108 protein-coding genes and 2 tRNA genes are annotated in these 114,155 nt (G+C 32.4%); 75 read left to right on the top strand and 35 right to left on the bottom strand.

From position 1 onward, the window contains the following. Positions 1-181 precede the first annotated feature (181 nt). From DFQ09_RS14810 to mce, 9 genes are all read right to left on the bottom strand, one after another. On the bottom strand, positions 182-493 hold the full coding sequence (locus tag DFQ09_RS14810; protein ID WP_115811682.1) for a DUF6730 family protein: 312 nt from the start codon (positions 491-493) through the stop codon (positions 182-184). 17 nt (positions 494-510) lie between these two features. Next, positions 511-1,380, bottom strand: a complete 870-nt coding sequence (locus tag DFQ09_RS14805) for a relaxase/mobilization nuclease domain-containing protein (RefSeq protein ID WP_115811680.1) — start codon at positions 1,378-1,380, stop codon at positions 511-513. Then, positions 1,377-1,889: a mobilization protein MbpA gene (mbpA, locus tag DFQ09_RS19095; RefSeq protein ID WP_245940367.1), complete on the bottom strand. Its 513-nt coding sequence runs from the start codon at positions 1,887-1,889 to the stop codon at positions 1,377-1,379. Before mbpA ends, DFQ09_RS14805 begins: the two co-directional genes overlap by 4 nt. After that, entirely contained in the window at positions 1,867-2,727 is an 861-nt protein-coding gene (locus tag DFQ09_RS14795; protein ID WP_115811678.1) for a toprim domain-containing protein, read from the bottom strand. Before DFQ09_RS14795 ends, mbpA begins: the two co-directional genes overlap by 23 nt. Positions 2,728-3,078: 351 nt before the next feature. Further along, positions 3,079-4,275 carry a primase-helicase family protein gene (locus DFQ09_RS14790; RefSeq protein ID WP_115811676.1) on the bottom strand — a complete coding sequence of 399 codons (1,197 nt, stop codon included), beginning with the start codon at positions 4,273-4,275 and terminating at the stop codon, positions 3,079-3,081. After that, positions 4,272-4,571: a helix-turn-helix transcriptional regulator gene (locus tag DFQ09_RS14785; RefSeq protein ID WP_115811674.1), complete on the bottom strand. Its 300-nt coding sequence runs from the start codon at positions 4,569-4,571 to the stop codon at positions 4,272-4,274. The genes DFQ09_RS14790 and DFQ09_RS14785 overlap by 4 nt, the downstream gene beginning before the upstream one ends. Before the next feature lie 156 nt (positions 4,572-4,727). Further along, positions 4,728-5,408, bottom strand: a complete 681-nt coding sequence (locus DFQ09_RS14780) for a hypothetical protein (protein ID WP_115811672.1) — start codon at positions 5,406-5,408, stop codon at positions 4,728-4,730. 116 nt (positions 5,409-5,524) lie between these two features. Continuing rightward, a tRNA-Ile gene (locus DFQ09_RS14775) sits at positions 5,525-5,598 on the bottom strand. Positions 5,599-5,687: 89 nt separating this feature from the next. After that, positions 5,688-6,092, bottom strand: a complete 405-nt coding sequence (mce, locus tag DFQ09_RS14770) for a methylmalonyl-CoA epimerase (protein WP_115811670.1) — start codon at positions 6,090-6,092, stop codon at positions 5,688-5,690. Positions 6,093-6,230: 138 nt separating this feature from the next. On the opposite strand from mce, the gene rbfA reads away from it, so the two are divergent. Further along, positions 6,231-6,629, top strand: a complete 399-nt coding sequence (rbfA, locus tag DFQ09_RS14765) for a 30S ribosome-binding factor RbfA (protein WP_020897400.1) — start codon at positions 6,231-6,233, stop codon at positions 6,627-6,629. Next, positions 6,630-7,832 (top strand): ABC transporter permease, encoded by a 1,203-nt coding sequence (locus DFQ09_RS14760; protein ID WP_115811668.1) that lies wholly within the window; start codon positions 6,630-6,632, stop codon positions 7,830-7,832. A gap of 303 nt (positions 7,833-8,135) precedes the next feature. On the opposite strand, the gene dusB is transcribed toward DFQ09_RS14760, so the two are convergent. Both dusB and DFQ09_RS14750 read right to left on the bottom strand, forming a co-directional pair. Continuing rightward, a complete protein-coding gene (gene dusB, locus DFQ09_RS14755) occupies positions 8,136-9,128 on the bottom strand; it encodes a tRNA dihydrouridine synthase DusB (RefSeq protein ID WP_020897397.1) in 993 nt (330 codons plus the stop codon). Between the two features lie 108 nt (positions 9,129-9,236). Further along, positions 9,237-10,481, bottom strand: a complete 1,245-nt coding sequence (locus DFQ09_RS14750) for a M28 family peptidase (RefSeq protein ID WP_115811667.1) — start codon at positions 10,479-10,481, stop codon at positions 9,237-9,239. 152 nt (positions 10,482-10,633) lie between these two features. Between DFQ09_RS14750 and DFQ09_RS14745 the strand changes: the two genes are divergently transcribed. Then, positions 10,634-11,737 carry a TolB family protein gene (locus DFQ09_RS14745; protein ID WP_115811665.1) on the top strand — a complete coding sequence of 368 codons (1,104 nt, stop codon included), beginning with the start codon at positions 10,634-10,636 and terminating at the stop codon, positions 11,735-11,737. Here the strand turns inward: DFQ09_RS14745 and DFQ09_RS14740 are convergent. Then, complete coding sequence (locus DFQ09_RS14740) at positions 11,734-14,109, bottom strand: TonB-dependent receptor domain-containing protein (protein WP_245940366.1); 2,376 nt, start codon at positions 14,107-14,109, stop codon at positions 11,734-11,736. The two genes, DFQ09_RS14745 and DFQ09_RS14740, sit on opposite strands and share 4 nt — an antisense overlap. A 192-nt stretch (positions 14,110-14,301) precedes the next feature. On the opposite strand from DFQ09_RS14740, the gene lepA reads away from it, so the two are divergent. After that, positions 14,302-16,098, top strand: a complete 1,797-nt coding sequence (gene lepA / locus DFQ09_RS14735; protein WP_115811661.1) for a translation elongation factor 4 — start codon at positions 14,302-14,304, stop codon at positions 16,096-16,098. A gap of 388 nt (positions 16,099-16,486) precedes the next feature. Here lepA and DFQ09_RS14725 read toward each other — a convergent pair whose 3' ends face one another. Together DFQ09_RS14725 and DFQ09_RS14720 are read right to left on the bottom strand one after the other, a co-directional pair. Further along, positions 16,487-18,334: a cation:proton antiporter gene (locus DFQ09_RS14725; protein WP_115811659.1), complete on the bottom strand. Its 1,848-nt coding sequence runs from the start codon at positions 18,332-18,334 to the stop codon at positions 16,487-16,489. Between the two features lie 84 nt (positions 18,335-18,418). Then, complete coding sequence (locus DFQ09_RS14720; RefSeq protein WP_218845050.1) at positions 18,419-18,778, bottom strand: DUF202 domain-containing protein; 360 nt, start codon at positions 18,776-18,778, stop codon at positions 18,419-18,421. A gap of 158 nt (positions 18,779-18,936) precedes the next feature. Here DFQ09_RS14720 and DFQ09_RS14715 point away from each other — a divergent pair, with 158 nt between their 5' ends. The 6 genes from DFQ09_RS14715 (at position 18,937) to DFQ09_RS14690 (ending at position 26,476) form a co-directional block, all read left to right on the top strand. Further along, positions 18,937-19,797, top strand: coding sequence for an MBL fold metallo-hydrolase (locus DFQ09_RS14715; RefSeq protein ID WP_115811657.1), 861 nt, complete (start codon positions 18,937-18,939; stop codon positions 19,795-19,797). A 109-nt stretch (positions 19,798-19,906) separates the two neighbouring features. Beyond that, positions 19,907-21,508 (top strand): S8 family peptidase, encoded by a 1,602-nt coding sequence (locus DFQ09_RS14710; protein ID WP_115811655.1) that lies wholly within the window; start codon positions 19,907-19,909, stop codon positions 21,506-21,508. 102 nt (positions 21,509-21,610) lie between these two features. Beyond that, complete coding sequence (locus DFQ09_RS14705) at positions 21,611-23,413, top strand: M1 family metallopeptidase (RefSeq protein WP_115811653.1); 1,803 nt, start codon at positions 21,611-21,613, stop codon at positions 23,411-23,413. Between the two features lie 79 nt (positions 23,414-23,492). Then, positions 23,493-23,903, top strand: coding sequence for a ribonuclease P protein component (rnpA, locus tag DFQ09_RS14700; RefSeq protein WP_115811651.1), 411 nt, complete (start codon positions 23,493-23,495; stop codon positions 23,901-23,903). A 36-nt stretch (positions 23,904-23,939) separates the two neighbouring features. Further along, on the top strand, positions 23,940-25,574 hold the full coding sequence (locus DFQ09_RS14695) for a S41 family peptidase (protein WP_115811649.1): 1,635 nt from the start codon (positions 23,940-23,942) through the stop codon (positions 25,572-25,574). Positions 25,575-25,639: 65 nt separating this feature from the next. Then, positions 25,640-26,476, top strand: a complete 837-nt coding sequence (locus tag DFQ09_RS14690) for an OmpA family protein (RefSeq protein WP_115811647.1) — start codon at positions 25,640-25,642, stop codon at positions 26,474-26,476. On the opposite strand, the gene DFQ09_RS14685 is transcribed toward DFQ09_RS14690, so the two are convergent. Genes DFQ09_RS14685 through rpiB form a run of 3 tightly spaced genes read right to left on the bottom strand, consistent with a single transcriptional unit; the run spans position 26,477 to position 28,289 of the window. Further along, positions 26,477-26,920 (bottom strand): GNAT family N-acetyltransferase, encoded by a 444-nt coding sequence (locus DFQ09_RS14685; protein ID WP_115811645.1) that lies wholly within the window; start codon positions 26,918-26,920, stop codon positions 26,477-26,479. Then, a complete protein-coding gene (locus DFQ09_RS14680) occupies positions 26,920-27,831 on the bottom strand; it encodes a cation diffusion facilitator family transporter (protein WP_115811643.1) in 912 nt (303 codons plus the stop codon). Before DFQ09_RS14680 ends, DFQ09_RS14685 begins: the two co-directional genes overlap by 1 nt. A gap of 23 nt (positions 27,832-27,854) precedes the next feature. Then, entirely contained in the window at positions 27,855-28,289 is a 435-nt protein-coding gene (gene rpiB, locus DFQ09_RS14675; RefSeq protein WP_115811641.1) for a ribose 5-phosphate isomerase B, read from the bottom strand. A gap of 931 nt (positions 28,290-29,220) precedes the next feature. On the opposite strand from rpiB, the gene rnr reads away from it, so the two are divergent. From rnr to DFQ09_RS14645, 6 genes are read left to right on the top strand one after another with little or no spacing between them, the layout of a single operon-like run. Then, entirely contained in the window at positions 29,221-31,464 is a 2,244-nt protein-coding gene (gene rnr, locus DFQ09_RS14670) for a ribonuclease R (protein ID WP_115811640.1), read from the top strand. A 54-nt stretch (positions 31,465-31,518) separates the two neighbouring features. Next, on the top strand, positions 31,519-31,818 hold the full coding sequence (locus DFQ09_RS14665; protein ID WP_092466027.1) for a YbjQ family protein: 300 nt from the start codon (positions 31,519-31,521) through the stop codon (positions 31,816-31,818). Further along, the gene (locus DFQ09_RS14660; protein WP_115811638.1) at positions 31,818-32,054 is read left to right on the top strand and encodes a hypothetical protein; all 237 of its coding nucleotides are present in this window, start codon (positions 31,818-31,820) and stop codon (positions 32,052-32,054) included. Before DFQ09_RS14665 ends, DFQ09_RS14660 begins: the two co-directional genes overlap by 1 nt. A gap of 9 nt (positions 32,055-32,063) precedes the next feature. Then, complete coding sequence (locus DFQ09_RS14655) at positions 32,064-32,735, top strand: head GIN domain-containing protein (protein ID WP_115811636.1); 672 nt, start codon at positions 32,064-32,066, stop codon at positions 32,733-32,735. A 43-nt stretch (positions 32,736-32,778) separates the two neighbouring features. Continuing rightward, the gene (locus DFQ09_RS14650; protein WP_115811634.1) at positions 32,779-33,462 is read left to right on the top strand and encodes a LysE family translocator; all 684 of its coding nucleotides are present in this window, start codon (positions 32,779-32,781) and stop codon (positions 33,460-33,462) included. Then, positions 33,462-34,004 (top strand): GldL-related protein, encoded by a 543-nt coding sequence (locus DFQ09_RS14645; protein ID WP_115811632.1) that lies wholly within the window; start codon positions 33,462-33,464, stop codon positions 34,002-34,004. The genes DFQ09_RS14650 and DFQ09_RS14645 overlap by 1 nt, the downstream gene beginning before the upstream one ends. 558 nt (positions 34,005-34,562) lie before the next feature. On the opposite strand, the gene DFQ09_RS14640 is transcribed toward DFQ09_RS14645, so the two are convergent. The 3 genes from DFQ09_RS14640 to DFQ09_RS14630 all read right to left on the bottom strand — a co-directional run bounded on the left by DFQ09_RS14640 (position 34,563) and on the right by DFQ09_RS14630 (position 35,613). Beyond that, positions 34,563-34,633: transfer RNA gene (locus DFQ09_RS14640), tRNA-Cys, on the bottom strand. A 94-nt stretch (positions 34,634-34,727) separates the two neighbouring features. Beyond that, positions 34,728-35,090 (bottom strand): dihydroneopterin aldolase, encoded by a 363-nt coding sequence (gene folB, locus DFQ09_RS14635; protein ID WP_115811630.1) that lies wholly within the window; start codon positions 35,088-35,090, stop codon positions 34,728-34,730. Positions 35,091-35,412: 322 nt separating this feature from the next. Next, positions 35,413-35,613: a zinc ribbon domain-containing protein gene (locus DFQ09_RS14630; protein WP_115811628.1), complete on the bottom strand. Its 201-nt coding sequence runs from the start codon at positions 35,611-35,613 to the stop codon at positions 35,413-35,415. A gap of 155 nt (positions 35,614-35,768) precedes the next feature. Here DFQ09_RS14630 and DFQ09_RS14625 point away from each other — a divergent pair, with 155 nt between their 5' ends. The 4 genes from DFQ09_RS14625 to DFQ09_RS14610 all read left to right on the top strand — a co-directional run bounded on the left by DFQ09_RS14625 (position 35,769) and on the right by DFQ09_RS14610 (position 40,234). Beyond that, positions 35,769-37,778 carry a glutamine--tRNA ligase/YqeY domain fusion protein gene (locus tag DFQ09_RS14625; protein WP_115811626.1) on the top strand — a complete coding sequence of 670 codons (2,010 nt, stop codon included), beginning with the start codon at positions 35,769-35,771 and terminating at the stop codon, positions 37,776-37,778. Positions 37,779-37,899: 121 nt separating this feature from the next. Continuing rightward, complete coding sequence (locus DFQ09_RS14620; RefSeq protein ID WP_115811624.1) at positions 37,900-39,366, top strand: carboxypeptidase-like regulatory domain-containing protein; 1,467 nt, start codon at positions 37,900-37,902, stop codon at positions 39,364-39,366. A 77-nt stretch (positions 39,367-39,443) separates the two neighbouring features. Next, complete coding sequence (locus tag DFQ09_RS14615; protein ID WP_115811699.1) at positions 39,444-39,653, top strand: thioredoxin domain-containing protein; 210 nt, start codon at positions 39,444-39,446, stop codon at positions 39,651-39,653. 92 nt (positions 39,654-39,745) lie between these two features. Beyond that, positions 39,746-40,234 (top strand): DUF1761 domain-containing protein, encoded by a 489-nt coding sequence (locus DFQ09_RS14610; protein ID WP_115811622.1) that lies wholly within the window; start codon positions 39,746-39,748, stop codon positions 40,232-40,234. Between the two features lie 52 nt (positions 40,235-40,286). On the opposite strand, the gene DFQ09_RS14605 is transcribed toward DFQ09_RS14610, so the two are convergent. The 5 genes from DFQ09_RS14605 to DFQ09_RS14585 form a co-directional block, all read right to left on the bottom strand. Continuing rightward, positions 40,287-40,811, bottom strand: a complete 525-nt coding sequence (locus DFQ09_RS14605; protein ID WP_147298356.1) for a hypothetical protein — start codon at positions 40,809-40,811, stop codon at positions 40,287-40,289. Beyond that, on the bottom strand, positions 40,801-41,727 hold the full coding sequence (locus DFQ09_RS14600; RefSeq protein WP_020896410.1) for an SPFH domain-containing protein: 927 nt from the start codon (positions 41,725-41,727) through the stop codon (positions 40,801-40,803). The genes DFQ09_RS14605 and DFQ09_RS14600 overlap by 11 nt, the downstream gene beginning before the upstream one ends. Positions 41,728-41,835: 108 nt before the next feature. Continuing rightward, on the bottom strand, positions 41,836-42,819 hold the full coding sequence (locus tag DFQ09_RS14595) for an SGNH/GDSL hydrolase family protein (RefSeq protein WP_115811618.1): 984 nt from the start codon (positions 42,817-42,819) through the stop codon (positions 41,836-41,838). A 154-nt stretch (positions 42,820-42,973) separates the two neighbouring features. Continuing rightward, positions 42,974-44,482 (bottom strand): glutamate--tRNA ligase, encoded by a 1,509-nt coding sequence (gltX, locus tag DFQ09_RS14590; RefSeq protein ID WP_115811616.1) that lies wholly within the window; start codon positions 44,480-44,482, stop codon positions 42,974-42,976. A gap of 94 nt (positions 44,483-44,576) precedes the next feature. Continuing rightward, on the bottom strand, positions 44,577-45,620 hold the full coding sequence (locus DFQ09_RS14585; protein ID WP_115811614.1) for an alkane 1-monooxygenase: 1,044 nt from the start codon (positions 45,618-45,620) through the stop codon (positions 44,577-44,579). Positions 45,621-46,084: 464 nt separating this feature from the next. Here DFQ09_RS14585 and DFQ09_RS14580 point away from each other — a divergent pair, with 464 nt between their 5' ends. From DFQ09_RS14580 to DFQ09_RS14555, 5 genes are all read left to right on the top strand, one after another. After that, positions 46,085-49,690: a DUF4175 family protein gene (locus tag DFQ09_RS14580; protein ID WP_181897194.1), complete on the top strand. Its 3,606-nt coding sequence runs from the start codon at positions 46,085-46,087 to the stop codon at positions 49,688-49,690. Continuing rightward, positions 49,683-50,093: an rRNA maturation RNase YbeY gene (ybeY, locus tag DFQ09_RS14570; RefSeq protein ID WP_115811612.1), complete on the top strand. Its 411-nt coding sequence runs from the start codon at positions 49,683-49,685 to the stop codon at positions 50,091-50,093. The genes DFQ09_RS14580 and ybeY overlap by 8 nt, the downstream gene beginning before the upstream one ends. Before the next feature lie 82 nt (positions 50,094-50,175). After that, entirely contained in the window at positions 50,176-52,047 is a 1,872-nt protein-coding gene (mnmG, locus tag DFQ09_RS14565; protein ID WP_115811697.1) for a tRNA uridine-5-carboxymethylaminomethyl(34) synthesis enzyme MnmG, read from the top strand. 698 nt (positions 52,048-52,745) lie between these two features. Beyond that, complete coding sequence (locus DFQ09_RS14560; protein WP_115811610.1) at positions 52,746-53,606, top strand: class I SAM-dependent methyltransferase; 861 nt, start codon at positions 52,746-52,748, stop codon at positions 53,604-53,606. 259 nt (positions 53,607-53,865) lie between these two features. Further along, positions 53,866-54,426, top strand: a complete 561-nt coding sequence (locus DFQ09_RS14555) for an OmpH family outer membrane protein (RefSeq protein ID WP_115811695.1) — start codon at positions 53,866-53,868, stop codon at positions 54,424-54,426. A 33-nt stretch (positions 54,427-54,459) separates the two neighbouring features. Here DFQ09_RS14555 and DFQ09_RS14550 read toward each other — a convergent pair whose 3' ends face one another. Beyond that, positions 54,460-55,620, bottom strand: a complete 1,161-nt coding sequence (locus tag DFQ09_RS14550; protein WP_115811608.1) for a DNA polymerase III subunit — start codon at positions 55,618-55,620, stop codon at positions 54,460-54,462. A 64-nt stretch (positions 55,621-55,684) separates the two neighbouring features. Between DFQ09_RS14550 and DFQ09_RS14545 the strand changes: the two genes are divergently transcribed. From DFQ09_RS14545 to DFQ09_RS14535, 3 genes are all read left to right on the top strand, one after another. After that, positions 55,685-56,875: a phosphoglycerate kinase gene (locus DFQ09_RS14545; protein ID WP_115811606.1), complete on the top strand. Its 1,191-nt coding sequence runs from the start codon at positions 55,685-55,687 to the stop codon at positions 56,873-56,875. Positions 56,876-57,023: 148 nt separating this feature from the next. Continuing rightward, the gene (locus tag DFQ09_RS14540; RefSeq protein WP_115811604.1) at positions 57,024-58,589 is read left to right on the top strand and encodes a LysM peptidoglycan-binding domain-containing protein; all 1,566 of its coding nucleotides are present in this window, start codon (positions 57,024-57,026) and stop codon (positions 58,587-58,589) included. Positions 58,590-58,612: 23 nt separating this feature from the next. After that, positions 58,613-59,593, top strand: coding sequence for a DUF4837 family protein (locus DFQ09_RS14535; RefSeq protein WP_115811602.1), 981 nt, complete (start codon positions 58,613-58,615; stop codon positions 59,591-59,593). A gap of 114 nt (positions 59,594-59,707) precedes the next feature. On the opposite strand, the gene DFQ09_RS14530 is transcribed toward DFQ09_RS14535, so the two are convergent. After that, positions 59,708-59,890 carry a twin-arginine translocase TatA/TatE family subunit gene (locus tag DFQ09_RS14530; protein ID WP_179333984.1) on the bottom strand — a complete coding sequence of 61 codons (183 nt, stop codon included), beginning with the start codon at positions 59,888-59,890 and terminating at the stop codon, positions 59,708-59,710. A 115-nt stretch (positions 59,891-60,005) separates the two neighbouring features. Between DFQ09_RS14530 and DFQ09_RS14525 the strand changes: the two genes are divergently transcribed. Genes DFQ09_RS14525 through rfbD form a run of 8 tightly spaced genes read left to right on the top strand, consistent with a single transcriptional unit; the run spans position 60,006 to position 68,494 of the window. Further along, entirely contained in the window at positions 60,006-60,875 is an 870-nt protein-coding gene (locus DFQ09_RS14525) for a M23 family metallopeptidase (RefSeq protein WP_115811598.1), read from the top strand. Beyond that, complete coding sequence (locus tag DFQ09_RS14520; protein WP_115811596.1) at positions 60,875-62,377, top strand: GH3 auxin-responsive promoter family protein; 1,503 nt, start codon at positions 60,875-60,877, stop codon at positions 62,375-62,377. The genes DFQ09_RS14525 and DFQ09_RS14520 overlap by 1 nt, the downstream gene beginning before the upstream one ends. A 28-nt stretch (positions 62,378-62,405) precedes the next feature. After that, positions 62,406-64,097, top strand: a complete 1,692-nt coding sequence (locus DFQ09_RS14515) for a DUF6909 family protein (protein ID WP_115811594.1) — start codon at positions 62,406-62,408, stop codon at positions 64,095-64,097. A gap of 3 nt (positions 64,098-64,100) precedes the next feature. Then, a complete protein-coding gene (locus DFQ09_RS14510; protein ID WP_115811592.1) occupies positions 64,101-65,153 on the top strand; it encodes a hypothetical protein in 1,053 nt (350 codons plus the stop codon). Then, complete coding sequence (gene rfbB / locus DFQ09_RS14505; RefSeq protein ID WP_115811590.1) at positions 65,146-66,162, top strand: dTDP-glucose 4,6-dehydratase; 1,017 nt, start codon at positions 65,146-65,148, stop codon at positions 66,160-66,162. The genes DFQ09_RS14510 and rfbB overlap by 8 nt, the downstream gene beginning before the upstream one ends. Positions 66,163-66,220: 58 nt before the next feature. Then, positions 66,221-67,084 carry a glucose-1-phosphate thymidylyltransferase RfbA gene (gene rfbA, locus DFQ09_RS14500; RefSeq protein ID WP_115811588.1) on the top strand — a complete coding sequence of 288 codons (864 nt, stop codon included), beginning with the start codon at positions 66,221-66,223 and terminating at the stop codon, positions 67,082-67,084. Between the two features lies 1 nt (position 67,085). After that, complete coding sequence (gene rfbC, locus DFQ09_RS14495; protein WP_115811586.1) at positions 67,086-67,631, top strand: dTDP-4-dehydrorhamnose 3,5-epimerase; 546 nt, start codon at positions 67,086-67,088, stop codon at positions 67,629-67,631. Next, complete coding sequence (rfbD, locus tag DFQ09_RS14490; RefSeq protein ID WP_115811584.1) at positions 67,628-68,494, top strand: dTDP-4-dehydrorhamnose reductase; 867 nt, start codon at positions 67,628-67,630, stop codon at positions 68,492-68,494. Before rfbC ends, rfbD begins: the two co-directional genes overlap by 4 nt. A gap of 22 nt (positions 68,495-68,516) precedes the next feature. Here the strand turns inward: rfbD and DFQ09_RS14485 are convergent, their stop codons facing one another. Both DFQ09_RS14485 and DFQ09_RS14480 read right to left on the bottom strand, forming a co-directional pair. Beyond that, positions 68,517-69,626 carry a polysaccharide pyruvyl transferase family protein gene (locus DFQ09_RS14485; RefSeq protein ID WP_115811582.1) on the bottom strand — a complete coding sequence of 370 codons (1,110 nt, stop codon included), beginning with the start codon at positions 69,624-69,626 and terminating at the stop codon, positions 68,517-68,519. Between the two features lie 3 nt (positions 69,627-69,629). Continuing rightward, a complete protein-coding gene (locus DFQ09_RS14480; protein ID WP_115811580.1) occupies positions 69,630-70,670 on the bottom strand; it encodes a nitroreductase family protein in 1,041 nt (346 codons plus the stop codon). A 155-nt stretch (positions 70,671-70,825) separates the two neighbouring features. Here DFQ09_RS14480 and DFQ09_RS14475 point away from each other — a divergent pair, with 155 nt between their 5' ends. The 8 genes from DFQ09_RS14475 to DFQ09_RS14440 all read left to right on the top strand — a co-directional run bounded on the left by DFQ09_RS14475 (position 70,826) and on the right by DFQ09_RS14440 (position 80,458). Beyond that, the gene (locus DFQ09_RS14475; RefSeq protein ID WP_115811578.1) at positions 70,826-72,076 is read left to right on the top strand and encodes a hypothetical protein; all 1,251 of its coding nucleotides are present in this window, start codon (positions 70,826-70,828) and stop codon (positions 72,074-72,076) included. A 1-nt stretch (position 72,077) separates the two neighbouring features. Continuing rightward, entirely contained in the window at positions 72,078-73,481 is a 1,404-nt protein-coding gene (locus DFQ09_RS14470; protein WP_115811576.1) for an O-antigen ligase family protein, read from the top strand. Next, the gene (locus tag DFQ09_RS14465; RefSeq protein ID WP_115811574.1) at positions 73,475-74,284 is read left to right on the top strand and encodes a glycosyltransferase; all 810 of its coding nucleotides are present in this window, start codon (positions 73,475-73,477) and stop codon (positions 74,282-74,284) included. The genes DFQ09_RS14470 and DFQ09_RS14465 overlap by 7 nt, the downstream gene beginning before the upstream one ends. Then, positions 74,281-75,492, top strand: a complete 1,212-nt coding sequence (locus DFQ09_RS14460; protein ID WP_115811572.1) for an O-antigen ligase family protein — start codon at positions 74,281-74,283, stop codon at positions 75,490-75,492. Before DFQ09_RS14465 ends, DFQ09_RS14460 begins: the two co-directional genes overlap by 4 nt. A gap of 156 nt (positions 75,493-75,648) precedes the next feature. Next, complete coding sequence (locus DFQ09_RS14455; RefSeq protein WP_115811570.1) at positions 75,649-76,779, top strand: glycosyltransferase; 1,131 nt, start codon at positions 75,649-75,651, stop codon at positions 76,777-76,779. Positions 76,780-76,870: 91 nt separating this feature from the next. Then, positions 76,871-78,169 carry an undecaprenyl-phosphate glucose phosphotransferase gene (locus DFQ09_RS14450; RefSeq protein WP_371312506.1) on the top strand — a complete coding sequence of 433 codons (1,299 nt, stop codon included), beginning with the start codon at positions 76,871-76,873 and terminating at the stop codon, positions 78,167-78,169. Positions 78,170-78,257: 88 nt separating this feature from the next. Further along, entirely contained in the window at positions 78,258-79,670 is a 1,413-nt protein-coding gene (locus DFQ09_RS14445) for an exopolysaccharide biosynthesis polyprenyl glycosylphosphotransferase (protein ID WP_115811566.1), read from the top strand. A gap of 8 nt (positions 79,671-79,678) precedes the next feature. After that, complete coding sequence (locus DFQ09_RS14440) at positions 79,679-80,458, top strand: glycosyltransferase family 2 protein (RefSeq protein WP_115811564.1); 780 nt, start codon at positions 79,679-79,681, stop codon at positions 80,456-80,458. On the opposite strand, the gene DFQ09_RS14435 is transcribed toward DFQ09_RS14440, so the two are convergent. Continuing rightward, a complete protein-coding gene (locus DFQ09_RS14435; protein WP_115811562.1) occupies positions 80,442-81,749 on the bottom strand; it encodes a phenylacetate--CoA ligase family protein in 1,308 nt (435 codons plus the stop codon). The two genes, DFQ09_RS14440 and DFQ09_RS14435, sit on opposite strands and share 17 nt — an antisense overlap. A gap of 84 nt (positions 81,750-81,833) precedes the next feature. On the opposite strand from DFQ09_RS14435, the gene purD reads away from it, so the two are divergent. Next, complete coding sequence (purD, locus tag DFQ09_RS14430; RefSeq protein ID WP_115811560.1) at positions 81,834-83,105, top strand: phosphoribosylamine--glycine ligase; 1,272 nt, start codon at positions 81,834-81,836, stop codon at positions 83,103-83,105. Here purD and DFQ09_RS14425 read toward each other — a convergent pair. Beyond that, positions 83,100-83,327, bottom strand: a complete 228-nt coding sequence (locus DFQ09_RS14425) for a DUF6341 family protein (protein WP_115811558.1) — start codon at positions 83,325-83,327, stop codon at positions 83,100-83,102. The genes purD and DFQ09_RS14425 overlap by 6 nt on opposite strands. 68 nt (positions 83,328-83,395) lie before the next feature. On the opposite strand from DFQ09_RS14425, the gene DFQ09_RS14420 reads away from it, so the two are divergent. Then, positions 83,396-84,313, top strand: coding sequence for a DUF6427 family protein (locus DFQ09_RS14420; protein ID WP_115811556.1), 918 nt, complete (start codon positions 83,396-83,398; stop codon positions 84,311-84,313). Here the strand turns inward: DFQ09_RS14420 and upp are convergent. Further along, positions 84,302-84,961, bottom strand: a complete 660-nt coding sequence (gene upp / locus DFQ09_RS14415; RefSeq protein WP_115811554.1) for a uracil phosphoribosyltransferase — start codon at positions 84,959-84,961, stop codon at positions 84,302-84,304. The genes DFQ09_RS14420 and upp overlap by 12 nt on opposite strands. Positions 84,962-85,033: 72 nt before the next feature. On the opposite strand from upp, the gene DFQ09_RS14410 reads away from it, so the two are divergent. Together DFQ09_RS14410 and DFQ09_RS14405 are read left to right on the top strand one after the other, a co-directional pair. Next, on the top strand, positions 85,034-85,642 hold the full coding sequence (locus tag DFQ09_RS14410) for a DUF4254 domain-containing protein (RefSeq protein ID WP_115811552.1): 609 nt from the start codon (positions 85,034-85,036) through the stop codon (positions 85,640-85,642). 48 nt (positions 85,643-85,690) lie between these two features. Then, complete coding sequence (locus tag DFQ09_RS14405) at positions 85,691-86,707, top strand: glycosyltransferase family 9 protein (protein ID WP_245940365.1); 1,017 nt, start codon at positions 85,691-85,693, stop codon at positions 86,705-86,707. Between the two features lie 214 nt (positions 86,708-86,921). Here DFQ09_RS14405 and DFQ09_RS14400 read toward each other — a convergent pair whose 3' ends face one another. After that, a complete protein-coding gene (locus DFQ09_RS14400) occupies positions 86,922-87,980 on the bottom strand; it encodes a ferredoxin--NADP reductase (RefSeq protein ID WP_115811548.1) in 1,059 nt (352 codons plus the stop codon). A 184-nt stretch (positions 87,981-88,164) separates the two neighbouring features. On the opposite strand from DFQ09_RS14400, the gene DFQ09_RS14395 reads away from it, so the two are divergent. From DFQ09_RS14395 to DFQ09_RS14265, 27 genes are all read left to right on the top strand, one after another. Further along, positions 88,165-88,497, top strand: coding sequence for a PadR family transcriptional regulator (locus DFQ09_RS14395; RefSeq protein ID WP_092445958.1), 333 nt, complete (start codon positions 88,165-88,167; stop codon positions 88,495-88,497). Between the two features lie 51 nt (positions 88,498-88,548). Next, the gene (locus DFQ09_RS14390) at positions 88,549-89,196 is read left to right on the top strand and encodes a hypothetical protein (RefSeq protein ID WP_147298355.1); all 648 of its coding nucleotides are present in this window, start codon (positions 88,549-88,551) and stop codon (positions 89,194-89,196) included. 61 nt (positions 89,197-89,257) lie between these two features. Then, entirely contained in the window at positions 89,258-89,980 is a 723-nt protein-coding gene (locus DFQ09_RS14385; protein ID WP_115811544.1) for a hypothetical protein, read from the top strand. Continuing rightward, on the top strand, positions 89,977-90,666 hold the full coding sequence (locus DFQ09_RS14380; protein ID WP_115811542.1) for a hypothetical protein: 690 nt from the start codon (positions 89,977-89,979) through the stop codon (positions 90,664-90,666). The genes DFQ09_RS14385 and DFQ09_RS14380 overlap by 4 nt, the downstream gene beginning before the upstream one ends. A 51-nt stretch (positions 90,667-90,717) precedes the next feature. Next, entirely contained in the window at positions 90,718-92,196 is a 1,479-nt protein-coding gene (locus DFQ09_RS14375) for a DUF5687 family protein (RefSeq protein WP_115811540.1), read from the top strand. A gap of 14 nt (positions 92,197-92,210) precedes the next feature. Then, the gene (locus DFQ09_RS14370; protein ID WP_115811538.1) at positions 92,211-92,933 is read left to right on the top strand and encodes an ABC transporter ATP-binding protein; all 723 of its coding nucleotides are present in this window, start codon (positions 92,211-92,213) and stop codon (positions 92,931-92,933) included. Positions 92,934-93,401: 468 nt separating this feature from the next. Further along, positions 93,402-95,978, top strand: a complete 2,577-nt coding sequence (gene porW / locus DFQ09_RS14365) for a type IX secretion system periplasmic lipoprotein PorW/SprE (protein ID WP_449489483.1) — start codon at positions 93,402-93,404, stop codon at positions 95,976-95,978. Positions 95,979-95,998: 20 nt separating this feature from the next. After that, entirely contained in the window at positions 95,999-96,436 is a 438-nt protein-coding gene (locus DFQ09_RS14360; RefSeq protein WP_115811534.1) for a bactofilin family protein, read from the top strand. After that, entirely contained in the window at positions 96,420-96,638 is a 219-nt protein-coding gene (locus DFQ09_RS14355) for an AtpZ/AtpI family protein (RefSeq protein ID WP_245940363.1), read from the top strand. The genes DFQ09_RS14360 and DFQ09_RS14355 overlap by 17 nt, the downstream gene beginning before the upstream one ends. After that, positions 96,631-97,029: a DUF6168 family protein gene (locus DFQ09_RS18975; protein WP_115811530.1), complete on the top strand. Its 399-nt coding sequence runs from the start codon at positions 96,631-96,633 to the stop codon at positions 97,027-97,029. The genes DFQ09_RS14355 and DFQ09_RS18975 overlap by 8 nt, the downstream gene beginning before the upstream one ends. 81 nt (positions 97,030-97,110) lie before the next feature. Continuing rightward, positions 97,111-98,283, top strand: coding sequence for a F0F1 ATP synthase subunit A (atpB, locus tag DFQ09_RS14345; protein WP_115811528.1), 1,173 nt, complete (start codon positions 97,111-97,113; stop codon positions 98,281-98,283). 38 nt (positions 98,284-98,321) lie between these two features. After that, positions 98,322-98,522 carry an ATP synthase F0 subunit C gene (gene atpE, locus DFQ09_RS14340; protein WP_020896353.1) on the top strand — a complete coding sequence of 67 codons (201 nt, stop codon included), beginning with the start codon at positions 98,322-98,324 and terminating at the stop codon, positions 98,520-98,522. A 97-nt stretch (positions 98,523-98,619) separates the two neighbouring features. Further along, on the top strand, positions 98,620-99,120 hold the full coding sequence (locus DFQ09_RS14335; protein ID WP_115811526.1) for a F0F1 ATP synthase subunit B: 501 nt from the start codon (positions 98,620-98,622) through the stop codon (positions 99,118-99,120). A gap of 6 nt (positions 99,121-99,126) precedes the next feature. Then, entirely contained in the window at positions 99,127-99,663 is a 537-nt protein-coding gene (atpH, locus tag DFQ09_RS14330) for an ATP synthase F1 subunit delta (protein ID WP_115811524.1), read from the top strand. A 55-nt stretch (positions 99,664-99,718) separates the two neighbouring features. Then, positions 99,719-101,299 carry a F0F1 ATP synthase subunit alpha gene (gene atpA, locus DFQ09_RS14325; protein WP_115811522.1) on the top strand — a complete coding sequence of 527 codons (1,581 nt, stop codon included), beginning with the start codon at positions 99,719-99,721 and terminating at the stop codon, positions 101,297-101,299. 105 nt (positions 101,300-101,404) lie between these two features. Then, positions 101,405-102,265 (top strand): ATP synthase F1 subunit gamma, encoded by an 861-nt coding sequence (gene atpG / locus DFQ09_RS14320; protein WP_115811520.1) that lies wholly within the window; start codon positions 101,405-101,407, stop codon positions 102,263-102,265. Between the two features lie 138 nt (positions 102,266-102,403). Further along, a complete protein-coding gene (locus DFQ09_RS14315; protein WP_181897192.1) occupies positions 102,404-103,246 on the top strand; it encodes an alpha/beta fold hydrolase in 843 nt (280 codons plus the stop codon). An 11-nt stretch (positions 103,247-103,257) separates the two neighbouring features. After that, positions 103,258-103,734, top strand: coding sequence for an RNA polymerase sigma factor (locus DFQ09_RS14310; protein ID WP_262511084.1), 477 nt, complete (start codon positions 103,258-103,260; stop codon positions 103,732-103,734). Continuing rightward, a complete protein-coding gene (locus DFQ09_RS14305) occupies positions 103,731-104,285 on the top strand; it encodes a hypothetical protein (RefSeq protein WP_115811515.1) in 555 nt (184 codons plus the stop codon). The genes DFQ09_RS14310 and DFQ09_RS14305 overlap by 4 nt, the downstream gene beginning before the upstream one ends. Before the next feature lie 163 nt (positions 104,286-104,448). Then, a complete protein-coding gene (locus DFQ09_RS14300) occupies positions 104,449-104,976 on the top strand; it encodes a hypothetical protein (protein WP_115811513.1) in 528 nt (175 codons plus the stop codon). Positions 104,977-105,156: 180 nt separating this feature from the next. Continuing rightward, positions 105,157-106,617, top strand: coding sequence for an oligosaccharide flippase family protein (locus DFQ09_RS14295; protein ID WP_115811511.1), 1,461 nt, complete (start codon positions 105,157-105,159; stop codon positions 106,615-106,617). A gap of 33 nt (positions 106,618-106,650) precedes the next feature. Further along, complete coding sequence (gene dut / locus DFQ09_RS14290; RefSeq protein WP_115811509.1) at positions 106,651-107,085, top strand: dUTP diphosphatase; 435 nt, start codon at positions 106,651-106,653, stop codon at positions 107,083-107,085. Between the two features lie 129 nt (positions 107,086-107,214). Then, a complete protein-coding gene (locus DFQ09_RS14285) occupies positions 107,215-108,234 on the top strand; it encodes a sugar phosphate nucleotidyltransferase (RefSeq protein WP_115811507.1) in 1,020 nt (339 codons plus the stop codon). A gap of 121 nt (positions 108,235-108,355) precedes the next feature. Then, positions 108,356-108,673 (top strand): antibiotic biosynthesis monooxygenase family protein, encoded by a 318-nt coding sequence (locus DFQ09_RS14280; RefSeq protein WP_181897191.1) that lies wholly within the window; start codon positions 108,356-108,358, stop codon positions 108,671-108,673. A gap of 10 nt (positions 108,674-108,683) precedes the next feature. After that, positions 108,684-110,024, top strand: a complete 1,341-nt coding sequence (locus DFQ09_RS14275; protein ID WP_245940362.1) for a tetratricopeptide repeat protein — start codon at positions 108,684-108,686, stop codon at positions 110,022-110,024. A 6-nt stretch (positions 110,025-110,030) separates the two neighbouring features. After that, positions 110,031-110,825, top strand: a complete 795-nt coding sequence (locus DFQ09_RS14270) for a DUF4292 domain-containing protein (protein WP_115811502.1) — start codon at positions 110,031-110,033, stop codon at positions 110,823-110,825. Positions 110,826-110,942: 117 nt separating this feature from the next. Next, positions 110,943-112,163, top strand: a complete 1,221-nt coding sequence (locus DFQ09_RS14265) for a murein hydrolase activator EnvC family protein (RefSeq protein ID WP_115811500.1) — start codon at positions 110,943-110,945, stop codon at positions 112,161-112,163. A gap of 78 nt (positions 112,164-112,241) precedes the next feature. On the opposite strand, the gene DFQ09_RS14260 is transcribed toward DFQ09_RS14265, so the two are convergent. Both DFQ09_RS14260 and DFQ09_RS14255 read right to left on the bottom strand, forming a co-directional pair. Continuing rightward, entirely contained in the window at positions 112,242-112,751 is a 510-nt protein-coding gene (locus DFQ09_RS14260) for an acyl-CoA thioesterase (RefSeq protein WP_115811498.1), read from the bottom strand. A 300-nt stretch (positions 112,752-113,051) separates the two neighbouring features. Beyond that, a complete protein-coding gene (locus DFQ09_RS14255) occupies positions 113,052-113,990 on the bottom strand; it encodes an HU domain-containing protein (RefSeq protein WP_115811496.1) in 939 nt (312 codons plus the stop codon). Between the last annotated feature and the right edge of the window lie 165 nt (positions 113,991-114,155).

The following is a 114,155-nucleotide window of genomic DNA, read 5'->3' as shown; positions in this document are numbered from 1 at the left end:
TGTATAATGGCCAGTCATGTCAATAACTCTAATGGAACTGAAGATGATGGATTGGATATTCGTAAGACCTTACAATTAGCCAATAAATTACTCCCCTTTGATGAAGGTGAGTTTTTAGATAATGTGAATATTTTATTGAAGCATAAAGACTCAATAAGATAACCTATATTAATGTGAATTACTACATAAACAGATATAAAACTAGTACTACATTGCCTATAACACTAACAACGAACATCACCACAGCCCAGTTCGGATAAATTTTAGCCTGCATAATCGTATTCTCAAAACGGTTTTCAAAGCTTTTTATAGATTTTAAGCAAGATGTCATTTGCTGCTTATGGATTTCAATAGTAGTTTTATAGTCTGCTAAATCCATTTTGATTTTGGTTGCTTTCAATTGATCCTTTATTTTTTCTAACTGCTCTACACCATTTCTAAAATCGTTAATCTCATTAACCATTAGTGTCATTTGTTCTTCTAGTTTTTTCATGATTCTATCTTTTTAATTTAATATGAAGTGCCTATTTGTATCGCCTTCTTAATTACTTTTTTCAATATGAATTTGGACAATTTTAAAGCGATGTTTGGCGTGAGATCAACCATTTCACCTGCTATTTTAACACCTGCCGTTGTACCCTTTAAGATTTGCGCACCTTCAATGCCTGCTATTTGTTTCCCTACATTACCTATAGACATGTTTCGGTGCACTTCACTGCCCTTTAGATTATGCCCTTGAAATTCAAACCGAAACCCTTGTAATTTGTTTTGATTGTTTATCGTTGGAATGACTTTAACCTTATTGGTCTCCATTGCCTTTATATAGTCATCAAAAGATTTCGGTTTAAACTGTCTCATGGTTAGATCATGTCTGCGTTTGATTTCAGTTCGTATTTCTCTTAGGTTGAATTCCTTTTCAAATTGCACTTGTTTTACAGTAGTTAAGCCCATATATTCAGCTACTTTTTCTGCCGCTAATTGACTTCGCTTTCCTATAAAACTGTCATTATAAGCTACACCTTTGAAATCAATGCGATTGACATACAAATGAATGTGCTTGTGATCTTTATCTTGATGAACAAAAGCTATAGCCTGTCGTTCTCCAAGCTTCATTTCGTTGATAAACTGTTTTGTGATGTTATATAATTTCGATTTATCCAATTTTTTGCCATCGTCTATGGTCGGGCTTATTACAAATGATAACGTGTTTTTTGAGCAATGATAATTTTGGTTCTGGAGCATTTTAAATTCTTGAGTGATTTCAGCTGGTGAATCTCCATGAAGAAACTCTTTCAATACAATTTCTGCATCCTTTTCTTGATTCCAACCATAAGACATCGATGCTTTGGTATGTGATATACTTTTACCCTTTCCTATCATTGTTGAATTTTTTTAAGATGAGCCTTTATTTCATTCGCCAAATCATAGACCGCTTCTGTCAACTTGGGATTTCGTTTTCTGTACATATTTCCAATGGCCTTAAAATTGTTATGATACTTAATGAGCATTTTATAGATTGCAATATGCTCTTCCTTAAAACGTTCTTTGATTTCCTTTTCAAATACAGCACGTCGGATATACTCACTCAGGCTCAATCCTGCTGCTGCTGCTTTAATACTTAAAAGCTTCTTCTCATATACAGAACATCTAAATTTAACGAGGGCTTTTTTCGCCGTAAACACTCCTTTTTTTTCTTTGCGACCATCGGGAGCAAACAAGAATGTGTCCACAGACACACATCTTGAATTCCTACCCAGAACAATTTCCCTACCGGTTGCATCCATTTTTAAATCCAAATCCAAAGTATCAGAATGTTTTAGTAATTCAGTAGGAATCTTTAGATCCTGCTTCTGTTCATCAACTGAACTAATGATTTCTTCTTTTCTCATGGCACAAAAATTCGTTTAAGTCTTTATGGTTTTTATAGAAGTCACTTTTGTCCTTAACATGACTGTATTTTGTCGTTAAATATTGAGCCGCATTTTGTCCAGCTGAATCACAATCTAAGTAGAGATGAACAGCTTGATAATTCAAAATTCTCGTCTCTATTTGTTTTATAAATGAAATGGAATTTAAAATCAACACATCAGAGTCTTTTAATAGTGTTTCATTTAAAACCGCCAAGGATAATAAATCGAACATCCCTTCCAACATGATTAATTGACATTTATTTCTTTGAAGATATGTATAGAATTTTGGGCTGCAACTATTTTTAAAAATCTTGTTACGCAATTCCCAACCATCCTTATTGTTCCTTAAACCAATGGCAAAAAACTTGGAGTTATTAAACGTGTACCAAACTTCTTTACAATAGAATTTGGCAATTCCCAATGGAACACCTCTACTATTTAAATATTGGATCAAAGCAGGATGTGTTATCTTCTTTACGCTTGTGACTACAATACATGACACTTCTTCATTTGAAATTTCGTCTAATAAGAGTGATTTAGTCGCTATATTTTCACTCAAGAATTCCAAAGCTTCTTTAATTGAACACTTTAAAATTCTGCAAACTAAGTCTATTACGTTTCCGCCTACACCCTCGCCGTGGTCATACCATCGGTTCCTTGTTTTAGAAACTTTAAAAGAGGCTTGGGTTTCTGACCTGAAAGGACTTAGAAACCAAGCTTCTTTTTCCGCTGTCTTTTCTGGAAAGTGCCCGAGTTTTGCCAGCGCTTTTTCGATGGAAAAAGTTCGGGCTCTTTCACAGTTTATTTTTCTTTTCATAAGCCAATATGTTTCAAGATATTTTATTTGATATGATAACAACACCCTCAAGACACATTCTTATTAGGTCTACGTATTATCTTTTTAACCTCATTTCATCATTCGTGTATTTTTATAGCAATCCGTCATCATTATTTTTTTGATGATAAAATGATGACATTTTGATGACAACCTTAGCCCTTGTTTTTACTAGATTTAGCACTATCTGTCATCGTTTCATCAAAAAAAGTCTAATATGGTAATGTGTTTTTCTTTTCATCTGCCTTTTTTACGAGATCTAATCATAACCTCTTGTATTACCTGTAAATAATAGATTTCCACATCATCATTTTATCATCATTTCATCGTATTCTAAGCTTCACAGAAATACTCCGTTAGAAAATCCTTATTTATAGAATAGTATCTCCCCTTGGCATCTATCCGCCCTAACCCTCCGTCTTGCCAAATCATTAATTTACTATAAGCCATCGAGTTATCTTGATTCACTAGTTTCCATTCCCTTTTAAGAATATGTCTCAATTGAGTAAGATCCGTTTTGATACGTGTGCGGCTCAATAGCTGAAGGGCATCTAGTGGACATAAACATATTTCTTCTATCTCCAAAGTCTCCATGGCACTAAGAAGAATACTAGCAAGCTCTTTCTCTACACGATTTCTGTTGTTCTGCATTAAGTTTTCCAAAGCTTTGGTCTTAATTTGCGAAGGAGAGAACCACATTCTAGTTTTATTTACACTAATCAATTTACGATGTTGTAAATGGTAAAGAAATGCAGCAATTTCTGATTCCAAGTATTCAAGAAACCGTGTTTCCTCTTTTTTTATGGAAGGTATTCTCAATACCCAAAAACGGGTTTCATTGTTGTCTATCTTAATAAAGTTATCCTCGTTGTTACTACAAAGAATAAATTTCCCAAAGAATTCTACTTCTCTTTTGTCTTTTCCTTTAGCTTCAATTTTATTAAAATTGGTTGTGCTCAAGTACTTAATCCGCTCTGTCAATTCTTCTTTATTAAAAAGCACCTCGTCTATACAAATCAAAAGCTTATTGGCCCAATCTGCATTGAATTGGCTACTGAAGCTATCATTGGTCAGATAAGTCAAATTATTGTCAAAAATCATTTTTAGCCATTTTAGAAAGGACGTCTTACCTGTAGAACGCTCCTTGGACACCAAACATAAGATGGGTAGTATCTGGATGGGCTTTTCGAATAACAACTGTAAATAATCCATCCCTATATCCAACTGCTGACCAAAAATATGGTTCAATAGTTTTAAAGTATAAGGAAATTCACCTTCTTCAGGTTTATGTGGCAAGGGAGCATACGTATTGTAGAAACCATGACACTCCCTTTGAAAGTCAATATGACTTGGAAGACAAGTGAACCCATCATATTTTTTTATGGTACCAATAAAACTTCTTCCATGATCTTGTCGAATTGTTTCCAATGTCCATGGTACAATGATTTCATTAAAATGTCCAGCAATAGTTGGCACTTGTACCGATTTATAATAGGACGTTCCCACTCGGATGTATGTTGCGTCATTCATAATCCTGATTTTCTATTTCGTAGCATCTGTTTATTAAACTGCAATTCCAAGAATTCATCAGAAAGATTGGGTTCTCCTAAAAGCCATTCATCAATCTCTGCTTTACTGAAGAATAGTTGACGGATGTGTTTGTTTTTGCCTGTTGGTATGAGTTTTAACTGCGAAAGTTTGTATATTTTACTCTTGGACAAACCTGTGTATTTGACAAGGTCATTGATATTCAATACTTTTTTGCTGTGTGAAAGCAGACCTTTAATATCCTGCAATAACTCCACAACATTTTCTTGCTCATTCATAATCTTTATGTTTAAGAATTAATAATGAGTAAAAGGCCTTTCACTTTAATTGTACAGAACAAACATATGACGTTAAATACAGTAAAAACAATAGAGAAATGCCGATTGCTTTAGGATTGCCCTAAGTTTTCCCTATAAATTGAAAGATTATAAATATTAAGAGATACCCAACGCATTTGAAATGTCCCTTCGCATATCATCATAACTCCCTTCTTCGGTCGCAGAACACCATTTGGAGTAACTCGAAGGAAGCGTATTTTGATTTATTTCTGAGTCTTGAAACGTAAAGCGTTTCGACATAAGGATATTTAATGACTCTTTGGGTTTGGTTTCCATTCTAAAGATCCCTCCACGCACTATCAAATCCAAAAAAGTAAATAAAAAACGAATGTTTCCAGATTGTTTGTTCTTAGGAGTTTCTCTTATTACAATTTTTTGCACTGCGGGGAGCCCATTGATTAACCTCAAAAGATTCTCAACATCATTATTATCAAAACCAAAAAAAACGGTATCGATTCTTGATTGAGACAACTGTAAAAAAGAAAAACCTTGTATATTGTTTTTGAACAATTCTTCAGATTTAAACCAAGTAATCACCATCAACAATGACAAACTAAATAATAATGTAACGAAAATGTAGCTTGCAATAATTTGCATCAAGGAATAAGCTACAGTAGAAATTAAAAAATAAAGCGTTAATGGTATTATGCAAAATAATATTAAAACGACAATAGAAAGTTTGTCAGTGGTTAACAAGCCATATCTTACCCAGAGAAGTTTAAATTCCTTTCTACTATGATATAACCAATTCGCGAATATTTCACCTAATCGTTCCACATTCTAAAGATAAGAATAAATGAAAACAAAAGAAACACCAATTGTTGTACAGATGTTGTACTGGTGCAAAAAAAAGAAAACCTCTCGATTTCTCGAAAGGCTTGTCTTTATTGCAGTGGTCCCACTTGGGCTCGAACCAAGGACCACCTGATTATGAGTCAGGTGCTCTAACCAACTGAGCTATGGGACCCATTAACATTGCTGCTAATTTTACTCTTATTTAAAAGAGAGTGCAATATTACTACATATTTTAAAACTCTACAAGAAAAATAAATCGTTTTAATCCTTTATCTCTTGACAAAGCTCAATTAAAACCCCATTAGTGGATTTTGGATGTAAAAAAGCAATTAATTTGTTATCGGCACCTTTTTTTGGTTGTTTATGAATCATCGTAAAACCTTCTTTTGTTAAGCGCTCTATTTCTTGTTCAATATCATCAACCGCAAAAGCAATATGGTGCATGCCTTCTCCTTTTTTCTCAATGAATTTTGCAATCGGACTATCCTCATTAGTAGCCTGAACCAATTCAATTTTATTAGGACCACATTTAAAAAATGAAGTTTTTACTCCTTCACTTTCAACATCTTCAATCTTATAATGGTCTTCGCCAAATAAGGCTTTAAAAAGTGAATTCGATTTTTCAATGTCCTTAACAGCGATTCCTATATGTTCTATTTTTTTCATCCTTTATGCCTGCGAAAGCAGGTATCTCTTTATTTAATTCTTAAAATTATCATTAGTAATAATCATTTTCTACACTCAAAAATAAGATAATCCTTAAATAACCTCTACTTTTGCAGACGATTAGTTATAATAATCATCATGGAAGAATTTACACAAAGACAGAAAAAAATAGGAGGTATCCTCCAACAAGATTTAGCAGAGGTTTTACAAAAAGCAGCTACCGATGGTGGTTTGCGAGGTGTTATTATCTCAGTAAGCAAAGTAAATGTAACTACAGATCTCTCTGTGGCAAAGGTTTACTTAAGTATTTTCCCTAATAAAGAAGCAAAACCTTTACTCGAAGGGATTACATCGAATAAGCCTCTTATTAGGCACGAGTTGGCGCAACGTACACGTCACCAACTTAGACGTATGCCACAATTAGAATTTTTTATCGATGACTCTTTAGAATATATTGATGGTATTGAGCGTTCTTTAAAAGGCGAAGACAATCCATTAGAGAATCCAGACTTATTAGGCAAGCGTAAAAAATCTTAAGTGAATTTTCCTTTATATATAGCAAAACGTTATCTGTTTTCTAAAAGCAGTAATAATGCTATTAATATAATGACCTTAATTGCTTCTGGTGGCGTCATTATTGCTTCAGCAGCACTTTTTATTGTGTTATCTGTATTTGCGGGTTTAAAGGATTATAGTCTTAATTTTTCCACTTTTGTAGATCCTGATTTGAAATTAATACCTTCTGAAGGTAAATCGTTTCAATGGTCCGAAAATGATCATACGTCCCTTTTAAAAATTGAAGGTATTGCAGCCTCTTCCGAAATTATTGAAGAACGCATTTTTATTAAATCTGAAAATAAAAATCTTATCGCCACCCTAAAAGGTGTAGATAAAAATTACCAAAATGTTACGAGTATTGACTCAATGGTAACCAAAGGAAATTGGATTACTCCTAATAGTAATGAAGTTGTTTCTGGTTGGGGAATTTCTAATAATCTCTCTTTTGGTGTTCTCGATTATTTAAAGCCACTATCCTTTTATGTTCCCAAGGTTGGAAAAGGTCAAGCCACTTCTATTCAGGGCTATTATAATTCAGTCTATGTGAATAATGTTGGTCTATTTGATATCAACGAGCAGTACAATAATAATTATGTTTTTTCGGATATTGAACTGGCTAAACAATTACTTAATTATAAAGAGAACCAGCGCAGTGCTATTGAGATTAAATTGAATTCTGATGCTAATGAAGATCTTATTAGGTCTCAAATTGAAACTGCCTTCGGAGATAAATTCAACATAAAAAACAGGGCTGAATTAAATGATGCGTTATTCAAAATGTTGAATACCGAAAACCTTGCCATCTACCTCATCTTTACTTTAGTCATTATCATTGCATTATTCAATGTTATAGGTGCGATTATAATGATGATTCTAGATAAGAAGAAATCACTCAATACCTTATATTACTTAGGAACGGAAACCAAAACTATTAAATCTATTTTCTTTTTACAGGGTAGTTTAATGACGGTGGTGAGTGGACTTATTGGAGTTACTCTTGGATTACTAATTGTATTTACACAACAGTCTTTTGAGTTTGTAATGCTAACTCCAGATTTAGCGTATCCTGTTCGTATTAATTTTTTTAATGTCCTTATTGTTTTAATAACCATTTTTGGACTAGGAATTGTGGCTTCTAAAATTGCCTCTCAGCGAATTACTCCTAGCTTGATAAATAGCTAAATTAGTTTAGGATTTACAATTACCTATTCATCTTAATTTGCGCCTTTGTGACTTAACAATTATTACACAGAGTTACGCGGAGATTGCACAGAGATTCACAGAGAAAAATAAATGCTATTCTTTCAATAAATTTTACTAAAAAAATCTATCCAGATTTGCGCCTTTGTGACTTCGCGAGAATCATGACTACACTGAGCTTCGCAGAGTTGACACAGAGATCCGCAAAGAAAAAAAGATAGTAGATAATAACTAGAGTTTACTTTTTTTGGAATTTAGTTTTTGTGGCTTGGTGCTTAAGCTTTGCTAAACAAACTGATAATCAGAAAACACATCCAATACCTCATCAAAAGCTGCAAATACATCTTTAGAATCATCACTAGTCACCATTTTCATTCGGTATTCTTTAAAATGTGGAATGCCTCTAAAATAGTTCGTGTAATGTCTTCGGGTTTCAAAAACACCTAAGGTCTCCCCTTTCCAATCAATAGCCATTTGAAGATGACGTCTGGCCGCATCCACACGCTCTGCTAATGAAATAGGTCCTAAATGTTCACCTGTTTCAAAAAAGTGTTTCACTTGTTTAAAAAACCATGGATTTCCTATAGACGCTCTACCAATCATAGCTCCGTCTAAACCATAAGAATCGCGCATTAACATCGCTTTTTCAGGCGTATCGATGTCTCCATTTCCAAACACAGGAATATGCATACGTGGATTATTCTTTACCTCTGCTATCGGTTTCCAATCAGCATCACCTTTATACATTTGTGCTCTGGTTCTACCATGTATAGATATCGCCTTACAACCTACATCTTGTAAACGTTCTGCAACCTCAACAATTTTAATAGAATCGTGATCCCAACCAAGTCTGGTTTTCACAGTTACAGGTAAATTAGTGCGCTTTACCATTTCGGCAGTCAATTGCTCCATTAAACAGATATCCTTCAAAATACCTGCTCCTGCACCTTTTGAGACTACTTTTTTAACCGGACAACCAAAATTGATATCAATAATATCTGGATTCGATTTTTCGACGATATCAATAGTTTGCAACATGCTTTCCATATTGGCACCAAAAATCTGGATACCAACTGGCCGTTCTTTTTCGTAGATATCTAATTTCATAACGCTTTTTGCTGCATTACGAATTAAACCTTCACTAGATACAAACTCTGTATAAACGACATCTGCTCCTTGCTCCTTGCACAATGCACGGAATGGAGGATCGCTTACATCTTCCATAGGTGCTAAAAGCAATGGAAAGTCTGGTAATTCTATGTCGCCTATTTTAACCAAGAGTATATATTTTGATGCAAAATTAATGCTTTTTATCAAAAGACCTCACAAGTTTTAAAACTTGCAAGGTCTATCTATATATTAATTATGATGTTCTTAGCTTTATTTTTAAAACTGAACCTTAGTATCTATTGTTTCCTCTCCACGCTTTACTGTAATACCAGCTTCATCACCATTATCAAAAACAGATAATGCTCGCATATAACTCATCATATCTGTTATAGTGCTGTCTCCTAATTTAAGAACCACATCACCTTTTTGTAAACCAGCAGCAAATGCAGGAGTATCTTCTCGTGTACCATCGATTCGCATGCCTTTTCCATCGTATAAATAATCTGGCACAACGCCTAGTCCGACTTTAAAACGTGGTGTTTCTTCGCTTTCATTCTTTGTTTTACGAAACGCTAATTCTCCATTATCATCTAAATCAGTAATAATATCGAAGATGTAATCTGAAATTAGATTCATGCCGTCATAGTTCAATTTATCAGAATCATCACCTGGTTTGTGGTAATCTTCATGCTGACCTGTAAAGAAATGCAACACCGGAATGTCTATTAAATAAAAAGACGTGTGATCGCTAGGTCCTACTCCACTTTCATTTTCTACAATTTTGAATTTATCATTATTAGACTTCAAAGTTTGTTTAAACATCGGAGACGTTCCTGTACCGTAAACAGCCAAAGTGCTATCGGCTTTCATTCTACCAACCATATCCATATTAATCATATAATTAATAGATTCGGCATCGATAGTTGGATTTTTAGAAAAGTAATTAGAGCCTAATAAGCCCATTTCTTCCCCTGAAAACGCCATGAATAAATAATTATTTGTGTCTTTAATTTCAGCCTGGTCATTTTTTACTTTTAATCGACTAGCCAAATTCAACATTACCGCAACCCCACTTGCATTATCATCTGCTCCATTATGTATGGCTTTTTCTTCACCACGAAATAAAGACCCTTCACCACCATACCCTAAATGGTCGTAATGTGCTCCAATAACAATCGTGGTTTTTGCATTATTATCTATAAAGCCAATAACATTATGTCCTGTAATTGTACTGTCTGCATTGGTTGTAAATTCTACTTCGCTATGCGGATCTGTTTTAGGCTTAAAAGAAAAGGATTGTAAATACCCTTCCGTTCCTTTTGGTTGTACTCCAATAGCTTTAAAACGCTCTATAAGATATTCTGAAGCTAACACTTCTCCTTGTGTTCCGGTTTGGCGACCTTCTAGTTTATCATCAGCTAAATATGCAACATCGTCTTTAATATTATTTTCAGCAACTTTAGGTTCGTTCTTACAAGATACAAATCCCGCTAATGCTAATAAAATTAGTGCTCTTTTCATTTCGAATTCTATTTTTTGATTTATTTGAGAAACTTGTTTTGCCAACTACCACTGAATCATATATCAGCGATATATCGTGGCTTATTTCATCTATAAATCTTACTTTTGCACAAAATTAGGTAATAAAAGCCACTTATTATAATTCTTTAATTATGAACAGAATCGTCTCAATTTTAATTCTACTCGTTACATTTTCGTCTTGTAAAAACGATACTAACACCACCACTGAAGCGACTTCTGGTGCGACTAAAAAATACGATTCTTTAATCTATCCTGAAGAAGTACATTTTAAGTCTTTAAGACAAGTCACTTATGGTGGCGATAATGCGGAAGCGTATTGGAGTTTTGATGATAAGCAATTAGTGTTTCAATCTAATAACACAAAATGGGGAGTTGAGTGTGACCAAATGTTCATAATGGATGCTAACCAAACGTTTACAGATAGTATTGCGCCTCCTATGGTAAGCACAGGAAAAGGTAGAACAACTTGTTCGTATTTTATGCCAGATAATAAGCATATTATTTATGCTTCTACACATCTTGGTGATGAAGCCTGCCCTGAAACCCCACTTAGAAAAAACGGAAAATACATTTGGCCAATCTATGATACCTACGATATTTTTGTAGCCGATTTAGAAGGTAATATTGTAAGCCAATTAACTAACGAAGTGGGTTACGATGCAGAACCAACAGTTTCTCCAATGGGAGATAAGATTGTGTTTACCTCTACACGAAGTGGTGATTTAGAATTATATACCATGAATATTGATGGTAGCGATGTAAAGCAAATAACAAATGAATTAGGTTATGATGGTGGAGCGTTCTTTTCACCAGATGGTACGAAACTAATCTTCCGTTCTTCGCGTCCTAAAACTGAAGAAGAAATTAAAAATTATAAAGATTTATTAGCTGAAGGTTTAGTTGAACCAACAGATATGGAATTGTATATCTGTAATGCTGATGGTTCTGATTTACGTCAGTTAACTGATTTAGGTAATGCGAATTGGAGTCCGTTTTTTCATCCTTCTGGTGAGAAAGTGCTGTTCTCTTCTAATTTTGAATCTGAACGTGGATTTCCTTTCAACTTATACTTAATTGATATTGATGGAAAGAATTTAAAACGTGTTACACATAGTGAAACCTTTGATGCGTTTCCTGTGTTTTCTAATGACGGTAAGTATTTAGTCTTTTCTTCTAATCGAAATAATGGAGGTGGACGTGATACGAACTTGTTTATTGCAGAATGGCAAGATTAGTTTAAATCTTTAAGCCTTTCGCGTTCTTCAGCACTTGTAGTACGTTCATTAGTATTAAGCTTTGTATTACCAAATTTATAACGGAAGCCTAATTTTATATATCTACTATCCAAATTTACAAAACCAGAGCTAGACTGGTTTAAATAACGTGTTGACGTTTCATAGTTTTGTAGATTAAAGAAATCTTCAACAGCTAGAGAAATAACTCCTTTTTTCTTAAAAACAGTTTTTGATAGACTCAACTCTGAGACCAATCGGTCTTCAACGGTTTGAAATTGTTGTAAATTTTTACCAATCCATGTGAATGTCAGACTCGCACTTAAACTTTGATCTTTTAAAAAGGAAAAACTATTGTGTAAAATACTATAATTAGACCATTGATCTTGTGTTACAAAGCCTTCCCCAAAATTAGATTCTTCAGAAATATTATAAAAGGAGGTTACAACATAGAGATTCCAGGTACTGGTTGGATAATAATCAAAAACAAAATCGAATCCATATTCTACTTTTTTATCCAAATTTATTGGTGTAAAAGCGACTTCATTGGTTTGATTATTTTGGCGAGGTAATTCTACAATATCACCATCATAATTCATATAATACGCTTCCACAGTAAAGTGCTCTAAAAAATTACTTCCTATTTTATAATGATCTCTATACGTCGGCACTAAATTAGGATTACCCAACACAACGGTGTTCTCGTTTAAGAAAAATGTAAATGGATTTAAGTCCGTATAACTCGGCCTTGTTATACTGCGTTTATATGTTGCATATAAGTTCGCCTCTTTTAAAAGCTGATGTGATAAACTGGCATTAGGAAACCAGCCAAAATAATCTTGAGTATTTGTTTCTATTAAGGATAACGATTCTCCTTCAATATTACTTTGTTCAACTCTAAGACCAAGATTTAATTCCCATTTGTCCCAAGATTTAGCATAGTTAGAATACGCAGCAAAGACCTTTTCATCATATTTAAACGCATCTGTATTATTAACGTCTAAGACTTGTGAGTTTCCTACAACATCTAATTTTGTAATGTCACTATCAGTATTGACATTAGAATATTTTACTCCTGTACCAAAACTAGAAGTCTCATTAATTGGTAAACTGTAATCAATTTTACCAGTTATAATATTTGTTTTCTGATTAGAAATTGAATTAAACTCAGAGTCTCCACTAAATAGATTATTCTCATCATAATTATTAGTGAATACATTTTGGTCGCGACTATAATCGTAAATGGTATAATGTGCATTAAATGTTAAGTTGGCGCTATTTTCAAAATCGCGTCTAAAAATTAAATCGGTACCAATATTGTACTTGTTATCTCTAGATAAATTATCTGCTGTAAACCGCTCTTGAAAAACTAAATTTTCATCCGTAATAGTCGTGTTATTTTTTATTTGATACTTATAATAAGGAGTGTATAAACCTGTGCTTGTTAAACTCAACGTATTTTTATCATCAATATAATAATCAAAATTAAGATTAAGATTATGTGTTTCGGACCAGGTATTTCTATTGATATTAGATTTCCAGATTTCCTCAATGTTTCTTGAGTCATCTAAAAAATTCACGGTATCGTCTTGGTCTCTATTGATTTTATTCTTAGTATAACTGTAATTAAGATTAAGGTTGAATTTATTGTTTTTAAAATAATGACTCGTTCCTCCGTTATATCTAGGAAAAACACCTTGTGTATAATTTGTAAATACACTACCTCTATAACCTGTTACTATATTTCTACTCATTATAATATTAATCACAGCACCAGAATCTGCATCATAGCTTGCAGGCGGATTTGTTATCACCTCAACGGATTTAATACTATTTGCTGGTGCGCTTTCCAATAGCGCAATGAGTTCATCGGAAGTTAATTGTACACGTCTATTATTAATATAAACGATTGCTGGTGTACTTTTAATATTAATAGTGCCTTCTGAAACTATAATGCCCGGTGTATTTTTTAAGACACTAAGTGTAGAACCTTCTATTAATGCTGTATTCTCTACATTAAAAATTAAGCGATCTGGCTTACGTGTTATAGTTGGTTTTTTAGCTATAACAGTGACTTCATTTAAATTTTCGGGAATATCGTTTAGTTGAATGGTTTTTAAATCTAAATCTCCTGTTAGGACGATTTTTTGTTGAAACTCTTCAAAACCCAAATAGCTTATTTTGAGGTAAAATGTTGTTTCTGATAAATTAATTAAACTAAAAAATCCATTATCGTCAGTTGAAGTACCTTTTAGATAATCACCATCAACCTCTGTTAAAATAACAACATTCGCAAATTCAATTGGACTACTATTAGCGTCGACAATGCGACCGGTAATAGAATAATCTTGAGCAAGTACCACAGTAGAAAGCATACAAATGCCTACACAAAAAAAAAGGCGCAAACGGATAATCATAAAATAGGTTTGACTGCAAGATATAAATTGTTTTTTACTTACTACTGTGGTTTTACCGTAATTAGCACTCTTTTTATTGTTGAATTTGATACGTTAATGCACAAGAAATCGATTATATTTGCCAATTACTTATTGCCTTAGAAAAGAGACATGAAAAATATTCGTAATTTTTGCATTATTGCACATATTGACCACGGAAAAAGCACTTTAGCAGACCGTTTATTAGACGCTACAGGTTCTGTAACTGCTCGCGAACAGCAAGCCCAACTTTTAGATAGTATGGACTTGGAACGTGAGCGTGGTATTACTATTAAGTCCCACGCTATTCAAATGGATTATATGTATGAAGGCGAAAAATATGTACTTAATCTTATCGATACCCCTGGTCACGTAGATTTTTCTTATGAAGTATCACGATCTATTGCTGCTTGTGAAGGAGCCTTATTAATTGTTGATGCCGCACAGAGTATTCAGGCACAAACGATTTCTAATTTATACTTAGCATTAGAGAATGATTTAGAGATTATTCCTGTGTTAAACAAAGTGGATTTACCAAGTGCAAATCCAGAAGAAGTTACGGACGATATTGTTGATCTTTTAGGTTGTGATCCTGAAGATGTCATTCATGCTAGTGGAAAAACAGGATTTGGTGTTGAGAATATTTTAAAAGCAATTATCGAACGCATTCCGGCTCCAAAAGGTGATGTAAATGCGCCTTTACAAGCTTTGATTTTCGATTCTGTTTATAATACATTTAGAGGTATTGAAACCTATTTTAGAGTTTTCGATGGTGAAATTAAAAAAGGACAAAAAATAAAATTCGTCGCAACAGGAAAAGAGTATTTCGCTGATGAAGTTGGAACGTTAAAATTAACTCAAGTTGCCAAACAAAGTGTAAAAGCTGGTGATGTTGGGTATTTAATTACAGGAATTAAAACTGCCAAAGAAGTAAAAGTTGGTGATACCATTACAGATTTTGCTAAGCCTACAACCAATATTGTTGCCGGTTTTGAAGATGTAAAACCAATGGTATTTGCTGGTATTTATCCTGTGGATACAGAAGATTACGAAGAACTACGTAATTCTATGGAAAAGTTGCAACTAAACGACGCGTCTTTAGTGTTTATGCCAGAAAGTTCTGCTGCTTTAGGTTTTGGATTCCGTTGTGGATTTTTAGGTATGTTACATATGGAAATCATACAAGAACGTTTAGAGCGTGAGTTTGATATGACCGTGATTACTACCGTACCTAACGTGTCTTATCATGCGTACACAAACAAAAATCCTGATGAGGCTTTTATTGTTAATAATCCAAGTGACTTACCAGAGCCTACCACTGTAAATCGTGTTGAAGAGCCTTTTATAAAAGCTACCATTATTACAAAATCAGATTTTGTAGGTAACGTAATGAGCCTGTGTATTGAAAAACGTGGGATGATTATCAACCAAACGTATCTAACAACAGAACGTGTAGAGTTAATTTTTGAAATGCCATTAGCCGAAATTGTTTTCGATTTTTACGATCGTTTAAAAACAGTTTCTAAAGGTTATGCCTCTTTCGATTATCATCCAATAGGAATGAGAGTCTCTAAATTAGTACGATTAGATGTGTTATTAAATGCACAGCCTGTAGATGCACTTTCTGCTTTAATCCATGCAGATAATGCACAAAACATTGGTAAAAAAATGTGTGAAAAGTTGAGGGAGTTAATTCCAAGACAACAATTTGATATTCCTATTCAAGCTGCTATTGGTGCCAAAATTATTTCTAGAGAAACAGTGAAAGCACTTCGTAAGGATGTAACAGCAAAATGTTATGGTGGAGATATTTCTCGTAAACGTAAGTTATTAGAAAAGCAGAAAAAAGGTAAAAAACGTATGAGACAAGTCGGTAATGTTGAAATACCTCAAGAAGCATTTATGGCTGTTTTGAAGTTAAATGACTAACCAATTCCTTTGAAAAAAGGAATCTTAAACTTTTGAAAACGGTGCTGAGTTAAGGCAAAAAAACATTTTTATTTTATCGTATTTAGGCCTCTATATTGTATAAGATTTAATTCCATAGTTCATTTAAAACAATAGCTTTTAAGAATTTTATACCATAATCTAAGGTTCGCCTGATGGAGATTCCTGCCTTCGCAGGAATTTATGAGACAAGTCGGTAATGTAGAAATACCTCAAGAAGCATTTATGGCTGTTTTAAAGCTAAATGATTAAGCTTCATTTTAAACTTATATAATAAAACTAAAAAGATTCCTACGTAAATAGGAATCTTTTTAGTTTTATAATTACTGCTTTATTTACAATAGTAAAGTAGCGTCTATATTAAAAATAGTTACTCTTCATTAGCCACTTTTTCCACATCAAAAGGTTTACCTAAATATACCAATTTAAAACCTTTTCCTATGGCTTCTATTTTCGTCTGATGTACTGAAATAATATGGAGTTCTCCTTCTTCATCTTTTATAAAAAGAGGAATAGTATACTTATCCTTACTCGCCATTTCTATTAGACTTTCGTAATGCGCTGCATCATCTATGTCTATTTCTTGTATTGCAGGATATTTTCGCGTTACCTCCATTAAATTAATATAGTCATCTGTCGGAGAGAATAAACCTTCTACTGGGCTTTTTTCTGGAAAGTTCATTTCATCTGAAGTCACTAATCGATACGAACCATTTTCTCCAAATTCTTTGCTGAATTTTTCAATTACATAAGCATTGATATCTGAGTTTCCTGTCATTGCCATAATATAACCCACATCGTTTAATTCAATATTATCTGAAAGTGTATCAGCATATATATTAGAATTTAAAGCTTCTAAACCTAATTCGTGTGCCTTATCTATATTATTTTGATTGCTGTCTATTAAAACGACATGTCTTCCGTTATTTACTAAGTAATGCCCTAATAATCGTGGTAATTTTGAAGCTCCAATAATTAAAATTCCATTAGATTTTGTTAAAAACACACCAACTAGTCTTGCAAATAAACGCGCCGTGGTGGCGTTTAATAAAACGGTTCCTAATACAATCATAAACACCAAAGGTGTAATGTATTCTGCTCCTTCTACTCCTTGTCGCATTAATTTACTTCCAAAAAGTGAGGCAATACCAGCTGCAACAATACCACGAGGGCCAACCCAACTTATAAACAGTTTTTCGTTAAGATTTAGTTTGGATCCCTGAGTACTTACAAATACAGCTAATGGTCTTATGACAAAAACAACAATAGCAAAAAGTATAGCAGTATCCCATGTGTAAAGTAAAAGTAAATCTTCAATATCAATATTTGCCGCTAAAAGAATGAATAAAATTGAAATTAATAAGACACTCAACGATTCTTTAAAGTATAGTAGTTCTTTGATGTTGTCTAGTTTACTGTTTCCTAATACCATGCCCATAACCACAACTGCTAATAAACCAGATTCGTGTGCAAATAATTCAGATTCAACAAACACTAATAATACGGTTGAGAGCGATACGACATTTAATAAATAATGTGGAATCAACTTTTTATTAATCGCAAAAGCTAAAGCGTGGGCAAACGTGAAACCAAATGTGGTACCAAATAATACAATTTTACCAAATTCCATTAAAGCTGTTTTAGTAAAACCACTGTCACCTCCAACACTTATAAATTCAAATACCAAAACGGCAACTAAAGCGCCTATAGGATCAATAAGAATACCTTCCCATTTTAAAACGGTTGAGACATCTTTTTTAAGTGGAATGTTTCTTAAAATAGGCGTTATTACAGTTGGTCCTGTAACAATGATAAGTCCTGCAAATAGAAACGATAAATCCCAACTTAAGTTAAATGTATAACGTGCTACAATACCAGCACCAAAGAATGTAATGGCAGAACCAACGGTAATTAGTTTGGTAATTACTGGGCCTACATTTTTAATTTCGGATCGTTTTAAGGTTAGACCTCCTTCAAATAAAATAATACTTATGGCTAGTGATACAAAGTAATATAAGCTATCTCCAGGAAATAAGCCTTTTGTGCCATTCCAAATCGGCTCTATCCATTTGGTACCATCTTCACTTAAAAATTCTGCTGCAATTGGCCCTACTAAAAGTCCGATTAAAATTAAGGGTAAGATTGCTGGTATTTTAAATTTCCAAGCGACCCATTGTGCTAATATTCCAAGAATAATAATTCCGGCTAGTTCTAACATCTATGTTCTTTTTGCGTGAAAATACTAAATTCTATTTTTATAGAAAGCTTCCTTTGAAGTTATAAAAGGGATTCTTAGTTAAAGTTATCCCTTGTTATCCTCTTCTTTTTCTTCAGATTTATAATATACCCGTTTTAAACTCTTCTTTAATAAGGTAAATCTATAAACCCCAATGATAAAAAAGATCACACTAAAGACAATTGCCGTAAATGCTAAGTATTGAAAATTAGCAAAGTCTTTAAGTTGGAATAAAGCAATAGCTCCTAACAACAAATATAACGACGAACGAATGTAAGATAAAAGCGTGCGCTCGTTAGCTAATCGGGTACGCTCTATTGCTAAGTAATCTCTAAGAATAACTTGTTGGTCTGGTTTAAAATCGCGACCAAATCGTAAGAGTTTAATTTTCTTAATTTTTAGTGGTGATTTTGATATGCGTTTCATTGATAATTCATTTTATACATCTAAAAGTAATTATTTTTTAGAATAGATATAAGATTATACAGCTCTTAATTGTTAAATATCCTCTAATTTATATAGACTAACAACAATTAGTTTTAAAGCTTTTAGTAATTTGCATGACTTTATAAAAAAATTTGCAAATGCAATTATATCCTATTCAGTCCGGAAATTTTAAGCTCGATGGAGGAGCCATGTTTGGTGTTGTGCCAAAATCCTTATGGCAGCGTACCAATCCTGCGGATAACAGCAATATGATAGATATTGCAGCGCGTTGTCTATTAATTGAAGATGGTAATCGCCTTACCTTAATTGATACAGGAATGGGTAATAAACAAAGCGATAAATTCTACGGGTACTATTTTCTTTATGGAGATGATAGCATAGATAAATCATTAGCCGCTCACGGATTTCATCGCGATGATATTACGGATGTGTTTATGACGCATCTTCATTTTGATCATTGTGGAGGAAGTATTCAATGGAATAAAGACCGAACAGGTTATGAACCTGCCTTTAAAAATGCACACTTTTGGAGTAATGCCGATCATTGGAAATGGGCAACAGAACCTAACAGACGTGAAGTCGCTTCGTTTTTAAAAGAAAACATTTTGCCAATGCAAGACAGTGGACAATTAAAATTCACTTCAGTTCCTAACAATCCTATTTTAAAGAATTCTGAGTTAGGGTTCGACATATTCTTTGCTAACGGACATACCGATAAGCAAATGATTCCTATGATACAGTATAAAGGAAAAACCATTTGCTTTATGGCAGATTTATTACCAACTGTTGGTCATTTACCGTTGCCTTTTGTAATGGGTTATGATACCAGACCTTTATTAACTCTCGATGAAAAAGAGTTGTTTTTGAATATGGCTGCAGACAACAACTTCTATTTATTTTTAGAACACGATGCGCATAACGAAATTATTACGGTTAAACACACAGAAAAAGGTGTACGACTTAACGAAACATTCACAACAAACGAACTATTTAAATAAAACAACAATAAATAATACACATGAAACATTCATATTTCACTTTTGATCGCCAAGAGAATGATTATATGAATGTACCATGTGACCTTTAAAAAACAATAAACATAGACACATGAAATTTAATTACAGAATAATAGCCTATTTAGGATTTGCAGGAACACTATTTTTAGGATGTGGTAGCACTGGAGAAATTCTTTCTACACCAATCGAAAACATAGATTCTTCACCTTTAAAAGTTACAGAATTAACAGATGTTGAAGCTAAAAATTGGGGACACCTAGACCTTGTCAATGATACCATTCCTGGAATGAGTGTTGATAAAGCTTACACTGAAATTATTAAAAATAAAAAAGGAACTAAGGTTATCGTTGCTGTCATCGATTCTGGTATTGACATTGATCACGAAGATTTAAGAAATGTACTTTGGACTAACGAAGATGAAATACCAAACAATGGAATAGATGATGATAAGAATGGCTACATTGATGATGTACATGGATGGAATTTCTTAGGATATGGTTATGATGAGCAGTTAGAATATGTTCGTTTAATAGCAAGCGGAGATACTTCTAATCCCCGTTATGATGAAGCTGTAGCTTTACAAAAAGAGGAATATGAAACCTATCTTGGTGCTAAAACCAGATATGAGCAAATTTTAAGTGTCTTAAAAAATGCTGATGAAAAATTAACAGCACACTTAGGTAAAAGCGACTATACCATAGAAGAGGTTAATGCTATTAAAACAGAAGATGAAGCTTTAGGCCAAGCCATTCAAATTGCACAAAATATAAATGCAAACGGTGGTACTTTTAAAGACGCTAATGCAGAAATTACTGAGCAATTAGAAAGTTTTAATGAACGTTTAAATTATCATTTTAATGTTGACTTTTCGGGTCGTACTACTGGCGATGATATCAATGATTTATCTGATATAGGTTATGGAAATGGAAACGTTAAGCCTGTTAAAAAATCAGAATCTCACGGAACGCATGTTGCTGGTATTATTGCTGCAGAGCGTAACAATGGAAAAGGAGCAAATGGTGTTGCTAATAACGTAGAAATTATGTCAATTAGAACTGTTCCTAATGGAGATGAATACGATAAAGATGTCGCATTAGCTATTCGTTATGCCGTAGATAATGGTGCAAAAGTAATAAACGGAAGTTTTGGTAAATCGTTTTCTCCACATCCAGTATGGGTAAGAGATGCTATTAAATATGCGTCTGATAATGATGTTGTATTTGTACATGCTGCTGGTAACGACAGTAAAAATGTGGATGAAGGTGCTAATTTCCCAGATGATAATGTTGATTTTGTTGAAATCTCAAACACATACATTAGAGTGGGTTCATTAACCTCAAAATATGGTTCTAAAATTGTCTCTGGTTTTTCTAATTATGGAAAAAAGAATGTGGATGTATTTGCTCCAGGATCTGCTATCTATTCAACATTTCCAGAGAATGATTATAAAAGCATAAGTGGTACATCTATGGCATCACCTGCTGTTGCTGGTGTCGTTGCTTTAGTACGTTCTTACTACCCTAAATTAAGTGCTGCACAAGTGAAGCAAGTTATTGTAGAATCAGGATTACCTTTAACAACAAAAGTTGTTGTTGGTGGTGATGCTTCTAACGTTAAGTCATTTTCAGATTTATCTACATCTGGTAGAATCGTTAATGCTTACAACGCCTTAATTATGGCTTCAAAATTATAATAATCCTTTTTGGATTATATTAAAATAATTGGGTTATTTAGTCAGTACATCTAAATAACCCAATTTCTTATAAAGTCTCTATATTCATTAAAAACATATGTTATGAAACATTCCTTTCTCAGTCTTTTTTCACTTCTAATTTTAGTCTCTTGCGGTTCTACCGAAAAAGCGCTTCAAAGCACTAATTCAGTTAACGCATCCACATTTGGCTATTGGCAACAACACGTAGATTATACGATGGAAATTGATATGGATGTCAATAACTATCAGTATAAAGGAACACAAAAATTGGTTTATACCAACAATTCACCAGATGTACTTAATCGGGTGTATTATCACCTCTATTTTAATGCCTTTCAACCAGGTAGTGAAATGGATGTGCGCTCTCGTACTATTAATGATCCAGATCGTCGTGTCGGTGATCGTATTAGTAAACTTCAGCCGAATGAAATTGGTTACATTAAAGTTAATTCATTACAACAAAATGGAACTTCAATTTCTTATGAAACTGTTGGTACGGTCTTAGAAGTAACGCTGAATCAACCGATTCAACCAGGAGAAAAAGTCACTTTTAATATGGATTTTGATGCTCAAGTGCCTATTCAAGTTCGTCGTTCTGGTAGAAATAGTTCTGAAGGTGTAGCCTTATCGATGTCTCAATGGTATCCAAAATTAGCAGAATATGATGATGAAGGTTGGCACGCAGATCCTTACATAGGAAGAGAATTTCATGGTGTTTGGGGAGATTTTGATGTAAAATTATCTATCGATAAAGACTATATTGTTGGAGGAACAGGCTATCTTCAAGGAGAACCAACTTTAAAATCTGGAAAGAAAACCCATCATTTTAAAGCTCCTAAAGTGCATGACTTTACTTGGGCTGCGGATCCGGATTATATTCACGATACGTTGCAAATGCCAAATGGCCCATTACTTCACTTCTATTACAAGAAAACATTAGATCAAAAGTATTTAGACAATTGGAAGAAATTACCAGCGGAAACTGCTAAACTTATGGAGTTCTTTAGTGAACATATTGGAGACTATCCATATGATCAATATTCAGTAATTCAAGGTGGAGATGGTGGTATGGAATATGCTATGTCTACATTAATTACTGGTGAGCGAAGCTATGGCAGCTTACTAGGTGTTACAGCACACGAGTTAGCACATAAATGGTTTCAATTTATACTAGCTTCTAATGAATCTAAACACGAATGGATGGATGAAGGCTTTACAAGTTATATTTCTAACTTAGCGATGAATTCTCTGAGTGAAAATAAAAAATCGAATCCGCTTTCTGGATCTTATAGAGGCTATTTAGCTTTAGCAAATTCTGGTGTAGAGCAACCGTTGACTACGCACTCTGACCGTTATGCTTCAAATGGAGTTTATGGTGCTGCTGCTTACAGTAAAGGTGCTGTGTTTTTAGCGCAATTAGGGTATGTCATTGGAGATGATAATTTAGATAAAACCATCAAAAAATATTACCAAGATTTTAAATTTAAACACCCAAAACCATTCGATATTATTAGAACTGCAGAACGTATCACCGATTTTGAACTCGATTGGTATTTTATAGATTTTGCACAAACTACTAATACTATTGATTATGGTATTGCTTCAGTTGAAGGCAAATCCATCACCTTAGAACGTATTGGTTTAATGCCAATGCCTTTAGATATTTCGGTAACTTATACGGATGGTAGTACAGAGAATTTTTATATTCCGCTACAAATGATGCGTGGAGAAAAACCAACCTCAGCAACTACTATTAATGATTGGGCTTGGGCAATACCAACCTATTCATTCGATGCTAAAAAAGCTGTAAAATCAGTAGAGATTGATAATTCTCAGATGATGGCAGATGTTGATAGAACTAACAATGTGTTTACAATTAAATAAACACTTGTAATATAAATGTTTTAAAACCGCATCATGTTGATGCGGTTTTCTATTTTTGTTAAACTAGATTAATTAGAAAGTGAACTTCAACTATTCAAAAAAAGATAAACTCAAAAGTAAAAAACTCATAGAGCAACTTTTTACTGAAGGCAAAGCCGTAACCGCTTACCCTCTAAGATTAGTGTATCTTAAAACTAAGTTTGAAGATGACTCACAACTAAAAACAGGTGTTTCTGTCAGTAAACGATTGCATAAAACAGCTGTTTCTAGAAATCAAATTAAACGGTTGCTTCGTGAAGCTTACAGACTTAATAAACCCCTATACTTTAACAATAGTTCTGTATCTTATGCGTTTATGATTTTATACCTTAGTAAAGATGGAACAACTTTTGATAAACTTGATCAAAGTATAAAATCATTGTTTAAAAAATTTTTAGTAAAAACTGAGCCATTCATAGAACCAACAGATGCTAATACTTCTGACAAATGAAATGCGTTTGTTTAAAATTTATCCTTTAATTGACACATGAAAAATCTTCTACATAAAAACGTATTATTTCCTGTATTGGCTGTGCTTATATTTTTTGGTACTACAGCTTTTAAAAATGATTTTTTTGAAATCGCGAAGCAAATAGAAATATTCACCACGCTATTTAAAGAAATCAACATGAATTATGTGGATGATACCAATCCTGGAGACTTAATGGATACGGCTATTAAAAGCATGTTAGACGATTTAGATCCTTACACCCAATTTTATAACGAACAGGACGTAGAAGCCTCTAGAATTAACAATGCAGGCGATTACACAGGTATTGGAGCTAAGGTATTAACATTAAAAGATAAATTGGTTATTGTTGAACCTTACCAAAATTATGCAGCAGATAAAGCTGGTTTAAAAGCAGGTGATGAAATTATTAAAGTAGATAAAGTTACCGTTGCCGATTTTAAAGATGACGCTGCCAACTTATTACAAGGAGCAGCAGGTACAGAAGTTTCTGTAACCTATAAAAGACAAGGTAAAACCAATACTGTAAAAATTATTAGAGAATCTTTAGAAATTAAAGCTGTGCCGCATTACTCTATGGTCGATGAAAAAACAGGTTATGTAGTGCTAAGAAAGTTTAATGATAAAGCCTCTTCTGAAACTATTAGCGCAATAAAAGCCTTAAAAAATCAAGGAGCTACGCAATTAATATTAGATTTAAGAGGAAATCCTGGTGGTTTATTACATGAAGCGGTTAACGTCACTAATATTTTTGTACCTAAAGATCAGTTAGTGGTAACCACTAAATCTAAAGTCAAAAAATACAATAAAACCTATTATACACAACGCGACGCTGTTGATACTGAAATTCCATTAGTCGTATTAATTGATGGTAAAAGTGCTTCGGCAAGCGAAATAGTTTCTGGTGCTTTACAAGATATGGATAGAGCTGTAGTTGTTGGTACACGTAGCTTTGGAAAAGGTTTAGTACAAAGACCAAAACCATTGACTTATGGTACACAAATGAAGATTACAATCTCCAGGTATTATACACCATCTGGACGCTGTATTCAGGCCTTAGATTATTGGAATCGTGATGAAAATGGTAAAGCCACGAGAACACAACAAGAAAATTATAATGCATTTAAAACTAGAAATGGACGCGATGTATTTGATGGAGGTGGTGTAGAACCAGATATGGAGGTTGAGTTTTCTAAGCATACAACAATTACCAAAGCTATATCTAATGAAAATTTGGTTTTCAACTTCGCCACTGAGTTTTATTACGATAATAAAATAGAAGATTTAAAAAGCTTTTCACTGTCGGATTCGGACTTTAAAAAATTTAAAAACTACATAAAAGCAAGCGGTTTTAATTTTGAAACTAAGACTGAAGTTGCCTTACATGATGCCATAAGAATCGCTGAGGAAGAAGAACTAAAAGCGGTTATTAATGCAGAATACAACGATTTAACCCAGGCTTTACAAGCGTATAAATCCAATGCTATTGACTCCAATAAAACGCAATTAAAAGCGCTACTTACAGACGAAATAATTAAACGTTACTTTTACAGTGAAGGTTTATATACGTATTACACTGCTAATAATTCAGAAATAAAAAAAGGTTTAAGTATTCTTAATAATCCGTCTCAGTACGCAAGTATTTTGAGATAGCACATAAATTATTTATATTTAACCTCTTAAATTTTTTCTATAATTGAGAAAACTATTATAAAAACATGAAACCCCTAATTATCTTTTTATGCCTATGTTTTCAGCTCTCCTTTTCTCAAAAAGAATTGAAGCACGAAGTCTATTTTGAAACTGATCAACACGATATTCCTGAAACAGAACACAGCAGATTATTATTATTTTTATCTAAAATTGAAGATGTCGATATAGAAAAAGTAACTATATATGGTTTTACCGATGATAGAGGTAGTGATAATTACAATCTTGTATTATCTCAAAATCGTGCAGATGCTATAAAAGAAGTGTTTTCTAATAATGAATTTGACGAGTCAAAAATGACTAATGTTGATGGAAAAGGTAAAATATTAGTCAATATTATTAAAGAAAATGACCTTAACAAAATACGTGGTTTAAACCGTAAAGTTGAAATCGTTGTAACTCCTGTTTTTCCACCAAAACCTAAAGAAGAAAAGCCCGTAGTAGATAAAACTGAAGATTTATTAAAAGGTGATTTAAAAGAAGGCGATAAAATTTTACTCGACAATTTATTATTTAGAACCGGTTATAGCTATTTAACCAAAGAATCTAAAGTTGTACTCGATAGAATTGCAGAAATTTTAGTAGATCGTACCAATGTTTATTTCACTATAGAAGGCCATGTATGCTGTACACAAGGTGAAAGAGATGCCATTGATCGTAAGACTAAAAAACGAAATCTATCTGTGGCTAGAGCAAAATATATCTATGATTACTTAGTAGATAAAGGTGTTAAGCATTACCGTATGAAATTTGCCGGTATGCGAAGAAAACAACCTCTTGGAGGCGAACCTCAATTAGATAGACGTGTCGAAATTTTAGTGACGCGTATTTACGAAAAGAAATAATTAAGATTTAATCATATTTATATGCGGAATACCATCTTCTAGGTACTCTTCTCCTACTTCTTTGAATTCTAAATTATTATAGAAGTTTTTTAAATACATCTGTGCGGAAATCCTAATAGTAGTTTCGTTATAATGCGTTTTAATAGCCTCTATAGAAGCCTTCATAATAGCGTAACCATATTTAAATTTTCGTGCTTTTTGTTGCACAACAACTCTACCAATACTAGATTCTTCAAAATAATAGCCTGGTTTAAAAACACGTGTGTAAGCCACTAAGACATTATTATCATAACCTAAAATATGAAGTGCTTTTTGGTCCTTTCCATCGATATCTTGGTACACGCAATCTTGTTCAACGACAAACACTTCACTTCGTAATTGAAGTACATTATAAAGTTCTTGCGTCGTTAAGTCTTCGAAATTTTTTGTTATGATATCTAGCATTAATCTTGTACTATGACCTCTTTAGGATCTTCTTTATTAAACTCTGGTTGAATGGTGACATGGTTGATATTAAATTCGTCATGTAAGACCGTTTCAATATCTAAAAGCAATGCATTAAAATCTGTTGTAGAAATATCTTCTGTTAAGTCTAAATGCGCTTCTAAATGCAATTCATCGTCACTTAAATTCCATATATGAACATGATGTAGTTTACTAACTTTAGGTAACTTATTAACAGTTCTTACAACATCTTTAATATTAATAGTATCTGGTGTAAACAGCATTAACATACCTGTAGATGTTTTTAATAGAGCGTAACCCACCCAAATTAAATACAAAGCAATTAATAAAGTTAATAAACTATCTACCCAAAACAATTGATAGTATTTCATCAATAATCCACCAATTAGTACCGCCACACTAGCCAACATATCTGTAAATAAATGCAAATACGCCGAACGCATATTGATATTATTTTTAGAATCTTTTCTTAATAATAAAACACTCAAACCATTTCCTATAATGGCTACAATAGCTAACCAAATAACTAAGTTAGATTCTATTTCTTGAGGATTATTAAAACGTTTTACAGCTTCAAAAATTAAGATAATAGCGACTATTATTAACGTACTAGCATTAACAAAAGCTGCTAAGATTTCGGCACGTTTATAACCAAAAGTTCTATTAATAGAGGCTTTCTGCTTTGATAAACGCGAAGCGACATAACTCACAATTAAAGATATAACATCGCTAAAATTATGTAAAGCATCACTTAGTAATGATAAACTACCTGAAACGAGTCCACCAATAACCTGAGCTACTGTAATAACAATATTTAATACTATTGATATTAATAGCTTTTGACCTCTTAAATCTTTAGGACTGTGAGAATGGTTTTGATGGAGATTCATTTGATATCAATTTAGAATTGATATTAACATGACGCCGGGATCTTATCCACACGGTTTTGATGACGACCACCTTCAAATTTAGTCTCTAAAAACGTATCTACCATTTTTATAGCTTGTGGTATAGACGTAAAACGTGCTGGGATACATATAATGTTAGCATTATTATGTAAACGTGTTAATTCTGTGATTTCATTCGTCCAACACACACCAGCTCTTACATGCTGATACTTATTAGCCGTCATAGCCACTCCGTTTGCGCTTCCACAAATAAGAATACCAAAATCTACTTTTTTAGTTTCTACATCTTTAGCAACTGGATGTACAAAATCTGGATAATCAACACTATCTAAACTGTCTGTTCCATAATTAGTAATAGTATAGCCTTTACTCTCTAAATGTTTTATAATGGCAAATTTGTAATCTGGGCCTGCGTGATCGTTTCCTATTGAGATAGTCATAATAAATTGTCTTTACTTATTAGACATCAAAGTTAATAATTGCTTACAACTAAGCATAACTTATAAGGGCTTACTTATTCATTAGTTTTAAGTTTGAAAATGATATTTTAGATATAGCTTATTAACACTGTTGATAACTCTAAATAAAATGAAGTCTAATTGTTAATATCTGTTTACAACTATTGAAAACAAAAATTAGGATTATTCAGTTATTTTTCCAAACCAAAATTAGAACTTCATAACCTAATTAGTTAGCACTTTTTTTAAAATAAGTTATCAAACTAAAAAGATGTGAAATGAACAGTATTTTTAGAAATACATGTTAGCTAATTCTATTAACATTCGTTATTAACAGTTGTTAATAGCTTTTTAATTTAGCTTAAAGATGAAGCGTTTAGATGTAAACTTAGTGTTAACTAAAATGTTGTAAAATGTAAACTACGATTAATCAAAATAAAACTTCAAAAAGTTATAGCCACTATTAACATACTATAATAACCACCATTTATTTTTTTAAATTTTAAAAGAAAACTGATTATATGTATATATATGTTCATAACTGTAAATTTTAAAAAAAATAAGATTTATGAATTTCTCTTTTAAAGTATAGTTAAGTTGAAATAATAAGATAGAATATGTTTCTCTTAAATAGAATAGGGAATAGGTATGTTGAGTCGCATTGTTAAATAGTACTATTAAAACCTTATACTTTTAGTTGAAGTATCACAGGTATTAATACGTTATTACTATTAATTTAACCTTAAAGAAACACCATTAAAAAATTAAAACGTAACTTTGTACCAAACTTAATAACCTCTCTTCGCTAAAGTTAAGTTTTAAATAAGTTGTTATTCTTAGACTTATTGCTAAATCTAAAGGATTTGTAAGCTTACATAGAATAACAAATACAATAAATAGATTACAATTATAAATGACAAAAAAGAAACACAGGAAACCTTCAAATAATAAGATTTCCAACCTTACAAATACAATTCTTAGTATTTTAAAAAAAGACAGAAACGCAACATTCAACTATAAACAAATTGCAGCAAAATTAGGCGTTAATGATGCCAGTAGTCGCAATCAGATTATAAAAAAACTTCAACAACTCAAAGCAAAAGAAGAGATTGAAGAAGTAGATCGTGGTAAATTTAAAGCAGTTGTTAACAACGAATATCATACTGGTATTTTAGATCTTGGTGCTAAAGGCAACGGATATATTATTTCAGATGATTTTGAAGACGATATTTTTGTAGCTTCAAACAATATTAACAAAGCCTTAAATGGCGATGAAGTAGAGTTCTACGCTTACAAACGAAAACATAGAGGTAAACAAGAAGGAGAAATTACCACTATTATAAAACGTGCAAAAACGGAATATGTTGGTACCATTCAAATTCATGATAAAAAAGGATTTGCCTTTGTTGTAGCAGATAGCAACAAAATGTACACCGATATTTTTGTGCCTATCAACAAAATTAATAAGGCAGAAGATGGTGATAAAGTACTGGTCTCTTTAGAAGATTGGCCAGAAAAATCAGATTCACCTAACGGAAAAGTGATTGAAGTTTTAGGGAAACCTGGAGAACACAGTACAGAAATCCATGCTATTTTAGCAGAATATGGCCTACCATTAGAATTTCCAGAAGACGTTGAAGCCTTCGCTAATAAAATTGATACCTCAATTACAGCCGAAGAAATAGCGAAACGTAGAGATATGCGTAAAGATTTAACCTTTACCATAGATCCTAAGGACGCTAAAGATTTTGATGATGCCTTATCCTTTAAAGTATTAGATAATGGCTTATATGAGATCGGAATTCATATTGCAGATGTTTCGCATTACTTACAACCAGGAACAATTTTAGATGATGAAGCTTACGAACGTGCGACGTCTATTTATTTAGTAGATCGTGTAGTGCCAATGTTGCCAGAAATATTATCTAACGGAGCCTGTTCATTGCGTCCACACGAAGAGAAATATACCTTTTCTGCAGTGTTTCATATGAATGATAAATGTGAAATTAAAAATGAATGGTTCGGTAGAACGGTAACCTATTCTGATGCCCGTTTTGCCTACGAGGAAGCACAAGCAATCATTGAAAATAATGCAAAAATTAACGAGGTTGACGTTTTAAAGAACCCTGATAAAATAGATACTACAATTCCGGTTGAAGTTTCATTAACCGGTGCAGCATATCAAACGTCTGTAGAGGTCGCTCAGGCCACCATTAAAATGAACCAATTAGCTCGAAAAATGCGTACAGCACGTATGCGAGATGGAGCTATTTCTTTTGATAAAGTTGAAGTTAAATTTAATTTAGATGAAGAAGCAAATCCAATAGGTATTCACTTTAAGACCAGTAAGGATGCTAATAAAATGATTGAAGAATTCATGTTATTAGCCAACAGAAAAGTATCAGAATATGTTGGAAAACAAAAACCTGAGAAAACTTTTGTATACCGTGTACACGATGAACCAGACGAATCTAAACTAGCACAATTACAAACGGTTGTGGGGCGTTTTGGACATAAATTAAATTTTAAAGATAAAGGCAGTATTGCATCGTCTTTAAATAATTTATTAAAAGATGTTGTTGGTAAAAAGGAACAAAATTTAGTAGATACGTTAACGATTCGTACCATGTCTAAAGCCGAATATACCACACACAATATCGGTCACTACGGATTAGCATTTGAGTACTACAGTCATTTTACATCGCCAATTCGTCGTTATCCAGATGTTATGGCACACCGTTTATTACAACAGTATTTAGATGGTGAAAAATCAGCTAATCAAGAAATTTACGAAGAGAAATGTAAGCATTCTAGTAATATGGAATACTTAGCAACGAGAGCTGAGCGCGATTCTATTAAATACATGCAGATTCGTTTTATGCAAGATCACCAAGACGAAGAATTCTTGGGAGTTATTTCTGGAGTTACGGATTGGGGAATTTACATCGAAATTGTGTCTAATAAATGTGAAGGTATGGTGAGTGTTAGAGATATGAAAGATGATCACTATCAGTTTGACCAAGATCAATACGCTATGATTGGTCAAAAAACCGGAACCATGTATCAGCTTGGTGATGAGGTTATTGTAAAAGTTAAGAATGCAGATTTAGTTAAAAAGCATTTAGATTTTTACATGATAGGTAAACCAGAAGCGTAAATAATTTTGTAATAGTTCAACCTAAAAAGGGACTTATAAATAAATTTTTAATAGATGATTCTTACGACCACTAATTCTATAGAAAACCATAATATCATAGATTATTTGGGTATTGTAACTGGTGTTGCCATAAACAAACAAGCTATTGCCATGGGATTTAGTATGTCTAAATATTACAATAAGTTACAAGTTAGTATTGAGACTGTAAAAGAAGAAGCGTTTCAAACGTTACAAGATAACGCAGCTAAGCTTAACGCAAATGCCGTTGTAGGTATTAAAGTAGAAATTGAGTTAACAACCTCTAATTATGCAATGGTTTCTGTAACAGGAACTGCAGTAAAAGTTGCCGTTTAATGAAGACAAGTACAAAAGCTGGCATATACGTTTTTTTAATATTTGCCGTTATTTATGTGATGATCAGATTTAGTATTCAAGCTATTTTTGTAGATATTAATCAAATGGTATTAGCAGTATTATCTGCTGTATTCACTATTATTTTAACTCCTCAAAGACGTATTGTTAAAAAACGTTCAGGAGAGGAAATTCAGTTAAAATGGTTATTTATGAAAAAAGTGTTTACCTTAAAATAAGGATATTTTATGAAAAAGATAGGTTTAGTATTAGCGTTAGTTTGCTCTTTATTTATCAATGCTCAAGATGGTATTGAAAAACAAGTTGGTGAATTTTCAATCGTAAAGGTGTTTGATTTAATTCATCTTAAAATGATGGCTTCTGATGAAAATAAAGTCATTATTTCAGGTAAAAACAGAAATGATGTTGAAGTTGTTAATAACAACGGAAAACTTAAAATACGCATGAATCTTAGAGAAAGCTACGATGGTGACGATACGGTTGTATTACTATATTTTACTTCTGTAGATGAAATTGATGCTAATGAAGGTGCAAAAGTGACTGTAAAGGAAACTATAAAGCAATACGAAATAGATTTAAGAGTACAAGAAGGAGCAGAGATTACGGCCGATTTAGAAACGACTTATGCTAATTTTAGAGCCGTTACTGGAGGTATTATTAATACAACCGGAAGTTCTAAAAATCAAGATATTTCAATTTATACTGGCGGCGTCTTTAATGGTGAAGATTTTATTACCGAAAAGACAGACGTTAGTATTAACGCAGCTGGTGAAGCTTATGTCCATGCTACAGAATCTGCCAATGCTAGAATTAAAGCAGGTGGAAATGTCTATATTTATGGCAAACCAAAAGAAGTTGAAGAACGTACAATTCTTGGTGGTAAAATAAAACGTATGTAAGTTCCGTTGAGTTTCTTACATTTGTGTAAACCGCAAGTTTTACATGTTAGACGATATCTTAACAGCCATTCCCTTTGGAATAATTTTAGCCTTTACTATTGGACCAGTTTTTTTTGTACTATTAGAAACTAGTGTAACCAAAGGCATTACTAGTGCCATTATATTTGATTTAGGTGTAATTTTCGCTGATATTGTTTTTATCTTAGTTATTTTTAAAAGCACAGATACACTTTTAGAAAAAATAAAAGACGATCCAAAATTATTAGTTTTTGGAGGTACTTTATTGATTATTTACGGATTAATCAGTTTTATAAAAACCTCTAAATCGTTCCGATCTATTGTAAGAGAACATCATAGAATAGAGCTTCCTAAAAAGGATTATGGTAAGCTTTTTGTAAAAGGATTTCTACTTAATTTTATCAATATTGGTGTACTATTAGGCTGGTTAGGGTTTATAGTGATTGGAACTTCTATTACAACCTCTGAAAACGGCGTAGCTATCTTTATTGTAACCATGTTAATAGCTTATTTTTTAACAGATTTGGTTAAAATAGCGGCTGCAAAACGACTTAAAAGTAAACTGACTCCACGACGAATTTTTAAGACCAAAAAAATTGTAGCCTTGGTTATTTTAGTTTTTGGTATTATACTATTAAGTCAAGGTTTATTCCCGAATCTTTATGAAAAGGGGATAGAACAGATTGAAAATGTTAATCCTCTTGATTAATGTCAACAAATGAAACTAAAATCTTAACTTTTCCGTTACGAATAGCCATTATTATCTTAATTTTTGGTGCATTATTCAAAATTATGCATTGGCCTTTTGCACATAATTTAATGTTGCTTGGTGGAGCTTCAATCGGATTATTATATACTATTCGCTTCGTTTATAAAAAAGAGAAATCCATTTTAGATTATACTAAATTGGCTATGATTTTAATATGGGTTTTCAATTATTTAGCAAATACATTCCAGATTTTTTATGTGCCATATATCTATGAAATACTGCTGCTTATACTCTTTATTTATTGGTTTTATGTAGAAGGTATGTCGTATTTTAAAAGTAGACCATATAGGAAGAATAAATTTCTAAAAGCAGTCTACTATATTTTAATTGGATTAACAATTTTTACATTAGTATTCGGAATACTTTTTAAAATTCAACATTGGCCTTATGGCGCTTTATTATTTACAATTGGTGTGCTGTTATTAAGTCTTTTATTGATTTTTGATTACTTTATAGTAGATAGAAGAGGAGTTATAGAATAATAATGAGTTAAGATTCATGCGAAAAAAACTCAACATAGCTTGAAGTTCTCTCGAGGTCATCAAAACGTTAGGATTCGAGTCGCGTATCTATTAATCTAAATTTTCTAAAAATTTGAAAGATAAAAAAGCCTCAACATAAATTGAAGGGTTTTAGAGGTTACTAAAGCGATAGGATTTGAATCGCGTATCTATTAATCTAAATTTTCTTAAAATTTGAAAGATGAAAAAGCCTCAACAAAAATAGAAAGCTTTTTGAGGTCATTAAAACGTTAGGATTCGAGCCGCGTAACCATTAATCTAAAATTTCTTAAAATTTGAAAGATGAAAAAGCCTCAACATAAATTGAAAGCTTTTTAAGGTCATTAAAACGTTAGGATTCGAGCCGCGTAATTATTAATCTAAATTTTCTAAAAATTTGAAAGATGAAAAAGCCTCAACATAAATAGAAAGCTTTTTGAGGTCATTAAAACGTTAGGATTCGAGCCGCGTATCTATTAATCTAAATTTTCTTAAAATTTAAAAATAAAAAAGCCTCTAAGAGAACTTAGAAGCTTTTTGAGGTGTCGAGCGGATTCGAACCGCTGTAGATGGTGTTGCAGACCACTGCCTAGCCACTCGGCCACGACACCCTTTATTCCTTTAAAAAAAGGAATCTCATCAATTTAAACTTAATTTAACGAGAGCGCAAATATAAAAATTATATACGTTATACCCTAAATAGCTTTACTTTTTTCGCTTTTGAGTCATTTTTATCGTAACCATCTCAACATCACCACCAATTGGCGGATTAATTTTACTAACTGCAACTGTAGCTTTAGTAATTAAGGCTTCTTCAATAAAAACACGATTCAAAATACGCTTGGCAACCGTTTCTAAAAGCTTAGAAGGTTCTGCCATTTCTTCTCTAACAATTTTATTCAGTAACACATAATCTACAGTATCACTCAATTCATCAGATCCTGCTGAGGTTTGTAAATTAGCCTTAACTTCAATATCTACTTTGTAATCACTACCAATAGCGGTTTCTTCTTTTAAACAGCCGTGATTAGCAAAGACTCTTATATTTTCAACTTTTATTATTCCCATAAAGCAAAAATAATATAAAAGATATTAGAGCGCTTGCTTTTAGAACCAAGAACAAGGACTAATTTGTAATTAATTAATGGATATTATTTAAAAATTGTATTAAGCGTCTTTATAATCTGACCAATTAGTTTCTCGATAAACCTGAATTACTTTATATTAATTTGATTGTTAAGTATTGGTCACTGAGCGTAGTCGAAGTGACATTTACAATAATTATGTAAAAAGATAAAACTCAAATAAAAACAGAATAAGCATCAGTTACCACTAATAAGTCTTGTCTCTTGGTTCTCGATTCTTACAGCGAAGCGATCTTTACGCTTTTCTAACTCGTAAACAAATCAAAAATGTTACTAATAGCACTAGTTTTAGCTTTATAGAATTCAGTATACGTACACTTTTTACAAGTAACTGATGTAAATTTTTTATTCTGAATATCAAAGATTTTAGAAAACGTACCACCAGTGGCTCGCATTTGGTCAACAGTATAGGTGTTATTATTGCATTTCGGACATTTATAGTTCATTTTAGTCTTCGGTTATTGATTCATACTATCAGACTAAAAAAGTAAATAAATGTTACAATTTGTTTAATTTTACCACCTGGAATAATGATGTTGAGAATTGTAGCTGTATAAGGATTTCACCTAACAGCTAATACCTAACAGCTAACACCTAAAACATGTCAGAAGAAAAAAAAGCACTCAATTTCATTGAGCATATTATAGAAGAAGATTTAGCTAATGGTTTATCAAAAGATAAACTTCGCTTTCGTTTTCCACCAGAGCCAAATGGGTATTTACACATAGGTCATACCAAAGCTATTGGTATTAGTTTCGGATTGGGTGAAACGTACAATGCACCCGTAAATTTAAGATTCGATGATACAAATCCTGCAAAAGAAGAGCAGGAGTATGTAGATGCTATAAAAAAAGATATTGCATGGTTAGGTTACCAATGGGCCAATGAATTGTACTCGTCTGATTATTTTCAGAAGTTGTATGATTGGGCAGTTCAAATGATAAAAGATGGCAAAGCCTATGTCGATAGCCAAACCTCTGAAGAAATTGCACAACAAAAAGGAACTCCTACGCAAGTAGGAACAAATAGTCCATATAGAAGTCGTAGTGTTGAAGAGAATTTAGATTTATTCAAACGTATGAAAGCTGGGGAATTCCCTGCTGGTACACATATTCTGCGTGCTAAAATTGATATGGAAAGTCCAAATATGCTCATGCGAGATCCTATGATGTATCGTATTATGCATACCGAACACCATAGAACAGGTAACGATTGGTGTATTTACCCGATGTACGATTGGACACATGGAGAAAGTGATTACATTGAACAAGTGTCACACAGTTTATGTTCATTAGAGTTTAAACCACATAGAGAGCTTTATAATTGGTTTAGAGATCATATATACGACTATGCTAAGGAAGCATTGCCAATGCCACCTAAACAACGCGAATTTGCACGTTTAAATCTAAGTTATACCATAATGAGCAAGCGTAAGTTATTACGTTTGGTTGAAGAAGGTATTGTTTCTGGTTGGGATGATCCTCGTATGCCTACGATATCTGGTTTACGTCGCCGTGGTTACACACCAAGTTCTATAAGAAAGTTTATTGATAAAGTAGGTGTTGCTAAACGCGAAAACGTCATTGATGTATCACTTTTAGAATTTTGTATTCGAGAAGATTTAAACAAATCTGCGAATCGTGTTATGGCGGTTTTAGATCCGGTAAAAGTGGTGATTACTAATTATCCTGAAGACAAAGAGGAATGGTTAGAAGCTGAAAATAATCAGGAAGATGATTCTGCAGGCTTTAGAAAAGTGCCTTTTTCTAGAGAAATTTATATCGAAAAAGAGGATTTTAAAGAGGAAGCAGGAGCTAAGTTTTTTAGATTACAACTTGGTGGTGAAGTCCGTTTAAAAAACGCGTATATCATTAAAGCCAATAGTGTTGTAAAAGACGACAATGGAGAGATAACAGAAATCCATTGTACCTATGATGAAGACACCTCTAAAAAAGTAAAAGGAACACTGCATTGGGTGTCTATAAAACATGCAATAACTGCAGAAATTAGAGAGTACGATCGTTTGTTTATGCACGAATCGCCAGATAGCGACAAGGACAAAGATTTTATGGAATATGTAAACCCGAAATCTTTAACGCTTAAAACTGGTTATTTAGAACCTAGTTTGGCAGATGTTAAAGTAGGAGAGCAGTTTCAATTTCAACGTTTAGGCTATTTTAATGTCGATGATGATTCTACAGCTGAAAAATTAGTCTTTAATAAAACAGTTGGCTTAAGAGATAGTTGGGCAAAGCAAAAACCAAAACCTCAGGCTAATGAAAATCAAAACAAACCAAAGCCGAATCTGCAAAAGCGTTCTGCTATAAGTGTTATTCAACAATTAGGGAAGAAATACACCAATTTAGCTGAAGAAAAACAACTAAAAGCGAAATCTGAAATAGAAGTGCTTGCTAAAGATGTTAGTTATGATGAATTAGAGCCTTTATTTGGCACAGCTGTAAAAAAAGCAGGTACACGTATCGCAACTTTAATTGCGTTGAAAGTGATGCTTAAAAATGGCTTAGAACGAAATGAGGCTATTAATGAGTTTATTGAGAAGGCTAAAGCCGATAAGAATGAGGTTTTAGTTGCTGAGGCTTCAGATATTTAATATTTATATTTTCTTATTATTTTAATGTACCTACAAGGTTTTCAAATCCTTGTAGGTATTTTTTTTTAAAAATTAAATAATTTAAAGTAGTTTAGGGTGTCTAAATTTCAAATTCAAATACATGAAAAAAATTACGCTCATTCTAACGTTACTTCTTATTGGAAATACCGTTTTTAGTCAGACTATTACTGGCAAAATTGTAGATATTGATAATAATCCTATTCCTTATGTTACACTTCAGATTGGTCCAAATTATGGAGTTATAACTAATGAGGAGGGTGTTTTTACACTAGAAACAGATAATTTTTCAGACTCGGATAACGTTTCAATTTCATGTTTGGGGTATAAATCATTAGAATTTCAACTTTCAACATTTACAAAACCAACATATGTTTTAGAAGATTCTATAAGTGAGCTTTCAGAAGTTTTTATTACAAACAAACTTTTGTCTATTGAAGAAATTTTGGAAAATGTGAGAGCAAATATCTCAAAAAACTATCCTGTAAATGATAATCAAAGGATTTTTATGAGAGAAAGCAGCAATTTTAATATTAAAGATTTCGACTTTGAAGTTTCAAAATCTTCCAATTTCAACAGAGCAACAATTAAAGACATTAATAAAAACTTTGAGACCATGAGTCAACTGATGGTCAATAATAATTCTAAGTTTTATGAAGATACACTATTAGACCTATTGCATATTGCAGATAGTACGCAGAGTCATGTTATCAAATCTACTAAATTAGTGAATGTAGAAAAAGATTTATCTACAGATGCGGTGAATGGTAAATTAATTAAAAGTGTACTTAATGTGTTAGATTCTTCGGCAACCTACAAATTAAAAACAAGCATATTTACTATTGAAGATTCACTTAAGGTAGGAAAAATTTTAAAGGAAGATTCTGATGCTAAAAAAGGAGAAACCACTGTAATTAATAATAAGGTATCTAGGATTATTAGAAATAATTCACTGGTAGAAAACTCAAATTTAGATTTTATATTCGAAGATAAAGGCTACGAGTATTCAATTGACGGAATCAGTTATCTCAACGATGAAGCAACTTACAGCATTAGCTTTAATCCCACAAAACGTTCTGCTAAATACACAGGTAAAATGTATGTAAACACGTCCGATTTTGCTGTTGTAAAGCTAGAATATGAATTTGCTGAAAATAGAACGGGTTCTAAAATGAATCTTAAATTTTTAGCAGGCTTTAAGTTCGAAGAAAATGCGTATCGTTCTACAGTGATTTTTAAAAAGAATGAAAATTCTGTTTATGACTTGTATTTTATCAGTCAAGAAAATGGAAACTATGTTTATATCAACCGTTCGCTTAAATTTATTAGAAATAATACCGCTGAACATACCGATAAACAACAGTTAAAATTAAAGTTTATGATTGAACAAGATTATATAGCTAAAAGTGAATTATTCTTTATAAGTAAAGGATCATTGCAAGGTGATTCAGCTTTTAAAATTACTAAAGAATATCCAATAAGTTATATATCAAAATATGATCCTTCTATTTGGAAAGATTATAGTGTTCTTAGTCCTGTACAAGAAATTATAAATTATCAAACGAACTAATAAAGCTTGAGGTTTTAACAATTATTTGAGATAGACTGAATTTATAAAGACCTAACTTGAGATAAATAATGTTAATTATGGATAAATCACAAAAAATACTTACAAAAATCTCTATAGTAACTAGAGATATTGAAGAAAATTACCCAGAACTTCAAAAATATTTAAGCGAAACCAGAAGTACATTGCCTAATGGTTCCAGTGAAACTGAAAGTTTAGATACATCAGATTTAGAAAATTATCTCAATGAATTAAAGGAAATTCGAGATAAATACAAGGAAGAACACTAAAGTATAGTGTCATAAATATATTAAAAGCCTCATAATCAATAGTTATGAGGTTTTTTTGTACATTTAAAACAACTAACTAATCACACTATACTATGGAATTACCAATTAACTTTATTGCCATTCCCATTGCAGCTGTGGCTGCTTTATTTATTGGAGCATTATGGTACAATCCTAAATTTGGTTTCGGAATGGCTTGGATGCGAGAATCTGGAATGACAGAAGAGCGCATGAAAAGCGGAAATATTGCAATTATTTTTGGCTTAGCATTAGTGTTTGCTGCCATGTTGAGTTTTTTGTTAATGCAATTTACAAACCATCAATGGGGAGCTTTAAGCATGGTAGGAGCAAAGCCAGAATTAGCAAAACCATCTTTTGAAGCGTTTATGGCCGATTATGGAAACACATTTAGAACATTTAAGCATGGTGCCTTACACGGAGCTATGTTTGGGATACTTGGGGCACTTCCAATTATTGGAACCATTGCATTATTCGAAAGAAAAAGCACAAAATATATCGCTATAAATGCTGGGTATTGGATTGTTACATTGACCGTAATGGGAAGTATTCTTTGCGGTTTATAACGAATTGAAATAAAAAAACCTCGAAAATTAACTTTCGAGGTTTATTTATCATTTAATCTTCTATGGGTTCGACCTTCATTTCATCTTCAGGAATCTCCAGAGCCGTTTCAAAATTTGGTAAAATTTGTTTTGTTAAAGCGTCATTTTTTAATTGCTTAGCTTCAATAAACCACCAATACTTATCTGCTTCATTATAAATTCCTAAGAGGTAACTTTTAGAAGAAATACGTTGTCCGGACATCACCATTTGATTGTAACCTTCAATGGCACATCGAAACTGACCTTGTTCTTTAACAATTTCAGAAACACCGTTGATATCAGCTTTTTCAAACACAAAGCCTTGTGCTTTCATATTCTCAAAAGTAGATTCTATAACCTTTAAAGCAGCGTCTTTACCACCCATCATGTCTAATACCGATGGAAGGGTATGTTTAAGAACCGTTTCAAAGTCCATTTTTAAGGTTGCGGTAGAGGTTATTTTAGCATCCTTTAAAGCGTCTGTTTTGGTTTGAGAAAAGCCATTTACGCTTGTTGCTATTAAAACAAATAGTAGTATCCTTTTGATATTATTCATCATCTTTCTTTTTCTGATTTTTCATGGCCTCACCAATTTGATTGCTCGCTGTAAAACTAGCGACCATATCATTTAACATTTGGCTTCCTGCTTGTGGAGAATTAGGTAAAAGAATTAGATTACTATTCGTTTCGCTACCAATAGCTTGCAAAGTATCGTAATGCTGTGTTACCACTATTAATGCTGAAGCTTCTTGACTGTTAATACCAACACGATTTAAAACATCAACTGATTCTTCTAAACCACGTGCAATTTCACGACGTTGATCAGCAATACCTTGTCCTTGTAGACGCTTACTTTCTGCTTCTGCTTTAGCTTTTTCAACAATTAAAATACGTTGTGCATCACCTTCATACTGAGCCGCTGTTTTTTCTCTATCTGCCGCATTAATACGGTTCATGGCTATTTTTACTTGTGGATCTGGATCGATATCAGTCACTAAAGTTCTGATAATATCAAATCCGTAATCCATCATTGCATCATTTAATTCCGCTTTTACAGCCAATGCAATATCATCTTTCTTCACAAAAACATCATCTAATTTCATTTTTGGTACTTCGGCACGTACCACATCAAATACATAACTCGTAATCTGATCATGTGGATAATCTAACTTATAAAACGCATCGTAAACACGTTCTGTGACCACTTTGTACTGTACAGAAACTTTTAGTTTTACAAATACATCATCTAATGTTTTGGTTTCAATGATAACATCTAATTGTTGAATCTTTAAACTCAAACGTCCAGAAACCTTGTCGACTAAAGGAATTTTCATATGTAAACCCGATTGACGAATACTGTGAAATTTTCCAAAACGTTCAATAATGGCAGCGGTTTGTTGCTTCACCATAAAGAAGGATGAAAACAATATAAATAATGCAATTAATAAAATTGGAACTAGGATAAATTGACCCATAATAAGTTTATTTAGTTAAAAAATAAGTGTCATTAAAAGTAAGTTATTTAAATTGAAATGCAGCAGATATTACGAAGTACAACATTTTTAAAATGACGATATTCTATTTTACGGATTCAATAATTTTAGAATAGCGTCATCCAATAGTTTTACATTAGTTATAGTTGCAGAAATAGAATCAGCCTTCACGGTGTCACCATTTTTAGTATACCCAATATAGTTTCGCCAACCTTCAGAGCGTAAGTCACGTCTTTTAGAAACTAAAGTAAAAAGAGAATCGGCTTCTAAACGTTCAATTTCTGAAACAGGATTTTCAATAGAAACCTCAGGATATAAATCTTTTAAAATTTTCTGAGCCATATAAAAATGACCAATTTTATTAGGATGTACACCATCTGGAACAAACGTAGAATCCACTGTTATACGTTTCATATTCGCTAAAATAGGATTAAGGTGATGGTGTAAATCTATAACTTGAAGTTCTTCTGTTTCGAGACTTAATAACCAATCAGAATAGGCCGTTAAGACGTCATTGTATTTATAATAAGGGTGCCAATATGCATGAGGTTCTCCTTCTTTTGAAACGCGATCTGCAATCGGATTAGGATCAAAAAGGGTAGGAGTCAATAAGATTAATTGAGCGCCAATACCTTCAACCTTAGTTTTTAATTCGGAAATCCCATTTTTGTATTCTTGAAATCTAAGACTGTCTAATGGATGATAGTTTCCATCATTCATCCCATAACAAGCCAAAACAACATCTGGTTTTATGTCTTTTAAAGCCCTATCTAAACGTTCTCTAACATTAGGTCTTGGAAAGTCGCGATTAGGTTCAGAACTACCAGAAATAGTCTCACTAGATAAGCCAATACTGATAATATCTAATGAATTATCAGTATAGTGCTTACGTAAATAATAGTCTATAAAGTCTACATAATAACCATGTTGTGTGATGCTATTACCTAATATCAACACACGTTTATTGTGTAATGGTAATGCTACAGTATCTATTGGTAATTCTGCTTTTTTTTCACTTTTACAAGACGTGGCTATACCGAGACTAAATACTAAAAGGAAAAAATAAGACTTCATAATTTATGGTTTTTAGATATAAAGTATTCGAAAAATACTTTTATAAATTTACACCCCTAAAGTCCCCTCTAGGGGACAATTGTCTTATTCAGCAGTATGGATTGTCCCCTTGAGGGGACTTTAGGGGTGTTTTTAATATTTAAACAAATTAAATTTACTTGATTAAAGTCTCAATACGTTTTACAGTTTCTGTTTTACCAATCATATACATAATATCAAAAACATCTGGTCCTTGTAAGGCCCCAACTAAAGCGAGTCGTAATGGCATCATTACTTTTCCAAAACTAATTTCATTATCCGTAATCCAACCTTTAATGTTGGTTTGAAGGTTTTCAACCGTAAAATCATCAGTAGCATTAACACGTTCAATAACAGAGTTCATAATATCAGCCGTATCTTCTTTTAAGGCTTTTTTAGAAGCTTTTTCATCATAAGATGTCGGAGCCGTAAAAAAGAAGTGACTTAAGTCCCAAAAATCGCTAACAAAAGTGGCGCGCTCTTTTATTAATCCCACAGCCAATGCGATGTAATTCACATCCATTTCAGCTAATTCTGGTTGTGTAGCCTTAAACTGTTCAGCCAAATTCAAATCTAATTGCTGCTGCATGTAATGGTGATTAAACCATTTTGTTTTATCCGGATCAAAACGTGCACCTGCTTTATTAACTCGTGCTAAATCAAAATCTGCAACCAATTGCTCTAAACTAAATATTTCTTGTTCTGTTCCAGGATTCCATCCTAAAAAAGCTAAGAAATTAACCACAGCTTCAGGGAAATACCCATCTTCTTTATAACCTCTAGACACCGTTCCATCTGGTGCTGTATATTCTAATGGAAATACAGGAAAGCCCATTTTATCACCATCACGTTTACTTAATTTACCTTTTCCTGTTGGTTTTAAAATCAATGGTAAATGTGCAAATTCTGGTGCATCCCAACCGAAAGCATCATACAATAATTGGTGTAATGCTAAAGAAGGTAACCATTCTTCACCACGAATCACATGTGTAATTTCCATTAAATGATCATCTACAATATTTGCTAAGTGATAGGTTGGCATACCATCGCTTTTAAACAAAATTTTATCATCTAAAACATTGGTGTCAATCTTCATGTTACCACGAATAATATCTGTAAGATGTAAAGTTTCATCTTGTGGAGATTTAAAACGAATCACGTAATCATCACCAGCTTCAATTTTAGCTTTAGTTTCCGCTTCAGTTAATACTAAAGAATTTACCAAGCGTCCTTTTGCACGGTTGTGCCAATTGTAGATAAAGGTTTTTCCTTCGGCTTCATGGCCTTTACGTTCTGCATCTAATTGCTCAGAGGTATCAAAAGCATAATAGGCTTTTCCGTTCGCAATTAAATCATCTGCATATTGTTTGTACAAATGCTTGCGTTCACTTTGTCTGTAAGGACCAAATTTTTCATTCTTTCCTGGACCTTCGTCAAAAGACATACCGCACCAATCTAATGATTTTACAATATACTCTTCAGCACCTTCAACATAACGGTTTTGATCTGTATCTTCTATCCTAAGAACAAAATCACCTCCATGTTTTTTAGCAAATAAATAATTGAATAAAGCGGTTCTTACACCACCAATATGTAAAGGTCCTGTTGGACTCGGTGCAAAGCGCACACGTACGTTTTTAGACATAACGGAAAATCGAAATAGTTTGTCATTCTGAACTTGTTTCAGAATCTAGCGCAAAGATAGTTTGATAAGGTTTTAGAACAAAGCAAAAGAATCGTTAAGATACAATCATTGATTTTGGAACACGTTTATTCATAATGGCAAACCAAACTGGCGGAATCATAGCTAATACCATTGAGGTTGGATAGCCATATGGCATTTGAGGACTGTCGTCGTGGCAATCTAAGATTTGATATTTTTTGGTTGTTTTATAATGATGATCGCTATGTCTGGTTAATTCATACAGTACAATTCTTCCAATAACGTGATTAGAATTCCAGGAATGAATTTCTTTAACACGTTCGTAACGACCAGATTTCGTTTTTAATCGCATTAAACCATAATGCTCAATATAATTCACGGTTTCGAGAAGCACAAAACCAATAATTCCTGCAAAAATAGCAAAGAGTAATGCTGTAGTTTCAAATAAATAGCAAAGAGCAATTAAATAACTAATTTGAAAGAAAACATACCAAAACATGTCATTTTTAGTTGAAAATAAGTGTTTTTCGTTGTTTTTGAGCAATTTTAGTTGAATCTTCCATGCATTAAAATACTGCCGTAATGTTGAGGTGAACCAAAACGCATATACACTTTGGTTATAACGTGCTGTGGCAGGATCTTCGGGAGTAGCCGCATGTAAATGATGACCAAAATTGTGTTCAATATAAAAGTGCATATAAAATGAAGGAAGCAGCAGTGCTTTACCCAAAGAACGTTCGTTTGTGGTTTGTCTATGACCAAGCTCATGTGCCACATTTATGCCGTTCACACCCAAAACAATTCCAACAGAAATTATAATACCGACAAATTCGTAAGTTTCTAATGCGGTGTTTGATACGGTAAATAATCCATAAATAACCAAACCATAAACAATAGGGAGATTTAAATACAATAACCAATCAAATAGCTTTTGTTTTAATTTAGTATCAACTTCGATAGGCTTTAAATTTTGACTATCAACAGGAAAAATAAGCTCTAAAATCGGAATACAAACAAATCCAAAAATAGGAGTCGCCCAGACCCAATAGCCTTTAAAATATAAACTAAAGAAACAGACTAAGGGAATTGAAAATGCGGCTAGATATTTAAGGTCTTTCATATGTCGTTTGTCATTCTTTTAGAAGTAGAAATGCACGTTTAAGTTAAGAATGCCTCAATTTGAACCTAATTTAACACCAAAAACCTCTAAATTAACAGAATCTTACCAATTTTCCCGAAATTGCAATTAAAATAAAATCGTAGTTTAGTCAGTTAAAGGTAATATAGAGTGTAGTTTAGCTTTTTTAGAGCATTATTCCTGAAATACTCTTAACGATTATTGGTAACCAAAAGATTGTTAGTGCCTGTAGTTCCGACAGCGTCGGACGCAACGATTTTCAGAAATAATGAGCTATAATCATTGTTAAATTAGAAAATCAAGGATTGAAAATATAAGGTTTAAAGTGGAATATAATTATCAATGTATCAGCGATTGGTGCTTGCAATTTCCTAATAAATCGTTTTGATTTTTTGGTTCGTTTTGTATCAAGACAAAATGAACATTGAAAATAGATTTAAAATTAAATGAACAATTTCGAAACCATAAAACAAAAACTAGAACAATTCATTAAAAGGTATTATACCAATGAATTATTAAAAGGTGCAATATTATTTTTTGCCATTGGCTTGTTATACCTTATTGTAACCTTGTTTGTAGAATATGTATTATGGTTAAACCCTACGGCAAGAACAATCTTATTTTGGACATTCATTGGAGTAGAATTAGCTTTATTCGTAAAATTCATAGCCATTCCATTAGCCCATTTATTCAAACTTAGAAAAGGCATAAGTTTTGAAACGGCTTCTAAATTAATTGGAAATTATTTTCCAGAAGTTAACGACAAACTACTAAACGTACTTCAATTAAATCAAAACCCACATCAGTCAGATTTATTATTAGCGAGTATTGAGCAAAAGTCTCAAGAATTACAACCCGTTCCTTTTAAAGCAGCTGTTAATTTTAAGTCGAACACCAAATATTTAAAATATGCTGCCATTCCACTGGCGATTATACTGTTATCATTTGTAACAGGAAAGATTAATTGGTTTAGCGATAGTTACGAGCGTGTTGTAAATTATAAAACGGCTTATGAACCACCAGCACCTTTTGAATTTTTTGTGTTGAATGAATCCTTACAAGCTATTGAAAATAAGGATTTTAAATTGAATGTGTCTACAGCTGGACATGTCATTCCTGAGAATGCACAAATCAAATTTAATGGGCAATCGTACTTCTTACAGCAAATAGCGCCTGGGGAATTTCAATACACATTCAACTTGCCAAAAGAAGCGATAGAATTTACCTTAACAGCGAATGATGTCACTTCAAAACCTTATAAATTAAACGTGGTTAATACGCCTAGTTTAGTAAATTTTGAAATGGTTTTAGATTACCCTGCACATACTAAAAAGCAAGATGAGGTCTTAAAAAGTACTGGTTCGGCTGTGGTTCCAGAAGGGACTAATGTCACCTGGAGAGCTATGACCAAAGCGACGACGGGAGTTCAAATTTATGCAGAAGACACGTTAAGCTTCACTTTAAATACGAACGATAATTTTGAAGCTTCAAAACGATTGTATAAAAATTATAATTACAGTATTACAACAAGTAATGAAGACTTAAAAGATTATGAGAATTTAGCCTATAATATTAATGTGGTTAGAGATATTTATCCAGAACTTAATATTAAGGTTCAGAAAGATTCTGTAGACCAACAAAGTTTGTATTTCTATGGACAAGCCAGCGATGATTATGGTTTATCAAAGTTGCAATTGGTGTATTATCCGGCAGACGATGAATCTAAAAAAGAAGTTGAACCGATTCATATTTCAAAATCTAATTTTAGTGAGTTTGTAAGTGCGTTTCCAAATCAGTTTAATCTTGAAGATGGTGTCAGTTACCAATTGTATTTTGAAGTTTTTGATAACGATGCGCTTCATAATTATAAACGGACAAAAAGTTCTGTATTCAGTTACCGTAAATTAACTAAAGACGAAGAAGAGCAAAAGCAACTGAATGAGCAAAACGAAACGATAAAAGATATTAGTAAGACGTTTGATAAACTTCAAGAACAAGATAAAAAGCTAGAAGAGTTATCAAAAACTCAAAAGGAAAAAGAAAGTCTAAATTTTAATGACAAAAAGAAGTTTGAAGATTTTTTAAAGCGTCAGAAAAATCAAGAACAGTTGATGAAAAATTTCAACAAAAAGCTACAAGAAAATTTAGAAGAATTTCAAAAAGACGAAAAGAAAGACGATCAATTTAAAGAAGATTTAAAAGAACGCTTAAAGGAAAATGAAGAACAACTTAAAAAGGATGAAAAACTTTTAAAAGAACTTGAACAATTAAACGATAAAATCAATAAGGAAGAATTCACGCAAAAACTTGAAGAATTAGCCAAGCAAAACAAGAATAAAAAACGTAGCATGAAACAGCTATTGGAATTGACCAAGCGTTTTTATCTGATGAAGAAAGCTGAAAAGGTGGCTGGTGAATTAGAAAAATTATCTGAAGAGCAGGATAAGTTATCTGAAAAAAATGAAGAGAACACAAAGGAAGCTCAAGAGAAATTAAATGAAGAATTTGATAAACTTCAAAAAGATTTAGAAGAATTAAATAGTGATGATAGGAAGCTTCAAAAACCAATGGATATTCCAAGAGATGAATTTCTAGAAGATGAAATAAAATTCGATCAAAAAGAAGCCAAAGAAGCCTTAGAAAAAAAGGAAGAAAACGATTCTGAAGCCAAACCACAAGATGCCCAAGAGCAGCAGAAAAAGGCAAAAGAAAAGCAAAAGAAAGCGGCTAAGAAGATGAAGCAGTTGAGCGAAATGATGAAAAAAGCAGCAGCTGGTGGCGGAGGAGGTGAGCAAATGTCTGAAGATAGTGAAGCTTTACGTCAAATATTAGAGAATTTATTATTGTATTCATTTGATCAAGAAGCACTTATGACTACTTTTGAAAGTATTAGCATTGATAATAATAAATACGGTAAGTACATTATAGAGCAAAGTAACCTTAGAACACATTTTGAGCATATTGATGATAGTTTATTTGCATTGTCTTTGCGTCAACCTAAGATTTCTGAGCAAGTAAATTCACAAATTACGGATGTGTATTTTAATATAGACAAAGCTTTAGATCAATTGACAGAAAATAGACTGTATCATGGTGTGGGTGCGCAACAATATGCGGTTACGGCGACGAATGAGTTAGCTAATTTCTTAAGTGATGTTTTAGATAATATGGAAATGCAAATGAATCCATCACCGGGAGAAGGAGGAGGAGAACAGTTACCAGACATTATTATGAGCCAAGAAGAGCTTAATAAGAAGATGGAGGAAGGAGTTAAGAAAAGTGAACAGGGAAAAGAAGGCGAAGAAGGAAAGGAAGGAGAAGGGGAAAAACCTGGTGAAGAAGGTAAGGATGGCAAAGAAGGTGAAGGCGATAAGCCAGGAGAGAAAGGAAAATCTGGTAAAGAAGGAGAGAGCGGTGAAAGTGGTGAGAGTGGAAAAGGCGGTAAAAAAGAAGGTAAACAAGGTGAAGGTGGTCAATCTGGTGAGAACGGATCACAAAGTGGTGAAGGACAACAAGGAGGAAAGCAAGGAAAGAATGGCAAAGATGGGAAAGGAAGCAAAGAAGGAAAAAATGGTGGTGATGGAAATGGTGACGGTGAAGGTGAAAAGAATGACGGCTATGGTGAAGGTGGAAGTGAAGAACAAAACGGTGAGCTATTTAAAATTTACCAGGAACAACAACAATTACGACAAGCCTTAGAAGACCGTTTTGCTAAGGAAGGAAAAATTGAATCCGCCGGACAATTAATAAAGCAAATGGAGGATATTGAACTCGATTTATTAAACTCTGGTTTTACTAATCAGACGCTTCAAAAGATGATGGATCTTCAGCATAATTTATTAAAATTAGAGAATGCGACCTTTATGCAAGGCCAAGATTCTAAACGTAAATCTGAAACAAATACAGAAGACTTTAATTCAACAAACCCGAGTCAAATTCCAACAGCGAAACAATATTTTAATACTACCGAAATTTTAAATCGCCAAGCACTACCTTTGCAAAATCATTTTAAGAAGAAAATTCAAGAGTATTTTAAAAGCACCAATGATTAGTTTTAATTACGAAACCCAGTTTAAATTAGAAAATACAGAACAACTTTCTGAATGGATTTCAAATACCATATCAGAAGAAAACTGTAAAGAAGGAGAGATTAATTACATCTTTTGTAACGATGATTATTTACATAAATTGAATGTAGATTTTCTAGATCACGATACATTGACCGATGTCATTAGTTTTGATTACTCATTAGGAAAAGAACTACATGGGGATATTTATATCTCTGTAGAACGTGTAGAAGAAAATGCGTCCGATTTTAAGGTTGCATTTCAAGATGAGATTGCTCGTGTCATCATTCATGGTGTATTGCATTATTGTGGGTATAAAGACAAGATGGTTGCAGATGAAAAGGTGATGCGTTCTAAAGAAGATTACTACTTAGCGAAGCGAAAGTAATACACGCTAATTCAGTGTATATTTGCAGACTCAAAATTTTAAAAATTTAATTGTTCCACGTGGAACAAAAAGGAAACACGATATGTTTAACGAAGTTTATGATGTTATAGTTGTTGGTGGTGGCCATGCTGGAAGTGAAGCGGCAGCTGCTGCGGCAAATATGGGAAGTAAGACCTTACTGATTACCATGAACCTTCAAAACATTGCACAGATGTCTTGTAATCCTGCAATGGGAGGAATAGCAAAAGGACAAATTGTAAGAGAGATTGATGCTTTAGGAGGTTATAGCGGAATTGTTTCAGATACATCTGCCATTCAATTTAAGATGTTGAACAAATCTAAAGGTCCTGCAATGTGGAGCCCGAGAGTGCAATCCGATAGAATGCGCTTTGCTGAAGATTGGAGATTGATGTTAGAAGGCACTCCTAATTTGGACTTTTATCAAGAAATGGTTTCTGGCTTAATCGTCGAGAATCATAAATTGGTTGGTGTAAAAACATCCTTGGGAATTGAAGTAAGAGCAAAGTCGGTGGTCTTAACTAATGGTACTTTTTTGAATGGATTAATTCATATTGGTGATAAGAATTTTGGTGGAGGTAGAGCTGGTGAAAGAGCTGCAACAGGAATTACAGAACAGCTCGTTAATTTAGGATTTGAATCGGGTAGAATGAAAACCGGGACACCTCCAAGAGTAGATGGTCGTTCTTTGGATTTCTCTAAAATGGTGGAGCAACCAGGTGATGAACATCCTGAAAAGTTTTCTTATTTAGATACTACGCAACCGTTAAAGGAACAGCGTTCTTGTCATATGACACATACGAGTGAATTGGTTCACGATTTGCTTCGCGAAGGCTTTGATCGTTCTCCGATGTTTAATGGTAGAATTCAAAGTGTGGGACCACGTTATTGTCCGTCGATAGAAGATAAGATTAATCGTTTCGCGGATAAGAATAGTCATCAATTATTCGTTGAGCCAGAAGGTTGGAAAACTTGCGAATATTATATTAACGGGTTCTCTACATCCTTGCCAGAAGATGTTCAATTTAAAGCCTTGCGTTCTGTCGTAGGATTTGAAAATGTAAAATTCTTTAGACCTGGATATGCAATCGAATATGATTATTTTCCACCAACACAATTAAAGCATACTTTAGAAACAAAGTTAGTTGAAGGTTTATACTTTGCTGGACAAATAAATGGAACAACAGGATATGAAGAAGCTGCCTCTCAAGGTTTAATGGCGGGTATAAATGCGAGTCTAAAAGTGCAAGAAAAAGATGCTTTTACTTTACAACGTGATGAGGCTTATATCGGAGTTTTAATTGATGATTTAATTACAAAAGGAACTGAAGAGCCGTATAGAATGTTTACGTCGCGAGCCGAATATAGAACCTTATTACGACAAGATAATGCTGATTTTAGATTAACACCAAAAGGGTATGATTTAGGTTTAGCTTCTGAAAAACGTTTAAAACGTATGGAAGAAAAGCAATCTAAATCGGATGCTTTTGTACAATTTTTTAGAGAGACAAGTGTAACTCCTGATGAAGCAAATCCGATTTTAGAATCAAAAAATTCGGCACCTGTTAAGCAGCAAGACAAGATGTTTAAGTTGTATGCTAGGCCAAATATTACTATCGATGATGTTAGGCAGTTTGAATCAGTTGAACAGTATATACAAGCAAATAATTTAGATACTGAAGTTATAGAGCAAACTGAAATTCAAGTAAAGTATGCTGGTTATATTGAGAAGGAAAAGAACAATGCAGACAAACTAAATAGACTAGAGAATTTAAAAATTCCTGCTGGTTTTGATTATTCAAAATTGAAATCAATGAGTATTGAAGCAAGACAAAAGTTGACCAAGATTCAGCCTGTAACTATTTCTCAAGCATCACGAATTAGTGGAGTCAACCCGAATGATATTTCTGTATTGTTGGTTTACTTAGGACGTTAATTCCTGCAGAAGCAGGAAACTCATTATTGATTATTACAATGTTCCACGTGAAACAATCCAAGAAAGTAAATCTATTTTGATGTGAATATTAGATCTTAAAAGCTCTAAAATCTAGTTAGAATTATTGCAGTAAATTTCATAAAACGAAGTCTAATTTGATTTCTGTTTATGTTACAAACGTTCTTTATAAATTATAATTTTTGATTTTTTGTATCGTAGGGTAGAAGTGAAAAGGATAATAAAGTGTTTGCTTCTTGTAAATCTAAATCATGGTTTTGTAAGGATGAAAAACATAGTTTTTGAATTTTAAGAGGGATACTATTTTGTGCAATCGGTAAAGGATTTTATTATTCAGTAAAAACAAATAGACGAAATATACTTCTTTAAAGTCTATAATTAAGTAGTCATAAAGATGACGTTTTAATTTTGATATAAAATCGAATTATAAAACGGATAATTCAAAATCAGATTTCAGAATTTATAATTATGTCGTTTAATCCATATAAAATGTCTGAATCGAAATCAGGTAGATTAGGGTTTAGTTTCTTAATTCTGATAGTATAATTTGGAATCAATAATCAGCTAAAGACTCTCGGTTTTTTTAAGTTTAAAAAAGATTAAAATTTCATTTATTAAACAAATAGAAGTGAACTTATATAATTAATATTGTAATTCATTTTAAAAGTAGAAGTGTAATTGTGCCAAAAAATAACCCAACATATTTAAGCTTAAAAGATCATTCTGTTTCTAAAGAAGAATTCCAATTAGTGCATAATAAGGAACTCGATATGCTAGAAACATATCCACAACCAGAAGGAGAAAAATTATCTGAATATTACCAAAGTGAAGATTACATTTCGCACACCGATACAAAGCGAAATTTATTAGAGTTAGCTTATCATAAAGTGCGAGAGATTTCTTTAAAGCGAAAACTCAAACTTATTAATTCGTTTCAATCAGAATCTAAAACACTTTTAGATATTGGATGCGGCACAGGTGATTTTTTAGAAACGGCTTTAAAAGCGAATTGGCAAATTACGGGCATAGAACCAAACGATAGTGCAAGGCAAATTGCGAATTCTAAAACCAATAATTCGATTTTTGAAAGCAGTGAATTAACAAAATTAAAACCACACAGTTTTGATGTCATTACACTTTGGCATGTCTTAGAACATTTGCCGGAATTAGAAAAGCAAACGGCGTTGCTAAAATCACTTTTAAAACCAAATGGAACTTTAGTTATTGCTGTTCCTAATTTTAAAAGTTATGATGCGAATCATTATAAAAACTTTTGGGCAGCTTTTGATGTGCCGAGACATTTATGGCATTTTTCAAAAACGTCGATTGAACGATTATTTAAAAAAGAAAATATGACATTAGTCAAAACCTTACCAATGAAATTTGACGCGTATTATGTCTGTTTACTTTCAGAAAAATATAAATCTGGATTTATGAATCCGCTTAAGGCATTTTGGGTAGGATGGCAGTCTAATCGCAAAGCAAAACGCTCTATGGAGTATTCTTCGCATATTTACGTCTTAAAGAATGCTGATTCTTAATATAAAAGCTGCTGCTTTAAGATTTCCGGTTAAAACAATAGATTATAAGTAGTAAATTTAAACTGCGCTTAAAACGTCTTATTTAGCTTTGTTTTTAATAGGTTTTTAAAATTACAGGAGTAATCTTTAATAGAAAATATCAATAGTGAAAAAATTGAAGAAATCACAGCGTAACTTTTATACATTTGCAAAAATTAATTTGAAACATAAACAGGAAAATTTTATAGAATTTTCTCAAAATTTAAATAACAGAAATAATATGAAAAAAATAGTTTTAAGCTTAATGGTTTTAATTGGTGCAGCATCTTGCCAAGAACAACAAAAAATTGCTTTCATTGATAACGGAGAAATTATCAATGATTACCAAATGAAAATTGATATTGAAGAAAAATTTAAACTTCAGAATGACGATTTTACAAAGCAACGCGATAGTATCGCAAGAGTTTATCAAATGGAAATGCAATCTGTACAACAACGTTTAAGTAGGTTGTCTCCACAAAAACAACAAGAAGAATCTCAAGTTTTTTCTCAAAAATGGCAACCAATCCAACAACAAATGCAAATGCAACAACAACAGATGGAGCAAATGTTCAATACTGAAATGGATTCTGTGATTTCAAAAATGAACAAATTTGTAGAAGGTTATGGTAAAAAGAACGGTTACACGTTTATTTTAGGAAAAAACCAAGCAGGAAGCGTAGTTTATGGAGATGAAGCTAATGATATTACAGACGTAGTAATAAAAGAAATTAATGCTGAGTATAGTGGTAAGGATTCTAAAACAGAAGAGGATTCAACGGAAGCAACTACAGAGAAATAATAACAAATAGTAATTTGTTTTAAAAAGCCAAGCCTAAGACGCTTGGCTTTTTTTATGTAATAAACGCGTTAGTTTAATGGATAGATCGGTAAGCACAATTTTAGAATTTCCATTGCGCTCTATATGATAAATTGCATCCTGTAATTCATCTGAAATTTCTATAATATTAGAATCATGAACAAAGGGAGCAAATTTTGCAAGTTTAAAATCATCAGATTTAGGTTCAAGATAAACTAACTCATCGGCTTTATAATTAAGTAATAAGGCTTGTCTGAAATAGTTTAAACAGAAATTTAGAAACTTTTTTTGAGTTTCACGTCCGGTTTTAGCAATATCTTCCGACCAAGATATTAAATCGTGAATGGCTGCTTTATTTCCTCTCGCTTTAAACGCAGAGCGGATCCAGAAGACAAACCATTTCTCAAACTGAATATCTTCACTATCGTGATAGATAAGATCACAAGCTTTGTTGTAATTACCATTAGATTGGTGTGCTATTTTTATGGCAACGGATTGCTCAATATGATAATTTTTAACTAAAGCTTCAGAAATAGCTTCTTCTGCTAAGGGCGGAAAATGTAATATCTGGCAACGCGATCTAATAGTGCTAATAATTTGTTCCTCATCTTCTGCGATAAGAATAAATATGGTATCCTTTGGTGGCTCTTCAATTAACTTTAAAAGTTTATTCGCACTAGCTGTATTCAATTTTTCAGCCATCCAAATCAGCATCACTTTATGTCCGCCTTCATAAGATTTTAATGTTAAGGCTTTTACAATTTCTAGCGCTTCATCTACACCAATTTGACCTTGTTTGTTATCTACACCCAGAAGTTTGTACCAATCAAATAAGTTGCCATAAGGTTGCTGATCTATGAGTTGTCTCCATTCTTCGAGATAATATTTAGAAACAGGCTTACTTTTTACTTTATCACTTGTTGTAACCGGAAATGCAAAGTGTAAATCTGGATGAGAGAAATTCTTAAACTTTATATTGCAAGAGTCTTTTCCTCCTGAATTTTCACCATTTGTATTGCCACAGAGTATGTATTGTGCATAGGCTAAAGCCATTGGAAGCGTGCCAGAACCCTCCGGACCAACAAATAGTTGCGCATGCGCAATTCTACCTGCGTCTGCACTTGTGGTAAGATGATTTTTAATATGTTTTTGACCTAAAACCTTCGAAAATTGCATAAAGCAAAACTATATAAAAAATTTCTGTTTCTAATCTTTATATTTGTGTTTCAAAACCAAAAAAATGAAGACACTAAACGATTTTAATTTTCAAAATAAAAAAGCATTAATAAGAGTAGATTTTAATGTGCCATTAAATGATGATTTTCAGGTTACCGATGCTACAAGAATTGTATCTGCAAAACCAACTATCATTAAAATTTTAGAAGACGGAGGGAGTTGTGTCTTAATGTCGCACTTAGGACGTCCAAAAGGTGTACAAGATGAATATTCGTTAAAGCATATTATTCCTAAAATTGAAGACATTTTAGGAGTTGAAGTGAAATTTGCTAGTAACTGTGTAGGAGCAGAAGCTGAAGAAAAGGCTAATGCATTACAACCAGGTGAAATTTTATTACTTGAAAATTTACGTTTTCATGAAGAAGAAACAAAAGGAGATAGAAATTTTGCAGAGCAATTATCAAAATTAGGAGATATTTATGTAAATGATGCCTTTGGTACAGCGCATAGAGCACATGCATCTACAACGATTGTAGCAGATTTTTTTCCTGAAAATAAATGTTTTGGAAGTTTATTAGCTCAAGAAATTGAGAGTATAAAAAAAGTAATGGAAAACGGTGAGAAACCTGTTTTAGCTGTACTTGGTGGTGCAAAAGTATCATCAAAAATTACAGTAATAGAAAATATATTAGATAAAGTTGATCACTTAATTATTGGTGGTGGAATGACCTTTACGTTTGTAAAAGCGCAAGGTGGAAAAATTGGTGATTCTATTTGTGAAGATGATAAAATGGAATTGGCTTTAGAAATTTTAAAGCAAGCCGAAGCTAAAGGTGTTAAAATTCACTTACCAGTAGATGTTGTTGCAGCAGATGATTTTAGTAACACGGCAAATACTCAAATTTGTGATGTTACTGCAATTCCTGATGGATGGCAAGGTTTAGATGCTGGTCCTAAATCAAGAGAAAATTTTGATGCTGTTGTTAACCAATGTAAAACAATACTTTGGAATGGCCCATTAGGTGTTTTCGAATTAGAAACTTTTTCTAAAGGTACTATCGCACTTGGTGACTCTATTGCAAATGCGACTAAAAATGGTGCGTTTTCTTTAGTCGGTGGAGGTGACTCGGTTGCTGCAGTAAAACAATTTGGTTTTGAAAACAAAGTAAGCTACGTAAGTACAGGTGGTGGAGCAATGTTAGAAAGCTTAGAAGGTAAGACCTTACCTGGTATTGCGGCTATTTTAAACTCATAATTTAAAATATACTATTTTTAGCGATTTCAGCGTTGTATGATGTTGAACGCTCTATCGGTTACCAATTGAAATTAAGGTAGTAAAAGGTGATGCTTTAACTATAATTAATTTCAACTGGTAATTGGTATTTAATCAATTCTTGTAAACCATGATATTAAAAACGTTTTTATTAGCTTGTTTATGTCTGTCTGTATGTAGTGGGTATGCCCAAGCCAAAACGGATAGCATTGTAAATAAATCGTCAAAAGTAATTCCGACCAAAGGTTCAGTTATTGATGGTAAACTCTTTAAGCCTGGTGAAAAAATAAAGCCTGTTGTAGATACTTTAGATGTTAAAAACCTAAAAGATTTACATGAGGTTGCAGAGCTCGATAAGAAGTGGCTAGAAGAACTGTACAGTAACTCACTTTTTGATACGATATACAAATCGGTTAGAGAACTAGATTATGAGCCTGTAGATTATCCTGAGTTGTCTACAGATACATTAAAAGCAAGGTTGGAAAGGCTTAATGCCAGAACGCCCTTTAATGTAGAATACAACACATCTTTAGAAAGTGTAATTAAAAGTTACCTTAAACATAGACGTAATTCGATAGAGCGTTTAATGGGATTAAGTCATTTTTATTTTCCGATGTTTGAGCAAGAGTTTGATAATCAGAATATTCCGTTAGAAATGAAATATTTGGCGATTGTAGAATCGGCTTTAAAACCGAGAGCGCGTTCGCGAGTTGGTGCCACTGGTCTTTGGCAATTTATGTACGGCACCGGAAAAGAGCACGATTTAGATGTCAGCAGTTATGTAGATGACAGAAGTGATCCTATAAAAGCTACAAAAGCGGCAGGAGAATATTTGAATAGAATGTATCGTATTTTTGGAGATTGGGATTTGTCATTGGCAGCATATAATTCTGGTCCTGGTAATGTAAATAAAGCAATTAGACGTTCTGGAGGTTCTAAAAATTATTGGAATATTAGAACAAATTTACCTAGAGAAACCGCTGGTTATGTACCAGCATTTTTAGCTACCATGTATATTTTTGAATACGCAAAGGAACATGGCTTTCAACCTGAGCGTCCAGATTTTCAACTTATACAAACCGATACCGTTCATGTAAAACAAATGATTTCGTTACATCATGTATCTGAAGCAACTGGTATAAAAATTGAAGAATTACAGTTTTTAAATCCATCTTATAAATTAGATATCATTCCAAAGGTTGAAGGTAAAATCTATAGTTTACGATTGCCTCGCAAAGCAATTGGTACATTTGTAACTAATGAAGATAAAATCTATGCTTTTGCAAATGCTGAATTTGAAAAACGAGAAAAACAATTACCAGAATTAGCTAACGCTAGCGCAAACTCTGAAATACGCTATCGTGTTCAAAACGGAGATTACCTTGGTAAAATTGCTAGAAAGTATGGAGTACGCGTAAGCCAATTAAAGCAATGGAATAATTTAAGGGGTAACGATCTAAAAATAGGACAACGCTTAACCATTTTCTCTAAGAACCATGGGGTTTTTAGTAGTTCTACATCCACTAAAAAAGTAATAAATTCTGCAGGAAAGCAAACCTATAAAGTAAAGTCAGGAGATTCACTTTGGACTATTGCTCAAAAGTTTTCTGGAGTTTCTGTTCAGAATATTAAAGATTGGAACGATATTAGTAGTAATAAACTCAAAATAGGAATGACACTAATTGTGTCTAAATAGTAAACCAACAAAAAACAAAACTTATGAAAGCGCTTTACACTGTATTATTTTGTGTGTTGTTATTGGCATGCGGAGATAAAAAGGTAGAAGATAATACTACTTATTTGCCAGCTTCTAATGGAAATTTAAATACAATCTCTATTGTGGCAGATAACATGGTTTGGGAAGGCGAAGTGGGAGAAAAGATCCGAAATATATTTGCTGCTCCTTTAAATGGTTTGCCAACAGAAGAACCAATTTTTAACATGAGACAAATTCCAACTCAGGTTTTTGATGGTTTTGCTGCGCGAAGTAGAATTGTACTTAAAATTGAAAAAGGGAATATTGAGGCCACCACTAAAATTGTACATGAAGCATTTGCTAAACCGCAAACAGTTGCTGTAGTAGGTGGTAAATCGGATAAAGATATCATTGCACAATTAGAAGAGAATAAAGCCAAAATCATTGATGCATTTACTAAAGAAGAAGTAAAGGAGAAGCAACGACGTATTAAGTTATCGTTGTTAGATGATACGGCTATGGAGAACAAATTGGGTATTACAATTAATATGCCTTCGGCCTACAGAATAAGTAAAGCGGATGATAATTTTTTCTGGGTTCGTAAAAATCTGTCAAATACAAAAACAATGGAGCTTATGTTTTACGAAGTACCATTCGAAACTATTTCTATCGGAGACAGTACGATTGTGGATATTGTGAAGATGCGAGATGAGATTACGAAATCTAAGATCCCAGGCGAAGATGGTATTTATATGGCTGTTGAAGATGCTTATGCACCATCAATGTTTAAAACCATAATAGATAATAAACCAGCTTACGAAGTTAGAGGGATGTGGATAATGAAAGGTTTTACTATGGCAGGCCCATTTATAACGTATGCGATTGAAGATAAGATTAACAATCGTTATTTAATTGCAGATGGTTATGTTTACGCCCCATCTTTAGAGAAACGAGATTATATTTTTGAATTAGAGTCGATTATTAAATCGATAACTATAAATTAATTTATAGAAATGTAGAGTAAACTACGTTTATAATAAACTAAAAGAGGTCATCTAAAATATAATTTTAGATGACCTCTTTTTATTTTCAACAGATTAAAATCTACTGACTCTGTTTTATTTCTTCTCTTTATTCTCGGTAGATTCGTCTTTGCTAGCGTCTTTAAATTCTTTAATTCCGCTACCTAATCCCTTCATTAATTCTGGAATCTTTTTGCCACCAAACAATAAAAGAATTGCAAGACCTATGATAACCCACTGCCATGGACCAACAAATAAAGGTATAATGCTTAAACTCATAATTTTTTAATTTAGGCAGCAAAGTTAAGTAATTATAGTTTAATAATAACGTTCTTATGGCAACTTTAAGACTTTATCATAAGAGTATTTGAGTATTTTAACTAATTTTGTTTCGATGGCAACTAAGAAAAAAAAAGAAAAGAAATTCACAAAAAAGTTACTGCATAAGTACCGTTTAGTAATTCTTAACGAAGATACTTTTGAAGAGCGTTTTGCAATTAAGTTAACTCGACTTAATGTTTTTATACTATCATCACTTTCTGCCATTACACTTGTGTTTTTAACGGTTTTATTAATTGCTTTTACACCTCTAAGAGAATATATTCCTGGGTATTCTTCAGCAAAATTGAAAAAGAAAGCGACCATGCTGAACTATAAAACGGATTCATTGGTGCAAGAATTAGAATTGAACAAGCGTTATTACGCATCGATTAGAAAAGTATTAACAGGAGATGTAGCATCGTTAGATTTTAATAGAGATTCTATTATTGAAGCAGCTAAAAATGATTTAGATATTTTACAAGTACCAACGAATAGAGAAGATTCACTTTTAAGAGAAAAAGTGGCCAAAGAAGATAAGTATAATTTGTTTGAAGTATCTGGTGATCAATCTAGTTACATTTTATTTCCACCGGTAAATGGCACCATTTCCGAAGGTTATAATTTAAAGGAAAAACATTTTGCTGTAGATGTCGTTGTGCCATTAAATACACCTGTAAAAGCAACTTCAGATGGGACTGTGATTTTTGCAGAATGGACAGTAGAAACAGGTTATGTGGTTATTATAGAACACAATAGAGAATTGATTTCGGTTTATAAACATAATTCGGCACTCACAAAAGAGCAAGGTGATGTCGTAAAATCTGGCGAAGTTATTGCTATGTCTGGTAATGCTGGTGAGTTAACCACAGGGCCACATCTTCATTTTGAATTGTGGAGTAAAGGTTACTCTGTAGATCCAACTAATTTTATCAATTTTGAATAATGCCTTCATTTAAAGCTGCACTTTCTAAACCGTTTGCTAAATATGTTGCAAAACGTATTCAGAAATGGTCATCTAAACCTGTTGAAACTCAACAAAAGGTTTTTGAGCATTTAATTTCTAATGCAAAACAAACCGCTTTTGGTAAAGACCATAATTTTAGTACTATATCCTCTTATGCCGATTTCCAGTCTAATGTTCCCATAAGAGATTATGAAGATTTAAAACCTTATGTAGAACGTGTTGTCGCAGGTGAAGAAGATATCCTTTGGAAAGGTAAACCTATCTATTTTGCGAAGACTTCTGGGACAACCTCTGGAGCAAAATACATTCCAATAACAAAGGAAAGTATGCCAACGCATGTTGAAGCGGCTAGAAATGCGATTTTAATGTATATTAATGAAACAGGGAATTCTAAGTTTGTAGATGGTAAAATGATTTTTCTTCAAGGGAGTCCTATTTTGGAAGAAAAGCATGGAATAAAACTAGGAAGATTATCAGGGATTGTAGCGCATTATGTGCCTAAATATCTTCAAAAAAATAGATTACCAAGTTTAGAAACTAATTGTATTGACGATTGGGAAACTAAGGTTGAAGCCATTGTAGATGAAACTATAAATGAAGACATGAGCATCATTTCTGGGATTCCATCTTGGGTGCAAATGTATTTTGAAAAACTGGTTGAAAAGTCAGGACAAAATGTTGGTGACCTCTTTAAAAACTTCAATCTATTTATTTTCGGAGGAGTGAATTATGAACCTTACAGAGCTAAATTCGAAAATTTAATCGGAAGAAAAGTAGATAGTATCGAACTGTATCCTGCGAGTGAAGGCTTTTTTGCATTTCAAGATAAACAAAATGAACGTGGCATGTTGCTTCAGCTAAATTCAGGTATTTTTTATGAGTTTGTAGAAGCAGAACATTTCTTTGAGGAGAATCCAAAACGCCTCACAATTGCAGATGTAAAGTTAAGCGTAAATTACGTAATGATTATTTCTTCAACAGCAGGGCTTTGGGCATACAATATTGGTGATACAGTAGAGTTTACATCATTAAAACCGTATCGCGTGATTGTAAGTGGTAGAATAAAACATTTTATTTCAGCTTTTGGAGAACATGTTATAGGGAAAGAAGTAGAGCAAGCTTTAAAGGAAGCAACTGAAGGCACTTCGATTTCAGTGAATGAATTTACGGTGGCACCTCAAATAAGTCCAGAGGAAGGCTTACCGTATCACGAATGGTTAATTGAGTTTGAAAACGCACCTGATAACCTAGATGATTTTATCAGTGCTTTAGAGCAATCCTTACAACAACAAAATAGTTATTATTTAGATTTGATAAAAGGTAAAGTCCTTAGACCCTTATTGGTTACAAAAATTAAAAAAGATGGATTTCAAACCTATATGAAATCGATTGGAAAATTGGGCGGTCAAAATAAAATTCCAAGACTCGCAAATGATAGAAAAATTGCAGACAGTATGCATCAACTAAAATTAATCAAATAAGCCTATATTTGTAGGTCAAATTAAGATTATGATTACAAATAAAAAGAAACAAGGAAGAACTAGAGCTCAAGAGAGTTCTAGCGCTATAGAACGCATGTATATCACGATGAGACACCTGTTTAATCGTGGGTTTTATAAGCCTATGGGAGTTTCTGGAGAAACCTTGCGTGAAGCATTATTGTTATTACGACCAGAAATCTATGGTTCTATTGGAGAAGAAAAAGCAGAATTAGAAGGTTTACTTTATGTGGTAGATCGTTTACCACAAGGTATTGAAGAATGTACGTTTATAAACCTTACTAGTGATGAAGGCTACGGAAACTCACACTTTAAAGCCATAATTCCACCAAAGAGAAGACGTAATTGCTATCGTATTGATGATGAGCAAATGAATATTGAAATTACGAGAGGACGCTCTGAGATTTACGATATATTAACGCACCTTACCTTTTTGTTTGTTGAGTCTCATAAAATTAGTAAACGTGTTATCATAGACGAAGATGGTTCTACGGTTAGAGATTGGCAAAAATTAGAGAATGCTGTACTTTCTACAAAGAAATTAACACAGAAAGAACGTGAAATAGCGATTACACATACGGCTAATATTTTAGGAAGAACGTTTAACGAACTTACTGAGGCATATCCAAAATTTGCGACCGAAGATCAGCCAGAGCGCTTACTACACATTGTATATTGGTTAGGTAAACTGGCTATAGAAGAAACCATTAATAATTCTAAGCGTACTATAACTTTTAGTCCTGTTTTAAGAGAACGTCTAGGTCATCATATTCATGGAGAAATATGGGCAGATACTATAAAAGCAGAGTTACATAAAAATGGATTGTTAGAACGACCAATTCATATCATTAGTGCCAACATGCATAGTGTTATGAATTCTTTATTTGCTAAAGGAGCGCTTAAAGGTGCAGATGCAAAAAAAGATATTTTTCAAACTTACGAAGCCTTAAGTGATTCTAAAAATTCGGTATTACGGAATAAAGTCGAAAAATCTGCATTGCAAAATGGGATGATTCAAATAAATGATACGTCAGGGACGAATATAGATATTCAGATTTTTGATACTGCTAAAATCGATTTTTCTAAAACGGAGTTTAAATATCTAGAAGAGGTTAAAGAGAAGAAAGCTGTTATTTTTGTAATGGATTATGCGTTTGGAGAACAAGCTTATGAGACCTTAGATGAGCTTTTAAAGCCTATACATGTAGATGATAAAGCAATTCATTTAGATGTAAAGTCTATTTCTATTATGGGAAAAGCAGGCATCTTAGAAGGGGGTAAGGGTGATGTAATGATACCAACAGCACATATTTTTGAAGGTACAGCAGATAACTACCCGTTTAAAAACGAGTTGAGTAAAAATGATTTATTAGACTGTGGTGTTTCTGTTTTTGAAGGTACGATGGTAACTGTTTTGGGTACATCGCTTCAAAATAAAGAAATTTTAAAATTCTTTAAAAAATCAACATGGAACGTCATTGGTTTAGAGATGGAGGGAGCACATTATCAAAAAGCCATTCAAGCTGCATCTAGAGTTAGAGGTAGTATAAATGAAGATGTTAAAGTAAGGTATGCTTATTATGCTAGTGATAACCCTTTAGAAACAGGAGGTACTTTAGCTTCTGGAGGTTTAGGAACTTCTGGTGTTAAGCCAACATATGTTATCACAAAAAAAATTCTAGAACAAATATTTAATTCATAACACATGAGTGAAAAATTACCACAGCAACCCGACAATGAAGAGGTTGATTTAGGTCAGTTATTTAATGCAATCGGTAGATTATTTGAGAAATTATTTGCTTTTATAGGGGGTATATTTAAAGGCATTCTTTCTGCTGTTATTTATGTACTAAAACCATTAATTGTATATTTTAAAATTTCTGCTGCGATTTTTATAGTTTTGGTCGTTTTAGGATTTATATATGAAAAATCAACGGAACCAATTTATTTTTCAAAAATGGTTGTTGAAGCTCATTTTGATTCAAAATATCAATTAGTTAATGATATTGAATATTTTAATGCGTTAATTAAATCCAATAATGTTGCTGAGTTAGCACAAATCTTTGAAATGGATAGCTCTTATGCTAGTAAATTAAAGGGGTTTGAATTAGAGGCTGGTCCTGTAACTCAAAATGATTTGTTTGTCGAATATGGTGAATATGTAAAATCTATTGATACATCTTTGGTTGATCAATTAAACTATAAAGAATACGTTAATAATAGAGATTTATTATCGGGGAGTATATATACGATTACTGCAAAATCGAATAAACAAGATGTTTTTAAAAAGCTAAATGAAGGTTTTAGAAAGACTTTTGAAAATGATTTTGCCAAACAACAAAAGCAAATTAGAGATAGTACTGTTCATATTGATCGCTTGTCTTTAATGACAGAGTTGTCACGTTTAGATAGTATTCAAAATACATATTTAGAAGTTTTAAAGAACGAATCAAAAAATAGGGATTTATCATTCGGACTAAATACAGGTCTTCCTATTACGGAAGAAAAATCAATAACTAATGAGTATGATTTATTTTTAGAAGAACAGATAATTAGAAAAAACTTAAATTATTTAGATAAGAGTATCGTTGAAAAGAATAATTATTTTGATATAGTTTCGTCTTTTGATAGGCTAGGTATTGAGGATCAAAAACTTCAAGCGCGCTACTTTATTATATTTCCAGTTTTGGGTTTATTGCTTTTCCTTTTAGGATTTTTAGCTATTAAGTTATTTAAGTATATTAAAGAATATGAGTAAAACAAAATCGATACTAATTACGGGTGGGGCAGGTTTTATCGGTTCAAATTTTATAGTCTTTTTTTTAGAAAAGTATAAGAATATTAAAGTCGTTAATGTAGATAAGCTCACTTATGCAGGTGAGCTTTCTAATTTAACGGAACTTGAGGACAATGCTAATTACACTTTTATTAAAGGAGATATTTGTGATACAGAACTTATAGGTGCGCTTTTTGAAACCTATAATTTTTCTGACGTTATTCATTTTGCTGCAGAATCGCATGTTGATAACTCCATTAAGCATCCAGATGCCTTTATTAATACTAATGTTTATGGGACATTCACTTTGCTAAATATAGCTAAGAACCATTGGATGGATGCTCCTTTTGCTTTTAAAGAAGGTTGCGAGAATAATAGATTTCATCACATATCTACAGATGAAGTATACGGCACATTAGGAGATACAGGCTTGTTTACGGAAGAAACCCCTTATGCACCTAATAGCCCTTACAGTGCATCAAAAGCATCGTCTGATTTTATTGTAAGAAGTTATTTTCATACATATGGTATGAATGTGGTTACAACAAATTGCAGTAATAATTATGGGCCTAAACAGCACGACGAAAAGCTAATTCCAACTATTATTAGAAAAGCTTTAAATAATGAACCTATACCAATTTATGGTGATGGTAAAAACATTAGAGATTGGTTGTATGTTGAAGACCATTGTAAAGGTATTGACCTGGCTTTTCAAAACGGTAAAGCAGGTGAAACCTACAATATCGGTGGAAATAACGAACGCGACAATTTATACATAGCGCAAAAAATTTGTGATATTTTAAATGATTTGGTACCAAAGGATAGTTCATATTTTGAACAAATTACGTTTGTGAACGATCGACCAGGACATGATTTTAGATATGCTATTGATGCCTCTAAAATTGAAAATGAATTGGATTGGAAAGCAGATGAAAACTTTGAAACAGGAATTATTAAAACCATAGAGTGGTATTTAAGGAAGTATACATAGCAATGAGAACTCTATATGCCGTTTAAATACAGCTTAGCTCAATAAAAAAATACTTAACATGAAAGGAATCGTTTTAGCAGGAGGATCTGGTACAAGGTTACATCCATTAACCTTAGCCGTAAGTAAGCAATTAATGCCTATTTACGATAAACCGATGATTTATTATCCTATTTCTACTTTGATGTGGTCTGGTATTAATGATATCTTAATTATTTCAACACCTCAAGACTTGCCTTTATTTAAAAAGCTTTTAGGCGATGGAAAATCGTATGGCTGTAATTTTGAGTATGCCGTACAAGAATCCCCTAATGGACTTGCAGAAGCCTTTATTATTGGTGAAGCGTTTATTGGAGATGATAAGGTCGCATTGATACTTGGTGATAATATTTTTTACGGTACAGGCTTAGCTGATCTGTTGCAACAAAATAATGATCCAGATGGAGGAATCATTTATGCCTATCATGTTCACGATCCAGAACGCTATGGTGTCGTGGAGTTCGATGAGAATGATATTGCGGTTTCCATTGAAGAAAAGCCTAAAAAACCAAAATCGAATTATGCGGTTCCTGGTATTTATTTTTACGATAATTCAGTGGTTGAAATAGCAAAAAACATTAAACCAAGTAAACGCGGAGAGCTAGAGATTACAGATGTAAATAAGTATTATCTCAATCAAGGGAAGTTAAAAGTTAGCGTACTAGATAAAGGGACGGCTTGGTTAGATACGGGTACTTTTAAATCGTTAATGCAAGCTTCACAATTTGTTCAAGTTATCGAAGAGCGTCAAGGATTAAAAATTGGTTCGTTAGAAGAAGCTGCATATAGAATGGGTTATATCGATAAGAAACAATTTATAAAAATAGTAAAGCCATTAACTAAAAGCGGTTATGGTAAACATTTATTAAGCTTAGTATTGGAATAAAATGATTGTAAAAGAAACTAAATTAAAAGGCTGTTTTATAATAGAACCTCAAGTGTTCTCCGATAAACGCGGTTATTTTGTTGAAAACTACAACCAAAAAGCTCTTAATAAGGCACTAAGCTTGGATATTAATTTTGTTCAAGATAATGAGTCGAAATCTTCAAAAGGAGTGCTTAGAGGCCTGCATTATCAATTAGGTGAGTATGCGCAAGCCAAGTTGGTAAGAGTTGTGAAAGGTGCTGTATTAGATATTGTGGTAGATCTTAGAGAAGGCTCCAAAACATTTGGGGAACATGTTTCCATTGAGCTCTCGGAAAGCAATAAAACTCAATTATTTGTACCGAAAGGTTTTGGGCATGGTTTTATTGTTTTAGAAGATGAAACCATTTTTAGTTATAAATGTGATAATTACTACAATAAAGCATCAGAAGCTGGCATCATATATAACGATGAGGATTTAAACATTAATTGGCAGCTGCCTAGTACAGATTTTATACTGTCAGAGAAAGACCTCACTTTACCTACCTTAAAAGACGCTAACTTATGATCAATGTACTTGTTACTGCGAAAGACGGTCAATTAGGGCAATGCTTTCAAAGTTTGGTGGTTAAACATCCTAATATTCTATTTGTTTTTAAATCATCATCTGATTTAGATATAACAAACAAGGCTAAAGTAGAAGATGTGTTTAGTGAACAGTCGTTTGATTATTGTATTAATTGTGCGGCTTACACGGCTGTAGATAAAGCTGAAGAAGCAACAGAATTAGCAGATAAGGTCAATCACTTAGGTATTCAAAATATAGCTGAAGCTTGTAAAAAGTTTGAGGTCATTTTAATTCATATTTCTACAGACTTTGTGTTTGATGGTGAAGGGACAGCACCTTACTTAGAGGATGATATTACTAATCCTTTAGGTGTTTATGGAAAAACGAAATTGGCAGGAGAACAGGTTATCGCTAAAACATTACAAAGGTATTTTATAATTAGAACGTCGTGGTTGTACTCGGAATATGGTCATAATTTTTTAAAAACTATGTTAAGGTTAGCTAATGAACGTGATGAAATAGGCGTCGTAGGTGATCAAATAGGAAGTCCAACATATGCTATGGATTTAGCCGATGCTACCTTACAAATTATTGCGTCTAGAAATACAAGTTACGGCATTTATCATTACAGTAACGAAGGTGTGGTTAGTTGGTACGATTTTGCAAAAGAAATATTTAGATTAAGTGATAGTCCTATAAAACTTAATAAAATTGAAACTAAAGATTACCCAACACCAGCTGTACGACCAAAGTATAGTATAATGAATACCGAAAAGATAAGCCAGCTTTTAGACTCTAAAATACCAAATTGGAAATCTAGTCTAGCAATCGCCATGGTCAATTGTATTAAAAGTAAATCTTAAAAGTCAATTTTAAGACTAATTTTTAACCTCTTATTGCATTTAATAGATAAGTTTTAGACATTTCTTTTTGCATATTGAGCTTTTTATTTACTTCTAAATAATCGATTTTTTCATTTAAAATAGCGACATCTTCTGTTTTAAATTGGTCAATATCAATAATTCTATTTTCTAGATCAAGTAACTTTAAAAGTGAATTAAACCTGCTTAATCCTCTAGATTTATTCCCTATAATGATAAATTGTTTATTAAAAATTATTGAAAATACTAAACCGTGAAAAGAATCGGTAATTATAAAATCTGAGTAGTAAAAATGAGCTAACCAGTTTTCTATTAAATTAGAGCTCTTTAATGAGCTATTAGCATTCAAATAAATCTTATCTATTTTTAGATTCATTCGTTCAGAAATTTCATCAACAATTGAAGTGCTTTTTTCTGAAGCATCTAATACGTAATTGAATAACTCAATGTTACGAGAAAAATCGAGGCCTTTAATCATTTTCTCATAGAAACTTACATCTGGTAAAAATGAAGGATCAAGGGTATGAACAGCTTTGTTGTAGTTAAAACTGTCTTTACAAATTCTTAAACCATCTTCCTCTCGAGTAGATACTAAATCAAACGTTTGGATTAATGATTGAATTTTTAAAATGGACTCTGTTTTTCCTTCCCAAAAATCCTTTCCAAACGAAGCTGCGTAGGCTATTTTTTTTGTTTTTGAAGAAACAAAATCTAAAAAATAAGTAGGGTAGTTCTCTTTTATATATTCTAACCTCCAAACTTGATCACTACCTACAATAATACAATCTAAATCTTTTGTCACTTCTTTTAAATGCTCAGAAGTGTAAGTCGTTTTAGTTTTTACACTTAAATAGTCTTTAAAAAAAGGGGATACTTGTTTACGAAAAAGCTTTATTGTTTTAAAGTTTTTAGGATCGTAAATATGATGTAATGGGTTAATTTCAATAAGCTTTATTAGCCAAGATTTAACGACGCTTTCTGGGTGTTTCTTATCTATCCAAACAGCTTCAAATCCATTGGACTCAATAAAGTTATATAATGCAGCTAATTGAATAATTCCACCATAATTATTGTTTATAGGAAGCGTTAAAATTCCAATTTTTAATTTTGTCATTAATTATTTGATTATGGTTAAAACTTCATCTAAATCTCTCCTTTTGGATAATGTTGTTTTAAAGTTTTCATCTGCCTCCCCAATGGCAATTAAACATATAACTTTTTCAGAACTATTAATATCGAGTATTTGTTTAATTCTTTTTTCGTCGTCTTTTTCTTTTGCCCAATTTGCGGGACAGGCAGCAATATTATAAAAGTGTAAGGAATATAAGAGGTTCATGAGATAAACTCCTCCGTCTATATAAAATTGATAACGTTCTCCAATCGAATAATAATAATTAACGTCTGTGGTAATAATTAGTAGTTGGTTAATGTTTTGGGTAAAACCATTTAGTCCTGCTTGTAATTCTAAAACTTTATCAATTTTTGATTTGTCTTTTAAATAATAGGCTTTGGACGGTTGTCTATTGCATACAGAAGGGGCATTTTTAGAAAGCATTATAGCTTTCTCAATTGTAGAGTCGTCTATTAAATTACCCGTAAAGTTTCTAACACTTTTTCTAGAGTCTGAAAATTTATCAAATGAAGAAAAAGTATGATCAAAAAAATCATTTTTTGTATATTCAATAACTCCACTAAAGGTATTATTGTATGCGCTATTTAAATGATTTTTATAGAAAAGATAATCGTCTTCAGCATAAAAAGAAGAGATATCAAAATTGTTCTTTTTGTGCAGTTCGTAATATTCGCACATAACACTGTATGCTACGCTTATTTGAGACTTATTAGAATTAGTGAGTACTTTTTGGTTTTTAAGATACTTGTTAAGTCTTTTTATTTTATCTTTAGCAAAGCCATATTTTGTTTGAGAAAATAAGAGTCCTTTTTCAATTGAATGGTAGTCTAAGATTATTTTAGCTTCAATTTTATTTAATGTGTTAACCTTAAATACATTTGAGTGCTTACAATAAAAAAAAGTGTCAGAAAACATGTTTGTAACAACATTGACATAAGGAAAATACCGTTTGTAAACCCAAGAACTGATCTGGTAAATTTTGGATTTTTTATTTTCTTTAAAAATTTTCTTTATGAAAAATTTCATGTAATTATTAAATTAATACATTAAATTATCTCCAAAAGTATCATTATTTTTTATGCTTCAAGTTTTTAAATCTACAATTTTCATTATTATTTTCCGCTACAACATTTATTAACTACTTTCGGCAATTAGTAAAAGAGTTTATACTATAATATTACATGAATTTTCGTAATAATTTTTTTAATAATAAATATTTTATTTTAACTGACCAAGTATTAACCTCTTTAATGAACTTTGGTTCTGTTCTTGTATTATCAACAGTTTTAAATGAAACTGTTTTTAGTGAATTTGTAGTTCTGTACAGTTATTCTACACTCATAAATATAATATTAACTACTGTTTTTTCTGCACCAATATTGGTTTTTGGTATTAAGAAATGGCATAACGAAAAGTTTAACTATTTGAGTGTGAATATTATTTATTTCACAATTTTCAATATCGTATTTTCAATAATATCTTTTTTCTTTTTAAGAATTCAGGTGACTCATATTTTTTTATTGAATTTCTTACTGATGAATTTTGGATTGACATTAGTAGATATTTTTAAAAGATTTATTTTTTCAAATAAAGTAATTTCTACGGGATTTGCGCCTGTTAGTTCATTGCTAATGAATATCGTTTTTTTCAGTGGTATATATGCCTATAAAGATGCCTTAAGTTTAAATCTAATCTTGGTAGTTTATTGGGTTGCTTATTTACTTGCAAGTCTATTTTTTGTAATAATTATATATTATAAAACGGATATTAAAAAAGAATTATCTGTTTTCAGTATTTTTAATAAGGATTTTTATACTTCCGTATTTTTTACCCACTTTAAATATGCCAAATGGATTCTTGCAGGTGCTGTTTCTTTTTGGGTTTATACACAAGGTATTTATATTTTTGGTAAAGCTTTTGGAGTGTCTGATTTTGCAATAAGTAAACTGAGAATTATTCAAAATCTATTTGGCGTTTTTACAATTTTATTGATAGGAATGGATAATTTTTTGACACCTACCTTTTCCATGAAAGCATTAGAATCTGAAAATTTGATTCCAGTTGTTATGAAAGATTTCTATAAGCGCTATACCAAACCCTTAGTGCTTATCTATATTGTTTCAATTCCTGTAATGTATATCGTATATTGTTTTTTATATCAAGACAAATATGGTGAAGGTATAGCCTATATTTTAATCGTTTGGTTCGCTCAATTGATTGCGATGTCTACGAAACCAATTTCGATTGCTTTAAAGGCTAAAGAAGTTACTTATCCATTGTTTTATTCACATCTATTTGGAGCGATTTCTATGATTATATTCGGAGTTGTATTAATTACTTTGTTTAATGACATGGGGTTTGTATTAACTTTGTTATTTGCCTTTATAACAGCCAATTTGATGAATTATATATATTATAGAAAAATTTTTTAATATGGATTTAATAAAAAAAACCTATATTTTTATTTTTTTATTAGGAATATTTTTTCTGCCATTTAATTCTGAAGTACCTGGTTTTATGAGCTTTTTGGGGGAATATAGTTCCGACTCGGCTCCAATATTTTTTCTTATAGGGTTTATTGTATTATTCATTCATGATTTGTTGAGGTTTAAAGTATCCTTACCATTTGCACATCCCATTTATCAGGCATTCTTCATATTTTTTATTTTTATAGTGGTTGCTGCCTTTTTTAATTTTTTTAATATATCAGAATACTATTTTAAGCATACATCTGGCTGGGTTCGTTATCTAAAACAATTGATTTCTGTAATACTCGCATATTTTATGCTGTTTTACTTATTCTATAATGTTTGTATAAATTTGGGTGTGATAAAAACATTCTTTGTTGTAAGAAAGACGATGTTCTGGAGTCTTATCGTGGTTTTTATTGTTGGGCTTATTCAGTTTCTAATTTATTCGGGCGTTACTCAGCTCATAGGGGTTTATCAATTATTTGATTATTTACCATTTACAAGACCTACTTTATATTTTGAATTAAAAAGAGTTAATGCTACAGCTTGGAGGCCTCCAGATTTAGGTATATACGTAATAAGTATATCAGGTTTTATATTTAGTTATATCCTTACAAATAAGAAATGGTATAGGTTTATTCCTTTTTTACTTGTGATTTTTTTAAGTGTTGTTTCTAAATCACGAACAGCTTTAGTAACTGTGTTTTTACAGCTTATATTTTTAGGGTATTTTTCATATAAGAATTATTATCTATTTAGAAATATTTTTAGAAAAATAGTTATTCTTTTAGTTTGCATTCTCCCTGTCGTATTAATGCTTAAAGGAGATATTATATATGATACAATTAATGAAAGAATTGAATCTTTAAATTTTACAGATACAAAATCTGACAATGCTAGATCTAATCAATCAAGGTTTGGAATACAGTATGCTAATTTTCAGGTTTTTAAAAAATATCCAATTACAGGTATAGGTTGGGGACAGCAGGCATTTGAATCGAAAGAATTATATCCGGAGTGGGCCACAAAAGGTAATTATGAATTTAAGGCGTACTATTTAAATGAAGACGTTAAATCCTTTCCTCCTGGGTATAATCTCTATATAAGGATACTTGCTGAAACCGGAATTCTTGGTTTTATATTTTTTATAATGTTTCTATCGTTAACCTTTTATTATACTTATAAATTCCTTAATTCTAATGAAGGTTATAATTATATTGGTATAACACTTTATGTCGTTTTTTTCGGAACTCTTTTGATGTGGCTACAAATAGATTCATTTAGAATATATATATTTTGGCTGGGGTTAGCTATGCTTATTTGTTTAAGGAGAATTGGTAATTTAGGAAATAATGTAAAATGGTAAATAATCAGAACAAATTAATTATTCTTATATGTCATTATAACAATTTAGAAGGTTTAAATGCCTCTATATTGTCTATTAATGAGTCAATTGAAGTAGATATTTTAATTGTTGATGATGGTAGTATAGAAAAACCAAACTTAGCTTCTTTAAAAGAAAAATATAAAGGGGGTGATATCTTTTTAGAAATATTGCCTAAAAACATGGGTGTTGGTATGGCCACTAATCATGGACTTGAAGTCATCCTAAAAATGAATTATGAGTTTACAGGACGACTAGACTGTGGGGATACAAATCATACTGATAAGTATTCAAAGCAAATCACTTACCTTAGAGAACATCCCGAAATTAAGTTAGTCGGTACTTTTGTTAATATGGTTGATACAAATGGGAAATTACTTTTTGTGTTAAAGCACCCAACGACCTACGACTCAATAATTAAAAAGATACATTTGAATAGTACTTTCGTAAATTCAAGTGTTATTTATTATGTAGATATTTTAAAAGACGTAGGATTGTTTCCCGAAAAATATCATAGAAATGGTGAGGATTTTGCCTTTTTCTTTAATGTGATCAAAAAATTTAAAGTAGCGAATATGCCTGAGGTTTTATTAGATTATGTAGTGGACCCAAACTCACTTTCTAGTACAAGACGAGTAGAGCAAGTTAAGGCTAGAATTAGTATTTTAAAATCACATTTTTATTTCGGATTTTATCCTATTTATGGTCTAATTAGAAATTACATCCTGTTACTAGCACCGAGAGATTTTACAACTTTTATAAAAAAAATTATTAATAAAAATTGAAAAAGAATCTTGAATATATCTATCTAACTGTTTTTTCGCTTTTTTGTGCTGTAGTTCCTTTTACAGATTTAGGTGAAGCAATTCCTAATATAATCTTAATAGTCTTAATCGCTTTATTTCCTTTTGTAGTTCAAAAACAAAATTGGAGAAAAATTTTAGATAAGAGATTCTACACCCTATATCTTTTAGTTTTTTTATTAACGATTCAGTTAGTTATATTTAAGCGGTGGGAAGATTTTAAATTTGTCAATAATTTATGGTTAGTCGTACTTATTTTAATCTCATCTATACCAATTAAGAATAAGCTAGTTCCAATTCTTTCATTTATTTATGGATCATTAGCTTTACTTGTTATATCTGTTATAAATTTAGTTATTCACTACAAATTATCAGGGCAGTTTAATATGACAGTAGGTGATCATGTATCATCAATTTTGTTAGGAGATAGACCATATATTGGGTATGTATATGTATTAAGCTTTTGTATGTGTTTGTATGTTGCGACTCAAGTTTCTAAAGCAAAATTTCTATATTATATTTTAGCACTATTATTTCTAATCTTTTTATTAATTATTTCAGCAAGAATTTCGTTGATTTCAATTATTATAGGAGTTTTAGCTTATTTCTGTTATGCTAAAAATAGAAAAAAAGCAGGATTGATAATCATTACACTGTGCTTTTTTAGCGTTGTTATGTTTTCTATTAACCCAAGTTTAAAAAAGCGTTTTTTCATATCTAGTACTAATTATAGTCTTGAACAGATGGTTAAGTTTGAGCCTAGATATTTTATATGGAGCTGTGCAAATGATATTTTTTTTCAGAATAAAAGTTATTTGGCAGGGAGCGGCTTCGTTAACATTAACAACGAATTGGAAAACTGCTATGTAAACAGGTTAGATTTTGCAGATGAAAAGCAACAAGATTTTTTTGTAAGAAGTAAATTTAATACTCATAATCAATTTATCAATTTCTTGTTAAGCGCTGGTGTTTTAATGTTTTTAATATTTATCATCTTTTTTGTGCTTTGGCTCAAGCTAGATTACAAAAGTTATTATTCTTTTATTTTGCTGTTATCTCTAATTCTTTTTTGTTCAGTAGAGAACGTTTTAACGAGACAAATGGGAGGAGAGTTGTTTGCTCTAACATTAGTTTTTTCTACAATGATTTCCTCTAAAGGTCAAAATCACAATAACCCTTCATTAAAATAATTGGTACTTTTCTTAAAGTTTATGATTTAAAATTGAAGAATTAAGTTCAAAAGGAATTAAATTAATTAGTATTTACTTTAGTAGCTAAATAAATTATATTTGTTAACTATTAATTCAGGCTCGTTATTATTCTAAAAATTAATTATTTTTCCTTTAATGAATAAAATAAAAATAGCACATATTCTTAATTCAGTTGGAGGGGTAGATGTCTCATTACGTTTAATTTTAACGAATATTGATAGTTCTAAATTTGAAAATATTGTTATTCATAGTAATGATGATACAAAAGTTCCATATTTGGATAATGCTGAGAACCCTATTAAAGATTATAAATTACCAATCAAAAGGGAGATTAGTGTATTTAAAGACTTTGCTGCCATTTTTAATACATTAAAAATTTTAAGAAAGGAGAAACCACAAGTTATACACGCTCATAGTGCAAAAGGAGGTATCATTGGGAAGATAGTAGGTTTTATATTAAAAATACCTGTCTTACACACACCTCAAGCTTATTCTTATTTAAGTGCAGAAACTAGTTTTAAGCAACGCTTATACCTTTTTGTTGAGCGATGTTTTAGAGGTTTTAATAATAAAATTTTAGCATCTTCTGTTTCTGAAAAAAATAGAGCTATTGAAGAGGTGGGCTATAAAAAAGAGAATGTATTGTTATTTAATAATTCAATTAATCCAATCTCTGATATAAAAGATTTGTCTATAAAAAAAACTTGGCCAGATTATTATATCTGTTCTGTTGGCCGTCCTTCTTACCAAAAAAACATTGAGCTTATGCTAGATGTATTAGTTGAGGTAAAAAAAACGCTGCCACAAGTTCATCTTGTACTAATGGGTGTTGGTTATCACTCACCAAGTCTTAACACGGTCAAAGAAATAATTAAGCAACAAAATTTAGGTACTAATGTTACGCTTTTAGAATGGACATCACGAAATGATATATTTAATATTATTAAAAGTTCTCAATTATATATTTCTACAGCAAGATATGAAGGGTTGCCTTATTCTGTAATAGAAAGTCTGGCGCTAAAAAAAGCTATAGTGGCAACTGATGCTGATGGAAATAGAGATTTGGTAGAGAATAATTATAATGGTTACCTTATTCAAAATGAAGATAAGTTTAAGTTTTCTGAAGGCATAATAAAGTTGATTAGTACCAATGATATAAATATTAAGTTTTCTGAAAACTCGTTAAAACTGTTTAACAGTAAATTTGATATTAATAAGAATATTATTAAGCTAGAAAAAATTTATAGTGAACATTTAAAAAAGTAATATTAATAATTTTATTAAATAATAAAGCACACCATTGAGTTTATTTAAGCAAGGAAGATATTCAGGGTATTTAAGGCCTATCTCTTATATTATAGATTTACTAATAATTAATATAGTAGCTATTTTTTATTTGTTTGAAGAGAGTTATCCTTTAGCTTTTTTAGCACTAATATCTATAAGTTGGTTTTTTTTATCTATTTATTCGCACTTTTATGAGGTATATAGGTATACGCGGCCTATAAACATTCTATCACTTATTGTAAAACAATTTATTTTATTTCTACTTGTGATTTTTGCTTTATCAGGTTTGTATCATGAGCTTGATATGTACCCAAAGCCATTAGTTATATATGCTTTATTATGTTTTCTTTTCATTACTATTTTAAAATATACCATATATTACTTATTACAGAAATATAGAATTTCGTTTGGTGGAAATTTTAGAACAACAGTTATTATTGGTGTTAATAAAAAGACGCTTGCCTTAGATAAATTTTTTAATAAGAATCCAGAATATGGATATTCTCATAAGAAGACTTTTAATTTAAAAAATAAAACAGATTCTCTAGAAGGTTGCTTTCAATTTGTGCTAAAAGAAGGTATAGATGAGATTTACTGTTCTATCTCAGAATTAAGTAACACGCAGATAGCTGATATTGTGAATTTTGCGGATAATAATCTTAAAATTTTAAAATTTATTCCAGATAGTAAAGAGATCTATTCAAAAAAATTAAGATATGAGTATTACGATTATATTCCTATTCTTACACTTAGAACGATTCCTTTAGAAGAATCTGTGAACACATTAATAAAGCGAGTTTTTGATATTCTATTCTCGTGTTTGGTTATCGTCTTAATTTTATCATGGTTAACCCCAATAATCGGCATCTTAATAAAGTTAGAATCTAAAGGACCTATATTTTTTAAACAGTCTAGAAATGGTTTTAATTATAAAGAATTTGACTGTTTTAAGTTTAGGTCTATGATGCCAAATAAAGATGCGCATGCAAACCAAGCAACAAGAGGTGATCAAAGAGTAACTAAAGTTGGTAAATTCATTAGGAAAACAAGTATTGATGAATTGCCTCAGTTTTTTAATGTCCTTTTTGGAGATATGTCTGTAGTAGGGCCGAGACCTCATATGGTAAGTCATACCATAATGTATGCTAAGAAAATAGATAAATTTATGGTTAGACATTTCGTTAAACCTGGTATAACAGGTTTAGCACAAACTAGTGGATTTAGAGGAGAGGTAGAAACAGATAAAGACATTATTGGCAGAGTAAAGTATGATATATTTTATATCGAAAACTGGTCATTACTTTTAGATATTAAAATTATAATTCAAACTTTCGTTAATGCTGTTAAAGGAGAAGATAAAGCCTATTAAACAACACTAATTTTTAACCTAACAGATGTATTTCAACTTAACTTCTATGACAAATCGTCCAAACACCTTTCAATTAGATTAAATAAATATGGAATTTAAGAGAGGAAGATATTCATGGGTGTTGAGACCATTATTAATTATTTATGATCTCGCCATTATAAATGTACTTGCTTATGTCTTTTTAAATTTTAACAATCAAAAATTATACTTTTTCTCTTTCGAGATATTCAATAATAAGAATGTATTATACTTCATATACTCTATAATTTTCTGGCTTTTATCTACCCATTTTCTAAAATTTTATAAAGTTTATAGATATACGTCTGTATTAAATATTCTATCGCTCATTTTAAAACAATTCTTTGTTTATACTTTCCTGGTTTATGCATTTGAAGGTTTTTTTAGAAGTATTAATATAGAGGTGACTGTCACCTTAAAATATTTAAGCTATTCCTTTATAGCAATCAGCTTTGTGAAGTTATTAAGCTATTACATTCTAAAATCGATCAGAGTATATTTAAAAGGAAACTTAAGAAATATTGTTGTAATCGGAGGAGGGGAAAGTGTTAATGCTCTAAAAAAAATATTTCGAGAAAAGAAAGAATTAGGTTATAATATCCAGGCTGTGTTTAGTAATACACACGATGAAAATAGTTCTGGCTCTATTGAAGATAGCTTTAATTACCTAGAAAATAATAATGACAATATTGATGAGATTTACTGTTCAATTTCAGATTTATCAGAAAAAGAACTTAATGAATACGTGAGGTGCGCTAATTTAAACCACTGTAATATTAAATTTATTCCAAACACAAAAAAACTAATTACTAAGCGATATAAAACAGATTACTACAACTATATTCCGGTTTTATCTATACAGGAAGTAGCTCTGAATAATGAAGTAAATAAGCTTTTTAAACGAACATTTGATATTGTGTTTTCTATATTAATAATTGTTTTTGTGCTATCCTGGCTTTCTATTGTTTTATTTATTTTAATTAAGCTAGAGTCAAAAGGTCCTCTATATTTTAAGCATAAAAGAACAGGAATAAACTACAAAGCATTCTATTGTTATAAATACAGATCACTTACCACAACCCAAGAGTCAAAAGGAACGTATGTGAGCCAAAATGATAAACGTGTCACTGTGATAGGTAAGTTTATAAGAAGAACGAGTATAGATGAATTACCACAGTTTATTAATGTTCTAAAGGGTGAAATGTCTGTAGTTGGACCAAGGCCACATATGCTTACATATACCGATGATTATTCTAAGAAAATTAATAAGTATAATTTTATCTATAGGCATAATGTTAAGCCTGGTGTTACAGGTTTAGCTCAGATAAAAGGATATAGAGGCGAAATTAAACGCGATAAGGATATTATAAACAGAGTAAAATACGATATCTTTTACATTGAAAATTGGTCACTTTTATTAGATCTAAAAATTATTGGTCAGACTATAATTAATGTTGTTAAAGGAGACGATAAAGCCTATTAAATTTACATATGCAACCACTAGTTTCTATTATAACACCAATGTATAACAATGCCAATGTTATAGAAAAAACGATTAATAGTGTCATTAATCAAACCTATGCTCATTGGGAATTACTTTTGGTAGACGATGCCTCATCAGATCAAATAAAGGCTGTTATAAAGCCATTTACAGAGAGCGATTCTAGAATTAAGCTATTTACTCACAAAGATAATAAAGGTGCAGCAGAGGCTAGGAATTTAGGTACTGAAATGGCTACAGGAAATTATATTGCCTTCTTAGATGCAGACGACCTTTGGGCAGCGAATAAACTTCAATTACAGGTAGCTCAACTGCAAAACAATAGTACAGATGTCAGTTTTGGGAGCTACGAATGGATTGATGAAGACAATCAAGCACTAAACAAGAAAGTACACGCCTTGCCACAGTTGCAGTTCGGAAAGTTGCTAAAGGCAAATTATGTAGGGAACTTAACAGGAATGTATAATTCTGAAAAATTAGGTAAAATATACACTAAGGATTTAAAGAAACGACAAGATTGGTTATTGTGGTTAGAGGCTTTAAAAAGAAGTGATAAACCCGCAATAGGTATTCAAGAGACAATTGCTTACTATCGCATTACAGAGGGCTCATTATCTTCTAATAAAACCAATTTAATAAAGCATAATTTTAATGTGTACCGTAAAGGTTTAGGTTTTTCTAATGTAAAGTCGTTAGTCTATTTAATACAGTTTCTATTCGAACATTTATTTGTGAAAAAACGTTTAATTCAACCTATAGCTTCGAAATAAATTGCTTTAATTTCCCTGCTTTAGTCCGTTTTAATTGTGCTACACGTTCAAAACTAACAGTGATTCCTGTTTCTAAATAGCGTTTCATTTCTTCAGTAATAACGTCTTTTTTATCCGAGTCTAGTTCTTTGTTACTGACAAAGCGAATTATAAAATGATCTATACGAGATTGCTCAACAATAAATTCGGAAACGTTACCATCATTTTCAATCACGCTTTTGGTAATGTAATAAAAAGTTAATCCGGCAGCTTTTTTTCCACTGGGCAATACAACAATACTATTTGTTCTTCCAATCAGTTTTTTAAGAATAGGTTTTCTAATGGTACTATTTTTAGATAAAACACCAATATCACCAATATCGTATCTGATAAATGGATGGGCTTTGTTATATAATGATGTAATAACAACTCTACCTTCTTCATCATAGGGTAAAACTGTATTGTTTTCATCTAAAATTTCAACATAGAGGGTTTCACTATTTACTTGCCATTCATCCTTTGTATTCTGAAACGCAATAAGATCTAATTCTGACGCTCCATATTCATTTATTACAGGAAGTCCAAATTGAGTTTCGAGTAATAATTTATCATCATCAAATAACATTTCTGAAGTGACGATACAGGCTTTTAAGCTAGGGCAAGCTGATTTTAAATTTATGTTTTTACGCTTCAGATATTTTGCAAACTGAACAATTGAACTGGTGTATCCATTAATGAAATCGAAGTGTGTCGTTTTAAATTTGGTTAAAGCGGTTTCAAAAGCACTATCACTCAAATCAAATACTGAAAAACGGAATCGGTTACCAAAATAATCCTTCAACCGCTCTTTGTAATACCCTTTTTTGTCTAGTGGAATTCCGTAAAAACGTGCTTGTTTAGAGCTATTAAAATCTATGCCATACCACCCAAATCGGTTCATTATTTCTGCCCAAGTTAAGGCATGGCACCATTTGTCTTTTGCAAAAATAAAGGGATCACCAGAACTACCAGATGTTTTATTTACATACACATTTTTAGGTGTAAAATTATCACTTAAACGTTGTTCTAAAGGTTGTTGTAAATGACGTTTGGTAATAATGGGTACAGAATTCCAATCGTTAAGATCTATAGATTTTCCTAAAGATTTATAAAAGGGATTATGTTCTAAATGATGAGAAACAATCGCTTTTTTTTGCGCTTCAACATAAGTTTCAAATTCTAAATCAGTTTTCGCCTGAATTTGGGCTAAAGCCGTTTTAGCCTTGTTAATCGCAAAGCCATTTACTTTCAAAGAAAAATCGAATAGTCGCAAAGTGTTTTTTGCCTTTAAGGTTTCCGTAAATTAATTGTTTTTTAAACTTAAAACCAATTATTTTTGCCTAAAGAAATTTTAGACATGACTATTTTAATACTTGGCTCTGGCGGAAGAGAACACACATTTGCATGGAAATTAGCACAAAGTGACCGTTGTAAGGCGCTTTTTGTAGCTCCAGGAAACTCAGGAACACAATCAATTGCAACCAATTTAAATATTGGTGTTACTGACTTTGAAGCGATTAAATCAGCAGTTTTAGAACATAAAATTGATTTGGTGGTTGTCGGACCCGAAGATCCATTAGTACAAGGTATTCACGATTTCTTTTTAGAAGATGAGGCTTTAAAAAATGTGGCTGTAATCGGACCACAAAAAGCAGCTGCAGAATTAGAAGGCAGTAAGGAGTTTGCTAAAGAGTTTATGATACGTCATAACATTCCAACAGCAGCTTATGAGAGCTTTACTAAAGAAAATGTAGAACAAGGATACAAGTTTTTAGAAACGCTAAGTCCACCTTATGTTTTAAAGGCAGATGGATTAGCAGCTGGTAAAGGTGTTTTAATCTTGAATGATTTACAAGAAGCGAAAGACGAACTAAAAAGTATGTTGGTTGATGCAAAATTTGGAGAGGCTAGTACCAAAGTGGTTATCGAAGAATTTTTAGACGGCATTGAATTAAGCTGTTTTGTATTAACGGACGGAAAAGACTATAAAATTTTACCAACTGCGAAAGATTATAAACGTATTGGTGAAGGAGATACAGGTTTAAATACAGGAGGTATGGGAGCAGTTTCTCCAGTACCATTTGCTACTAAAGAATTTTTAGATAAAATTGAAAATCAAGTCGTAAAACCTACGGTTGAAGGTTTAAAGAAAGATAATTTGCCTTATGTTGGGTTTATTTTTATTGGTTTAATTAAAGTTGGAGACGATCCAAAAGTGATTGAGTACAATGTTAGAATGGGTGACCCTGAAACAGAAGTGGTGTTACCAAGACTAAAAACAGATTTAGTTACTGTTTTTGAAGCGATGGCAAATCAAACTTTAAGTGAAGTGACTATTGATATTGATGAGCGTGCAGCAACAACAATAATGTTAGTTTCTGGCGGTTATCCTGAAGCTTACGAGAAAGGCAAAGAAATTACAGGAGTAGAAACTATTTCAGACTCTATTGTTTTTCATGCAGGAGCAATTGAAAAAGACGGTAAAGTGGTTACTTCGGGTGGTCGCGTAATGGCAATTACGTCATATGGAAATACGTATCCAGAGGCCATAAAAAAATCCTATCAAAGTATAGAAAAACTACATTTTGATAAGATGTATTATCGTAAGGATATTGGTTTCGACCTATAAATAAGAATGGGAAGAAATACTTTTATCTTCTTCTCCGTTCTCATTGTATTTTTTAAGTTGTAACATCCAATAAACAAATGCAACCACGCCAATAGCTGTAAATAACCATGACATTATGTTAGCTGAAAACCAGCTTTCTAGTTCTAATGCTTTAAGTGCATCAAATGGTGCAAATAACACATTTACAAATAAATCCGCTATTCCGTTAAAGAAATCATTCATAACTTTATAAATTTACACCAATTCTAATTTCGAATTGGGATTGAGCAGCAAAAATACAAAAAGAGTTAATGATAACAAGTATTTTTAGTAAATCTAAGCCTATAAACTTCATATTTGTTGCAGTTTATGTTTGCCTGCTATTTGTAGTAACCAACTATTCTCTACTTTTTTCGGATCTAAATAGTTCTCTAGCAACGCTTTTTAAGTGGGCAGTGACTTTGTTTTTAGTTTTTTTAATTGACTTTATTGTTTCTAAAAATAACCTAACACAAAGAAATAGTTATGCTATTATGACCTTTGGTTTGTTGTTTGGTATGTTTCCAGAAGCAATGAAGCATACAGATATATTACTAGCTAATCTGTTTATTATTTTTGCTTTAAGACGGCTAATAAGTTTACATTCTAACTTACACATTAAAAAGAAGTTGTTTGATGCGGCATTCTGGATTGCACTAGCGGCTTTATTCTATTTCTGGTCGATGCTATTTTTCGCTTTAGTGATTGTGGCTTTGATTTATCATTCCCAAAATGATTTTAAGAATGTTATTATTCCATTTATGGGAGTGGCAACAGTGCTGATATTGCTCTTGGTCTATAATATTATTGTAGATGATGTCTATCTAAAACCTTCAAATTTTAAACGCTACGCAAGCTTAGATTTTACAGCGTATAACAGCAAGGAAAACATTCTAAAGTTCACCGTGTTATTTACATCCTATGTATGGACGCTTATCTATTATTTTAAAAATATTCCTGATAAGAATAAAAAATTAAAGCCCTCTTATTTCTTAATTGCTTGGGCTTCAATAATTGCTATTTTAGTTGCTATTATTGCTCCCACTAAAAACGGTAGTGAGTTTCTATTTTTATTTGCGCCATTTTCAATTATTATGGCCAATTATATCGAAGTGATTTCAGAACGTTGGTTTAAAGAAGTTTTTATAGCTCTTTTTATTATAGTGCCAATTATAGGTTTAATGTTGTAACTTGTTTCCAAAAGCTAAATCACCAGCATCGCCTAATCCTGGAATAATATAGCCTTTTTCATTTAAGTTGTCGTCTATGGCAGCGATCCATAATTTTACGTCAGCATCAAACGCTTTAGATACATAATCAACACCTTCCTGTGCACCGATAACACTTACTAAATGAATTTCTTTAGGAGTTCCAAATGGTTTTAAAGCTTCATAAGTAGCCACCATAGATTGTCCTGTGGCCAACATCGGATCAGCTAAAATTAAAGTTTTGCCTTCTAAACTCGGACAAGCTAAATATTCAACTACGATTTCAAAACTTTCCGGATTGTGTTTATGTTGTCTGTATGCCGATATAAATGCATTTTCAGCGGCATCAAAATAATTAAGTAAACCATTATGAAGTGGCACACCTGCTCGTAAAATAGAGCATAATACAATATCTTTTTGATGTAAAACAGTTTCAGAATTACCTAAAGGAGTTGCAATAGTGTGCGGATTAAAATGAAGTGATTTACTTAGTTCGTAGCCCATTATTTCACCAATTCGCTCAATATTTCTTCGGAAACGCATGCTGTCTTTCTGAACCGTTTTATCTCTTAATTCAGACATAAAGGTGTTTAAAATTGAAGGTGTATCAGAAAGGTTATGAATTTGCATATTATGGGAATTGGTTCAGTCGTTAAAGTTAATAATTCCTACTATATTTGTAAACATTAAATCAATTTCATTATGTTTTCACAAAAAGCAAACGCTATTTTTCAAGAGGTTATTAAAACCTATAAAGTTTTAAATACAGTAGATCAGCCTTTTACTAACAAGTATGATGAAAGCGATGATCTTATCGCGCATTTGTTATATAGAAAATCGTGGATTGATACTGTTCAGTGGGCTTACGAAGATATTATTAGAAACCCAAACATTGATCCGGTTGCAGCTTTAAAGTTGAAACGAATGATTGATGCCTCTAACCAAGATAGAACGGATACGGTTGAATATATCGATAGTTATTTTTTAAATAAATACAAAGACGTAACCGTAAAACCGGATGCTAAAATCAATTCTGAAAGTCCGGCTTGGGCAATAGATAGATTATCTATTTTAGCATTAAAGATTTACCACATGCATCTCGAAACGGTAAGAGATGATGCTAGTGATGCGCACAAAGCAGCTTGCCAAACAAAGCTTAATGTTTTATTAGAACAACGTGTAGATTTAAGTACCGCAATAGACGATATGCTTACTGATATTTCAAATGGTGATAAGTACATGAAAGTTTATAAGCAAATGAAAATGTACAATGATAATGAACTAAACCCTGTTTTGAGAGGACAGAAATAGTTCGTGAACCTGTTGGGTTTTTAAAACCTGACAGGTTTGTACAAAATTATGCCAAAACTAAAACACATACTCGTCCTTAGGTTTTCCGCAATGGGAGATGTGGCTATGACAGTTCCTGTGTTGCGAGCACTTTCAGCACAATATCCCGAATTAAAAATTACAGTAGTTACCAGAGCATTTTTCAGGCCTTTTTTTAAAGATTTAGAAAATGTAAGCTTCTATGAGGCCGATTTAAAAGGGAAACACAAAGGCGTTTTAGGACTCTATAAACTGTCTAAAGAATTAAAAAAGCTTGGGTTTGATGCGGTTGCAGACCTACACAACGTTTTACGTAGTAAAATCTTGAAATTATTTTTCTTCGGAAAAAAAGTAGTCCAATTAAATAAAGGTAGAGCCGAAAAGAAATCACTGACTTCAGGTGTATCTTTTAAGCAACTAAAAACCACATACCAGCGTTATGCTGATGTTTTTGAAGATTTAGGTTTTACGGTTGATTTATCTAATCCAACATTTCCAAAACCAAAGACTTTAACTGAGAAACTAAATGCTTTTATTTCAAACAAAAATTTAAAAACTATAGGTATTGCTCCTTTTGCAGCACACGAAAGTAAAATGTATCCTTTAGAGCAAATGGAAACTGTAATTAATGAACTTTCTAAAGATTACAATGTTATTTTATTTGGAGGTGGTGCTAAAGAAATAGAGCTTTTAAATCAGCTTGAAGCTAAATACTCTAACGTAAAATCTGTTGCAGGACAATTGAATTTAGAGGAAGAATTAATGCTTATTTCAAATTTAGACCTCATGCTAGCTATGGATTCTGGTAATGCACATATGGCGGCAATGTTGGGTAAAAAAGTAATCACAATTTGGGGTGTAACACATCCTTTTGCTGGATTTGCACCGTTTAATCAACCTAAAGATTTTGCACTTACTGCAGATAGAACTCAGTTTCCATTACTACCAACGTCTATTTACGGTAATAAATTCCCGGAAGGTTATGAGAAGGCGGCAAGTAGTGTTTCTGAAGCGGTAATCATTTCTAAGATAAAAGAAGTTATTTAACGTTAAAACTTCTCAATACTATGTTTTTGTACCAAAAAAATCACTCGAAGAGATAAAACGATATAGAACTAAGTTTACGTCAATTCGAGTCAAATTCATTTCTAAAATTTCGTATTAAGAACGTCTTGAAAACCAAAAGACCTTTCGTGTTATTAAAACATGAAAGGTCTGTATATCTAATGATTCAAAAATCTAACGAATCTAATAATCTAGATTAAACATCATCATAATCAACAGCAACAGTAGCCGAAGTGGGATGCGCTTGGCAAGTCAATATTAAGCCTTGAGCAACTTCACTATCCGTCAAAATATTATTCTGACGCATTTCTGCTGTACCTTCGGTAAGTTTTGCAATACAACTACTGCAAATTCCTCCTTGACAAGAATAAGGCGCGTCGATATCTTGCTTTAAAGCGGCTTCAAGAATGGTTTGTTTTTGCGACATGTTAAATTCAAACTCTTCCTCATCAACCACAACTTTAATTTTAGTTTCGCCAGAAGGTGAATCCGCAGCAGCATCAGTACCGGCTTCAACAGGAGCTGTAAACAATTCAAACTTAATTGCTTTTTCTTTCACACCATTTTCAATTAATACCTCTTTTACGGTATGAATCATTTGTTCTGGTCCACAGAGGTAGAAATTTTCAATGCTAACACCTTTGTACTTATTTTTTACGATGAGGTTGACTGTGCTTTTTTCAATACGTCCAAATAAAGCATCCGTTTCTTGAGACTGACTGTACATAAAATGCGCATGAAAACGATTATCGTATTGTTTTTTTAGTTGCAATAACTCATCTATAAACATAGCATCGTCCAATGTTTTATTGCCATAAACTAATATAAAGTTGCTAAACGGTTCTTCTTCCAAAAGCGTTTTAGCAATACTAAGTACTGGGGTAATTCCACTTCCAGCAACAAAGGCAGCAATAGTTCTTGTTTTGGCAGCATTAGCTTCAAATACAAAACGACCATTTGGTTCTGCAACCTCTAAGACGTCACCTGCTTTTAAGGTAGTGTTGGCATAAATAGAAAACGTTCCATTTTCAACTGCTTTTACAGCAACAGTAACGTTTCCGCTATTTTGAGACGCACAAATAGAATAATCTCTACGGATGTCTTCGCCATTAATAGTTGTTTTTAAGGTAATGTATTGTCCGGCTTTAAAGCTGAATTGTTCTTTAAGATTTTCGGGAATATCAAAGGTTATCGCAACAGAACTGTCTGTTACTTTATCTACTGATTTTATAGTGAGTGAATGAAAATGTGCCATTAAAAATAATTTTTTGCAAAGATAAACAATCTCTTACAGACCTGATAGGTTTTTTTCTTGGCTAATCGTTAGTCACTGAGCGAAGTCAAAGTGAGTCCAATTGAAAAGCCATTAGCTTTTTTTGAATATCGATCATACATAAGATTCTTATACATAAGAAAATTATGTATATATTTGTGTTACGATGAGCAATTCAAAATTATATAAAGGGAGTTTAACTACCATTATTTTAAAGCTATTAAATGAGCACGATAAAATGTATGGTTACGAAATTACCCAAAAGGTAAAGGAATTAACTAAAGGAGAACTTAAAATCACAGAAGGTGCATTATATCCTGCGTTACATAAGTTAGAAGCTGAAGGTTTGTTAGATGTTGAAGTGGCAAAAGTAGATAACCGATTGCGTAAATATTATAAACTCACCGAAACCGGAACTAAAGAAACCGTTAATAAATTGGAAGAATTAGCTGAGTATATTAAAACGATGCAAGCTTTAGTGAATCCAAAGCTCGCTTAGACCTGACCTAGCAGGTTTTAAAAACCTAGCGGGTCTTCATTTAAAATGACAATGAAACTAACCAAAGAACAAATACAATTTATAGACACGTATCTAGAGAATTCTGATGTGGTTTTTGCAGACATAAGAATGGAAATGGTAGATCATGTCGCCTCAGATATTGAAGATAGAATGCGGGCGAGTACGACTAGCGATTTCTACAATGTGTTTAAAGGTTATATGGTTCAGAACAAGGCTCAACTTTTAAAAGAGAATAAACAGTTTTTAAAATCTGCCGATAGAAAAATTTGGAAGGCATTTTTAAAAGAAGTTTTAAATCCATTAACACTGCTGATTTTTTTAGCGTCTTTTGGCGGGTTTTACTTTTTGTATTCAAATTTCAATATAGAAACGTTTAGGTTAATTATTTCTTATGTTCCATTAATTGGATTATCGGGGTTTCTGTTAACTTATGTTGTTTATCACAAAGTGAAAAATCTAAAACGATTTTCGGTCGTAGAACGTTTAGCGATGCCTTTTTTGGTGTTTTATCAAATACCCAATATTATTTTTAATTTTAGCCACCAAGCTAAAGATTTAACGACTGTACTTTGGATTCTCGGAATTGTAAGTATAGTTTTAACTTTAATGCTGGTCTTGGTTCGTGTTAGCATAAAATTATTTAAGAGTTACGAAAAGCAATATAAAACTCTAGCATAACCTAAATAGAAGGAGACCTAGCGGGTTTTTAAAACCTAGCAGGTCTAAAAGTGAATTAACAATGAAACTAACCAAAGCAGACATACAATTCATAGACAATTACCTCATTAAAAACGAGGTGAAGTTTTGGGACGTGCGTTTAGAATTGTTAGATCACATTGTTTCTGCGGTTGAAGATAAAATAACGAATGAAGGTATTTCTTTTAATGAAGCCTTACTCGATGTTCATAGAGGCTTTGGTAATCAGTTTATTGAATTTGGAGTTTCTAAAGACAAGATTTTTGAAAAAGGATTGTATCAGAGCAATACTGGTTTTAAGAAGTTTATTAAACAAAAGCAAAAAGAAATTGGGAGGAAACATCGAAAGGCATATTGGAAAACATTTTTACCTTTTATTTCTTCGATTAGGTTTTTTATAGAATTACTAGTGCTAACAATAGTAACTTTCATAGCTTATCAATACAGTATTAAAGCGGGACTCTTTGTAGCTATGTCAGGAATAATTATTACTGAATTTACTAAATTATTTTATGGTGGTTTAAAAAAGTTTAAAACTAAATCGCTGAACATGCAACTAGCAGTATCATCATCGCTATTATTAACTCAAATGCCATATTGGTTAATTATGCTTTTTAATTGGCATTATGAAGGCCTTGAAATGAAACCGTATTATATCTTATTTATTCTTTTTGCTTTACTATTTGTATTTAGTAGACATAGTTTAAATAACTTTATTAAAATCTATAATATTTACAATGAACGTTATCAGCTTTTAACAACATGAAACTCACCGAATACCAAATACAAGACCTCTACGCTTTTACAAGGCAACATTTTGTAGAGCACTACGACTTACAAACCGAACTCGTAGATCATTTAGCGAATGATATAGAGCAACAATGGCAACAGCAACCTAAACTCAGTTTTGAAGACGCTAAAAACAAAGCCTTCAAAAAATTCGGAATTTTTGGTTTTATGGATGCCATTGACCAAAAAGCGAAAGCCATGAATAAGCGTTATATGCGTTACATGTGGACAGAACTTAAGAAATGGTTTGAGTTGCCACAAATTATTTCAACTATTGCCTTGTTTTTATTGTTTTACATCACGTTTTCAACAGTGTATATAGCAACTTTAGCTTTAGTTTTCTTTGGGATTATAACAGTTTGGTGTACTTATAAAAGTATTCAACTTAATAGGCAGTTTAGACGCAGAAAAGAGCTTTCTAACAAAAAATGGATGTTGGAAGAAATGATCTTTAAACAAGCCGGAAGTACCATGTTTATATTTATGTCTCAATTATTTAATGTGTATAAAATACCAGAGAATTATGGAGGTAACACTTATTTTTTAGTGTTGTTCTCTTTAGCATTTACAGTTATCGCTTTGGTTAATTATATTAGCTTAGAAGTGATTCCCAACAAAGCCGAAAAACTGCTAAATGAAACTTATCCAGAATTTAGTTTGTAACAAATTTCTGTTTTTTCGTACTTATCACATAAACCAACCCTTCATTACATTATGATAAAACATTTTCTCAATCTCGAATGGAAACAATATTTTCGTTCGTCGTATTGGCAGAAAAATATAGCTATCAATATCTTAATGGTATTTTTTGCGCTTTATTTTGTTGCCATGTTTTTAGGCTTAGGATTCGGCCTTCTTTTTATTCTTAAAGAAATGTACCCTGAGCAAGACCCATTTGTAGCAGCCAATGGATTTTTATTTTACTGGATTATCGGCGATTTATTAATGCGTTTCTTTTTGCAAAAATTACCAGTAATGAGTGTAAAACCTTTGCTAACACTTCCTATTAAACGATCTACTGTTGTTAACTATGTATTAGGAAAATCAGCATTGTCATTTTTTAATTTTTTACCACTATTTGCCATCATACCGTTTAGTATAATGTTAATAGGAGATGGGTATGTCGCTTCGGAAATTTTAATTTGGATGTTTGCGCTGATTATTACAGTACTGATTATTAATTTTTTAAATTTTATAATCGAAGCCTTTTCTGCAGAATCAGAATTGTCATTTTTACCTATAATCGTGGTGGTTAGTGTTTTATTTGGTTTAAATTATTTTGAAATTGTACCAATGACAACATTAATAGGAAGCGGATTTTTGGGCATTGCGAATAATCCAATTCTTATTTTAATTCCAATCGCAATTTTAGCATTGTGCTATGGTTTCAACTTTAAAACTTTAAGAAAGAAACTGTATTTAGACAGCTCATTAAAAACTAAAGTTACCGAAGTTAATGCTTCAGACTTATCGTGGACAGAGCGTTTTGGTGATATTGCACCATTTATGAAACTCGATTTAAAACTCATTTGGAGAAATAAACGTACCAAATCAATGGCCATGTTATTATTGATTGGTGTGCTTTACGGTTTGTTTTTCTATCCACAGCCTATGTATAGAGAAATGACCTTTATGTCAGCATTTATTGGGATATTCTCTACAGGATTTTTCCTCATCAACTTTGGGCAATTCATTCCGGCTTGGGATAGTGGTTATTACAAACTTTTAATGAGCCAGAATATTAAATACGAGCAATATTTACGTTCAAAATTTATCCTTATGGTGATTAGTGTTGTACTCCTTTTTGTGTTGGGAATTCCTTATGTGTATTTCGGATACAAAATTTTAATCGCACATTTTGCAGCAGCCATTTACAATATTGGTGTAAATACGCATGTGATACTTTGGGGAGGATCCTTCAACCGTAAAAAAATAGATTTAGATAAAAAAGCAGCTTTTAATTATCAGGGTACAGGTGCTGTGCAATGGCTTATAGGTATACCGCTAATGTTGGTGCCAATGGGGCTGTTTGGACTTGTAAATTGGCTGGCTGGATTTAGTGCCGCAATAGCCTTATTAATCGTTCTTGGGGTTTTAGGAATAGTTTTTCATAAAAAATTAATGAAAGGCATTACTAAAAAATATAGCGATTCAAAATACAAAATGATTGACGCCTTTAGTCAAGATAACTAATAATACATCTCATCATGATATATACAAAAGACCTTTCAAAAACATATAATGGAACAACTGTTCTTAATATCGAAGAATTAACCATCCCTAAAGGCCAAAGTTTTGGTTTAGTAGGAAATAATGGAGCAGGAAAAACAACCTATTTCAGTTTGTTACTCGATTTAATTAAACCAACCACTGGAAACATTACCAGCAACAATGTTGTTGTAGATGAAAGTGAAGATTGGAAACCATTTACATCATCGTTTATAGATGAAAGCTTTTTAATCGGCTATTTAACGCCAGAAGAATATTTTTATTTTATAGGAGAACTTCGTGGTCAGAATAAAGCAGATGTTGATGCTTTAACATCTAAGTTTGAAGATTTTTTCAACGGTGAAATCATTGGTAAGAAAAAATACTTAAGAGATTTAAGTAAAGGAAACCAAAAGAAAGCCGGAATTGTAGCAGCACTTATTGGGAATCCGGAAGTGATAATTTTAGACGAACCTTTCGCTAACTTAGATCCAACGACTCAAATTAGATTAAAACAAATCATAAAAGATTTAGCCGAAAAACAAGGGGTTACTGTTTTAGTATCTAGTCACGATTTAATGCACGTTACAGATGTTTGTGAGCGTATTGTTGTCTTAGAAAAAGGAAACGTGATTAAAGATTTAGAAACTAATCCTGCTACACTAAAAGAATTAGAAGCGCATTTTGCAAGTGGAGCTATGGTTTCAGAAGAAGAAGAATAAAAATAGAGTAAATTGAAATCCGTAAGATTGCTATGTAGTTACAATTCGGGAGTTATGCGTGTCACGTGCAATTTACTTGTGATAGCAAAGTATTATTGATTTTGAAAACAATTCAAATTGGCATGAAATTCATTTTCATGCCAATTTTTTTATGCAAGATTAGGTCTTTACGTCTCCGCGACTTTGCGTGAATATTTTTTTTAATTTATCTAATAATCCCAAACAAACCACAATCAAGTCTTTATTCTTGATTCTAACAGCGAAGGGATTTAATATCTTCTAAAATTCAGCTTCAAATTCAAAAAGATCCTTATTTTTACCACATAACACACTAAACAGGGTGTTTTTAAGTTATCTATTATACTAATTTAGTGTTGAAATATTTTAATATTCAATTGGTATTAATTTAAATAGAACCAACGATTGAAAACCTATTACAAAATTATAGTATCTCTATGTTGCGTGGCAATGCTTACCCAAAGTTGTTCGCGTAAGAAGGATAAATTCATTAACAGAAACTTCCATGCTATGGGCACAAAATACAATGTGCTTTATAACGGCAACATTGCATTAGAGCGAGGAAAGGATGGCGTTAATAATGAGTTTACAGAAAATTTCTGGGAGCTGCTTCCTGTTGAAAGAATGAATATCTCTGAAGATATCTTTCTGCCAGGACAAACCAAAAATGCCGATTTTGAACGTGCCGAAGAAAAAGCTATCAAAGCCATTCAAGTTCATGGTATGAATATTGACGGAAAAGAAAAAAATCCTCAGATAGACGAAGCGTATTTATTGTTGGGTCAAGCCCGTTATTTCGATCAACGATTTGTGCCGGCTATGGCTGCCTTCAACAATATTTTAAATAAATACCCAACTAGCGATAAAATTAATCAGGTTAAAATCTGGCGCGAAAAAACAAATATGCGTTTAGATAATAATCAAGGAGCCATTGATAAACTAAAACGTCTATTACGCGAAGAAGAGATTGAAGGTCAGGATTTAGCAGATGCCACAGCAGCTTTGGCCCAAGCTTACATTAATACAAAATCTAAAGATAGTGCAATAGCGCAACTGGCAATTGCAGCAGAAAACACAACGGTTAAAAGAGAAAAAGCACGCTACCATTTTATTAAGGGACAGTTGTATAACGAATTTGGTAAAAAGGACAGTGCAAATATAGAATTCGATGCTATTATAGATATGCATCGCCAAATACCAAGATCGTTTTACATCAATGCGCATATCGAAAAATCTAACAATTTTGATGCCTTAAGCGGTGATCAAATTGAGTTTGAAGAATACCTTACAGATTTAGAAGAGAACAGAGAAAATAGACCGTTTTTAGATAAGATTTATTACCGCATTGCAGAATACCATCGCCATAATACATCAGACAGTCTTTCTGAAGTATATTATAACAAATCGCTTAGAAAAACCACTTCAGACAAGTACTTAAGAGCGCTCGATTACGAGACTTTAGGAAACATGTATTTTGATAGAAACATTTATAAAACGGCAGGTGCTTATTATGACAGCACAATGACTGCAATGGTAGCTAATACTAAGCCATACCGAATCATTAAAAGAAAGCGCGAAAACCTAGATGATGTTATATACTACGAAGGTATAGCGCAAACTAACGACAGTATTCTGAGAATGGTTAATCTATCAGAATCAGAGCAATTAGCGATTTATACAAAATATACCGATGCGCTTCGAATTAAAGCTATAGAAGATCAGAAGCAACAAGAAGAGGCGTTAAAAAAGCAACAAAGCCAATCGACGACAGCAACACAATTGGTTCAAAATAATAAAGCAAGTGCAATAAATAAGCGTACTCCGCCAGGAATGTCTAGACAGCTTCAAACCACTAATTCGTCAAATGGTGCCAGTAGTTTTTATTTCTACAACACCACTACTGTAGCTTATGGTAAAAATGAATTTCTAAAACTTTGGGGAGATCGCAAGTTTCAAGATAATTGGAGACATTCTAATCAACGTGCAGATATTGTAAATACTTCAAAAGATGATGATTTAGTCACTTCTGTGGTAGAAGATGAACGTTTTAATCCTGAAACGTATTTAGCGACATTACCAACAAATCAAAGTGAAATAGATAGTATCATTACGGAGCGAAATTATGCCTATTATCAACTAGGAATTATCTACAAAGAAAAGTTTAAAGAGTTTCAGTTATCTAAAAATAGATTTGAAAATTTATTAGAAAATGACCCTGAGGATCGATTGATTTTACCTTCAAAATATAACCTGTATCGTGTTTATATTGAATTAGGATTGACCCAAAAGGCAGAAGCGATGAAAAATGCAATTGTGCTAAATTATCCCGACTCAAGATATGCTGAAATTCTATTAAATCCACAGTCTGAATTATCTAAGGACAAGAACAGTCCTGAAGCGATTTATACCAAACTCTATAAGCAATTTGAAAACGAGGAGTACGTTGAAGTGATTGCAGAAGCCGAAACACAAATTAAGCGCTTAGAAGGTGATGATTTTGTGCCTAAGTTCGAAATTCTAAAAGCATCAGCAAAAGGAAGGCTTTATGGTTTTGAAGCTTATAAAGAAGGGATTAACTATATAGCATTAACCTATGCTAATTCGGAAGAAGGTAAAAAAGCTCAAGAAATTTTAAAAGACGCGATTCCGGTGTTGGCTAAAAAGGAATTTGTCTTAGATGATGATGTCGATAAATTTAATGTTATATTTCAATTTGAAAATAATTCGGGTGAAGATATTGAAGCTTTTATCGCAACATTAAACGAAGAAGTTGCGAAAATAAAATACTTTGATCTCACCACATCAAAAGATCTATACGACGAAAATACGACCTTTGTTGTGGTACATGGATTAAAAAGTATCGGTGGAGCAAAAGGCTTTGGGGAGTTACTTAAGACGGGAGAAAAAGATAGCAGAGGACGACTAATAAAACCAAAAATTACCCGACCATACTTTGCAATTTCTTCGCCAAACTATGCAATTATTCAACGACACAAAAACTTAAATGCGTATTTTGAGTTACAGTAATTTAAAAAAACCAGATCAATATGTTTTCTCCAGATAGAAAAAAACAAAAAGACCAATCAACTATGGAAGCAACGACACAACAAAATATTATAGCACAAGGCACTAAAATTGTAGGTGACATTGTTAGCCAAGGACCATTTAGAATTGACGGTACTATAGAGGGTAACGTTAAAACGTCGGGTAAAATAGTCGTTGGTAAATCGGGTTATATTAAAGGAACCTTACAAGGTGAAAATGCGGATTTTGAAGGTAAATTTTCAGGGAAGTTGATTTTATCGGGGACATTATCTTTAAAAGCTACAGCTCATATTGAAGGAGAAGTACATATTAATAAGTTGGCTGTTGAGCCTGGTGCAACTTTTAATGCTACATGTAGTATGAAAGGTACGGTAAAGTCACTGCCTAATGAGTCTGTTAATGCCAAATCTACACAAGCTCAAAGTGTCCAAAGCAAATAAAGGACCTAATAAGTTTATTCGGTTTACGTCTGTTGCGTTTCAAATGGGAGGCACCATTTTTCTTGGTAATTATTTAGGGCAATGGTTAGATGCTCAGTTTGATAAGGATTATTTAGAAACGACCATAACACTACTTTCAATATTTGTTTCAATGTATTTGGTGATATCTCAAGTTTTAAAAATGTCTAAAGAAGATGATTAAATCTCTTGCTGTATATATAGTATCGTTTTCAGTATTATTTTTGATTATTCATTTTTCGCAAGATTATATTTTTAGTCAAGTTAATAGCCCTGTCAGATTTAGTCTTTGGGATACCAATATGTTTTTTGCCGTAGCGTCATTAATGATATGTGTGCATTTTCAATTTTTTTCTCTTATTAAGAGCTTGGAGACTCAACTCGGATTCATCTATTTGCCTACGCTTTTTATCAAAGGAGTCTTGTTTTATGTGGCGTTTAAAGATTCTGTTTTTAATATTGAAGTTTTAAATACCACTGAAGAATTAAACATTTTAATTCCATTACTCTTATTTCTAGTATTGGAGGTGTTTTTTGTCGTTAAAATTATATCTAGAATGGGGTTTAAATATTAGACTGAAAAAACATATTGTTATTTTAATAAATTGCGTACTTTTGCACGGAATTTGAGAAGAGGTTTTTTTTATTTTATTAGAATGAAGATAGTTCAACAAAGTTTTAAGTTTTTAGTATTAGCAGTTTTGATGTTTTCATCAGCGTCTATTTCAGCGTTCAACGCTGGCGGAGATGGGGGTCAAGTTTCTGGTAAACAAGAGGTAGAGGAGTATATTGTTCATCACCTAAAAGACTCTCACGATTTTAATTTGTTTTCGTATACAGATGATTCTGGAGAGCGTAAACATTTTGGTGTGGCGTTGCCTGTGATTCTTTGGTCTTCTGAAGGATTAGTGACGTTTATGTCTTCCGAGTTTCACCATGATGATAACGGACAAGTTATTGTTGAAAAGGACGGTCTTAAGTTTACAAAGATTCACTCAAAAATTTACGAATTAGAAAAAGGAGCTACTGCTGTTAAGTTTGATGCTGATCATCATGCAACAAATGGAGCTAAGGTTTTAGATTTTTCAATTACTAAAAGTGTGGTCGGAATCTTATTAATTGGCCTTTTAATGTTATTCTGGTTCTCTAGATTAGCAAAGCAATACAAGAAAAAACAAATTCCTACAGGTTTCGGTCGTGTACTAGAGCCACTAGTGCTTTACGTAAGAGACGAAATTGCAAGACCAAATATTGGTGAAAAGCACTACCGTAAATTTACAGGGTATCTTTTAACAGTGTTCTTCTTTATATGGATTTTAAACTTAGCGGGTTTAACACCATTAGGTTTTAACGTTACAGGTCAGTTAGCCGTAACAGCATGTTTAGCAATATTTACATTAATTATTTATACAGTAAGTGGTAATAAAGATTACTGGATGCATATTTTATGGATGCCAGGTGTACCAATCTTTGTTAAACCAATCTTAGCTGTAATTGAATTGGTAGGTGCGTTTATCATTAAGCCATTCTCATTATTAGTACGTTTGTTTGCAAATATTTCTGCAGGTCACATTGTATTAATGAGTTTAATTGCAATTATGTTTACACTTAAAGAATCTTTAGGTGTGGTTGGTGCAACAAGCTTATCATTTGTATTGTCATTTTTCCTTTTATTAATCGAATTATTAGTAGCGTTTTTACAAGCGTATATTTTTACAATGTTATCAGCTTTATTTATTGGTATGGCTGTAGCAGAACACGATCATGATCATGAGCATGATCATGAAATTTCTTCAGACGTAGAAGACGTTAGAGGAGATTTTATTTAATAAGAATTTTTTTAATTTAATTTTATATATCAATTTTTATGGAACCAGTAACTTACAATTTAATTGGAGCAGGATTAATCGTAATCGGAGCAGGTATTGGACTTGGTCAAATCGGTGGTAAAGCAATGGAAGGTATTGCTCGTCAACCAGAAGCAGCAGGTAAAATCCAAACAGCGATGATTATTGTTGCAGCACTTTTAGAAGGTTTAGCATTTGGTGCTTTATTCTTAGGAAAATAAGAACCAAATCAAATTTACAAAAACACTATCCTGTAACGGTTGGTTACAGGACGTGTTTTTAAATTAAAAAAAGAATAACACCTAATTAGTTAATAGGATGGAAACATTATTAAACGATTTTTCACCAGGATTATTTGTAGTATCAACAATATTAATGTTAGCATTAATAGCATTGATGGTGAAGTTTGCATGGAAACCAATTCTTGCGTCATTAAGCGAAAGAGAAGAAGGTATTCAAAGTGCTTTAGATGCAGCTGAAAAAGCGAAGCGTGAAATGGCAAACCTTCAAGCAGATAATCAAAGATTATTGCAAGAAGCAAGATTAGAAAGAGAAACAATGCTTAAAGAAGCTCGTGAGCTTAAAAGCAAAATGATTGCAGATGCTGAAGCGGAAGCTAAAACGCAGGCAAATAAAATGATTGCACAAGCACAAGAAGCTATTACTAGTGAAAAGAAAGCAGCTATGGCAGAATTAAAAAGTCATGTTGCAGGTTTATCTATAGAAATCGCTGAAAAAGTAGTGCGTAACGAATTATCTAATAAAGACAAACAACTAGAATTAGTTGAGTCTATGTTAGGAGAAGCAACTTTAAACTAGTAAGAGATGTCAGGATCAAGAGCGGCAATACGATATGCTAAAGCGGTTTTAAGCTTAGCAACAGATCAAAAATCTGCTGAGGTGGTAAATAGTGATATGAAATCAATCACTAACGCTATCGCTGAGAGTGAAGATTTAAATCAGATGCTTCAAAGTCCTGTTGTAAGATCTTCGGATAAAAAAGCGGTATTATTAGCAGTGTTCAAAGATGCGAATGTAGCAACGACGAACTTATTCGATACTTTAATTACTAACAAAAGGTTACCTTTATTAAATGAGGTAGCTTCAAGTTATGTTCATTTATACGATGAATTAAGAGGTAGCCAAGTAGCAACAGTTACAACAGCAATTCCACTTACTGAAGATTTAAAAACTAAAGTATTAGCTAAGGTTAAGGAACTTACAGGAAAAGACGCCGAAGTAGAAAATATTATAGATGAAAGCATTTTAGGTGGTTTCATATTAAGAGTTGGAGATATACAGTATAATGCTAGTATTTCAAATAAACTCGATAAATTAAAAAGAGAATTTACACTAAATTAATATAGTTTTAGATAAGCCCTAAAGGCTAACAGCTAAAAGCTAAAGACTAAAAGAGATGGCAGAAGTAAAACCAGCTGAGATATCAGCAATCTTAAAACAACAACTTTCAGGTTTTGAAGCAGGTGCTTCATTAGACGAAGTAGGAACAGTATTAACTGTAGGTGATGGTATTGTACGTGCTTACGGATTAGCTAATGTGCAATATGGCGAATTAGTTGAATTTGATGGTGGTGCAGAAGGAATCGTACTTAACCTTGAAGAAGATAACGTCGGTATTGTATTGCTAGGAACTTCAGTAGGAATTAAAGAAGGTTCTACAGTTAAACGTACGGAACGTATCGCATCTGTGAAAGTAGGTGAAGGTATTGTTGGTCGTGTGGTTGATACTTTAGGTAACCCAATTGATGGTAAAGGACCAATAGCAGGTGAAACTTTTGAGATGCCTTTAGAGCGTAAAGCACCAGGTGTTATCTACAGAGAGCCAGTAACTGAGCCATTACAAACAGGTATTAAAGCTATTGATGCTATGATCCCAGTTGGTAGAGGTCAACGTGAGTTGGTAATTGGTGATAGACAGACTGGTAAGACAGCTGTTTGTATCGATGCGATCTTAAATCAAAAAGAATTTTACGATGCAGGTGAGCCTGTATATTGTATATATGTTGCTATTGGCCAAAAGGCTTCTACGGTAGCTTTAATTGCTAAGACTTTAGAAGAAAAAGGTGCTTTAGCATACACAACAATAGTAGCTGCAAATGCATCAGATCCTGCTGCAATGCAAGTTTATGCACCGTTTACAGGAGCATCTATTGGTGAGTATTTTAGAGATACTGGTAGACCAGCTTTAATTGTATTTGATGATTTATCAAAACAAGCTGTTGCTTACCGTGAGGTATCTTTATTATTAAGACGTCCTCCAGGACGTGAGGCATATCCTGGTGATGTATTTTATTTACACTCGAGATTATTAGAGCGTTCTGCAAAAATCATTAATAATGATGCTATTGCTAGAGAAATGAATGACCTTCCAGATGTTTTAAAACCTTTAGTTAAAGGTGGTGGTTCATTAACAGCTTTACCAATTATTGAAACACAAGCAGGTGACGTTTCTGCATATATCCCAACTAACGTGATTTCTATTACAGATGGTCAGATTTTCTTAGATGGTGATTTGTTTAACTCTGGTGTTCGTCCAGCAATTAATGTAGGTATTTCTGTATCTCGTGTTGGTGGTAACGCTCAGATTAAATCAATGAAAAAAGTATCTGGTACATTAAAATTAGATCAAGCTCAGTACCGTGAATTAGAAGCGTTTGCTAAGTTTGGTTCAGATTTAGATGCCGTTACTTTAAACGTAATTAACAAAGGTAAGCGTAACGTTGAAATCTTAAAGCAGGCTCAAAATGATCCTTTCAAAGTAGAAGATCAAGTAGCTATCATTTATGCAGGTTCTAAAAACTTGTTAAAAGATGTTCCTGTTGAGAAAGTAAAAGAATTTGAACGCGATTATTTAGAGTTCTTAAATGCAAAGCATAGAGATACTCTAGATTTACTAAAAGCAGGTAAATTAACTGATGAGGTTATTGATACACTTACAAGTGTAGCAAAAGATCTTTCAGGGAAGTACAGATCATAAAGTTAGAAGTTTAGAGTTATGAGTAAACGTGTTCATAACTCTAAATTTTAATTATTAAACTAATGTCACTCTGAGCCTATGCAAGGAGTCTTTATCATATAAAGAATGGCGAATTTAAAGGAAATTAGAAACAGAATATCATCGGTATCATCAACGATGCAGATTACTAGTGCCATGAAAATGGTATCTGCTGCTAAGTTAAAGAAAGCCCAAGATGCTATTACAGCAATGCGTCCTTATTCTAATAAGTTAACGGAATTGCTTCAGAGTTTAAGTGCAACTTTAGATGAAGATTCTGGAAGTAAATATTCTGTTCAACGCGACGTAGAAAAAGTACTTATAGTTGTTGTAACTTCTAACAGAGGTTTGGCTGGTGCATTCAATTCTAATATCATTAAGCATGTAACTAAGCTTTCTAAGGAAACTTATGCTAATAAAGATGTTTCTTATTTAGCAATTGGAAAGAAGGCAAATGATGCATTCAAAAAAACGAATAAAGTTATTGCAAACAAAAGTGATTTGTATGAAGACTTAACGTTTGAGAATGTTTCTGAAATAGCAGAAATGCTAATGGAAAAATTTGTTGCTGGAGAATTTGATAAGATTGAAATAGTATACAATCACTTTAAAAATGCAGCGACTCAAATTGTAATGACGGAACAGTTCTTACCAATTGTACCTGTAGAAAGTGATGAAAACGTTAATTTAGATTACGTTTTTGAACCATCTAAAATTGAAATCGTTGAAGAATTAATACCGAAGTCTTTAAAGACTCAATTGTACAAAGGTATTAGAGATTCTTTCGCTTCTGAGCATGGTGCACGTATGACAGCAATGCATAAAGCAACAGATAACGCTACAGAATTAAGAGATCAACTTAAATTAACTTACAACAAAGCAAGACAAGCAGCAATTACTAACGAGATTTTAGAGATTGTTGGTGGAGCTGAAGCTTTAAATAACTAAACGCTATACTTAGTTAAAACTAAGAATTTCAATAGAATAAAAAACCTAACTTTAAATAGTTAGGTTTTTTTTTATGCCATCATGTAACATTTTTAAGATTTTGTATCTAAAAGGAAAATCCAATTAAAAATGAATATCATGAAAAATCTAAAAAGTAGACTATTAATCCTAACCTTTATGGTTTCAGGATTTATGTACTCGCAACACACATCTTTTGAAGTTAATATTTCAGGAAAGGGAAATCCTATATTACTATTCCCCGGCTTTAGCTGCCCTGGTTCCGTTTGGGATGATGTCGTTACTGAACTTTCCAAAACTAATGAGTGTCATGTTTTTACTTTTGCAGGCTTCGGAGCTGTACCGGCAATTGAAACTCCTTGGTTACCTAAAATCAAAGAAGAAATAATCACTTATATTTCAGACAACAATCTTAAACAAATCACTTTAATTGGTCACAGTTTGGGTGGTACATTGAGTTTATGGCTAGGAACCGAAAACACTTTAGATCTAAAGACTATTATAACAGTAGATGCTTTGCCCTCTATAGGCGCGCTTATGATGCCTAATTTCGACAGTAAAACGATTGTCTATGATAATCCCTATAACAAACAGTTATTAGATATGAGCGATGAAAATTTTGAAGCTATGGCTACTCAAATGGCATCGGGAATGGTAATCAATGAATCTAAGAAGGAAATTATTAAGGATTGGATTGTTGAGACCGATAGAGAAACTTATGTTTATGGCTATACCGATTTATTAAAACTAGATTTGAGAACTGATATTTCAAAAATAACAACACCTTTGGTAGTACTTGCTGCAGTAATGCCGTATGGATTAGAAACTGTAAAAAAAACATACCAAGAGCAATACAAAAATCATGGTCATTATAAAATTAAGTTTGCAGAAGAATCCGCACATTTTATAATGTATGATCAACCACAATGGTTATTAGAAGCCATTAAAATGGAATTAAATTAGAATTGAAACACGTGGAATTTAAGAACATATACGAGGATAATTACCCTAAAGTTATGCGGTTGTGCTTAGGCTATTGCAACGGAAACGAACCACAAGCCAAAGATTTAGCTCAAGAGGTGTTCATAAAGGTTTGGGATAACTTGAAGACGTTTAGACAAGAAGCTAGCCTTTCTACATGGATTTATCGAATTACAGTAAATACCTGTTTAGTTCATATACGGAATAGTAAAAAAACCATGTTTTCTTCAGAGATGCCAAATCCTATAGAAAGTAAATTAGACGATTCTAAAGAGCATATAGAATTCAAATTTAAACAACTATACGCCTGTATTAATAAATTGAATGTTGATAATAAGGCGATTATTTTGCTTGAACTTGAAGGGTTGCAACAGAAGGAGATTGCAGAAATAATGGGATTAACGCACGAGGCCATAAGAGTGCGAATTCACAGAATTAAAAACGAATTAACTAAATGCGTTAAACAATGAAAAATTTTGAAGATATAAAATCACAATGGGAGAACCTGGCTGATATACAGGTCCCTAATGAAGGTACAGCAGAAATTATTAAAAAAGCGAACCAGTTAAAAAAGGGGCAGAAAATTACTAGCATTGTATTAGGTGTAACTGTGGGCGTATTGGTTTTTTTCTTTTTCTACGTAAGTGCTTATTTAGAGTTTAAAGCGGCAATAGCGTTAATCTTAATGATAGCCGGATTAGTTCTTAGAATCGGAATAGAATTTAAGAGTATCAATGCGCTAAAACATATTAACTATTCTCAGAACGCTCATAGTTTTAAAGATATGTTGGTACACTATTATAAAAAGAGATTTCGAACGCATTATATTGTCACGCCGATAATCCTTTTGTGTTATGTCATTGGCTTTATAATGCTTATACCATTTTTTGAAGCAGGTCTTTCACATGGGTTTTATACCTACATAAAAGTATCAGGATTTGTCATTATTACTGTTGGTGTGGTTTTAATTTATAAGCAAATTCAAAAAGAACTATTGAGTATTAAACAACTTATGGAATAGATAATTGGCTAAAAATGGATACAAATAGATTACGCAAGAACGTAATTAAACACAGGGTATATTTCTTACAAATAATGTCCTTTAATCTGATTACTATAACCTTAAAAGGTGTTATTTCGTAATTTTTTATATATTGCCGCCCCAAACCTTAACCTATATTAAAATGAAACTACTAAGAAAGGCGTCATACGTCAGTGCTTTAGCTATTGTCTTTTCGTTCACTTATCAGTGTTCTAGTTCAAAAGTCGAAACCTCTCAATTTGAATCATCCACAGCTTTTAAAGTTGAACCAGTTGTTTTTCAAGAATGGTATGCTGGCCTTAATGTTGGAGGTACAGGGATAAATGTTTTTGTACCTGTGGTAAATAAAAGTGATGATATTGTTATTGATAGTATTTACTTTAGAAATCTAAAAGGTAAACTCGTTCAAAAAAACGATAAATATGTGGCGATACTAAAAAACCATTCGCCAAATTATACCTTTACAATTCCTAAAAAATCGAATGATTATCCTTTTGATTTATCCCAATCTGAATGTGCGATTAGCTTTATAGAAAACGGAGAAACAAAATACTTTAAAACCACAAACCTTAACGAAGTCGCTGGTATCTATTACGAAAACGGCCCACCTCCTGTAAACGAAGACGCATTGTCAACTGTTGTAGCTTTTACAGAAGACGATAAAGAATAATGACCATTTTAAAATATATGTAAAAGTCTTGCTGATAAAGTAAGACTTTTTTTATTCCCAAAAATTAGAGTAACATCTTACACTTTACTACTCTGTTGATGCGTTCTAGTAATCACGGATACAAATAGCTCATCTTTTGATAATATTTCAATACTTTTGAGCCAAATTAACACCATTAAATTGAGCGGATTCAAATCACTTTTTAAACAAACATTTATATATGGCTTAGCGACTGTGCTACCTAGAATGTTAAGTTTTATTTTAGTGCCACTTTATACCGACCCAGCAGTACTTTCTGTTGAAGAATATGGTCGTATATCTTTTATATTCGCGTATTTTGTATTGTTTAATGTGGTTTTAGCCTATGGCATGGAAACTGCATTTTTTAGGTTTTTCAATAAAGAAGACAATCAAGATAAAGTAACAAGTACGTCTGCCATCTCATTAATAATTAGCTCATTTGGGTTATTAGGAATTGCTTTTTTGTTTAGAGATCAAATTTCTACACTCATCAATATAGAACTTAAGTATCTCAATTTAGTATTTATCATTTTACTTTTAGATGCTTTAGTTATCATTCCATTTGCTTGGTTACGGGCAACTGCCAGACCCATGCGCTACGCAATCCTTAAAATATTAAATGTTGCGGTTAATTTAGGATTAAATGTCTTTTTATTACTGTATCTAAAAGATTTAGCAGAGGATAATTCGCTTTTAGATCAAATTTATAAACCAGATTTTGAAATCAGTTACATTTTTATTTCTAACTTAATTGCAAGTGGATTAACGCTAATCTTATTACTTCCTTTCTATGCTAAAATCAAGCTGGCATTTGATACCGCTATATGGAAAAAAATGATGCGTTATGCTATGCCTGTGTTGATTGCAGGAATTGCCTATTCAGTCAATGAAACCTTTGACCGTATTTTATTAGAACAATTGTTGCCAGCCGATATTGCGGATGCACAAGTTGGGATGTACTCAGCGTGTTATAAGCTAGCCTTATTTATGACCTTGTTTGCTACAGCTTTTCGCTTAGGTATAGAACCTTACTTTTTTAGCCATTCAAAATCCGATAACCCACAAAAGAATTATGCTAGAATCTTAGAGTATTTTGTAGCCTTTGGTTCTGTTATCTTTTTAACTGTTGTTGTTTTTGCAGATGTTTTAAAGCCTTTTATTATAAGAAGTGAAGCTTATTACGAAGCTATGTGGATTGTACCTTTTATTTTGCTAGCCAATTTCTGTTTAGGCATTTATCACAACCTTTCAGTTTGGTATAAAATTACTGATCTTACTAAGTTTGGTGCTTACATTTCAATATTTGGTGCCATTACAACGTTAGCATTAAATTATATATTAATTCCTATAATTGGTTTTAAGGGGTCAGCTATTGCAACACTTTCAGCCTATTTGCTAATGATGTTGTTGTCGTTTTATTACGGAAGAAAATACTATCCAATTCCTTATAACATTAAAAAGATAGTTCTGTATTTTGGACTATCCACACTGTTTTCTATGGTGTACTTCTATATTTTTAGAGGTAATTATTTTATAGGAATTGGTGCATTAATCGTATTTTTAAGCCTTGTTTTTCAGCTTGAAAGAAAAGAATTAACACTCATGTTAAAAAGAAATTAATCTGTCATCTATACAACGAATACTCTATACCTCATGAAAATTAAAATAATAAATAAATCGAGTCACGCTTTACCACATTACGAAACTATAGCTTCAGCTGGTATGGATTTGCGTGCTAATCTATCGGAATCTAGAACTTTAAAACCTTTAGAGCGAAGTATTGTTGGTACGGGTTTATTTATAGAATTACCTGTGGGTATTGAAGCACAAGTAAGACCAAGAAGCGGCTTAGCTGCAAAACAAGGCATAACCGTTTTAAACGCGCCAGGAACAATCGATGCCGATTATAGAGGAGAGATTGGTGTAATATTAGTCAATCTTTCAAACGAAAATTTTACAATTAATAATGGTGAACGTATTGCACAATTAGTCATCGCCAAACATGAGCGTGCCGAATGGGTAGATTCTATAGGATTGTCTGATACCGATAGAGGAGAAGGTGGTTTTGGAAGTACGGGAGTCTCTTAGAAATTCCCTGCAAGGTTTTTAAAACCTTGTAGGTATATACCTAAAAAATAAAGATTAGGTTGCAAATATGACCTAAAAATAAAATTAAACAGATTTCCACTGGAGTGGAAACGAAAAACAAATTTTTCGATGAAAATAATAGTACCAATGGCAGGCCGAGGATCGCGCCTAAGACCACATAGTTTAACCGTACCAAAACCATTAATTCCTGTTGCAGGTCAACCTATAGTGCATCGTTTAGTTAAGGATATCGCTAAAGTTTTAAAGCAACCTATAGAAGAGATTGCTTTTGTTCTTGGTGATCCTGCATTTTTTGGAGATGATGTGGTTAAAAGTTTAACGGAACTTGCTGAAGGTTTAGGAGCCAAAGCATCCATTTACCGACAAGATCAGCCATTAGGAACTGGCCATGCTATTATGAGTGCTAAGCCTTCGTTATCTGGTCCTGCTGTGATTGCTTATGCAGACACGTTGATTAGAGCTGAGTTTGATTTAGATCCGACTGCAGATAGTGTCATTTGGACAAAATGTGTTGCAAATCCTGAAGCCTACGGAGTTGTAAAACTAAATGACGACCAAAACATTGTTGAGTTGGTTGAAAAGCCTGAAACCTTTGTAAGTGATCAAGCTGTAATAGGGATCTATTATTTTAAAGATGTAGCGGTTTTAAAAGAGAAGTTGCAAGAAGTTTTAGACGAAAATGTGATGAATGGTGGAGAATACCAAATTAATGATGGTATTAAACGCATGATGGCAGATGGCAAAATCTTTAAAACAGGAACCGTTGACGAGTGGATGGATTGCGGAAACAAAGCCGTGACTTTAGAAACTAATGCAAGAATGTTAGGCTTTTTAACAGCTGATAAGGAAGAGCAATTAGTTGATGCTTCTGTGGTTTTAGAAAACTCAAAAATTATTGAGCCTTGTTATATCGGAAAAGGAACGGTTTTAAGAAATACAACTGTTGGACCTCATGTATCAATCGGAAAAGATTGTGTTATTGAAAACTCAACCGTTAAAAATAGCTTAATACAAAACCAAACCACTATTAAAAACGCTAATTTAGACGAAGCTATGATTGGTAACCACGTTAAATACAATGGTGAGTTTACTAAGATTAGTATTGGTGATTATACTATAATTGAGTAAAATTCCTGCGTAGGCAGGAAATCGAAGATACAGCGAAGCTAATCTCATGATTTTTAGTTCAAATTTTGTTTTGAACCTTATTTTTGGAATAACTTTTGAAAGATATCTAATAAATCAATCAATGATGTATATCGTATTGTACGCAGTTATAATTAAACCAAACCAGGAAGACAACTTTATTGAAGCTTGGAAAGGGTTAACATCATTGATTTACAAATACGAAGGAAGTTTAGGGTCTCGATTACATAAAAAGGATGCGCTAAACTATTTGGCGTATGCACAATGGCCTGATAAGAATACGTTTGATACTGCTGGTGGAAATTTACCAAAAGAAGCCAATCATTTTAGAGATATAATGAAAGCATCTTGTGAAAAATTTGAAGTGTTAGATAAATTTGAAGTGATTGAAGACCTGTTAATGCAAAAACAAAGTGAATAAAAGAATTATTTTGATATTGGTTTTTCTCTTCGGAATGATTATTGTTCCGCAGACGACCTATGCCCAAGTCGATTTTAACAAACGGCCAGATGATGATTTGGGGAATGTCGAAGATGAATTTCAAGAGCATTTCTTCGAAGCCTTAAAACAAAAAGGCATTGAAAATTATGACCGTGCTGTAGAGGCCCTTCAAAAATGTTTGAATCTCGATAGCAAAAAACCAGTCATCTATTTTGAACTTGGAAAAAACTATAATAAGCTTAAAAACTTTGGTGCGGCAGAAGACAATCTAAAAAAAGCCATTAGCATGCAACCAGACAATGTTTGGTTTTTAGATGAACTTTACGATGTCTATTTTCAGCAAGATGATATTAAAAATGCCTTAAAAACCATTAAGCAATTAGTGAAATATCATCCGGATTACAAAGAAGATTTGGCAACGCTTTATGTCAGAGAAGAAAAATACAAGTTAGCTTTAGATTTATTAGATGAGTTAGATGCTGAATTTGGTTTAAGTGAATCTAGAGATGCCATGCGTAATGATATTTATAGTATTACGGGCAATGCTGATGACAGAATTGAAAACTTAGAACAACGAATTGCCAATAATCCCAGTAATGAGGATAATCACTTAAAGCTCATTTACAGATACAGCCAAACAGGTGATCAAAAAAACGCTTATAAGGCGGCTCAGAATTTACTAAAAGTTAAGCCAGATTCTAAATTTGTGCATTTAGCCTTGTATAAGTTTTATCTTCAAGACAATAAGATTCAAGATGCTATCTCATCTGTAAAAACAGTGTTAACAAGCCCTGAAATTAATGCAGATGCGAAGGCTAAAGTTCTTAAGGATTTTGTAGCCTTTGTAGCTAGTAATCCTGAGTACGAAACGGATCTTATAGATATTACGTCGCTTATAGATGGTAATAAAGATGCGCAAACCCACAGCGATTTAGGTCAATATTATTTAAAGGCAGGAGACAAAGCCAAGGCTTTATCAAACTTTAAAGAAGCTTTAAAACAAAGCCCTAATGACTTCAAATTAATTAAAGACGTATTACTACTTCAACTAGATATAAAGGATTATAATGCGGTTATTGTCGATAGCGAACGAGCTTTAGAATTATATCCTGCACAGCCAATTTTATATTTAGTAAATGCCGTTGCAAATAATAATTTAGGAGAACCTAAAAAAGCTATTAATCATCTAGAAAAGGGATTAGATTATTTAATTGACAACCCTAATATGGAAGCTGATTTTTATTCTGAATTAAGTATAGCCTACAAAGCCCTAAATAATATTAGTAAATCTGAAGCGTTTGCTAAAAAGGCAAAAGCCTTAAAACTATAATAGTAAATGAAAATATTTCAATTCTCTATAAATCCAAAAGTTACAATCGCGGGGATCCTTCTTGTTTTAGCTTTCAGTTGTAATTCCGCTAAAAGTGTGATAGAATCTGGTGTGGCTAGCGATAAGCTTTCGGCTAAGCAAGTAATAAAACAGCATAAAAAGAACGATGCTGATTTTAAAACATTAAAGGCTAGAGTAAAAATTGATATTACTCAAAATAATAAATCACAAGGTGCTGGTTTTACACTTAGAATAGAAAAAGATAAGGTGATTTGGTTAAGCGAGTCCATATTGGGCATGGCACGTATGATGATAACACCAGATAAAGTAAGATTTTACAATAAACTAGATAACGAATTTTTTGATGGAGACTACAAGCTACTAAGTGATGTTGTTGGTATAGATCTCGATTTTATGAAAGTTCAAAATATTCTTTTAGGCCAAGCTATTAATGATCTTAATGACCAGCCTCATCAGGTCTTTGTTAATAATAACTCGTATGCTGTTAGTCCAAAAGATCAGAATGCACTGATAGAGTTATTTTATTTAATTAATCCTTCGCATTTTAAGATGGATAGTTTACAAATACAGCAAATTCTAGAAAAGCGAATGCTTCAAGTAGATTATGCATCGTATCAAGAAGTGAAGAAACAAATTATACCAGAAAACATAAGTATTATAGCGGTTGAAGGTGCAGACCAAATTGCTATAACTATGGAATTTAAATCGGTATCTTTGAATGATGAAGTGCGTTTCCCGTTTAATATTCCTTCAGGATATAAAGAGATTGTTATAAAATAAGACACAAGACCACTTCGCTTTTATAACCAAGAATCAAGACTAGATTTTGACTTTATGAGAAGCAGAACAAATTAAATGAGAAGTAAAGTTTTTTTGTAAAAACATGAAAAGAATAAAATGAATTACCGTTTTTGTATCACTTTAATTATAGGACTTTTAATGTCTTGTGCTTCATTATTCGCACAAAGCGACAGACAAAAAGAGTTAGAGGCTCAGCGTCAGCAGAAGTTGAGAGAGATTAAGCAAATTAATGCATTATTATTTACCAAAAAGAAAGAGGAAAAATCTGCGATTACACTTATAGAAGACATAAATTATAAGGTAAACGTTAGAAAAAATCTAATCAGAATCACTAACGAGCAAGCCAACTTATTGACGCGAGAAATCAATACAAATCAACAAGAAATTACGAGTCTAAGAACCCAATTACAGGAATTAAAAGACGACTATTCTGCGATGGTTGTGAAATCGTATAAAAGTAAGTCTGAACAAAGTAAAGTGATGTTTTTACTATCATCGAGCAATTTTCAACAAGCTTATAAACGCCTTCAATATATAAGGCAATACCGAGATTACCAGAAAGAACAGGGTGAAGCTATAAAGATTAAAACAAAAGAATTACAAGAGTTAAATATTCAATTGTCTAAGCAGAAAGAGAATAAGAATAAACTAATTGAAGAAAACAGAATTGCGAAACGCGAATTAGAAGATGAATTAAAACAGCGTGAAGTTTTAATGGCTTCGATTAAGTCTGATATGGGAAAGTTTGCGTCTCAGATAAAGAAGAAAAAACAAGAGGCCGATCAATTAGATAAAGAAATCAATCGAATCATTAAAGAAACAATAGCAGCTGCTAATAAAAAATCGGGAACAACGTCATCTAAAGGTAAGTTTGTATTAACGCCTGAAGCAAAGTTATTGTCTTCAAATTTTGAATCTAACAGAGGTAAATTAGGTTGGCCAGTATCTCGAGGAGTTGTTAAAGTAAAGTATGGAAAACAACGATCGTTAATAGATAATACTGTAACACAAAACTATAAGAGTATTTATATTGCAACAGAAGATCAATCTGATGTTAAATCTGTTTTTAGTGGTGAGGTGTCAAGGATTTTAGTTATTAAAAACGGAAACCCTGCCGTATTTATTAGGCATGGTATCTATTTTAGTGTTTACATGAACTTATCTCAGGTTAATGTAAAGGCGGGTGATAAAGTCGTTGCTGGTCAGGTTATAGGTAAAGTATTTACTAATAAATTAAAGGGAGAATCGTTATTAGGTTTTAGAATCTATAAAAATGATCAGGTAATGAACCCAGAACCTTGGTTAGCTAAATTTTAGGTTAGTAAAAGGCGGTTAAAAAATGGAGTTGTTTTTAACCAATAAAAGATTGTCATTATAAAAATAACACGACTATTACTACTCAAAAAGGGCTTTAAGTTCCGTAGCTTCAGAAGGTTTTATTTTACCGGCTAAAAGCAAACTCAATTGTTTACGACGTAAAGCGGCATCAAAACGTTGTTTTTCTAATTCAGTTTCGGGCACAAGCTCAGGCACTCTTACAGGTCTTCCGGTCTCATCTACAGCAACAAAAGTATAAATAGCTTCATTGGCCTTTACGCACTCACCAGACTCTCTGTCTTCAATCCAAACATCCATATACACTTCCATAGAAGATGAAAATGCACGTGATACTTTAGCTTCAATCATTACAACACTTCCTAGAGGAATAGATCTATTAAAAGCCACGTGATTAACGGAAGCCGTAACAACAATACGTCTAGAGTGTCTTCTAGCAGAAATACTAGCCGCTCTGTCCATACGTGCTAATAGTTCGCCTCCAAATAAGTTGTTAATAGGGTTTGTTTCACTTGGTAATACCAAATCGGTAACAATAGTTTTAGACTGAAATGCGGTTCTAGATAGCATAGAATATTAAAATTTGTGCAAAGATAGAGCGATTTTAGGACGGAGGTGTATTATTATAAGTAAAAAGTAAAAAGTAAAAAGTAAAAAGTAAAAAGTAAAAAGTGAAAAGTGAAAAGTGAAAAGTGAAAAGTGAAAAAAGGCGCGACGAAAAATAATGATAGATTAAACTATTAAAATTTCTAAATAAAGTCGGTCTAATTATTTCTCTGTGAATCTCCGCGTCAACTCCGTGAGTCTCTGTGTAATAATAATTTATGCTAAACTAAACGCAAATATTAGTAAAACTCAGATCTAAAAAATCTACTTAAGGTTCTTAATTAGCAACCAAGCATCACGGTTATGCTCACGACGAATCTTCAAAAGTTCATTTTGCGCTTCAGCTCTTGTGTCAAAACTACCATAAACAACTTCATGCAAACCATAACGATTCTCACCAATCTGACGCGCTTTAAAACCTTGTGCTCTTAGTTGGTTTACTTTCGTTTCAGAATTAGCTTCTACTCTAAAAGCACCAGCAACAATATGATAGTTACCACTTTGTTTTTCTAAAGATAATGTAGCAGCAGGTAATGGGTTACTAATTATAAAAGTAGCTTCTTGCACTTTAGCATCGAGCTGCTCGTTAGCTTGCTCTTGTGCTAGTTGATTGTGATCTTCAATAGAAGCGTTGTAATAATTAGCGGCACCAAAACCACCTAAACCTAAAAAGATAACAGCTGCAGCAGCATACTTTAACCAATTGTGGTTAGAGCGCTTTTCTGGTGTTAATACAATAGGCGCAACGTCTTCAATAGCCTCAACTGTTTCTTTATAAACTTCGCGTGTAATATCCGAAGATGAAAAGTGAGATAAACCAAATGAATCTGTAAGATAATTAATATGACTAGATGGATCAAATTGAATTTTGCCATCAGCATTTAATGCCAATTCACCTATGTTTTTAAGTTGAATAGTTTCCCCTTCAGTTAAATAGGATTTAATAGACTTTATCTGCTTAGAGATGTTATTTATAGCGGTATTATACGGTATTTTTTCAACCTCAGCAATGTAATTAGCTAGTAAGCCATCGTTTTGCTGTAATTGCTCATTAAAAGACAACGTCTTTTTTGGAGGATAAAACGTATGTGTGGATTCGTGTATTTTTGCCGAAACACGACGTGTTAAAAAGGCTCCAAATTCTGGAACTGTCACACAATCGTATCGGTATAAAAGGTCGCTAATGTAAGTCTCTAACTGCATATGAAGGCAAAGTTAAAAATTTTTGTTTCTGAAAGAAATTAAGTGGGATTTATTTATTAACATCGAATTAAATTGTTGCTTATGTAATTGATTTTCTTTTGATTCAATATTGAAATTATATGGCGTTCGTAGGTAAGTATCTAAATGGATACTCACATTATATCC

It is taken from the genome of Winogradskyella pacifica, from assembly GCF_003386275.1.
Lineage (GTDB): Bacteria > Bacteroidota > Bacteroidia > Flavobacteriales > Flavobacteriaceae > Winogradskyella > Winogradskyella pacifica.
This window is presented reverse-complemented; position numbering and strand designations above follow the sequence as displayed.

Bases quoted from the DNA above. Each gene is read 5' to 3' on its own strand.
- DFQ09_RS14810 (WP_115811682.1), bottom strand. From the start codon at position 493: ATGAAAAAACTAGAAGAACAAATGACACTAATGGTTAATGAGATTAAC.
- DFQ09_RS14805 (WP_115811680.1), bottom strand. From the start codon at position 1,380: ATGATAGGAAAGGGTAAAAGTATATCACATACCAAAGCATCGATGTCT.
- mbpA (WP_245940367.1), bottom strand. From the start codon at position 1,889: ATGAGAAAAGAAGAAATCATTAGTTCAGTTGATGAACAGAAGCAGGAT.
- DFQ09_RS14795 (WP_115811678.1), bottom strand. From the start codon at position 2,727: ATGAAAAGAAAAATAAACTGTGAAAGAGCCCGAACTTTTTCCATCGAA.
- DFQ09_RS14790 (WP_115811676.1), bottom strand. From the start codon at position 4,275: ATGAATGACGCAACATACATCCGAGTGGGAACGTCCTATTATAAATCG.
- DFQ09_RS14785 (WP_115811674.1), bottom strand. From the start codon at position 4,571: ATGAATGAGCAAGAAAATGTTGTGGAGTTATTGCAGGATATTAAAGGT.
- mce (WP_115811670.1), bottom strand. From the start codon at position 6,092: ATGAAAAAAATAGAACATATAGGAATCGCTGTTAAGGACATTGAAAAA.
- rbfA (WP_020897400.1), top strand. From the start codon at position 6,231: ATGGAAGAATTTACACAAAGACAGAAAAAAATAGGAGGTATCCTCCAA.
- DFQ09_RS14750 (WP_115811667.1), bottom strand. From the start codon at position 10,481: ATGAAAAGAGCACTAATTTTATTAGCATTAGCGGGATTTGTATCTTGT.
- DFQ09_RS14745 (WP_115811665.1), top strand. From the start codon at position 10,634: ATGAACAGAATCGTCTCAATTTTAATTCTACTCGTTACATTTTCGTCT.
- DFQ09_RS14740 (WP_245940366.1), bottom strand. From the start codon at position 14,109: ATGCTTTCTACTGTGGTACTTGCTCAAGATTATTCTATTACCGGTCGC.
- lepA (WP_115811661.1), top strand. From the start codon at position 14,302: ATGAAAAATATTCGTAATTTTTGCATTATTGCACATATTGACCACGGA.
- DFQ09_RS14725 (WP_115811659.1), bottom strand. From the start codon at position 18,334: ATGTTAGAACTAGCCGGAATTATTATTCTTGGAATATTAGCACAATGG.
- DFQ09_RS14720 (WP_218845050.1), bottom strand. From the start codon at position 18,778: ATGAAACGCATATCAAAATCACCACTAAAAATTAAGAAAATTAAACTC.
- DFQ09_RS14715 (WP_115811657.1), top strand. From the start codon at position 18,937: ATGCAATTATATCCTATTCAGTCCGGAAATTTTAAGCTCGATGGAGGA.
- DFQ09_RS14710 (WP_115811655.1), top strand. From the start codon at position 19,907: ATGAAATTTAATTACAGAATAATAGCCTATTTAGGATTTGCAGGAACA.
- DFQ09_RS14705 (WP_115811653.1), top strand. From the start codon at position 21,611: ATGAAACATTCCTTTCTCAGTCTTTTTTCACTTCTAATTTTAGTCTCT.
- DFQ09_RS14695 (WP_115811649.1), top strand. From the start codon at position 23,940: ATGAAAAATCTTCTACATAAAAACGTATTATTTCCTGTATTGGCTGTG.
- DFQ09_RS14690 (WP_115811647.1), top strand. From the start codon at position 25,640: ATGAAACCCCTAATTATCTTTTTATGCCTATGTTTTCAGCTCTCCTTT.
- DFQ09_RS14685 (WP_115811645.1), bottom strand. From the start codon at position 26,920: ATGCTAGATATCATAACAAAAAATTTCGAAGACTTAACGACGCAAGAA.
- DFQ09_RS14680 (WP_115811643.1), bottom strand. From the start codon at position 27,831: ATGAATCTCCATCAAAACCATTCTCACAGTCCTAAAGATTTAAGAGGT.
- rpiB (WP_115811641.1), bottom strand. From the start codon at position 28,289: ATGACTATCTCAATAGGAAACGATCACGCAGGCCCAGATTACAAATTT.
- rnr (WP_115811640.1), top strand. From the start codon at position 29,221: ATGACAAAAAAGAAACACAGGAAACCTTCAAATAATAAGATTTCCAAC.
- DFQ09_RS14665 (WP_092466027.1), top strand. From the start codon at position 31,519: ATGATTCTTACGACCACTAATTCTATAGAAAACCATAATATCATAGAT.
- DFQ09_RS14660 (WP_115811638.1), top strand. From the start codon at position 31,818: ATGAAGACAAGTACAAAAGCTGGCATATACGTTTTTTTAATATTTGCC.
- DFQ09_RS14655 (WP_115811636.1), top strand. From the start codon at position 32,064: ATGAAAAAGATAGGTTTAGTATTAGCGTTAGTTTGCTCTTTATTTATC.
- DFQ09_RS14650 (WP_115811634.1), top strand. From the start codon at position 32,779: ATGTTAGACGATATCTTAACAGCCATTCCCTTTGGAATAATTTTAGCC.
- DFQ09_RS14645 (WP_115811632.1), top strand. From the start codon at position 33,462: ATGTCAACAAATGAAACTAAAATCTTAACTTTTCCGTTACGAATAGCC.
- folB (WP_115811630.1), bottom strand. From the start codon at position 35,090: ATGGGAATAATAAAAGTTGAAAATATAAGAGTCTTTGCTAATCACGGC.
- DFQ09_RS14630 (WP_115811628.1), bottom strand. From the start codon at position 35,613: ATGAACTATAAATGTCCGAAATGCAATAATAACACCTATACTGTTGAC.
- DFQ09_RS14625 (WP_115811626.1), top strand. From the start codon at position 35,769: ATGTCAGAAGAAAAAAAAGCACTCAATTTCATTGAGCATATTATAGAA.
- DFQ09_RS14620 (WP_115811624.1), top strand. From the start codon at position 37,900: ATGAAAAAAATTACGCTCATTCTAACGTTACTTCTTATTGGAAATACC.
- DFQ09_RS14615 (WP_115811699.1), top strand. From the start codon at position 39,444: ATGGATAAATCACAAAAAATACTTACAAAAATCTCTATAGTAACTAGA.
- DFQ09_RS14610 (WP_115811622.1), top strand. From the start codon at position 39,746: ATGGAATTACCAATTAACTTTATTGCCATTCCCATTGCAGCTGTGGCT.
- DFQ09_RS14605 (WP_147298356.1), bottom strand. From the start codon at position 40,811: ATGATGAATAATATCAAAAGGATACTACTATTTGTTTTAATAGCAACA.
- DFQ09_RS14600 (WP_020896410.1), bottom strand. From the start codon at position 41,727: ATGGGTCAATTTATCCTAGTTCCAATTTTATTAATTGCATTATTTATA.
- DFQ09_RS14595 (WP_115811618.1), bottom strand. From the start codon at position 42,819: ATGAAGTCTTATTTTTTCCTTTTAGTATTTAGTCTCGGTATAGCCACG.
- gltX (WP_115811616.1), bottom strand. From the start codon at position 44,482: ATGTCTAAAAACGTACGTGTGCGCTTTGCACCGAGTCCAACAGGACCT.
- DFQ09_RS14585 (WP_115811614.1), bottom strand. From the start codon at position 45,620: ATGAAAGACCTTAAATATCTAGCCGCATTTTCAATTCCCTTAGTCTGT.
- DFQ09_RS14580 (WP_181897194.1), top strand. From the start codon at position 46,085: ATGAACAATTTCGAAACCATAAAACAAAAACTAGAACAATTCATTAAA.
- ybeY (WP_115811612.1), top strand. From the start codon at position 49,683: ATGATTAGTTTTAATTACGAAACCCAGTTTAAATTAGAAAATACAGAA.
- mnmG (WP_115811697.1), top strand. From the start codon at position 50,176: ATGTTTAACGAAGTTTATGATGTTATAGTTGTTGGTGGTGGCCATGCT.
- DFQ09_RS14555 (WP_115811695.1), top strand. From the start codon at position 53,866: ATGAAAAAAATAGTTTTAAGCTTAATGGTTTTAATTGGTGCAGCATCT.
- DFQ09_RS14550 (WP_115811608.1), bottom strand. From the start codon at position 55,620: ATGCAATTTTCGAAGGTTTTAGGTCAAAAACATATTAAAAATCATCTT.
- DFQ09_RS14545 (WP_115811606.1), top strand. From the start codon at position 55,685: ATGAAGACACTAAACGATTTTAATTTTCAAAATAAAAAAGCATTAATA.
- DFQ09_RS14540 (WP_115811604.1), top strand. From the start codon at position 57,024: ATGATATTAAAAACGTTTTTATTAGCTTGTTTATGTCTGTCTGTATGT.
- DFQ09_RS14535 (WP_115811602.1), top strand. From the start codon at position 58,613: ATGAAAGCGCTTTACACTGTATTATTTTGTGTGTTGTTATTGGCATGC.
- DFQ09_RS14530 (WP_179333984.1), bottom strand. From the start codon at position 59,890: ATGAGTTTAAGCATTATACCTTTATTTGTTGGTCCATGGCAGTGGGTT.
- DFQ09_RS14525 (WP_115811598.1), top strand. From the start codon at position 60,006: ATGGCAACTAAGAAAAAAAAAGAAAAGAAATTCACAAAAAAGTTACTG.
- DFQ09_RS14520 (WP_115811596.1), top strand. From the start codon at position 60,875: ATGCCTTCATTTAAAGCTGCACTTTCTAAACCGTTTGCTAAATATGTT.
- DFQ09_RS14515 (WP_115811594.1), top strand. From the start codon at position 62,406: ATGATTACAAATAAAAAGAAACAAGGAAGAACTAGAGCTCAAGAGAGT.
- DFQ09_RS14510 (WP_115811592.1), top strand. From the start codon at position 64,101: ATGAGTGAAAAATTACCACAGCAACCCGACAATGAAGAGGTTGATTTA.
- rfbB (WP_115811590.1), top strand. From the start codon at position 65,146: ATGAGTAAAACAAAATCGATACTAATTACGGGTGGGGCAGGTTTTATC.
- rfbA (WP_115811588.1), top strand. From the start codon at position 66,221: ATGAAAGGAATCGTTTTAGCAGGAGGATCTGGTACAAGGTTACATCCA.
- rfbC (WP_115811586.1), top strand. From the start codon at position 67,086: ATGATTGTAAAAGAAACTAAATTAAAAGGCTGTTTTATAATAGAACCT.
- rfbD (WP_115811584.1), top strand. From the start codon at position 67,628: ATGATCAATGTACTTGTTACTGCGAAAGACGGTCAATTAGGGCAATGC.
- DFQ09_RS14485 (WP_115811582.1), bottom strand. From the start codon at position 69,626: ATGACAAAATTAAAAATTGGAATTTTAACGCTTCCTATAAACAATAAT.
- DFQ09_RS14480 (WP_115811580.1), bottom strand. From the start codon at position 70,670: ATGAAATTTTTCATAAAGAAAATTTTTAAAGAAAATAAAAAATCCAAA.
- DFQ09_RS14475 (WP_115811578.1), top strand. From the start codon at position 70,826: ATGAATTTTCGTAATAATTTTTTTAATAATAAATATTTTATTTTAACT.
- DFQ09_RS14470 (WP_115811576.1), top strand. From the start codon at position 72,078: ATGGATTTAATAAAAAAAACCTATATTTTTATTTTTTTATTAGGAATA.
- DFQ09_RS14465 (WP_115811574.1), top strand. From the start codon at position 73,475: ATGGTAAATAATCAGAACAAATTAATTATTCTTATATGTCATTATAAC.
- DFQ09_RS14455 (WP_115811570.1), top strand. From the start codon at position 75,649: ATGAATAAAATAAAAATAGCACATATTCTTAATTCAGTTGGAGGGGTA.
- DFQ09_RS14445 (WP_115811566.1), top strand. From the start codon at position 78,258: ATGGAATTTAAGAGAGGAAGATATTCATGGGTGTTGAGACCATTATTA.
- DFQ09_RS14440 (WP_115811564.1), top strand. From the start codon at position 79,679: ATGCAACCACTAGTTTCTATTATAACACCAATGTATAACAATGCCAAT.
- purD (WP_115811560.1), top strand. From the start codon at position 81,834: ATGACTATTTTAATACTTGGCTCTGGCGGAAGAGAACACACATTTGCA.
- DFQ09_RS14425 (WP_115811558.1), bottom strand. From the start codon at position 83,327: ATGAATGATTTCTTTAACGGAATAGCGGATTTATTTGTAAATGTGTTA.
- DFQ09_RS14420 (WP_115811556.1), top strand. From the start codon at position 83,396: ATGATAACAAGTATTTTTAGTAAATCTAAGCCTATAAACTTCATATTT.
- upp (WP_115811554.1), bottom strand. From the start codon at position 84,961: ATGCAAATTCATAACCTTTCTGATACACCTTCAATTTTAAACACCTTT.
- DFQ09_RS14410 (WP_115811552.1), top strand. From the start codon at position 85,034: ATGTTTTCACAAAAAGCAAACGCTATTTTTCAAGAGGTTATTAAAACC.
- DFQ09_RS14405 (WP_245940365.1), top strand. From the start codon at position 85,691: ATGCCAAAACTAAAACACATACTCGTCCTTAGGTTTTCCGCAATGGGA.
- DFQ09_RS14400 (WP_115811548.1), bottom strand. From the start codon at position 87,980: ATGGCACATTTTCATTCACTCACTATAAAATCAGTAGATAAAGTAACA.
- DFQ09_RS14395 (WP_092445958.1), top strand. From the start codon at position 88,165: ATGAGCAATTCAAAATTATATAAAGGGAGTTTAACTACCATTATTTTA.
- DFQ09_RS14390 (WP_147298355.1), top strand. From the start codon at position 88,549: ATGAAACTAACCAAAGAACAAATACAATTTATAGACACGTATCTAGAG.
- DFQ09_RS14385 (WP_115811544.1), top strand. From the start codon at position 89,258: ATGAAACTAACCAAAGCAGACATACAATTCATAGACAATTACCTCATT.
- DFQ09_RS14380 (WP_115811542.1), top strand. From the start codon at position 89,977: ATGAAACTCACCGAATACCAAATACAAGACCTCTACGCTTTTACAAGG.
- DFQ09_RS14375 (WP_115811540.1), top strand. From the start codon at position 90,718: ATGATAAAACATTTTCTCAATCTCGAATGGAAACAATATTTTCGTTCG.
- DFQ09_RS14370 (WP_115811538.1), top strand. From the start codon at position 92,211: ATGATATATACAAAAGACCTTTCAAAAACATATAATGGAACAACTGTT.
- porW (WP_449489483.1), top strand. From the start codon at position 93,402: ATGCTTACCCAAAGTTGTTCGCGTAAGAAGGATAAATTCATTAACAGA.
- DFQ09_RS14360 (WP_115811534.1), top strand. From the start codon at position 95,999: ATGTTTTCTCCAGATAGAAAAAAACAAAAAGACCAATCAACTATGGAA.
- DFQ09_RS18975 (WP_115811530.1), top strand. From the start codon at position 96,631: ATGATTAAATCTCTTGCTGTATATATAGTATCGTTTTCAGTATTATTT.
- atpB (WP_115811528.1), top strand. From the start codon at position 97,111: ATGAAGATAGTTCAACAAAGTTTTAAGTTTTTAGTATTAGCAGTTTTG.
- atpE (WP_020896353.1), top strand. From the start codon at position 98,322: ATGGAACCAGTAACTTACAATTTAATTGGAGCAGGATTAATCGTAATC.
- DFQ09_RS14335 (WP_115811526.1), top strand. From the start codon at position 98,620: ATGGAAACATTATTAAACGATTTTTCACCAGGATTATTTGTAGTATCA.
- atpH (WP_115811524.1), top strand. From the start codon at position 99,127: ATGTCAGGATCAAGAGCGGCAATACGATATGCTAAAGCGGTTTTAAGC.
- atpA (WP_115811522.1), top strand. From the start codon at position 99,719: ATGGCAGAAGTAAAACCAGCTGAGATATCAGCAATCTTAAAACAACAA.
- atpG (WP_115811520.1), top strand. From the start codon at position 101,405: ATGGCGAATTTAAAGGAAATTAGAAACAGAATATCATCGGTATCATCA.
- DFQ09_RS14315 (WP_181897192.1), top strand. From the start codon at position 102,404: ATGAAAAATCTAAAAAGTAGACTATTAATCCTAACCTTTATGGTTTCA.
- DFQ09_RS14305 (WP_115811515.1), top strand. From the start codon at position 103,731: ATGAAAAATTTTGAAGATATAAAATCACAATGGGAGAACCTGGCTGAT.
- DFQ09_RS14300 (WP_115811513.1), top strand. From the start codon at position 104,449: ATGAAACTACTAAGAAAGGCGTCATACGTCAGTGCTTTAGCTATTGTC.
- dut (WP_115811509.1), top strand. From the start codon at position 106,651: ATGAAAATTAAAATAATAAATAAATCGAGTCACGCTTTACCACATTAC.
- DFQ09_RS14285 (WP_115811507.1), top strand. From the start codon at position 107,215: ATGAAAATAATAGTACCAATGGCAGGCCGAGGATCGCGCCTAAGACCA.
- DFQ09_RS14280 (WP_181897191.1), top strand. From the start codon at position 108,356: ATGATGTATATCGTATTGTACGCAGTTATAATTAAACCAAACCAGGAA.
- DFQ09_RS14270 (WP_115811502.1), top strand. From the start codon at position 110,031: ATGAAAATATTTCAATTCTCTATAAATCCAAAAGTTACAATCGCGGGG.
- DFQ09_RS14265 (WP_115811500.1), top strand. From the start codon at position 110,943: ATGAATTACCGTTTTTGTATCACTTTAATTATAGGACTTTTAATGTCT.
- DFQ09_RS14260 (WP_115811498.1), bottom strand. From the start codon at position 112,751: ATGCTATCTAGAACCGCATTTCAGTCTAAAACTATTGTTACCGATTTG.
- DFQ09_RS14255 (WP_115811496.1), bottom strand. From the start codon at position 113,990: ATGCAGTTAGAGACTTACATTAGCGACCTTTTATACCGATACGATTGT.